This window comes from Methylobacterium sp. NFXW15 (genome assembly GCF_049887755.1).
In the GTDB taxonomy this organism is placed as follows: Bacteria; Pseudomonadota; Alphaproteobacteria; order Rhizobiales; family Beijerinckiaceae; genus Methylobacterium.
Genome location: NZ_JAGEKG010000001.1, coordinates 280,918 through 392,566 on the forward strand (window position 1 = coordinate 280,918; position 111,649 = coordinate 392,566).

Genomic DNA, 111,649 nt, shown 5'->3' on the forward strand with positions numbered 1-111,649 from the left:
CCGGCGCTGGCCGAAGGACCGGCCTGCGTCTTGATGACCGCAGCATCAGTGGTGACGGAGATCTCCTCCAGCGTCGTCTCGGAGGTGGCCGCAGCCCCGGCGGCTCTATCTTGGGCATGGGCGACGCTCGTCAGAGCGAGGCTACAACTCGACAGCGCCAGCAGGGCGCGAAGGGAACGACGGGACACATGGGCCTCGAGGGCGACAGTGGCACGTCACCGCGAATGACGTCGCTTCGTTGGGCATGAGCCCAGCGCTTCGACACCCGTCAGGACACCCCGCCCGACGCGTTTCGCGTGTGACCACGACTGACGGCAGGTCTCCTGGCTCGCGGGTCGCCGCCCTTGCACCGTCTTCCCGGATGAGGATCATCCAGTGACGCGGTGGTGCTGGGCTCGCCGCTTACAGTTGCGGGGGCAGCCGCGGCTTCGGGTTGCCCCTCACCGCGTTCCCTTTTGATCCCCGAGGGGAACCGTCAAGCAGAGCCTAGCATCCCGGCTCCGCAGACCGTCAAGGCGCGAAGTCAGATTTACGTTTGACCACGGGTCTTCATCCCACGGGTGTGTCCCAGCGGCGACTGCGACCCGTCCCTTCGCGGCCAACAACGAGCGCTTGCCTGATCGTCGTAGATGGATGGTTTCTCGCCTGCTCGGTTTCCGGCGGAGATGCGCAAAGGCTGCCAGGACCGACATGCTGGAGGATGTCGCGATCCGCGTCCTCGCTTTGCGTGGTTCATTGGTTCTGGTCTGTCGCCCGCTGTTGCATTAGCAGCACCTGCCAGGGAGGGCGGGATGCTGACGGAGTCCATTATCGGGATGACACGGCGGCGTTGGCAGGGTCAGCGGCCGTTTGAAGGTCACACCAAGGAAAGCCTCCTGCGGAAGCTCCAAAGCCCGGCGGTACGCGACGCAGTCAAGGAACAGTTGCGTCAAGAGCTTGCGCTTCGCGAGCGGAACCCAATCTCCAGCTAGTCCGCCCTGCTCTGCGGTGCTCTCCGGCCTCCGTATCCGACACCGAGGCTGAAACATAATGGTCGAGCATCCCAATAGGGTCGCAAGCAGACCGTCGCGCAGCCGAGCTGATGGGTCTGACCCTAAAGGTACTTGAGCCAAGCGATGTCGCGTCGCGACGCCTTGAGGCGCGAGAACCAGGCCGTCGGGGCGTAGAGGGGCGGGATCAGCGCCGCGTACCAGACCACGACCCACACGTAGTTATCGACGCCGAACACGGTGCCCTGCGTCGGGCCCCAGAGCGCGAACGCGCCGTGGTAGAGCAGCCGCAGAACCGTCAGGTGAAACACGTAGAAGAAGAGCGGCGCGCCGCCGAAGACCGCCAGCAATGCAACGATCAGGCAGTCGCCCATCCACTCCAGCGCGACGAGCAACAGCGCTCCGATTCCGAGCGTCAGGAGCAGGAACAGCAGCGAGGGCGGATATTTCGTCAGCGCGAAAAAGCTCATCGCGGTCCGCAAACCACTCTCGTCGACGACGAACCAGGGCTTGTCCCCATAGCCGTTTGCCAGACGCAGCACCGCGAAGGCGACCAGCATCGCCCCGCCGATGGCAAAAAAACGGCGCTCGCGCGTACCTGTGGCGACGCCGGGCAGGAACCATGGACCGATGGCGTAGCCGAGCGCGATGACCCCGATCCAGGGAAGCACCGGGTAGGTCGTCTTGGCCACCAGACCGAATGGGAGCGCGATGACGTCGCGCTGGTGCAGCATGGCCCAGATAGCGAAGAAGGGATCATCGGGCCGGAGGTGGATCGGGTCGAGGAGGTTGTGCCCGCAAACGAGCAGCATCCCGATGGCGAGGAGAAGCGACCGCGGCAGGCCGATCAGCGCGGCCAGGACGATCATGCACACGCCGATGCACCAGATCACCTGAAGCCACAGCGTCGGGCTGGCGACGCCCCAGTACAGCTCCGAGAGGTAGAAGACCTCCAGCGCCATCAGGACGAGACCCCGTTTGACGAGGTAGGTGCGCGTCTCCGCCAGGGTGTGCCGGGTGCCGAACAGGTACGCGGCCACCCCCGTCAACACGATGAAGATGGGCGCGCACAGGCTGACCGCGAGGCGGGCGAAATACAGAGCCGGTAGCGCCGTCCTGGCATCGATCGGGTCGGCGACCGGCACGTGCAGGAACCACGTTTCGCGCAGGTGGTCGAGGAGCATCAGCACCATCACCAGCCCGCGCAGGGCATCGATGGAGGCGATGCGTCCGGTCGTGACCGACGCACCTGTCGATGCCCTGACCGTCCCCGGATGCACGCCCATCAGAAGCGTGCCGTCATGCTGACGGTCACCCGACGGGGCTCACCGACGCCGACCCAGAAGGCGTTGTAGGAGCGCTCGTAGTAGGTCTCGTCGAAGATGTTATCGACGTTCAGCCCGAAGCGCAGGTTTTCGTAGCGATAGTAGGCCAGGGCGTCGGTCAGCACGTAGCCGGGGAGCCGAAATCGCTCGTTGCCGCTGTCCCCGAGACGCGAGCCGACAGCCCGGACGCCGCCGCCGAAGCCGAAGCCCTTCCAGTCGCCGGCCTGGATCTCGTAGACGCCGAGAAGGCTGCCCGAGTGGCGCGGGATGTTGAGGAGCGGCGAGCCGACCCGCAAGACCTCGTCGCGGGTCACGGCGGCGTCGATAAAGGCGTAGCCGCCGATCACCCGGAATTCGGGCGTTACCTGTCCGACGAGGCTCACGTCGAAGCCCTGGCTGCGGACAGCCCCGGCGGCGATCTGGAAGAAGAAGTCGCGCGGGTCGGTGGTGAGGACGTTCTCCTTCTCGATGTGGAAGGCCGCGCCGGTCACGCTCAGCCCGGTGAAGAGGTCGAGCTTGACGCCTGCCTCGTAGCCGAAGCCGGTCTCGGGGGCGAAGGGTCGGGTCGCGATGTCGAAGCCGGTGTTGGGGCGGAACGAGGCCGCCACGTTGCCGTAGAACGAGAGGAACGAGAGCGGCTGGTAGACGAGGCCCGCGCGGGGCGAGAAGCCGGTCCGGTCCTGCTCGGTGCGCTCGTTGCCGACCTTGTCGCGGAAAGTCTGGTTGTAGAAGTCGGTCCGGTTGCCGAGGAGGAGCTTCCACTCGGGGCTCAGCGCGATCTGATCCTGGGCGTAGACGGCGGTGTTGCCGACGTTCTCACTCGCGCTGTAGCGCCGCGTGAAGGGCGGTTTGGGCTGGCCGTAGACCGGATTGAACAGGTCGATGGCGAAGGGATCGATCCGCGGCGTCGAGCGCAGCAGGTTCTCGGTGCTGTTGTAGCGCTCGTGCTCCAGGCCGAGCAGCAGGGTGTGGGCGAATGGCCCGGTGTCGAAGTGCCCGACGAGCTCGGCCTGCCCGATGGCCACGCCCCAGGTGAAGTCGTGGAGGCGGAACTCGCGCAGGAGGGTACGACCGTCATCGAGGAGGCCGGTCGCGCCGGTCTGCAGGCCGGTCAGGCTGCCGGTGTTGAAATGCCCGGCGACGCGGAGCTGCCAGTCTGCGTTGAAGGCATGGTCCAGGCGGATCTGCACGATCCCGGCCTCCGACACGGAGTTATCGCGTGGCTCCCCGAAGAAGCGCGAGCGCGGGACGAGACCGAGGCGATTGTTTACCGCGACCGTCCCGCGGTCGAATGTCTGGCGGTTGCGGAGGTACTGCGCCTCGACGGTGAGCTTGGTGTCCGGGCTGATCAACCAGCTCACCACGGGCGCGGCCAGGACGCGGTCGCCGTCGACGAAATCACGAAAGCTGTCCTGCCGGGCGAGCGCACCGTTGAACCGGTAGAGGACGGTGCCCTCCTCGTTCAGTGGTCCGCCGGCGTCGACCGTGGTGCGCGCCGTGCCGAAGCTGCCGAACAGTGTGCCCATCTCGACGAAGGGCAAGGCCACGGGCTGCTTGGTCAGGATGTTGACAGTGCCGCCCGGGTCACTACGCCCGTACAGCGCCCCGCTCGGCCCTTTCAGCACCTCGATCGATTGGACATTCTGGGTGTCCGGCGAGCCGTTGTAGCCGCGGGCGATGTTGAAGCCGTTGAAGAAAATGTCTTGGGTGGCGAAGCCGCGCACCGAGTAGAGCGCCAAGTTCTGCGCGCCGAAGTCGTTCTGCTTGTTGACGCCCGGCACGTAATCGAGCGCCCGCTCGACGCGGGTCGCGGCGGTGTCGCGCAGCACCTCCTGGGGCACGACGTCGACCTGCTGGGGCAGCGAGAGCCGCGGCGTGATCGTCTTTGAGCCGCTGTAGAGATCCTTGACCTGGTAGGTAGGGGCGGCCGTGAAGCTGCCTTCGACTGACAGCGGATCGAGAACGACCGACGCCGCCCCGGCCTCGCTGGGCGAGATCTGAGCAATGGCGGGGGTCATCTCTTGGATGGCGAACGCGAGCGACGCGACGGATGCGCAGCGTCGCCATGGCAGAGTGGGACGAAACACGGGCCTGAGACCTCGGGACGGCAGTGGCACGTCACCGCGAACGAGGCCTGGGCGACCACCTCACGGGTGGCGCTTCGACACCCGTCAGGACACCCCGCCCGACGTGTTTCGCGTGTGACCACGGCTGACGGCAGGTCTCCTGGCTCACGGGTCGTCGCCCTGGCACCGTCTTCCCGGATGAGGCTCATCCAGTGACGTGGTGGTGAAGGGCTCGCCGCTTACAGTTGCGGGGGCAGCCGCGGCTTCAGGTTTGCACCCCACCGCGTTCCCTTTTGATCCCCGAGGGGAACCGTCACGGTCCAGCTAACGCTTCACGAACCCGTGAGTCAACGCGAGCGGATCATCGGTACAGATCCAAGGCAGTCGCTGCCTGCGCTGGCCTCCATCCTCGTTCTAGGATGTGACCACGATCATCCAATCGCAGCTTGGAACGTGCCCGCGCCGATCGCCAAGACAGTGACGTCAACCGCTAGCACGTCAGTTCGCGGTCGCCCTCAGCGCGTGTAGTAATACGTGGCGCAGAGACCAGCATCGCTCTCGCCCTGCGGTTGCGTCTGGCTGGAAAACACCGCCAAGGCGAGCCCTTTACCGGCATCGCTTCGATACAGCGCGATCCATCGTGCCGCTGGTGAGCATAGGGTGTTCCCACGCAGAAGGATCGGGTTGACCTCCCGGGTTACGCGCATGATGCGCGCGGACTTTGGGCCCCCGCTCGTCTCGAAGGCTGCGACGTCGGCTGCGACTGCCAGTGGGAAGGTCTTCCCCGCAGCGACGAGCTTTGACGGCGACAGTTCGATGTCGCCTGTTATGGAGGTCGCCGTCCTGCTGGTAGCTGTCCAGCGTTCTGTCGCGGTGGCAGCAACCGATGTTGCCGTCAACGAGACGAGCAGGACGCCGGAGAATGCGGGACGCATGTGGAACTGCTCCTTGGACTGGTCGGCGCGGTCAATGTGATGCCGATGCCCGTGCTCGCGGCATCACAGCTAGGTTGCAATGGCGATACGTGGGGCGAATTCACCCCGGTGTGAGTGCACAGTTCGGGTTCGTGCTGCATCTGACCTATTGTCAGGATTGTCCGATTTGTCCTCGCGTCGGTGGCGTTGGGTACGACCGACGGTCAGCAGATTGCGTTGTCCGTCCTCCGGCGCACCGACAATAGGGTCAAAAGCGACTGAAGCGTTGGCTTTCAAGCCGCTTGGCCGACCGGTGGCCCCGCCAACTTTGCCTCGGAGACTGCATTTGCCTGGATCCCGAAGTCGATCGAATTGACGCAATACTCGTCGCGCCCGCGCCCCTTGGCGGGACCTTTGCGCTCGGATTTTAGTTCGCGGAGACCAGCCTCGATGACGATTTCGCAGGCATCTTTGCGGAAGGGCGTGTGGGCGAGTCGGCCACTTGCAAAATGCGGAAGCTGCCGCCCGGTGAAGACGCGCCGCTTACGCTCGCGAAGGGCGGCGAGGATCAGCGCAGAAGCGACCTTAATTCTGCCCGTGCTTCGGCTAAGCGTCCTTCGCGTCCAGCGAGCGTGAAGGCGTCGATCAGATCGTGGAGCCCCGTCGAAATCGCCGTGCGATAGGCAATCTGCGCGTAAGCGACATATCGCTCTGGCACTGGCACTGACACGGGAATGCCAGGCCCGTACAACACGATCGCCTGCACCGCCCGCGTGACCAGGAAGCCTGAGATCGCGGACGTCGCCTCGTCGGCGCAATCCGGGCTGGTGACGATGACCTCGCTTCCCTCCGCCGAGCGGTAGGTTTTCGCAACGCCGGTGACAATGGCGAAGCTCGGGTCGATCGTATGCAGAATGTCGAGAATGCTCGACCGCTGGCTTCGATCAGGGATCGCGATCTCCACGGCGGGTCGATCGCTTTGAAACGTCTTGCGGGGTTTTGGCAGACGCACCCCGAGGACGCCGCCGTAGGTCTGGACGGCGGCATCGCCGATGAGAACGGCATGGTCGGAAAACAGTCCGGCACGGGCCAAAGCCTCGACGATCCTTCCCGCCATTCGATCTGGCTTCGGCATCCCGGCTCCGATCAGGGCGCGCACGGTCGTGGCGCGCTCCGCCCGCACCGCCTTGATCCGCTGAAACCGTGCGATCCGCGCCGCCACTGCCGGATCGTCGGCGCGCCCGAGGTAGCGGGCGAAGCGTTGGCCTTGACCGGCAGCGCCGGCACGAGCGCGATAGCCCTGGTAGTACGCATGAAGGGCCGGTGCGCCAGGTCGGTTTCCCCGGACGATGATGCTGCCATTCTCTGGGAATTCCGGATCGAACACGGCATCGCTCCCCTGTTCGGTGAGGTCGGCGTACAGCGTGTGCTGGGCGAGCGAGAGTGGTCTGACCATTGCGAACTTTGGTGTATGCAAATTTTCAGTTTGCATACATAGCCCTGTGCTCGGTGTGCGTCTCAGCAATCGCCGCTCAAGGGCTGTGCCGGTGGGGGCACTACATCGCGACAGTCGCTGCGGCTCGAAAGCCGAACGGCTCAGGGCCGAACCACGTCATCACGGGATCCGGCCCCCAATCGCGTCAGTCTCCCTCATCGGCCGAATGCCACAGGCCTTTGACGCCCCCGCCAAGCGTGGTTCACAGACGAGCAAGCGGAGGGATTCTGGATGGTCACATGGCGTCCGGGCGGCGAGATGTGTCCGGTCTGCGAGGGCGAGGGACGGAGATCGATCTCGTACCCCGCCGCGATCTGCCGCGATTGCGAGACGCATCTCGTCGATTGGGCCGGCCGACCGGTCGATATCGCCAACACGTCCCTCCTCGGGACCGGCATTCAAGTCTCGAACGACGAGGAGGTCGTCGTCGATGACGACACCCCGATCTTCGTCGACGGGATCACCTGCTGGGCGCGGGAAGCCCGCTTCGGGGGTGTGGTAGTCCAACCCGTAGCCAGCTGGCTCAAGCCGCCATTTCCGAGCGAGCAAACTGCTTCGAAAACGCTGGCCTCCTTCGGTTACGACGGGAGGGCGGTGCTCGATGCCTTGATCGCCGCCTCCCCCTGGGGATCGATCGATCAGGCGATCGCATCCCTGTCGGTCTTCGCTCATCCCGACATCGTCGCGGCGACAGGACACCGGGCGGTCTTTCGCACCGTGCGGGGTCGCATGGCGGATCGGGGCGCGATCATCGACGGCGTCATGATCGACGACAATGCGAGCCCGGCGGCGGCCTTCGAATGGAGCACGGGATTGAAGCGCGCCACGACACGCGACCTCACCTGCTGCCACCTCTACGCGAGTTCGAACGATCCAGACGCCTACACAGACCTGCGCAACATCTTCTATGCGCCGAATTTCATCGCGAAGCTCACCGACAGCCAAGCGGGATCGCTCCCGGAGATGCACGCGCTTCACGCCCTGCGGTACCGCGCCTTCGTTCTTCACGGCTATTGTGGGCCAGGCAGCAGGACCCGACCGACCAAACCGGAGCACTACGACAGCCTCGAATGGGCCGACCCAGTGGGGGCCGGCGCGACCGCGGACGGAGTGGAGGCCAAGCTCCGTGCGCGGCTGGCCGACAAACCGAAAGACCGGATCACCAAATCGGTAGCGCACTGCGGTTGGGTGTTCTCCCACAGCGGGCCGGATCCGCTGGTGGTCTACAGCGGCCGCTTATGACGGGCCGGGATCGGCTTCACCCCGCGGCGATGGCTTTCTCAGTTGGTAGGCGATCGCCCCCTCGGACGCAGGCCGAAGCCCGTCTCGACTAGGAAAGACCCACGGGTGCCCCGGCGAGCGCCACGACCCTGCCAATGAGACCCATTCGCGAAACGCGTGGGCGAGTGGCTTATCGAGTGTCAGCGCTTCACCGTTCTGCCAGAGCGTGACGGCCTCCGATGAGACGGCCACCTCAGAGCGTTTGAGGGAGAGGACGCGCGAGAGTGGGAGGCTGAAGATCCGGGCGATGAGGACCGCGATCAGGGCGCGCGCCTCAATGACATCGCGGGTGTTGTGCAAGCGCTTCCGGCATTTGCGGATATCGGCCTGAAGCCGTCTCTTTAAAGCCGCTGGATCCTGGCGCGGTTTAGCGATCGTCAGTTTGGGACCGCCCTCGGATGCGAGGAAGCTCAAAAAACTTTGCAGAGAGGTCCGGTCCCTGGGACGCGCACGCAGCGCGTTGGCGACGTGGTGCTGGCTGAGGTTTGCGATCGGCGCGTCACCGAGTGCCGCCAGCAGAGTAGCGGCGGCCGTCAGGGCAATCCGCTGGCTGACCGGCTTTTGGTCTCGGATCGCGAGGTGATCGCGATAGCGGTAGAGCACGGACCCATGAGGGCCATTGCCATACGTTTTCAAGATGGCCGTGACCCGCTCGTGTTCGGTCAGGGTTCGAAGCCGGGCCTGGTCCCACTCCAGCGCACCGATCGTCGCCCAATAGGCGATCATGGGCGCGACACGTCGGAGATCTTGCGCTCCGAGTGCCGAGAAGACCGCCTCCAGCGCGAGGTCCGTGGGATCTGTAACGTGAAGCGCGATGCGACGGCAGGCGGCGGCTGCGCGGGCGATCCGATCGTCCGCGATCTTAGCCTCGAGCGGGATGCTTCCACTCTTGCAGAACGCCCTGAATAATTCGGCGAGCCACGGGTGGGAGATCGTTCGGGCTTCCGCCCCGATCGCCAACCAGGCAAGACGACGGCGAGTGCAAGGGAAACAGGGAGCATTCCCGGACCCGGGCACGACCGTCTGGCATCTCGGGCACCGATGAGTGAGGCCGACCGCGCAGGCGAGGCACAACCTCGGATTGGCCATGATAATATGTCGGCGGCCACAGACTTCGCAGATCGCACCCATCGCCGCTGTGCCGCCTCCGTGAACGCGAATGACCTCTCTCCGCCGATGCGAAGGGACCGAGGGCTTCGCGCATTCTGTTCACTCTTTGTTCTACATCAAGGTCTGGCGCTGCTCGAAGCTGGCCTTGATCAAGGGGGTGTGGAGAATGGGGATGAACGCATCAGCATGAGGCGCGAATATCTACTAAATTCAGCGATTTAGCCACCGGGTTTGGTACTCGATCAGCGCGCGACAAGACGGCCAAATCGGTCGACCCCCCTCACAGTCTGACGCCAGAAAATGCGCTGTCTGCAAAATCCGCTTTTGCAATCAGCAGAGGAGACCTCTGCGCATCTACGTAGCAGGCGCGCAGCTGCCCAGCGACGTTTGTTCTTGTTTTGTTCGAGGTGTAAATAGGAGGTCACGTGGAACGCGGGCCTAGCGCCTGCGCGTTCGAACTCGAGTTGGGAAAAGCGAGAGACAGGGGCTCGATCGTATCGTCTGGGTTGTCAGCGTCCTTGCGCCCAGCCAATCTCGGCCGCAGCGAACGACACCTGAGGTGGTCGCATTCGCCGCTGGGAGGACAGGTGACAAACACCATTATCCGCGTCGCGATCCACGACCTGACCAAGACCCAGGGAGCTTTTGTCGTCACGCACGGGAAAAGCGATCTGAAGATCACTCAGACCATGCAACGCGTGATCGACGATCTCACCGCCCTCTACGCCAAGCGGACCTCGAAATCTTACGGCAAATTCGCGGTCGATGAAGATCGGCTTCCCACCAAAAAGCATCTTCGCGCCTACCTCGACGCCCAGCCCAGTGATTTTACGACGCTGACCCACAAGATGATGGAAACGCTGAAAGCCCAGGCGGGCTACAAAGGCGCGGCCACCGGCGGCCATGTCTTCTTCGCCCACTTCGAGCGCGAAGAACGGCAGTACCTCCTCATCGCGATCGTCAACGAGAAGCTCGGTGCGTCGATGACAAGCGATCTTGATGTTCGAGATGTCCGCCACCTCGACATGGATGGGTTTCGGTTCGCGGGCCGCATCAACATGACCGGCTGGGATAATGGAGAGGAGCGCTACATCGGCTTCCTGAAGGGTAAGCGGGAAGTCTCCGAGTACTTCAAGGAGTTCCTTGGCTGTGATCTCACGGTCGAGAACCGACGTGACACGACCGATCTCGTCCAGGCTTTGATGGCGTTCGCCACCGATGAAGCCATGGACACGTCGGTCAAGGATGACTTCCTCGCCCGTGCGAAAACCATCTGCGAGCGTTCGGCCAAGGCCCAGGAGGAACTCAGCTTCGAGGCTCTCGCCAACGAATTGAGCCCTCAGGATCCCGAGAGGCTCATGACCGCTCTGGCCAATCCGGATCTGCGCCTCAACGATGGGTTCGTGCCCGATCGCCGAGCCCTTGGATCGCTCGTCAAATTCAAGGGGAAGACCCCGACGTGGAGCATCGAGTTCAACCGAGACGCGATCACCCGCGGCAACGTGCGGTTCAACGCTGAGGACAACACCCTCACGTTGTCGGGCCTGCCCGAGGATCTCACAGCGCAGTTGCGTGCCGAGTACAGCCAAGATGGCTAGGATCACGTTCGACCAACTGACCCTGCTGTATCGTCATATCGCCTTCGATCAGAACGGCGATCAGGGAAGGCTGTCGATTGCGACCCCCGAAGTCCGGAACGTCATTCAACTCATCGAAGATGACCACGACGCGGCCGCTGACGCGGACATCGCTGTGGTTGAGGACGTCGACGCGCTTCGCGTTGGCCAAATCGTATCAGTCCGCGTTGGCCCCCCGCGGACTGCGCTCGGGTCCTTGGTTCGTGACTTCGACGGATTGTTGGATACGCCGGATGCGCGGGTCAAAGAGCCACGCGCTTATTTCGTCATCGACGGCGGTATCACTCCGGACATCGCGCCCTGCCCCGAGCGCTTGGCGACCTATCGCAAGGTCCTTGAGTTCACGAAGCTTGTCGGCGAAGCGGCGGCTTATGTCGATCAATCCAAAAGGGAATTGATCTTCATCAAGGACGGCAAGTTCAGCGTTCCGCTGGCATACACGGCTTCCGACTTGGACCGTGTGAGCGTTTCCGACGCCGACGCCATTCTCAAGGCGTGTGCCGACGAAATTCACCGGGATCAGAAGCTCGCGATCCTCGCCGAAGCCGTCATCGGGATCTGCGCGTCTCAGCCGGTTGCCGGTCGATTTCGACACCTCATCGCGAACCTCGGCGCGGTGAATGAGGAGGTCCGCAACGGCTACAAGCTATTCGCGTCCAGCTTCTCCTACTCGAAGATCCGCAACGAGATCGAAGCCGCGCGCATCGATTATCTCAACAAGATCCACAAAACGATCATCGATATTCAAACTCAGTTGCTCGGCATCCCCGTCGCGACGGTCATCGTCGCCTCGCAGCTGAAAGTCGCATCGGCCTGCGGCGTCGAGTTCTGGATCAACTTCGCCGTCGTCGTGGGAGCGTGGATTTTCGTCGCTCTCTTGGCGATCGCGATCTGGAACCAGTGGGCAACTCTGGCGTCGATCTCCGACGATGTCGCGCGCCAAAAAACCAAGTTTCAGCGGGACTTTAGGGCACTCAGCGATCAATTCGACACGATCTTTGTCACCCTCGCCGGTCGGATCAAATGGCAGCGGCGGTTTCTGGGGTTTGTTGGCGTACTCGCAGTCGTCGGGGCCGGGGTGGCTACGTTCGTTGCGAACCGAGTGACCAACGTTCCGTACATGAGCTGTTTGTCGGTCGAGGGTCCTACGATAGCCACAACGCCTAACCCGCCTGGACAGACGCCTGCCCAACCAAATCCGACGCCGGTCGTGCCGGATAAGCTTCAAGAGAAGTCGGCGACACCTCAAACAAGTCCGGCTCCTATCGCAGCACCACCGATACCGTCGTCAGCCCAACCGAAGGTTCCTCCGGCAGCGTCACCGCAGTCAGGACCGCCTAGAACCGACATCCGGTGATCGAGCCCGGCGGCTTTGCGTTGGGCGTTCGTGCCCAGGGAACAAAATTGGGGCGCGGCTTTAAGGGAGGCGATAAAATAGCCCTATGCCGCCGCCCCCTGTGGGAGGTTCAGTTTTACCCGACTTTATTTTCCCGCTTGTTTCACTCGACTAATTATTTCACCCGACTTTATTTTTTCACCCGACTTTATTCGCCGGACACAACCCGCACGAGTTGAAGTGAGCGCTCACTCCACCGTGACGGATTTGGCGAGGTTGCGGGGCTGATCGACGTCTTTCCCCATCACCACGGCGACGTGGTAGGCGAGCAATTGCACCGGCACCGCGTAGACGATGGGTGCGACGACGGGATCGAGAGCGGGCATGGTGAAGGTCGCCAGCGTTTCGAGCCCGTGCTCGGCCGCTCCCTTGGCATCGCCGATCAGCACGATGCGCCCGCCGCGCGCCGCGACCTCCTGCATGTTCGAGACCGTCTTTTCGAACACCGCGTCATGCGGCGCGATGACGATGACAGGAACGCTCTCGTCGATCAGCGCGATCGGCCCGTGCTTCAGCTCGCCCGCCGCGTAGCCCTCGGCGTGGATGTAGCTGATCTCCTTCAGCTTGAGGGCGCCTTCCAGCGCCATCGGGTAGCTCGTGCCGCGCCCGAGATAGAGCACGTCCCGCGCCTTCGCGACCTCGCGGGCGAGGCCCTCGATGGCCGGCTCGTGCGCCAGCGCGTCGGCCATCAGGCCCGGCGCCTTGATGAGGCCGTCGATCAGCCGCCGCTCGCCCTCGGCATCGAGGGTACCCCGCGCCCGGCCCGCCGCGATGGCGAGGCAGAGCAGCACGGTCAGCTGGCAGGAGAACGCCTTGGTGGAGGCGACGCCGATCTCCGGCCCGGCGAGCGTCGGCATCACGACGGAGGATTCCCGTGCAATGGTCGAGGTCGGCACGTTCACCACGCAGAGCGTGTGCTGGCCCTTCGACTTGGCGTAGCGCAGGGAGGCCAGGGTGTCGGCGGTCTCGCCCGATTGCGAGATGACGAGGGTCAGCCCGTCCTTCTCCAACGGCGCCTCGCGGTAGCGCGCCTCCGAGGCGACATCGATCTCCACCGGCAGGCGGGCGATCTGCTCGAACCAGTAGCGGGCGACGAGCCCGGCATAGAAGGCCGTGCCACAGGCGGTGATGTAGACGCGGCTGAGCTTGGCGAAATCGAAGGGCAAGGCCTCCGGCAGGATCACCCGGCCCTCGGCCATGTCGACGTAATGGGCGAGGGTCCGGCCGACGACCTCCGGCTGCTCGTGGATCTCCTTCGCCATGAAGTGGCGGTACTCGCCCTTGTCGACCCGGAACGCCTGGGTGGCGATGGTCTGGCGTGCGCGCTCGACCACGGCGCCGGAGGCGTCGCGGAACTCGACGCTGTCGCGGGTCAGGATCGCCCAGTCGCCCTCATCGAGATAGGCGATGGCATCGGTGAAGGGCGCGAGCGCCAGGGCGTCGGAGCCGAGATAATTCGCGCCCTGCCCGTAGCCGACCGCCAGCGGCGCGCCGTGCCGGGCGCCGATCAGCAGGTTTTCTTCGCCGGAGAAGATGAAGCCCAGCGCGAAGGCGCCGCGCAGGCGCGGCAGGGCGGCGGCCACGGCCTCGACCGGTCCCTTACCATGATCCATCAGGCGGCTGACGAGTTGGACGACGACCTCGGTGTCGGTGTCGCTCTCGAAGCGGATGCCGTCCGCCTCAAGCTCCTGCTTCAACTCGCGAAAATTCTCGATGATACCGTTATGCACGACGGCGAGACGCGCCGTGGCATGGGGGTGGGCGTTCACCTCCGTGGGGCGTCCGTGGGTCGCCCAGCGGGTGTGCCCGATGCCGATCGTGCCGGTGAGCGGCTGCTCGGCGAGCTTGGCTTCGAGGTTTGCGAGCTTGCCCGAGGCGCGCCGACGCTGGAGGCTGCCATGCTCCAGGGTGGCGATGCCGGCGGAGTCGTAGCCGCGGTATTCGAGCCGCCGCAGCGCCTCGATCACCTGCCCCGCTACCGCGTCGCGCCCGACGATGCCGACGATGCCGCACATATTCCGTCTTCCATTCGCAGGCCCGCCCGGCCGGGGCCGAACCCTTATATGCGGTCGAGGTTACCGCATCGCACTACCCGGTATCCAATACGGTTCCGGGACCCGTCCCAAGACCTGCCCTCATCCTGAGGTGCCCGCTTTAGCGGGCCTCGAAGGAGACCTCCAGGACACTTGGCGATCCCTGGAAGCCTCCTTCGAGGCCGCCGCTCCGCAACGGCACGTCAAGACGAGGTCCTGGGTTGGGATCGCGCCGATCTCGTCACCCTACTCCGCGAAGTCTTCCCCATCGCTGCTGAGCACGCGCTTGATGCTGGCGAGGTGGAGACGGGCGCTTTCGGGATCGCCCTCGCGCATCTGCGCGGCGGCGGCCTTGGCGATGGCCGGATCGACCGGCAGGAGCTTCCGGCCTGTGGAAAGCGCCTTCACCTGCACCTCGGCAGCGCGCTCGAGATAATAGAGGTCGTCCCACGCTTCCGCGATCGTCGGGCCGGTGACCATCACCCCGTGGTTACGCAGGAATACGATGTCGGCGTCACCCAGGGTCGCGGCGATGCGATCGCCCTCGGCCTCATCCAGGGCGAGACCGTTATAGGTGTCGTCCACTGCCGTGCGGCCGTAGAATTTCAGCGCCGTCTGCCCGGCATAGGCCAGGGGTTCGCCCTCGGTCATGCTGAGCGCCGTGGCATAGGGCATGTGCGTGTGGAACGCCGCACGCGCACGCGGAAGGTTCCGGTGCAAGCGGGCATGGATGAAGAAGGCGGTCGCCTCCGGCTGGCCCTCGCCCTCCACCACGCGTCCGTGGAAATCGCAGACGAGCAGGCTCGACGCCGTGACCTCGCAGAAGGCCAGCCCGTAGGGGTTCACGAGGAACAGGTCGTTCCGCCCCGGCACCATGGCCGAGAAGTGGTTGCAGATGCCCTCTTCCAGGCCGTAGCGCGCCGCCATGCGGAAGCAGGCAGCGAGATCCACCCGCGCCTGCCACAGGGCTTCCCGGTCGATGGCGTCGAGGTCGACCTTGCCGCCCTCGACCACGCGGAATTCATGAGCCATGTCGGATCTTCCCTTCGCTGACCGCGATCATCGGCCCTTACGACGTTCCTTGAGCGCCTGAAGCTGCTCGCGCATCGCCACGGCCCGCCCTGGCTTCGTATCCTGCCGACCGCGCGCCACCGCCAGCGCGCCGTCCGGCACGTCTTTGGTGATCACCGACCCGGCGCCGACCAACGCACCCGCTCCCACCGTGACGGGGGCGACGAGGGCCGAGTTCGAGCCGATGAAGGCGCCCGCCCCGATCGCGGTGCGATGCTTGAACACGCCGTCGTAATTGCAGGTGATGGTACCCGCGCCGACATTGGCCTTCGCCCCCACTTCGGCGTCGCCGAGATAGGTCAGGTGCGCGGCCTTCGCGCCCGGCCCCATGCGGGTATTCTTGAGCTCCACAAAGTTGCCGATCTCGGCGCCCTGTTCCAGCACCGCGCCGCCGCGCATCCGCACGAACGGGCCGATCTTCACCCCTGCCTCCAGGCGGACATCGGCCAGATGGGCGAAGGCGCGCACGGTGCAGCCGTCGGCCACGCTCACGCCGGGGCCGAACACCACGTTCGGCTCCACCGTCACGTCGCGGCCGAGCACGGTGTCGTGGCTGAAGAACACCGTCTCCGGGGCGACCAGGGTTGCGCCGCCGAGGAGCGCCGCCCGGCGCAGGCGGGCCTGCACCACCGCCTCGGCGGCGGCGAGTTGCACCCGGTCGTTGACGCCCTGTGCCTCGGCCTCGTCCACCGGCACCACCGCGACCGAGAGCCCGTCCGCCACGGCCAGAGCCACGGCATCGGGGAGATAATATTCGCCCGCCGCGTTGTCGTTGCCGATCCGGTCCAGCAGGGCGAGGGCATGGGCGCCCGACAGAGCCATGAGCCCGGCATTGCACAGGCTCACCTGCCGCTCGGCCGGGGTCGCATCCTTCTCCTCGCGGATCGCCAGGACCCGATCACCCTCGGTGAGCACGCGCCCGTAGCCGGTCGGGTTTTCGGTCTCGAATGCCAGCACCGCGACGGAAGCGCCCGCCGCCAGGGGCGCGCGCAGGCGGGTGAAGGTGGCGGCGGTGATGAGCGGCGTATCCCCGAAGGCGACGATCACGTCGTCGGCGGCTTCCGCGAGCAGGGCGCGGGCGGCGAGCACTGCATGGGCGGTGCCGAGCCGCTCGGCCTGGGCGAAGACGCCCGCACCCGGCGCCTGACGCTCGATCTCGGTGGCGACGTCGGCGCGTCCGGGCTCGGCCACGACGCCGACCCGCGTCGCCCCGGCGGCCTGCACGGCGGCCAGGACATGGCCGAGCATGGTCCGCCCGGCGACCCTGTGGAGCACCTTCGGCAGATCGGAGCGCATCCGCGTGCCCTTGCCGGCGGCAAGGACGATGGCGGTGAGGCTGCGCGGCGAGGGAGATGTCGTCATCACGAAGTCCGATCGAAGGCTCGGCCACGCATGGGCCGAACCGGCCGATCAGGCAAGCACCCGGACGGCTTGGGCGGACCGCTCGCGCCGCCGCTCGATCGAGCTGGGAATGCGCAGGGACTCGCGATACTTGGCCACCGTCCGGCGGGCGATGTCGACGCCCTCGTCCCGAAGCTTCTGCACCAGGGCATCGTCCGAGAGCACGTTGTCGGCGGTCTCGCCGTCCACCAGTTGCTTGATCCGGTGGCGCACGGCCTCCGAGGAATGGGCCGCCGCCCCCGCCGCGCCGGGGATGGCGGCTGTGAAGAAGTACTTCATCTCCAGCGTGCCCCGGCTGGTGCCGATGGCCTTGTTCGAGGTCACGCGCGAGACGGTCGATTCGTGCATGCCGATCGCCTCGGCCACCGTCTTCAGGTTGAGCGGGCGCAAATGCGCGACGCCATGGGCGAAGAAGCCGTCCTGCTGCCGCACGATTTCGGTGGCGACCTTCAGGATGGTGCGCGCCCGCTGCTCCAGGCTGCGGGTGAGCCAGTTGGCGTTCTGCAACGCCTCCGACAGGAAGGCCTTGTCGCCCTCGGCACGGGCGGTGCGCGAGACGCGGGCGTAGTAGCTCTGGTTCACGAGAACGCGGGGGAGCGCCTCGCCGTTGAGTTCGACGAGCCACGAACCGTCCGGCGCGGCGCGAACGAAGACATCCGGCACCAATACCTCTACCGCGCTGGACCCGAAGGCCCGGCCGGGCTTGGGATCGAGGCGCCGGATCTCGGCCAGCATATCCACGAGGTCTTCGTCGTTGACGCCGCAGAGGCGGCGGAGCGCCGCGAAGTCGCGCTTGGCCACGAGGTCGAGGCGGGAGACCAGGGCCTCCATCGCCGGATCGAAGCGGTTGTTCTCGCGAAGCTGGATGGCGAGGCATTCCGCGAGGTCGCGGGCGGCGACGCCCGCCGGATCGAAGCTCTGCACGACGCCCAGCACCTTCGTGACGAGCGCCGGATCCGCCGCGAGCCGTTCGGCCACGGCCTCCACCGTCTCGCGAAGGTAGCCCGCCTCATCGACGGCATCGATGAGGAAGCCGCCGATCAGCCGCTCGATGGGATCGCGTGTGGCGAGGTCGAGCTGCGCGGCCAGATGCTCGCGCAGGCTCACTTCGGCCGTGAGCGTCGCCTCGAAATCGGGGGCCTCGGAATCGAAGCTGCCGCCCGTGTTGCCGTAAGGGGCGGGCGTGAGGCTCAGCATGTCGCCCGCCTCCGACTCGCGGGTGCGGGTCGGGACCTCGTCCTGAAAGACGTTGTCGAGGCGGACGTCATTGTCGCGTTCGATCTCGCCGCGACTCGGGTTCAACTCCTCCGGAGACCACGAATCGGTTTCCGCGCCGTCGAACCCATCCTCTCCCGACGCACCGTCACGGGTATCGGGAGCCTCGGTGGCGTCCCGCTCTGCGGGAGCCTCGGCCTCGGCACGCTCCAGGAGGGGATTGCGCTCAAGCTCCGCCTCGACATAGGCGGCGAGGTCGAGGTGGGAAAGCTGCAGGAGCTTGATCGCCTGCAGGAGCTGAGGGGTCATGACCAGGGCCTGGCCCTGCCGCACCTCCAGCCTTTGCAGCAGACTCATAACCCCGCCCCGATCCGCACTTGCATCTTCATAAGCCAGGCGCGACGCCCCGGCACGGTTCTTGCTTGTCTCTGGTGCCTAATCTTTAGACCGAATGCCGCGGCGCGTCAAAGCCGGGCAACTGCGTGCGTGGTGCGCAACTTTGAAAGGCTTGTGGCCGAACTCTGGCCAAGGGCCCTTAAGGAAGCCTTGAGCCGGTATGAGGCCTGGCCTCAGGGCTCACCGTCAAGTCTCTCAGCTTGTTGCCAAACCGCATCCGGTGTAAGACGCGCCCCATCCCGAAAGAATTCGTTCCGCGAAGGAGCCGTCAGGCATGGCGCGCGTCACCGTCGAAGATTGCATCGAAAAGGTCGAGAACCGCTTCGAGCTCGTCCTGCTGGCGAGCCACCGGGCGCGCCTTCTCGCCGCCGGCGCCCCGCTGACCGTGGACCGTGACCGCGATAAAAACCCGGTTGTCGCCCTGCGCGAGATCGGCGATGGCACGATCACCTCTGAGGACTTGAAGGAGCAGTTGATCCACTCGCTCCAGAAGTACGTCGAGGTGGACGAGCCGGAGGCCGAGGCCGTGCCGCTCCTGTCGAGCTCGCCAGCCGCTGCGGCCCACGCGCCGCAATCGTCCAGCGACGAGGGCGTGCAGTTCGACCGCATGAGCGAGGAAGACCTGCTCCGCGGCCTTGAGAACCTCGCCCCGCCGGTCGAGACCGACGAAGAGGCCGAGTGATCGACCCGGCGATTCGCCGGGCCCCTCAAGGCACATCCTCATTCCGAGCATAAGCGAAGCAATCCAGGGAAGCGTGCCGTCGCAGGATGGAGCGCAGCCCTGGCTTGCTTCGCTGCGCTCGCAATGACGGCAACGGTTCAAAAAAAGCATTCGGCAGGCCGATTGCGGCGCCTTGCCTCTGGTGTCGGCCACCGCATTGCGGGAGAATTTCCCGGCGGCCGAGGGGGCGCGCTGCGTTCAGGAGGCAACGATTTCTCGGCGGATCATGCGCCAGTACGAACTCGTCGAGCGGGTCAAGCGCTACAACCCGGCAGCCGACGAGGATCTGCTGAACCGCGCCTACGTCTATGCGATGCAGGCCCACGGGACGCAGAAGCGGGCCTCCGGCGATCCGTTCTTCGCCCATCCCCTCGAAGTCGCAGCCATCCTCACGGACCTGCATCTCGACGACGCGACGATCATCGCCGCCGTCCTGCACGACACGGTCGAGGACACCGAGGCGACCCTCGATGAGATCCGCCGCCTGTTCGGCGACGAGATCGGCGCGCTGGTCGATGGACTGACGAAGCTCAAGCGGCTCGACCTCGTGTCGAAGCAGGCCGCACAGGGCGAGAACTTCCGCAAGTTGCTGCTGGCCGTCGCGGCGGATGTGCGCGTGCTCCTCGTGAAGCTCGCGGACCGTTTGCACAACATGCGCACCCTTGAGCACATGCGCGACGACAAGCGCCGCCGCATCGCCAAGGAAACCCTGGATATCTACGCGCCCCTGGCCGCCCGCATGGGTATGCAGGAATTGCGCGAGGAACTGGAAGATCTCGGCTTCCGCTATCTCGAACCCGAGATCTACGCGACCATCACCGAGCGCCTGTCGCGGCTGACCGCCAAATCCGGCCGGATGGTCGAGGATATCGAGCAGGTGCTGTCTGAAAAGCTCTCGGCACGGGGCATGGAGGCCGACGTCACCGGCCGACAGAAGCGCCCCTACTCGATCTGGTCGAAGATGGAGCGGAAGTCGCTCGCCTTCGAACAACTGTCCGACATCTTCGGCTTCCGGGTGATCGTGAGGACCCTGGAGGATTGCTACGCGGCGCTCGGCATCGTCCACACGAGCTGGCCCATGGTTCCGGGCCGGTACAAGGACTACATCTCGACCCCGAAGCAGAACGATTACCGCTCGATCCACACGACCGTGATCGGGCCGAAGAGCCAGCGCGTCGAACTGCAGATCCGCACGCAGGCGATGGACGACATCGCCGAATACGGCATCGCCGCCCACGCCCATTACAAGGACGTGAGCGGGCGCGATGTCGAGGGCAGCGTCCACCCGAAGCTGGCCACCGAGAGCGGCGCCTACCAATGGCTGCGCCGCACGATCGAACTGCTCGCGGAAGGCGACAGCCCGGAAGAATTCCTCGAGCACACCAAGCTCGAACTCTTCCAGGACCAAGTGTTCTGCTTCACGCCGAAGGGGCGGCTCATCGCCCTGCCCCGGGGCGCGACGCCGATCGATTTCGCCTATGCCGTGCACACCGATGTCGGCAATTCCGCCGTCGGCGCCAAGATCAACGGCCGGATGGTGCCGTTGCTGCACGAACTCGCGAATGGCGACGAGGTCGAGATCAGCCGTTCGGACGGCGCCTCGCCACCGGCGGCCTGGGAATCCCTGGTGGTCACGGGCAAGGCGCGCTCGGCCATCCGCCGGGCCACCCGCGCGGCGGTGCGGCGGCAATATGCCGGTCTCGGCAAGCAGATCCTGGAGCGCGCGTTCGAGCGCGCGGCCAAGAGCTTCTCCGAGGACAAGCTTCGCGGCGCCCTGCCTCGCCTCGCCCGGTCGTCCGTCGAGGACGTCTTCGCCGCTGTGGGGCGCGGGGAAATGTTCTCCGGCGACGTGGTACGCGCGGTCTATCCCGACCACCGGGATGAGCGCCGCCCCACCCCCGGGCAGGCGCCGGTCAACGGCGCGGGGCGGCTCGTCCGCTCTCCCGACCAGACCATGCGCCTGACCTTCAACGGGTCGGACGAGGCGTCGATGGACGCGATCCCGATCCGCGGTCTCGCGGGCGACCTGCCGGTGACCTTCGCCCCCAATGGCGGCGCCGTTCCCGGCGACCGGATCGTCGGCATCCTCACCCCCGGCGTCGGCGTGACGGTGTATCCGATCCAGTCGGCGGCCCTCGCCGCCTTCGACAACGAGCCGGAGCGGTGGCTGGACGTGCGCTGGGATACGGAAGCCTCGAGCAGCGAGCGCTTCCCCGCGCGGCTTTCGCTGCAATCCATCAACGAGCCCGGCGTGTTCGCGCAGATCGCTCAGGTGATCGCCGACCATGACGGCAACATCGACAACATCTCGATGAAGCGACGGACGCAGGACTTCACCGACATCACCCTCGACCTGTCGGTCTGGGATCTCCAGCATCTCAACGCCATCGTCGCGGAGCTTCGCAGCAAGCGCCCCGTCAGCAGCGTCCAACGCGTAAATGGATGAGAGAGACCAGTTATTTTTGAAACTCTAGGTTGGCTCTAGAGCCAACTTGACTCATTGAAGACTGTCCGCGATTTTGAGAAGCGCCTGAACAGCGTGTCGTGCCTCTTATCGTATGTTTGCTCCTTCAATTGCGTGAGAGTCATTTAGCAATCATTTAGCGGTCGGTGAGAAGACAAAGCCGAACGCCAGATATTCATCATCTCGTTCTTTGGAAAGTTATTCATGTCATCAGCACAAAGGTGCGCCGTCTTCATTGATGGCGCCAATCTCTATGCGACCACCAAAGCTCTCGGCTTCGACATCGATTACAAGAAGCTCCTGAAAGATTTTCAGACCCGCGAAAACCTTATCCGCGCCTTCTATTACACGGCGATGATCGAGGATCAGGAGTACTCGTCGATTCGTCCGTTGGTCGATTGGCTCGATTACAACGGATACCGGGTCGTGACCAAGCCGGTGCGGGAATTCACGGATTCCGCCGGCCGCCGCCGCTTCAAGGGCAACATGGATATCGAGTTGGCGATCGACGCCCTCGAACTCGCCCCGCGCCTCGACCACATGGTGTTGTTCTCCGGCGACGGCGATTTCCGCTCGCTGGTGGAGGCGATGCAGCGGCGCGGCGTCCGCGTCACGGTGATCTCCACCATCCAGACGCAGCCCGCGATGATCTCCGACGAGTTGCGCCGTCAGGCCGACGAGTTCGTAGATCTCTCTTCCCTCGCCTCCCGGATCGGGCGAGAGCCGAGCGAGCGTCAGGCTCGTCCCACCGGCGAGTCCCCGACCCGCCACCGGGCGGAGCCGCGTGGCGCGACCCTGGAAAACCGCTACGGCATCCGCCAGCCGGATCAGGACGACGAGTGACGAGACGGGCGGGACCGGGAGAACCGGTTCCGCTTATTTCGCACCCCGGCGAAGGTCGCCGTCGATGAGAAGCGCGCTGCGGCTGTCGAGGCGGGTGCGGTAGACCTGAAGGTTCTCCATCACCCGTTGGACGTAGTTGCGCGTCTCCGTGAAGGGGATGCGCTCCACCCAGTCGATCACGTCGACATCGCCCTTGCGCGGATCGCCGTAGGCGTCGATCCACTTCTTCACGTTGCCGCCGCCCGCATTGTACGAGGCGAAGGCGAGGATGTAGGAGCCGCGCCAATCCTCCATCAGCTCGCCGAGATGGGCTTGGCCCAGCTTGGCGCAGAAGGCCGGGTCGCTCGTGAGGCGGTCCGGGTCGAAGGCAGTGGAGACGCGCTTGGCCGTCCGCATGGCGGTGGCGGGCATCATCTGCATCAGCCCCCGCGCCCCCACGCCCGAGCGCGCCCGCGGATCGAACTGACTCTCCTGCCGCGCGATGGCATAGACCATCGCCCGCTCGACCTGCGGCACGGCGGTGAAGGTCTCGTAGGCCGGAATCCCGATGGTCGGGAACGCATGCGCGTCGAGGGGCAGGCCCCGGTGCAGGGCGAGCTTGCCCACTGCCACCAGGGCTCGTGCATCCTTGGTCTCGGTGGCGACGTCCCCGAGCGCCTGCAACTCGCGAGGGTCGTTCAGAGCCCGCGCGGAATCGATGAAGAGCGGCAGCGCGAGGTCCGTGAGACCGGCCTGCTCCAGCAGGCGCAGGGCACGGACCGACAGCCTGTCTTCGAAACCCTGCCGCTCGGCACCCTCCAGAGCCGGGGCGGCCCGCAGCGGCAGGCTCGTCTGCCCGAGCTTTGCCCGCGCCACCTGCCCGTAATAGGCGACGGGCTGCGCCGCCGCTTTCTCGAAGAACCGCCGCGCCTCGTCCGCCCGGCCAGCAGCCTCGGCGGCGCGGCCCTGCCAGTAGGCACCGCGCGCCAGGGAGTTCGGACTCTCGGCCAGCGCCGCGACCTGCGCGAAATGCCCCGACGCCCGATCGGGATCGTTGAGGAAGCGCAGGGCGATCCAGCCCGCGTGGAACTCGGCCTCGATCTTCTTTTCGGGGCTGCGGGAGCCGTGGCCACTCACCACCGCGTAGGCGGTCTTGGCATCGCCCGCATCGAGAAGCTTGCGGGCGACGATGCGGCGCTCGACCCACCATTCATCGCCATCGACCAGCACGTCCGGGTTGGTCGGGGCGTTGGCGAGCACGGCAGCGGCCTCCACCGGCTTGTCGGCCCGGCGGAAGAACTGCGCCTTCGAGAAGAGGTAGGATGTGTCGGTGCGCAGCGACGGCGGCACGGCGGCGAGCGCCGAGGCGGCGCCGGAACTCTTGTCCTCCACCGCCCGGCGAGCCCGCACGAGGCTGGCATAGCCACCCCCGGCATAGCCCGCCGCACGGCCCGCCATCTCCCAGTCCTCCTTCAGGAGCGCCCGCTCCATCCGGTAGCGATGGTCCTGCCTGGTGAGCACGGCGGGAAAGGCGTCCTGCACCTTCGCTTCGAGGTTGCGACCGAAGCCCTCGCTCCGCCACAGGTCGCGCACGAGGTCGGCCGCGTCGGCTTCGAGCCCATCGGCGCGCAGCGCCAGCGCGAGGGCGAACTTGCCCGGCGCGCTCGACGGCTTGGCCGTGGCGAAGAAGGCGCGCACGGTGGCGGGCGCCTTGCGCTCGCTGAGAAGAGTCTCTTCCGCCCGGCGGCGTAGCAGCGGGCCGCCCGGCCAATCGGGATTGGCGCGGGTGAAGGCCACCGTGCGCTCGAAGCCGATTCCGGCGCCAGCGCGAATGGCCACCCATTGCAGCAGGGCGCGCACGGCGGGATCAGAGAAGCCCTCGCTCATCCGGTCGCCATCGGCGACCTTGCCCTTCCGGTAGAGGTCGATCGCGCCGCGCAGGAGCGTCAGGTCGGTCTCGCCGGATATCTTGGGCCGGGCGATGTCCGGCACGTCCGGCACCGGCGCGGCGGGCGCCACGGCCGCATCCGGCAGGGGGAAGGTGATCGGCGCATCGGGATCGGCGGAGGCGTAGGCCGAGGCGGCGGCGGGCCTGTGCTCGGCCTCCTCCGCGACAGCCTTGGGCGTCTCCAGCGCCGACTCGGCGCTCTCCTGCGCGTGCAGGGCGGAGGCTTCCGGCCCCGCCGCCCCGGCGAGGTTCGGCCCCGTCAGGGCCGCCCCGGCACCCGCCGCGAGGGCGAGAAGCGTGAGGTGCGGGCGCTTCCAGGCGATGGCTCGGATCACGACCTCACCCCTCCGCAACGGCAGCAAGAAGGACACAGCTTGGACAATCAGTGATTAAGAGCCCGTTAACCGTGTCCGGGATCCGTTTGCGAAGGCGCGCGCGAACCCCTATGTCTGCGCGCTCGCGCCGGATGGGCGCGGGTAAATCGCGGCGCCACGACCGCAAGATTCCCCTGGGACGCCTGAGATGACCGAGACGACCGCCCGCTTGCGGGGCTCGATGACCGCGTTGGTGACGCCGTTCCGCGATGGCGCCTTCGACGAGCAGGCTTTCCGAAAGTTCGTGCGCTGGCAGATCGAGCAGGGGACGCACGGCCTCGTCCCCACCGGCACGACCGGCGAGAGCCCCACGCTCACCCATGCCGAGCATGACCGTGTGGTCGAAGCCTGCATCGACGAGGCGGGCGGGCGCGTGCCCGTGGTGGCGGGCGCGGGCTCCAACTCCACGGCCGAGGCCATCGAGCGGGCGCAGCACGCCGAGCGTGCGGGCGCAGATGCCGTCCTCGTGGTGACGCCGTACTACAACAAGCCAACGCAAGGCGGTCTCTACGCCCATTTCAAGGCGATCAACGATGCCATCGGCATTCCGATCATCATCTACAATATCCCGCCCAGATCCGTCATCGACATGAGCGTCGAGACGATGGCCCGGCTCTTCGAACTGAAGAACATCGTCGGCGTGAAGGACGCGACCGCGAAGATCGACCGCGTCAGTGCTCAGCGACAGGCCATGGGCGGCAGCTTCGTCCAGCTTTCGGGCGAAGATGCGACGGCGCTCGGCTTCAACGCCCAGGGCGGCCATGGCTGCATCTCGGTGGTGTCGAACGTCGCCCCGCGCCTCTGCGCGGACCTGCAGGACGCCTCTCTCTCGGGCGACTACGCCAAGGCCCTGACCATCCAGGACCGGCTGTTCCCGCTTCAAACCAACCTGTTCGCCGAGGCCAATCCCGGCCCGGTCAAGTACGCGCTGTCGCGGCTCGGCTTCATGAGCGAGGAGCTTCGGCTTCCCCTCGTGGCGATCTCGGCGGAAACCCGTCGCCTCGTCGATGCCGCCCTACGTCATGCCGGCCTGATCGAAGGCTGATCGAGACAGAGAAAGACCGCATCGCATGGCGCCGAAGACGGAGCCCGGACGGCGCGTGGTGGCCGACAACCGCTCCGCCCGTTACCATTATTCCATCGAGGACACGTTCGAGGCCGGCATCGCCCTGACCGGCACCGAGGTGAAATCCCTGCGCAGCGGCAAGGCGACGCTGGGGGAGGCCTATGCCGGCCCCTCCGGCACCGATCTGATGCTCTTCAACGTGTTCATTCCGGAATATCTGGAGGCGAACCGCTTCAACCACGACACGAAGCGGCCCCGACGCCTGCTGCTGCACCGCCGCCAGATCAACAAGCTGATCGGCGCCACGCAGCGCCAGGGCTACACGGTCGTCCCGCTGAAGATCTACTTCAACGAGCAGGGCCGGGCGAAGGTCGAACTCGGCCTCGGCAAGGGCAAGCAGGCCCATGACAAGCGCGAGGCGACGAAGGAGCGCGACTGGAAGCGGGATCAGGCCCGCTTGCTGCGCGACCGGGGTTAAAGCGCATTCCGACGGAGTGAATACCGCTTCGTCGCAAGAATGCGCGCCATAACAAAAGGCTCGAGCAACGGGGAGAGCGAGATGAGCGCCAATCCGAACACGCTGCCGGACAACCTGCCGGTGCCGGAGGACGATGGCGCCGCCGCCCACCTGCGCGGCTCACGCCTGCCCGATGTGGCGCTCCGTGCCACCGATGGCAGCACCATCTCCCTGGCCAAGCTGAAGGGTCGCACGGTGGCCTACGCCTATCCGCGCACCGGCGAGCCGGGGAAGCCGACCTTCACGCCCGATTGGGACGCGATCCCGGGTGCGCGGGGCTGCACTCCGCAATCCTGCGATTTCCGCGATCATTTCAACGACCTGAAGGGTCTCGGGGTCGATCACGTCTACGGACTGTCGACGCAGACCAGCGCCTACCAGCAGGAAGCGGTCTCGCGGCTGCACCTGCCCTTCGCGATCCTCTCCGATGCGCACCGAGCCCTGACGATGGCGGCCCGGTTGCCGACCTTCGCGGCTGGCGGTGAGACCCTGCTCAAGCGCCTCACCCTGGTGATCGACGATGGCGTCGTCACGCATCTGTTCGATCCGGTCTTCCCGCCGGATCAGAGTGCCCGGCAGGTCATCGCCTGGCTGGAAGAGAGCCGCCAGGCCTGAACGGGCTCTCGTCGGCGCCGTCACGCCCCTCCCTGCTCAGCAGGAACACGCCCTGCGCGCCGAACAGGTTCCACACCCACCACGGTAGGGCGAAGCGCATCGCGCGCCCGCGCGAGTCGAGCGCCGCCGCCGTCTCGATCCGCGCGCCCAGCACCCGGCACAGGCCGACGAAATCGCGGATGGTGCAGTGATGGATGTTGGCGGTCTCGTACCACGCGTCGGGCATGAGATCGGTGACCGGCATCCGCCCGCGCAGGGCGAGCTCGGTCCGCACGCGCCAGTGCCCGAAATTCGGGAAGGAAATGATGACATGCCGCCCGATGCGCAGCAGGTGCTCCAGCACCTCGCGCGGCTGGCGCGTCGCCTGGATGGTCTGCGACATCACCACCACGTCGAAGGCACCGTCGGGGTAATTCGCGAGATCGGTATCCGCGTCCCCCTGGATCACCGGCAGGCCGCGGGCGAGACAGGCATTCACGCCCTCCCGCGACAGCTCGATGCCGCGCCCGTCGATGCCCCGCCGGTCGCGCAGCAGCGCGAGCAGGGCGCCGTCGCCGCAGCCGATATCGAGCACCCGCGCCCCGGCGGGCACGAGATCGAGCACCACGAGGTGATCGACGCGGGCGCCCGCGCCCTCGCGTGGCAGCTCCTCCGCCGCCTCCCAGGGGCGGGCCTTCGGCGTCCCGCCGCTCACAGGCCACGCGCCCTGGCGGCCGCGTCGATGAAGCCCCGCGCGGCCGCGAACATCGCCGGCTCATCGAGGAGGAAGGCGTCGTGGCCCTTGTCGGTCTCGACCTCCACGAAGGCGACGGGCGCCGCCGCCGCGTTGAGCGCGTGAACGATGACCCGCGAATCGGCCGTGGGGAACAGCCAGTCCGACGTGAAGGAGATCACGCAGAAGCGGGTCGTCGTGCCCCTGAAGGCGTTGGCGAGCACACCGCCATGGTCAGCCGCGAGGTCGAAATAGTCCATCGCGCGGGTGAGGTAGAGATAGGCGTTGGCGTCGAACCGCTCCACGAAGCTCAGGCCCTGGTGGCGAAGGTAGCTCTCGATCTGGAAATCGGCGTTGAACGAGAAGGTCGGCGCCGAACCGCCCTGAAAGCGGCGGCCGAACTTACGGTGGAGCGCGGGCTCCGACAGGTAGGTGATGTGCGCGCCCATGCGCGCGACGCCGAGCCCCTTGGAGGGCCGCGTGCCCTCTTCGAGGTAGCGGCCATCCATCCAGGCGGGATCGGCCATGATCGCCTGCCGGCCGACCTCGTGGAAGGCGATGTTCTGCGCCGAATGGCGTGCGCCCGTGGCGATCGGCATGGCGGCGAACACGCGCTCGGGATAGAGCGCCGCCCATTGCAGGACCTGCATCCCGCCCATCGAGCCGCCGATGCAGAGGAACAGCCGGTCGATGCCGAGATGATCGAGCAGCATCGCCTGCGCCCGGACCATGTCGCGGATCGTCACCAAGGGAAAATCGAGCCCGTAGGGCTTGCCGGTCGCCGGATCGATCGAGGCCGGGCCCGTCGTGCCCATGCAGGAGCCGATCACGTTCGAGCAGACGACGAAGTAGCGATCGGTATCGACCGGCTTACCGGGACCGACCAGGGTTTCCCACCAGCCGGGCTTTCCCGTCACCGGGTGGGTATGCGCGAAATGCTGATCGCCGGTCAGCGCGTGGCAGATCAGAACGGCGTTGGACCGGTCCGCATTCAGGGTGCCTGCGGTCTGGTACGCGATCTGGAACGGCGCAAGGCGCACGCCCGCATCCGTCAGGAGCGGCCTGTCAGGACCGAAGCGCGCCACGAGGCTCTTCGGATCGAGGGATTGCGAGGCCTCCGCGACAGGCGGGGCCATCCGTTCGGGGGCGTCCGGCCCGGGGGCCGTGTCCAGTCGGGTATCCATGTCCGGGTCTTCGACGGCGCCGCCGTCAGCGGAACGCCCTGCGGCACAGGCCGGAGGTAATCGCCCACCCCCGCAGCGTCAACGCGGTGGCGCCGCTGCTTCAGCGGATCGCGGTGGCACAGGCCACGAAGACGAGCCCGACACCGGCCGCCGTGATGAACCCGTTCGACAGGGAGCCCTTGTCGCCCCGTCGCAGACGCAACTCAGCCGCCACGGAGACGAGAATTCCGAGAACGAAGAGCATGCTTGGAAGGCAATCGTCCAGCATCGTTGGCGCACCCCGTGCGGACCCGGCGCCCAACAGGCGAGCGGGAAAAGGGCATTACGGAAAGACAACAGGCCGAAACATGGCCGGTGCCCCGCGACATTTCTTCCGGGCCCCGTGAAATCTCGCCCTCACACGGATCTGGCAGACGCATCGTCGCGGAACGGCCGAGCTTCACCGCCGGGCGAAATGCTGTACAGGGACCGCATCGTCGCATCCGAAACGCCGATTGGCCTCCTGGCATGTCCTCCGACCCGAAGCCCGTCTCCCAGAACCGCCCCGAACCGCGCCCCGGCGTGATGGCGGTGGACCTTTACGTACCCGGCAAGAGTGGACGGCCCGGTCCGGGCAAGGTCTACAAGCTTTCCTCGAACGAGACGCCGCTCGGCCCGAGCCCGGCGGCCGTCGCCGCGCTGCACGAGGCCACGACCAAGCTCGAAACCTACCCGGACGGGCAGGCCACCGTGCTGCGCACGGCCATCGCCAAGCGGTTCGGGCTCGATCCGGCGCGGATCGTCTGCGGCGCGGGCTCGGATGAGCTGCTGTCGCTGCTGGCCTATGCCTATTGCGGGCCGGGGGCCGAGGGCATCTACTCGGAGCACGGCTTCCTCGTGTACCGGATCGCGATCCTCGCCTCCGGCGGCACGCCCGTGGTCGCCCCCGAGCGCGACCTGACGGCCGATGTCGATGCGATCCTCGCCCGCGTCACGGAGCGCACGCGGATCGTCTACGTCACCAACCCGAACAATCCGACGGGCACCTATCTGCCCTTCGAAGAGATTCGCCGCCTTCACGCGGCTCTACCGCCGCACGTGCTGCTGGTGATCGACGGCGCCTATGCCGAATACGTGAAGGCGAACGACTACACGGCCGGGCTCGAACTCGCGCTCGAAGCCGAGAACGTCGTGATGACGCGGACATTCTCGAAGATCTACGGCCTCGCCGCCGTGCGGATCGGCTGGATGCTCGCCCCCGCCCACGTGGCCGACGCGGTGAACCGCATCCGGGGCCCGTTCAACATGTCGAGCCTCGCCATCGCGGCGGGCGCGGCGGCCATCGCGGACGAGGGCCACATGGCCGCTGCGGCCGCCCACAATGCCGAATGGCTCCCCAAGCTCACGGAAGGCGCGCGGGCGCTCGGCCTGACCGTGACGCCGAGTGTGGCGAACTTCGTGCTGATCCACTTCCCCGACGAGCCCGGCCGTACCGCCGCCGATGCCGACGCGTTCCTGACCGAGCGCGGCCTGATCACCCGGCGCGTCACCGCCTACGGGCTGCCCCACGCCCTGCGCGTGACGGTGGCGGGCGCGGAGGCCAACGAGGCCTTCCTCGCCGCGCTCGGAGATTTCGTGCGAGGCACCGGTGCCTGAGGCCGCGACCGCCACGCCGGTCTTCGGCCGGATCGCCATCGTCGGCCTCGGACTGATCGGCTCCTCCATCGCCCGTGCGGCGCGGCGTTACGGCCTCGCCGGGGAGATCGTCGCCGTCGATGCCGACGAGGCCGTACGGACCCGGGTCCGCGAACTCGCCATCGCCGATGTCGTCACGGGGGATCCGGCCGAGGGCGCGGCGGGCACCGACCTCGTCGTGCTCTGCGTGCCGGTGGGCGCGATGGGCCCGGTCGCGGAGGCCATGGCGCCGCATCTGAAGCCCGGCGCCATCGTGTCCGATGTCGGCTCGGTGAAGGGCTCGGTGGTCGCCGCGATCCAGCCGCATCTGCCGGAGGGCGTCCATCTGGTGCCCGGCCATCCCATCGCGGGCACGGAATATTCCGGGCCGGATGCGGGCTTCTCGACCCTGTTCGCCGGACGTTGGTGCATCCTCACCCCGCCGGAGGGCACGCCCGAGGACGCGGCCGAGCGCGTGCGTGCCCTATGGGAGGGCATGGGCGCGCTGGTCGAGACCATGAGCCCCGAGCACCACGACCTCGTGCTCGCCATCACGAGCCACGTGCCGCACCTGATCGCCTACAACATCGTCGGCACCGCCGCCGATCTGGAAGCGGTGACGCAATCCGAGGTGATCAAGTTCTCGGCCAGCGGCTTTCGCGACTTCACCCGTATCGCCGCCTCCGACCCGACGATGTGGCGCGACATCTTCCTGAACAACCGCGACGCGGTGCTCGAAATGCTCGGGCGGTTCAATGAGGATCTCGCGGCACTGGCCAAGGCCGTGCGCTGGGGCGATGGCGAGGCCCTGCACGCCATGTTCACTCGCACCCGCGCCATCCGCCGCAGCATCGTCGCGCTGGGACAGGACACGGCAGCTCCGGATTTCGGCCGCCCACGCCCGGCGGAGGACGGCGCAAAGGCGTGACGATCCCTGAGCCCGATCTGAACCGACGTCGAACCAGGGTTATAGAAGATACCCTGGGGTTGCCGATGCTTCACCACATCGCGCTCAGTACAGCGGCGGCACCCGCACGTTCGGCAGCGGGAAACCGCTGAACAGCACCTGTCCGCCCACGAGCTTGAGGGGCGGCAGCGGCTTGAGCGGCGGGCCGGAGCCCTGGGGGGCCTGATCCGGCCGCGCCGCGCCCCGGCCAAGCCCGAGCAGGCCGCCGACCAGTTGGCCGACCAGCGCCCCCTCCTTCGAGCCGAAACGCTGGCCGACGATGCTGCCGATCAGCGCATCGACCCCTGCGGCACGCAGATCGATCTGGCCGGTGGGCCGGTGCGCGTCGTCGAGGGCGATCTCACCCTTGGCCTGGACGCGCTGGTCGCCCTTGGCGAGCGCGAGGGAGGTCAGTTCCAGGACACCGCCCGCTTGGCGCCATGTCTCCAGTTCGCGCGGCAGGGCGCGGGTGCCGATCACCGTCGCGCGGGTGATCGTGGCATCGAGGGAGGCGTCGACCGGCGCGCCGCTGCCGGTCAGCGCGTCGAGCGCCGGGACCGCCGCTTGCGACAGCTGGAGGTTCGTATCCACGGCGCCATCCGACGCGTAGCGGGCGGGTGACGGCCGGGCGTGAAGCTCGAGGTGCCGCCCCTGCACGGTGATCGGCTGCGGCTCGGCACCTGCAACGCTCACCTTCGGCGCGTCGACCACCAGTGAGGCGCGGGTGAAGCCGTCGGCCGTGCCATGGAAGCTGCCCTGAAGCGCCCCCCACGACGCGTCACCGGTCAGAGCGCCCTGCTCGGCGTGGAACGGTCCCTTGCTCTCGAACACGACCAAGCGGGGTTGATAGATCTGCGACACCACGGTCGTCGGGCCGAGGCGGAAGCTGCCGTCCGAACGGCTGAGGGCCAACTCGGCGCATCGCAGTTCGAGGCGGAAGGGGAAGCCGGTCAGGCTGCGATCCTGGCATGTCCAGGTTCGGCCTGCCGACGCCTCACGGGCCATCCAGGCGTCCATCTCGCCCTCGGCCTTTCCGCGGATCCAGAACCACGCCCCCGACCATGCCGCCACGATGAGGGCGAGGAGGATGTAGGGTAGGAACAGCCCGAGCCGCCCCCGCCGCCGGGTGCGAGCCTGTAGCTGCGCCGTCCCGTTGCGGCCGTCCATCCCCTGCGTCATGCGCGCCGTCCCTCCCCAGGGCCGTCAATCCAGGCCGGGGGCCTATCCCGCCAAGCCGCCGCGGCGCAAGGGGTCGTGACAAGCGGCCGTGCCGTCGCCGAGGCAGATCGCCGAGGCAGACCGCCAAGTCAGATTTGGCGCGGCTCGGCCGTCTCCGAGCGGAGGTCGTCCACGATGGCGCCGCGCTCGCGCTCGTCTTCGGCGAGGCGGTGGATATGGAGCTCGGTCGCTCCGCCCTTGCGCACGCGGTCCAGCCAGACCCTCCGCAGGTGCTCGCGTGGGCTTTCCCCCGAACTCGCCACCGAGACCATCTGCGCGATGCCCGACCCGTCGCGCCGCACGGCGATCGCCACCGAATCAGACATGTCCTCGGGGTCGAACTCGACCGCAGGATGCACGCCCACGACGTAGCGGCGGCCCGAGCGGCCACGCCAGGCTGACAGGGCCAGGGCCGGAGAGCCCCGAAGGCCTTGAGCCGTCCTCAAACGTTCCTCACGCACGTCCTGCCTCCGTAAGCGATCGTCCTTCAGGTCGCGGAGCGCGGCCGACCAGGACAGGGCCCGTCTGTTCGTCATTTGTTCTCAATTAGAACGTGTTTTCCACAGGCGTCAAGGACGCTGAGGCGCTAACGGAGATGTGGTGTCGGGAGGAGTTATCCACAAGGCTGGAGGAGGTCCTCCGCCGGGGTTTCAATGGCGCTGTGAGGCCGCCGGGGCCTCCTTCACGGAGACCTCGTAAGCCGCCCCCGACAGACCCGAGAGACCATTCCCGATGAGGGCATTCGAGGCAGTTTCGATCCGCTCCTGAACCAGGGCCTGAAACTCCATCCGGGGCAGGCCGGGGGCGATGGGAGGCAGGATGTCGATGATCGCCTTGCCCGGCCGCCGCATGAAGCCGTTGCGCGGCCAGAACAGGCCGGTGTTCAGGGCAATCGGCAGGCAGGGCACGTTCAGCGCCGTGTAGAGATGCGACAGACCCTGCTTGTAGGCGGGCGGGGCACCCGGCGGACGGCGCGTGCCCTCGGGGAAGACGATAAGCTGCGCGCCGTCGCGGATGGCGTCGGCCGCGGCGGCGTTCATCAGGCTCATGGCCCGCGTGCCCTTCGAGCGGTCGATCGCCACCATGCCGCCGCGCCGGAAGAACCAGCCGACCAGCGGGATCGCCAGAAGCTCTTTCTTCAGCACATAGGCGAAGTGCGGGAACACGATGCACAGCGCCAGGGTCTCCAGCGCCGACTGGTGCTTGGCCGCCACGAGAATCGGGCCGGGCGGGATGTTCTCGAGCCCCCGGAACTCCACCTCGGTGCCCGCGACGACCCGCATGAACCACAGGGTGGTCCGCGCCCAGACCCGCGCCACGCGCAACACACCCGGCCTCGACACAAGGAACGGCAGGCCCAGAATGGCGACCACCGTCGTCGTCAGGTAGAAGCAGAGATTGAAGGCGAGGGAGCGCAGGGCGAGCATCGGCTCCCTTTAGCGCGGGGTCTGCCCTGCTTCCAAGGGCGCGTTTCCGGCGCTGCGGCCCGCGATCAGCCAATAGACCAGCCCGGCACATCCGCCGACCACGAACAGGATGAGCGTCAGCCGCGCCTCGGCTGCTGCAAGGCCGGATGCGCCGGGCCTGGGCGCCCCGCGCATCAGCCAGGGCAGGGCCGCCGTGAGCAGGCCGCAACCGCCGCCGTACCAGACGAGGCTCCGGGCTCCCGAGACCTCACCCGCGAGCCCTACCAGGGCGGGGGGAACGAACAGCAGCACGAACAGAGCCTTCGCAAGCCCTGCGACGAGGAGAAGGAAGCCTTCGGGCGGCAATCCGGCGGCGAGGTCGCCGAGCGCGACATCGAGACCCGCCAGCGCGCCGTTCGTCAGCCACGCATTCGCCCCCGGATCGAACAGGAGCGCAACGCTCAGCGCGATGCCCCCCGCGGGGACCGCGAGGAGCAGAGCGAAGGCACCGAGGAGGATGCGCCCGAGAAGGCGCATCAGGTGTGGGCGGGCGTCGCCCCTCCCCCACCATGGTCGGACTTCTTGCGGCGGAAGCTGCCGAGCCAGATCGAGAAGTGGCGGATCACCACGTAGAAGACCGGGGTGAGGAACAGGCCGAAGAAGGTCGCGCCGATCATCCCGAAGAACACCGCCGTGCCCAGCGCCTGACGCATCTCGGCGCCCGGCCCCGTCGCGATCACCAGCGGCAGGGTGCCGAGGATGAAGGCGAAGGCGGTCATGAGGATCGGCCGGAGGCGCAGGCGGCAGGCTTCCACCGCCGCCTCCACCGGCCCACGCCGCTCACGCTGCTCGATGTCGTGGGCGAATTCCACGATCAGGATCGCGTTCTTGGCCGCGAGACCGATGAGCACGATCAGACCGATCTGGGTGAGGATGTTGTTGTCCTGACCCCGGAATTGCACGCCGCCCAAGGCCGCGAGCACCCCTGTCGGCACCACCAGCAGAATCGCCAGGGGCAAGGCCCAGGATTCGTACTGCGCGGCGAGCACGAGGAAGACGAGAAGCACGCCTAGCGCGAAGACGTAGGCAGCCGTGCCGCTCGCCGCCTTCTGCTGATAGGCGATCTCGGTCCAGTCATAGGCGAAGCCGTCCGGCAGGGCCTTCTTGGCGAGGTCCTCCATCGCCTGGAGCGCCTGACCGGTCGAGACGCCGGGCTTGGCCACGCCCTGCACCGGCACCGAGTAGTACAGGTTGAAGCGCTGCACGATCTGCGGACCGGCGACAGTGCGCACGCTCGCGAGCGTCCCCATCGGCACCAGCGCCCCGGTCGAGGACCGGACCTTGATCTGCGAGATATCCTGCTCGGAGGTTCGGAACTGCGCGTCGCCCTGCAGGCGCACCTGATAGATGCGGCCCAGCGTGTTGAAGTCGTTCACATAGGTACCGCCGAGATCCGCCTGCACCGACGAGAAGACGTTGGCCAGTGGCACGTTCAGCATTCGCGCGATGGTGCGGTCGATGTCGAGGTAGAGCTGCGGCGTGTCGTTGCCGAAGGTCGTGAACACGCGCGTCACGTCCGGGCTCTGGTTGGCCTGGGCGATCAGCTCGCCCGCTGCCGCCAGAAGACCATTGATGTCGGAGGATTGGCGGCTCTCCACCTGGAGCTTGAAGCCACCGCCCTGACCGAGACCACGCACCGGAGGCGGTGGGATGACGATGACCCGCGCCTCCTGGATATTGGCAGTCGCCTTCATCACGTCACCGGTGATGACCGCCGCGCTGCGCCCATGCTCCGCGCGCTCCTTCGCCCCCTTGAGGGTGAGGAACATCACCGCCGAGTTGGTGGTGTTGGTGAAGGTCGCGCCGTCGAAGCCCGCGATGATGACGGCGTTGGTGATGCCGTCGACCTTGCGCGCCTCGGCCGCCGCCCGCAGCACCACGTTCGTCGTGCGGTCGAGGGAGGCGCCCGCCGGCAATTGCACGACGCCGATGAGGTAGCCCTGGTCCTGATCCGGGATGAAGCCCGTGGGCGTCGTCTGCGCGAGATGGAGCGTGCCCCAGATGACGCCGGCATAGACCAGCAGCATCACGCCGAGGCCCACGATGCCTCCGGTGAGTCCCCGGATCACCCGGCCATAGGCGTTGGAGGTCGCGTCGAAGGCGCGGTTGAAGCCGTTCGCCAGCCAGTTCACGAACCGCGCCAGGAAGAAGCGCGGCGGCTTTTGCTCGTGGTGCGGCTTCAGAAGCAGCTTGCAGAGCGCGGGCGAGAGAGTGAGCGAATTGAACGCGGAGATCAGCGTCGATGCGGCGATGGTCAACGCGAACTGCTTGTAGAACTGGCCCGAGATGCCGGGGATGAAGGCGGTGGGGATGAACACCGCCGCCAGCACCAGGGCGATGGCGATGACCGCGCCGCCCACCTCGTCCATGGTCTTGTGCGCGGCATCGCCGGGAGAGAGCCCCTCGGCCATATTGCGCTCGACGTTCTCCACCACCACGATCGCGTCGTCGACCACGATGCCGATGGCGAGCACCAGCCCGAACAGGGTGAGGTTGTTCAGCGAGAACCCGAAGGCCGCCATCGCCGCGAAGGTGCCGATAAGCGAAACCGGGATGGCGATGACCGGGATCAGCGCGGTCCGCCAGCTCTGCAGGAAGATCAAAACCACGAGGACCACGAGGCCCACCGCCTCGTAGAGGGTCTTGTAGACCTCCTGAATCGATTCCTCGATGAACTCGGTCGGGTTGTAGGCGATGCGGTACTCGACGTCGGGCGGGAAGTTCTTCTTGACCTGCTCCATCACCTTCTTGACCGACGCGGCGGCATCGAGGGCGTTGGTGCCGGGCCGCTGGAACGCGCCGATGCCCACGGCGGGCGTGTCGTTCAGGAACGAGTTGGTCGTGTAGTCCTTCTGGCCCATCTCGACGCGGGCGATGTCCTTCACCCGCACGAGGCGCCCATTCTGCGCCTTGATGATGACCTCGGCGAATTCCTCGGGCGTTTTGAATCGCGCCTGGGATTGCACCACGAGCTGGAACGCCGCCGAAGACGCGGCAGGCGGCGAATTGAGCGCACCCGCCGCGACCTGCACGTTCTGCTCCTGCAGGGCGGTGGTCACGTCGGTGACGGACAGGCCGTAGGCGGCAAGCTTGTTCGGATCGACCCAGATGCGCTCGGCGTATTCGTTGCCGCCGAAGATCGAGATGTCGCCCACGCCGTCGAGGCGCAGCAGCTCGTCGCGGATGTTGAGGTAGATGTAGTTGGCGAGGTAGTTCTGGTCGTAGGTCTTGTTCGGCGAGAGCAGGTGCACGACCAACATCAGGTCGGGCGAGGCCTTGCGCACGGTGACGCCGAGGTTGCGCACGTCCGGCGGCAGGCGCGGCTGGGCCACCGAGAGCCGGTTCTGCACCAGCACGTTCGCGATATCGAGGTTGGTGCCGACCTTGAAGGTCACGGTCAGCAGCATGTTGCCGTCGTTGGTCGACAACGACGTCATGTAGAGCATGTTGTCGACGCCGTTCACCTCCTGCTCGATCGGGGTCGCGATGGTCGCGGCCACGGTCTCGGCATTGGCACCCGGATAGGAGGCGCGCACGGTCACGGTCGGCGGCACGATCTCAGGATACTGAGAGACCGGCAGCGTCTCGTAAGCGACGAAGCCCAAAATCAGGAAGACGATCGACGTGACGGACGCGAAGATCGGCCGGTCGACGAAGAAATGGGCGAAACGCATCGGTCGAACCTCATGGAGTCGCGTCGACCCTTAGGGGCCGGAGGCGCCTCGTCCCGTTTCAGGTCTTGCTCGGCGGGAGTTCGGTGGTCTCAGGGGTGACCTTGGCGCCGGGGCGGACGCGGGTCAGCCCATTCACCACCACCATATCCTCGGGCTTCACGCCCTCCTGGATCACCCGGTAGCCGTCGACCTTCGGCCCCAGCTTCACGTCCCGCTGCTGGATCACGTTGTCCTGCCCCAGGACGTACACGATCCGCTTGTCCTGGTTGGCCGCCACCGCCTCGTCGGGCAGCAGGATACCCTTGATCGGCTTGGTCGCCGGCATCGAGACGATACCGAACAGGCCGGGCTTGATGAACTTGTCGGGGTTCTCAACAGTGGCGCGCAGCAGCACCGTGCCGGTGGCGTTGTCGACCCGGTTGTCCACGAAGTCGAGGGTGCCCTTGCGGGTCGGCTTCGCCTCGCCGGACAGGGCGATGAGGATCGGTGCGCCCTTGCCGCGCTGGGTCTGCCCCATGCCGATGCCGAGCGAGTTCTGATACTTCAGGAACGATTTCTCATCGACGAAGTAGCTGAAATAGATCGGATCGAGCGAGACGATCGTCGTCAGCATGGTCTGGTCGGCGATGACGATGTTGCCCTCGGTGACGAGACGCTGGCTGATCCGCCCGTCGATGGGGGACTTCACCTCGGTGAAGTTGAAGTTGAGCTGCGCGTTGTCGAGGGCGGCCTGGGCGCTGTCGACATCGGCCTGCGCGGTCTGCGACGCCTGCCGACGCTGATCGGTGACCTGCTCGGAGATGTTGCCGCTCTTCGAGAGCGTCTGGGCACGCTCCAAGTCGGTGACGGAGAAGCTCTGGCGCGCCTTGGCCGAGGCCAGTGCCGCCTGGGCCTGCTCCAACGCGGCCTTGTAGGGACGCCGATCGATGACGAAGAGCACATCGCCCTTCTTCACCGTTTGGCCATCGACGAAGTTGATCTTCTCCAGATATCCAGTGACGCGCGCCCGGACCTCGACGTATTCGATCGGGTCGAACCGACCGGTATACTGGTCCTTCTCAACGAACTCACGGAACACGGGCTTGGCGACCGTCACCTTCGGCGGCGGGCCGCCCGGAGCCTGGGCGTGAGCGGAGGTCGCTGCCGCGGCGAAGCCGACGAGGAGCGTGAGAGTGCGTGCGAGCCGGCTGCGCATCGTTCTTCTGGGGTCCCTTGGCAATAGCGCGCTACTCCCGCGCCGGCCAAAACGCTTGTGCGCGAACACACATGGCGGCATTCGCAACACAAACGCGCAGGAAACTCTAGGCGATATCCTCGCCCGCTAAGTACCAATCCTTGAAACCACCCCGGTAGTGCTCGGAGAGATTGAGTCCTGCCCTCTGTGCGAGGGCGAGAGCCTGAACCGAGCGGACGCCGGCAGCGCAAGAGAGGATAGGCCTGCGCCCATCCTTTTCGACCAGATCACCGAGGGCGGCGGGGTCGAATTCCGAGAGAGGATGGGAGACGGCGCCGGGAATATGGCCCGCCTCGAATTCGTGCGCCTCGCGTACGTCGATCACGAGAACCGACCCATCCGCGAGACCTTGCTTGACCGTCTCGCGATCGAGGTCGACCACCTTCATGCGACGTCGCTCCTCCGCACGGCCGATCCGTGGTGCTGACGCTTTTTCATATTCGTCAGCGACGGGGGACGCAACTCACGGGATCACAGGGCCGCGAGGGTCGGCCCCACCGCCGCGAAATGACCGGCCCAGTCCGGCGGGCGGTAGCCCTCAAGGCGCGAAGCGAGGTCCGCCCTCCGGGGAGAGCCCGATTTGGACAGCGATTCAATCGCCGCGAGCCAGCCGGGCCCGTCGAGGGGATCGCGGAACAGGGCCAGCCCCTCCGCAATCTCCCGGTGGGCCGGAATGTCCGAGGCGACGACCGGCAGACCGGACGCAGCGGCCTCGACGACGGGGATCCCGTAGCCCTCGGTGAAGGAGGGCATCAGCAGGGCGGTGCAGGAGCGCATCAAGGCCGCGAGCCCATGGGTCGAGAGACCGGAGGCCTCGACGACATGCGCCTTCACGCCGGGGCATCGCTCCAGCATGTCGATGGCGCTTTCGGCCTCCCAGCCCCGCCGCCCGACGACGACGAGGGTCGGCGTCGACGCCCCATGCCGCTCCGCCAGTTCCCGCCAGAGCTGGAACAGCAGCAGGTGGTTCTTGCGCGACTCGATGGTGCCGCAGGCGAGGAAGACCGGCCCGGGCGGAGCGAGACGCAGGCCTTCGCGCCCGAAGGCGGGCTCCACGCCCAGATGCCCCACGGCGACGGGCGGGCGTGGGAAGCCCCAGGCGTCGAGCAGGCCGAGGGTGCGCCGCCCCGTATCCTGCGAATTGACCAGGAGCGCCGCCGCATGCCGCCCCACCGTGCGCATCCGCGTCTCGTGCCGGGCGGCCTCGCCGTCGCGCCCATATTCCGGATGGCTGATCGGGATGACGTCGTGGACGAAGAAGGCCGCGCGGACGTCGCGGCGGTCGTAGAGCCAGTCGAACCGGCCGGGAATGTCGAGCCGTAGATGCGACGTGTGCAGGTAAAGGCTGTCGCGCGGCAGCGCCGCGATGGGGCGCGAGCGGGCGAGGAGGCGCGCCGCCGTCCGGGCCTGGATCAGGCGCCGGTCTCGCGCAGAGAAAGCCGGGGGCGCGTGAATCTCGCGCTCTCCGGTCAGCGGCGAGCCAAGGCGCGTAGCGAGCCGCCGGAATGCCGGATCCTGCTCGGCCGGGCGATCCTCGACCCACCCCGCCTCCACCGTCGCGACCACGGCCCGCGCTTCCTCGCGCGCAAGCACGCGTGGTCCGAACACCGTCGAGACCACGCCGACGCTCTCGCCCGGCTCATCCAGGACCGCATGGGCATAGGCGAGATCCACCCGGTCGATTCCCGATGGGCTCGAATGCCGCAAGCGGGTGAGGAGGCGGGTGAGGTCGAAGGCTTTGGGACGCTGGATCGTGAGGGTCAGGGCGCGGGCCTCGCATGCTGGGCGAAGGAGCCCCTTGCCTAGCGGTCCCGGCGGGCCGGGGCCAGATGCACGCCGAGTTGCGTTTCAGGGCTTGCCTTCTGCGCGCCGGAGACGCTAAGAGCCGCGGACCCTTCGGGGCGTCGGAGTGTAGCGCAGCCCGGTTAGCGCACTAGTCTGGGGGACTAGGGGTCGTGGGTTCGAATCCCGCCACTCCGACCATTCTCTTCGAAGGGACAGGACCCGATCAACCGGCGGGTCCGCCAATCCATCGAACATCGGCCTTGAAGCTTTATCGGTCATCGGAGCTTGGCTCGGGCGGATGACGGGGCTCGGCGTTTCGCGCTGCAATAAATCCAGACAAGCTTGAGCCGTATCCGACCGAGTTGAGCCGCTCCCGTCGATGGCGTCCCAGCCGTCTTTGTCGAAGACAGCTTTAGATTTTGAACCTTTTGCTTTTCGAACATTTGAACACAATTCTATGTATTAACCCATGTGTCTTTTCGAGATGAACATCGGAATTTGATTCACGTTAGCAGGCATCGCCATCTTCAAGAGGTGATCCCTATGTCGCATTCCATTTTCATTCGAGAGCGGAAGGCCGGGTTGAGCCGCCCTCCGGAGCTGATTGCCTACGACATCGACAGTGTCACCCTGGCCAACCGTCTGGTTCGACAGATCGCGAAATCCTACGGCACGAACGGGCACGACCCGAAAACCGGCACCCGCTGGTTCAGGCTCAAGCAAACCTTCTTCGACATTTACCGCCGGCGGCAATGACGGGCGCGAGGCTGCGCGCCTTAGCGCAGCCAGTAGCGATCCGCCGCGACGGGCGGCGGCAGCGGGTCGCCGAGGGCGTCGAGGACGGTTCGCTCGACGGTGCGCAGCATCGCATCGAGGGGGAGATCGTTCGGCGCGGTGCCGAACGGCTCCTCCAATTCGTCGCCCAGGGCATCGAGCCCGAAGAACGTATAGGTGACGAGCGCTACGGCGAAGGGCGTCGCCCAGCCGAGCGAGCCCGAGAGCCCGACCGGCAGGAACAGGCAATAGAGCCACGCCGTGCGGTAGACGAGCAGCGTGTAGGCGAAGGGGACCGGGGTATGGCGGATCCGCTCGCAGGCGGTCTGGATCGCGCAGAGATCCGAGACCTTCCGTTCGAGGAGCCCGAACAGCACGTCGGTCAGTGCTGCCGCCCGCATCGCCGCCGCGAGATCCGCCAGCATCGGGCGGAGCGTGGCATCCACGGGGCTCGGACGCTCGCGCAGGGCCACGGCCTCATTCTCCGGTAGCCATGGCGCGGCCGCCTTGGCCTCGTCGCCGCCGCGCAGGCAGGCATGCAGGGCGCTGGTGAAGGCGAGCACCCGTAAGAGGCAGGTACGGCGCAGGGCGGCGTGCTCCTCGCCAGGCAGCAGCGCGGGGATCGTCCGGGCGAGGCCCCGTGTCTCGACGATGAGCGAGCCCCAGACCTTCCGCGCCTCCCACCACCGGTCGTAGCAGGCGTTGTTGCGGAAGCTGAGGAAGATCGACAGGGCAAGGCCGATCAAGGTGAAGGGCCCGACCCCGGCGGTGACCGGGAAGGCCCAGGGCCAGCGCTGCTCGGCGGCGACCACCACCACGGAGAAGGCGGTGAGCGTGATCACCGTCGGCGCCACCTGCGGCAGGATGGAGCCGCGCAGGGCGAACATCACGGTGACGAGCGTGGGGCGCGGGCGAACGATCATCCCCGTTCTCTGCCACGGTCGCGGGCGCTTGGCAGCCTTCGTGATCGTCGCCTCGATTGTGCGCCGCGTTGTTGACAACGCGCCGCAACGGGTGCGACTGCGCCGCCTTCGTTAACGAGGGGGTCTCCGCCGCGCCGGGAGGGGCACCCAGGAGGGGGCGGCGCCGGGCGCCGCGGCAGCGATGCGCGCACTCATCTTTCCGGGTCAGGGTAGCCAGGCCGTCGGCATGGCCAAGGATCTTGCGGCGGAATTCCCGCAGGCACGGGCCGTGCTCGACGAGGTCGACGAGGCCCTGAACCAGAAGCTCTCCCATCTCATGGCCGAAGGGCCGGTGGAGGAACTGACCCTCACCGCCAACGCCCAGCCCGCCCTGATGGCGGCGAGCCTCGCGGCTTTGCGCGTGCTGGAAGCCGAGAAGGGCCTCGACCTCGCCCGCGACGTCGCCTGCGTCGCCGGGCATTCGCTTGGCGAATACGCGGCGCTCGCCGCCGCAGGCAGCCTGTCCATCACCGACGCCGCGCGCCTGCTGCGCATCCGGGGCGAGGCCATGCAGGCGGCGATGCCCCCGGGCGCGGGTGCCATGGCCGCGCTGATCGGCACCGATCTGACCGGTGCCCACGCCCTGGCCGAAGAGGCCGCACAGGGCGAGATCTGTGATGTCGCCAACGACAATGGCGGCGGGCAGGTGGTGCTCTCCGGCAGTCGCGCCGCGGTGGAGCGGGCCGTCGCCCTCGCCCCGTCGAAGGGCATCAAGCGCGCGGTGATGCTGAACGTCTCCGCGCCGTTCCATTGCCGCCTGATGGCGCCGGCCGCCATGCGGATGGCGCAGGCGCTCGCGGCCGTGACCCTGAACGCCCCGCGCGTGCCGCTCTACGCCAACGTCACCGCCGCTCCGGTCTCCGGGCCGGACGAGATCCGCACCACCTTGGTGGAGCAGGTCACCGGAACCGTCCGGTGGCGCGAGAGCATCGCCGCCATGGCCGCGACCGGAGTGGACAGCTTCGTCGAACTCGGCGCGGGCAAGGTTCTCGCGGGCCTCGTCAAGCGCATCGCCCCCGGCGCGACGGCCGTCTCGGTCGGCACCCCGGCCGACGTGGCCGCCTTCGCGCTCTGAACACGAACGGAAACCGACCCATGTTCGATCTGACCGGCCGCAAGGCCCTCGTCACCGGCGCGACCGGCGGCCTCGGCGGGGCCATCGCCCGCAGCCTGCACGCGGCGGGCGCCACCGTCGCCCTCTCGGGCACCCGCGCCGAGGCGCTGGAGGCCCTGGCCGCCGAACTCGGCGAGCGCACGGCGATCGTGCCCGCGAACCTCGCCGACACCGCCTCCGTGGAGGCCTTGGTACCCTCCGCCGAGGAGGCGATCGGCCCGATCGACATCCTCGTCAACAATGCGGGCATCACCCGCGACAACCTCTTCATGCGGATGAAGGACGAGGAGTGGGATTCGGTCATCGCCGTGAACCTCACCGCCGCCTTCCGCCTGTCGCGGGCCGCCGTGAAGGGCATGATGCGCCGTCGTTACGGCCGGATCATCGGCATCGGCTCGGTGGTCGGCACCACCGGCAACCCGGGCCAGGGCAACTACGCCGCCGCGAAGGCGGGCCTCGTCGGCCTCACCAAGGCGCTGGCGGGCGAAGTGGCCTCGCGCGGAATCACCGTGAATTGCATCGCGCCGGGCTTCATCGCCTCGCCGATGACCGACGCCCTCAACGAGAAGCAGCGTGAAGGCATCCTGACTCGCGTGCCCGCCGGGCGCCTTGGCGAGGGCGCGGAAGTGGCCGCCGCCACGCTCTACCTAGCCTCGTCGGAGGCGGGCTATGTCACCGGCCAGACCCTGCACGTGAATGGCGGCATGGCGATGATCTGAATGCAAACGGGGTCAAGGCACTGAAAAACCACACCTCTGAACGCTTTGTGAACGGGCTCTCGCCAGGGCCGGAACCCTGTGCTACCACCCGGTTCAGCCGTACAGGGGGTTGACGGTTCAGCGGGTTTTCAGTCCAAGGCCCCTGACTCGGGGATAACCCGGTTCAGCTCGAAACACGCGCGATCGAACACCGGCTCAGAAGCGCCCTCAGGCATGATGAGCCACGGCACACAAAAAGACGCGAACAGATCAGCAAGGACGAGGACGCAAGACCGATGAGCGATATCGCTGAGCGCGTGAAGAAGATCGTTGTCGAGCACCTGGGCGTGGAGCCCGAGAAGGTGGTCGAGAGCGCCAACTTCATCGACGACCTCGGTGCCGACAGCCTCGACACCGTCGAGCTGGTCATGGCCTTCGAGGAGGAGTTCAACGTCGAGATTCCGGACGACGCCGCCGAGACCATCCAGACGGTTGGGGACGCGGTGAAGTTCCTGGAGAAGAACTCGGCCGCCTGAGGGGTCGACGCGAGTTTTCACGCGGCGCGGTTGAGGCGGTTTCGCCCCCGCGCCGTTCTTCGTTTTTAAGGGACAAAACGGGACGGACGCGATGCGGAGGGTTGTGGTCACGGGTCTAGGCATGGTCACGCCGCTCGGGAGCGGGGTGGAACACAGCTGGAGCCGTCTGATCGCGGGTGATAGCGGCGCCGGGACCATCCAGGGCTTCGAATCTGCCGATCTGCCCTGCCGTATCGCCTGCCAGATCCCCTTCGGCGACGGGACGAACGGGACGTTCAACCCCGATTCCGCGATGGACCCGAAGGAGCAGCGCAAGGTCGATCCGTTCATCGTCTACGCGGTAGCAGCGGCCGACGAGGCCCTGGCCGATGCGAATTGGCACCCGCAGACCGAGGACGAGCGATGCGCCACGGGCGTGCTGATCGGCTCCGGCATCGGCGGCATCGGCGGCATCTACGACGCCTCGGTGACCCTGCACGACAAGGGGCCGCGTCGCATCTCCCCGTTCTTCATCCCCGGCCGCATCATCAACCTCGCCTCAGGACAGGTCTCGATCAAGCACGGGCTGAAGGGCCCGAACCATGCTGTGGTCACCGCCTGCTCGACCGGCGCGCACGCCATCGGCGATGCCAGCCGCCTAATCGCGCTGGGCGACGCCGACGTGATGGTGGCGGGGGGCGCCGAATCGCCCGTGAACCGCCTCTCCATCGCGGGCTTCTCGGCCTGCCGCGCCCTGTCCACCGGCTTCAATGACAGCCCGGAGAAGGCCTCCCGCCCCTACGACAAGGACCGTGACGGCTTCGTCATGGGCGAGGGCGCGGGCATCGTGGTGCTGGAAGAGTACGAGCACGCCAAGGCGCGCGGCGCGAAGATCTATGCCGAGGTGATCGGCTACGGCCTTTCGGGCGATGCTTACCACATCACCTCTCCCTCGCCGGACGGCGATGGCGCCTTCCGCTGCATGACGGCGGCCGTGAAGCGCGCCGGGATCAACCCGGCGGATATCGACTACATCAACGCCCACGGCACCTCGACGCCCATGGGCGACGAGCTGGAGCTCAAGGCGGTGGAGCGCCTGCTGGGCGACGGGGCGGCCAAGGCCACCATGTCCTCCACCAAGAGTTCGGTCGGCCACCTGCTCGGCGCGGCGGGCGCGGTGGAGGCGATCTTCTCCGTCCTGACGATCCGCGACGGCGTGATCCCGCCGACGCTGAACCTCGACAACCCGAGCGTCGAGACGAAGATCGACCTCGTTCCGCACGAGGCCAAGCGCAAGCGCGTGGATATCGCCCTGTCGAACTCCTTCGGCTTCGGCGGCACCAACGCCTCGCTGGTGATGCGGCGGGTCTAAAACGACCCCGACAGCGCGCGGACAGGTCCGGCTTCGCTCCGCGCGCAAGGACGCCAGAGGGTCAGGGGCGCGCGATCATCCGTCAGCGCCGCCGTTACATCCGCCGCATCGGCCCTTCGGCGGGCCGGGCGAGCAGCGTCATGATGTGAGCCAGCATCAACCGCATGCGGCAGCGGGTCGGATCCTTCGGCCAGGAGGCAGGCAAGGCTTCGACGGCAGCGCGGAGCATCGCGAGGCGCTGCGCGGAGTCGATGAGATTCGTCATCCCCAGTATCCAAAAGGCCCGTGTCCGCGGTGCGCCCCCGCAAACGAGCCTCGAACCACCCATAGTCGGGGAGTGGGAAAACCGCACAAGACCGGCTCCTACGACCTTTAGCACCGGAGCGCCTGGACATGCGTCGCAGGCTCCCCGACCGTAAGGGTCAAGGACAACGGAACCCAAACCAGCGGGCTCCAAGCCGTCTCATGAGAGGCTTCCCAACCCCAGGGCGGCGCGTACCGCTCCACCCGTCAATAGGCCCCCCGACGGTGTGGTGGTCAAGGGGAAACGGGTATCCGTTCCCAAGGGAAGGCTCATGTCTCACGTTTGTACGGGGGCAGGACACGCTGATCCCCTCACCTCGGAGTCGTGCGGTGTCCCTCTTTCCCCGCTTGCGGGGAGAGGGGAATGCAGACCTTCTCGGCTAGAGCCGTCTTCGACCACGTTGGCTCACGTGCCTCCGTCTTTGCGAGCGTCAGCGAAGCAAGGACGACTGGGAATCCCCAGACGGGGTCGGCTCAACTCGGTCGGATACGGCTCTAGCGCGGCATCCGCCCGTCTGGCGTCAGGCGGTGCACCACCTCCGGCAGCACCTGCGCCAACTCGCTGAGCAGCGCGGAGCGGTCCATGCCGGTCTCGCGCTCCAAGGTGGAGACCGTATCGCCGCCGAGGGCCTGTTCGAGCTGGTTGGGGTCGATGGCGTGGTTGGCACCGTGGCCGATCCACGAGCCGATCACATCGCCCAGACCGGCATTGCGGAAGCGATCCACCAGGGGGCCGAGGCCGCCGACCTCCTCCGCCTGCGGCCGGGTGGGGCCCTCGCCGCCGAGCATGCCCGACAGATCGTCAAAGCCGCTGCCGGGCAGCGAATCGTCCTGAGGTGCCTGAGAGGCGGGGCCGGTGTCGCGGCGCCCGCCATATTGATCGAACCCGCCGATATCGCCCGAATCGTCTCGCGGCAGCGGCGCGCGCTGCGGTCCACCGGAACGGTCCGCCTCCGGGCCGGGCTCGCCGCCCTGGTGCCCACGGCCGAAAATGTCGCCGAAGCCGCCGCTGGCACCCTTGGCGAGGAGCAGCATCAGCAGCGCTTTCACCAGCGGCGACATCCCCCCGCCCTGGCGGCTTCCGCCGAAGACTTGGCCGAGTACGCCGCCGATCACCGATTCCAGCATGCCCATGGCACTCTCCCGTTCCCCTGCGACCGGAGCCCCTTCAACGGCCCGTGCCGGTGGTTCGGTTCCCCAGGGCGCCCAAGGCGCAACCCGCGAGATAGAGCGGCAGCATCAACGCTGCGCCTTCGAGCCAGAGCCCGGCGGCCCCCGGCACGATCCGGAAGACGGCGAGCAGCATCAGCACCAGAGCGAGGCCGAGGAGGCCCAGAGGCACCGTCTTGCCGGTGGGCCAGCCGGAGAGAAAGCCGACGAGGCCGCCAAGCGCCGCCGCCCCGGCAAGGCCGGGCCAGAACGCGGAGAGGAGGAGCGTCACGGCGCCAGCGCCACCGTGGCGGGCCCCGCGCCCTTGTCGGGCCCGGCCGCGATCTGCCCCGGCCGCATCCCCGCCTGAAGCAGGTATTCCACCAGGGCGAGTGCGCGCTGCCGGGCGAGGCCCGACGTTTCGTCCTCCGGCGGCTTGGCCTCGGCGATGGGCTCGGGAGCCTTTTCCTTGTCCGGCTTACCCTTCTCCGCTTTCGACTTCTCCGTTTTCGTCGCTTCCGCTTTGGCTTTGGCGGCCGTCTTCTTCTCCGGCGGCTTCGGATCGTCGGAGGGCGGCGGCTTGGCACCCGGCGGATCGGCGGGGCCGGACACCGCCACCTTCAGGTCCGGGCAGGTCTTGGCCAGGGCAGCCAGGGCATCGAGGGCCGGGTAGAAGGCGGGCGTGAGGGCCGTGCTGCCGACGGGGAAGCGCAGATCCGCCGTGGCGGTGGCGGCGGCTACGCCCTGCCGACACGAATCCCCGTCGCGCCTCGCCTCCGGCTCCTTCGCATCGACGGCGACCTCACCCGTCCAGCCGGGCGGGAGGACGGCGGCGACCTTCTCGGGCGCGCGCGCGGCAGCCTCGGGATAGAGGCTCTCACCCGACAGATTGAGGGTCCGGTCGATCACCGTCGCCTCGCCGGTGGCCAGCGTCGACAGCAGACCGGCGCCCGCTTCCAGCGCGGGGGCGAGCCCGGCGGGGGCGCCCTCCGCGAGGCGGGTCCGGTCGATCACGGGCTCGCGGAAGACCCTCTGGCGCAGGGCCGCGAGGACCCTGCGGCGGGTGTCCTCGTCCGGCAGATGGCCGCTCACCGTCACCGCTTCGGCCGTACGGCGCAGGCTGACCCGGTACGGCGAGAGCGGCTTCGCCACCAGCGACACGGTGCCCGCGCCGATCCCGGCGGGGCGGGCGTCTCGCATCAGCGCCTGCGCGTCGGGGATCGCCTGCGGGTCGATGGCATCGCCGCGCACGGAGACGGCGCCGCCCTCGTAGGCGACCTCGCCCGCCTGGATCAGCGCGGCGAACTTGCCCATGAAATCGATCAGCACCAGCGGATCGACCCCCGAGGGCAAGCCGCGTGCTGCCTGGAGCCGGTCCTCCACCGGGCCGCCCTCGGTCGTCAGACGCGCCAGGGCCAAGGCCGCTTGCCGGACGGCTTCGGACGGGACGAAACCGGAGAGCGTCACGCCCAACCCCGTGCGGGCGAGGGCAAAGCGGTACTCGGTGATGCGCGGCGGCAGGACGTCGATCCGGCCGAGGCTGAAACCCTCCGGCGGGCGCGCCAGTGCATTGCGCAGGGCATCGTAGGCCGCGAGGTCCAGAGCCTCCCCGGAGAGGCTAAGCACCGTATCGGTGAGCACGGCCTTGCCGCCGGGAGCGAGGCTTGGCAGGCGTGCGGCGAGGAAGGTGGCGGCGGCGGCGAAATCCGGCGGGGCGCCCTTGGCGGCGCGGGCGGCATCACGCAACGGCGTGCCCGCGCCGATGGCGCCGGTCACTTCGACCTCGAGGGCGCGGCGGCCGATCTCGACGGGGCGGCTGCCCTCCAGGGTCACGCCGGAATGCCCGGTCCAGGTGGCGGCCCATTGGAACGGCGCGGCGGTCTCCACGAGGCCGATTTCGGACACGATGCGGCGGGGGCTTTCGAGGGCGTTGAGCCGGGCGATCGCGATGGCGCGCGACGCCTCATCGGGCGCCTCGCCCAGGGCGACAAGGTCCCGTCCCCGCGCGGCGATGCGTAGCCAGGGCTCCCCGCTCCCCACCGCCGTGGCGGCGGCGATCCCTTCGCCCTCACCCGCGACCCGCGCGGCGATGCCGGGCGCGGTCCAGAAGGCGACACCGGCCCAGAGGCCGACGAGCGGCACCAGGCCGACCAGCCAGCCGACGCGGCGCAGGGCTCGGGCGGACGTCTCGGTCTGCGGCACGGATGGGGTCCGACTGAAAGGCTCGCCCCTATAGCACAGACCGTTTCCGGCAGCATGAGGGCGAGCGCGGGTTTCACCCCTCGCGCAGCATTTCCAGTTCCAGCCAGCGGTCCTCGGCGGCGGCGAGTTCCGTCTCTGCCTGGGCGAGCATCGTGCTCGCCTTCTCGAATCGCGCCGGGTCGCGGGCATAGAGGCCGGAATCGTCGAGGATGCCCTTCAGCTGCGTGATCGCGGCCTCGAGCTTGGCGATGCGGTCCGGCAGGGTCTTCAGCTCGTGCTGGTCCTTGAAGCCGAGCTTCGCCTTGCCTGCGGGCGGGGCGGCGCGCTCACGCGGCTCGGCATTTTCGGCCTTGTCGGGCTTCTTGCCCGCCACGGCCCGCGCCTCGACGCCCTTGCCGCGCTGGGTGAGCATGTCCGAATAGCCGCCGGCATATTCGACCCACCGCCCCTCCCCTTCCGAGACGAGGACGCTGCCGACGACCCGGTCGAGGAAGTCGCGGTCGTGGCTCACGAGGAGCAGGGTGCCCTCGTAATCGTCCAGCATCTCCTGAAGCAGATCGAGGGTTTCGAGATCGAGATCGTTGGTCGGCTCGTCGAGCACCAGCAGGTTCGAAGGCTGCGCCAGGGCCTTGGCGATCAGCAGCCGGTTGCGCTCGCCGCCCGAGAGAACCGAGACCGGCGTACGGGCCTGCTCCGGCGCAAACAGGAAGTCCTTCAGGTAGCCGATCACATGTCGGCTCCGTCCGTTCACGACGACGCTGTCGCCCCGCCCCCCGGTGAGCACATCGGTGACGGTCATGCCCGGTTCGAGGGCGGCGCGGCCCTGGTCGAGAATTACCGGCTTCAGGTTGGTGCCGAGCACGACGTCCCCCGAATCGGGGCCAAGCTCGCCGGTCAGCATCTTGATGAGGGTAGACTTACCCGCGCCGTTGGCGCCGACGATGCCGAGGCGGTCGCCGCGCATCACCCGGAGCGACAGGGTGTCGACGATTCTGCGCTCGCCGTAGGATTTCGAGACGCCACGCCCCTCCATCACCAGCGCACCGGAGGATTCCGCCTCGCCCGCCTGCATGCTCACCGAGCCGACCGGGCGACGATGGTCGCGCCGGTCCTTGCGCAGGGCATGGAGGTTGCCGAGGCGCCGCACGTTGCGCTTGCGCCGGGCGGTCACACCGTAGCGCAGCCAATGCTCCTCGTCGGCAATCTTGCGCTCGAGCTTGTGCTGGTTGCGCTCCTCCTCCTCGAGGAAGGCGTCGCGCCAAGCCTCGAAGCCGGAAAAGCCCTGCTCGATCCGCCGCGTCTCGCCCCGGTCGAGCCAGATCGTCGACCGTGAGAGGGACGAAAGGAAGCGCCGGTCGTGGCTGATCAGGACGAGGGCGGCGCGGATGCCCTTCAGCTCGGATTCGAGCCACTCGATCGCCGGCAGGTCGAGATGGTTCGTCGGCTCATCGAGCAGCAGCACGTCGGGCTCCGGCGCGAGGGCACGGGCGAGCGCGACGCGGCGGCCCTCGCCGCCCGAGAGTTTGGTCGGGTCCTCCTCGCCGGTCATGCCGAGGCTTTCGAGGAGATAGCGGGCACGATGCACCGGATCGCCCGGCGCGAGGCCCGCCTCAACGAAGTCGAGGGTGGTGGAGAAGCCCGAGAAATCCGGCTCCTGCGCGAGGTAGCGGATCGTCGTGCCCGGCTGGACGAAGAGGCGACCCTTGTCCGGCTCCACGAGCCCGGCGGCGATCTTCATGAGCGTCGACTTGCCCGAACCGTTGCGGCCGACGAGGCAGGTCCGGTCGCCGGGAGCGATGGTGAGGTCGGCGCGGGTGATCAGCGGCGTACCGCCGAAGGTCAGCGCGGCATCCTGAAGGGTGAGAAGCGGGGGGGCGGCCATGGCGCGCTTATGGCAGCGCTGGGGCGCGTCTTCAAATACGTCTCATCATTGCGAACGCAACGAAGCCATCCAGGGAAGCGTCACGTTCGGAAAGCGAACCTTCGTCCCTGGATTGCTTCGCGTTGCTCGCAATGACGGGTGGCCTCACGCCGTTGGGTTGGCCGGGCCGGGCGGACTGATCGGCTGGCTGCCGGGATCGTTCACCGGGATCTCCGGCGGATGGATACCCGGCGCCTCGGCCGGGGTGTTGCCGGGAATCTCCGGCGCGGGGCTGGGGGTCGGCACCTGCGGCGGATCGTAGGGCGTGTCCGGCGCCGGGGTCGGCGCGGGCTGCGGCACCTCGGGGATGGTGCCGGGATTCGACGGATTCGCCATGGCGGGCCTCCTCGCTGCGGGCCCCTTCACGCGGGGCCGACTTGGTCCAGCGAACGGCCCGCGAATGCCGGATGTTCCGCCTATTTCTTGGTGAGGAGCAGGTTTCCTTCCTTGCTCGCGACCTTTTGGATTTTCTCCGCGAACAGCGCGAGCAGGAACGGCAGCTTCACTTCAAGACGGACGCTCTCGGGCCCGACATCGATGGTGCCCGCGACCTTCTGGGCGACGGCCGAGACGCCGAAATCGAGCCGGTCGCCGGTCCAACCGAGCTGGTCGATGGTGATGCCGCTCTTCTGGAGCATGGCACGGGCCTGTTCGGTGCCTTCCATGAGGCGGCGCTTGGCCTCGGCCTGTCCGAGATCGTGCGGAATGTCGACGATGAGGGGCTTCGGCATCGGGGCAACCGGAGTTGGGCGCTGGGAGCGCGTGACGGGAAACGCGTCCCACACATGGGGTCGCCGCGCTTCCCCGGCAACGAAGGCGTCGCCAACGAAAAACGGGATGGCTCGCGCCACCCCGTTGAGTCGTGTTCCGTCGGGGCCTTCGGCCCAACCCTGAAACGCCCCGGGCGGAGCACCGCCCGGACCACGCCGTCACCTTCGCAGGCGTCAGCGTGTCCTTTTTTTCCTCAGTGTCGTTCCGCGAAAAACCGGATACCGGTCTCTCGCGTCACGCCCTAACGGCCGAGGAAGATCGAAGCCAGCCGCTGGAGCAGACCCCGCGGTGCGGGCGGAGGTGCGCTCTGCCCAGGGCCGTCCCCGATCTAAGCGTTGGCGGCGAAGGGGTGCTTGGCCGAGTTGCGCTGCTCGGTGACCACGGAAGCCTTCGGCTCGCCGTTCACAGCGCGCTGGATCGACAGCTTGGTGGCCTCGTAGTTGTACTGCTGGATCTTGGCGTCGTCGGCCGCTTCCCAGTGGATGAACACGCCGACCAGCACGTACAGGTCGTCGGCCTCGTCCGCCGGGATGATGCCCTCGGCCACGCAATCCTGCACAGCCTTGGCAACGCCGTGCTGAGCCGGGCCGAACATCTGGACGGCCTGACGGGCGTCGTTGATGGTGACCTTGTTGAACATCAGCGTGTTCGGCTTGCACGGCAGGTTCGGCGCAATCACGGCGAGCAGGCTGGTGAAGCCGTGCTTGTTGTTGATCAGGCCGTTGCAGAAGGCCGTCTCGGCCGGCGAGTTGCGCGGTCCGATGATGAGGTCGATGTGGGCGACTTCGTTGCCATCGCCGACGAGAGCCTCGCCGACCAGGACCTTGTTGATCTTCGCCATTCGGTGTCTCTCCCTGAATCCGTTAAAGAGGCTGCGGCGCCGGGCTGAGCCGCTGCCGAAAAGCCATCCTTGTTATCGGCGCCCCGCGAGCCCCCCGGGGGAGCTGGCTGGGCCGGTTGGGCCGGATAGCGCGGCGGACCCTACAGCGGGGCCCCTGCTGTCACAAGGCGCGCAACGCCCTGATTTCGAGGAATATCTTTATGCCGGCGTAAGAACGGCTCTAACCGGGAGGGGTTCATGCCAGCCGGGCGCCCGCCTCGATCAGCGACTGCCAGAACAGCGTGGCGACGGTGAAGTCGGCGCTTGTCCCCGGATTGATGCCCCGCTCCTTCAAGACCGTATCGACGGCGAGAAGCTGCGCGACAGGCTTGGCGGCCATGTCGATCGCCGCCTTGAGACGCTGGGCCTCGGCGCGCACGTCCTCGGCGATGGCCGCCCCGTGCTTGCGAAGGATATGGCTGTCGGGGACAGCGCTCACATAATCGAGGTGGACGGCGCTTGCGCACCAGGATTCGTCGAGTCCTGCGGCTCTGGCTGCGGCCAGAGCCGGCAAACCGACGATTTTCACGTCTTCGTAGTCGGTGACGTAGGCGCGGGCGATCCGGTCGCGCGGGGCGGCCTCCGCCATGGCGGCGAGAAGCGGGGGCGTTTCGGTCGTCTCAGTGGTCACGTCGTAGCGCGCGGCCTGCCCGAGCCCTCCCGGCGAGGCGAGGCGGATGGCGGCGAAGACATCGCGTGCATCCTCCGGCCCGAGGCCGTCGAGGGCTTGGGCCAGGGTCAGGCCGTGCTCCGCGGCGAAGGCCAGGGGCGCGCAGAGGAGCAGGATACCGAGATTGGTGTTCTGCCCCACCGCCTCGCGGGTGGCGGCGACGCCCGCAACCACCCGCGCTCCGATCCCGACATCCGCCCGGGCGAGCGCCGGAGCCGAGACCTCGGCGCTACGGGCGAAATCGGCCACCTCCATCCGGTGCCCGGCGGCATAGGAATGGACGTTGCCGATCTTCAGCGCATCGAGTTCCGCGAGGCAGGCCGCCCGGTAAAGGTCGGCAATCCGGGCGGGCTCCAACTCAGGTGACATGTCACGCCACGACGAGGCGCGGACGGGTCTCGGCCCTCACAGCCGCGAGGAAGCCGCGCACCACGCTCGCCGCGATATCGGTCTCGCAGACGGTCTGGAGACCGGACCATGCGGGCATGGAGTTCACTTCGAGCACGGCATAGCCGCCCTCCCCGTCCTCCACGAGGTCGACGCCGGAATAGGCGACGCCCACGGCGGCGGCGGCGGCCTCCGCCAGTTCGGCGGCGACGGCGGGCATGGCCCAGGGCAACGGTCGACCGCCCCGGTGGACGTTGGTGATCCAGCCATCACCTTCGCGAATCATTCCCGCGACGGCCCGCCCATCGCAGACGAAGACGCGGTAGTCGCGCCACAGCCCGTCCCGCCGGGGGACGTAGCGTTGCAGGTAATAGACCCGCGAGACCGCGTCCTCTTCCGGGAGATCCTCGGGCCGCTCGATCAGGGCGAGCCCTTCCCCCTGTGAGCCGAAGAGCGGCTTGAGCACGAGGGGATTGCCGGGTCTCGCCTCCCGCGCGGCGACGGTCGAGGCCGCCTCGCGGGTGGAGACCACCCAGGTCTGCGGCGTCGGCAGGCCCGCGCGGGCGATGAGCAGCGAGGTCGCCGCCTTGTCCACCGAGCGTTCGATGGCGGAGGGCGAGTTCCACACCACGCAGCCCGCCGCGACCAGGGCGTGGAGCACCCCGAGCCGCATGGTCGTGGCCTCGAAGGTGCCCCCCGCGATGGTCCGCAGGAGCACCCCGTCCGGCAGGGCGCCGTCGAAGCCCGGCACCCGCAGGGGTTCTCCGGCACCGGTCTCGATGGTGACGTCGGCCAGCGAGAACAGCACCGGTTCGACGCCCTGCGCCCGCAGGGCCGCCAGGAGCCGGGACTTGTGCCAGTTGCCGTTATCGGCCGCGAGGGCGATCCTCATCGCGGCTCAGGCGAAGGACGCATCGACCAGGGACGGCTCCAGGCGACCGCCGCGGAAGGTCGCGCCTGTGCGCACCGAGGTGACGATGGCCTCGGCCGGGGAGAACAGAGCGCCGTCGATCTTGTAGAAATCGCCGTTCACCCGCGAGAAGATCTCCGCGAAGGGCGCGCCGTGATCGGCCGAGCCGGTGGAGGGAAGCTGCTCGGCGAGTTGCTTCGCATCGGCATCATCCGCATCCACGAAGAGCTGCACCCGGCCGCCATAGATGATGGCGTCGTTGGTGCGGCCCATGGCCTTGATGAAATCCGGATGCGGAGGCGAGAGCGGCGCCGAGCCGATGCCGTCGAGGATGGCGTGCAGGTCGAACCCGACAGTGTGCGCCTTGTGCAGGGCCACTTCGAGCACGCGGGCGACGACCTGGGTGGAGCCCGCAAGGCTCTGGGTCGGGGCAAAGATGAAGGTCAGGTCCTCGGGCCGCACGTTCGACGCCTCGGCGACCTTGGCGACCACGCTCTCGGGCGGCCCGCCGGCCGATTCAAGCACGAGGGCGGTCTTGGTGGCGGTGTCGCGGTAGCCGAGTTCGCCGTAAAGCTCCTCGACGGCGGCGACGGCGCGGCCGGGGCCGGAGCCCAGGGCGAAGAAGCCCGTCCCGCCGGTCTCGTCCGCGAGGCTCCAGCCCGCATACTGGCTCCCGAGGCAGGCGAGCACCGGATCGGCCGAGTGGACCGTGAGCGTGTAGGGCCAGGAGGCGACCGGGCCGGTGGGCACAACCGTGACGGTGCCGAGACCGCCCATGCAGATCTCCGCGATCCGTCGTCCGGCCTCGATCGAGCCCCGTGCGGTCGAACCGGCATCCACCATCCGCGCACCGCCCGGCGCCTGTGAGACGGCGAGCCGCAGGGCCTGCGCATCGGCGACGAGGCGCTCGACCAGGGGGCCGCTCAGGGCGTTGAGGCTCGGTTGGCTCTGGCTGTCGCTCATACTCGGGCTTCCTCGGTTCTCATGTTCTCGTTCAGGGCCGACCGCAGCCGCTCCGTCTTCATCGCGAGGGCGGTGCGAGCCGATTCGCCGTCGGCACCGGTGGCGAAGACGGTGCAGAGCGGCGTGTCTCGCCGCACGGTGCTTCCGGCGGCGGGCCGGTCGCGGATATGGGCGGGCCACGCGACGGAAGGGACCGGCGCATGGTCCGCGAGGGCGTAACAGATCGCCGAGGCTGCCGCATCCTCCGGCGGCGAGCCAATTGACAGCGGCACGCCCTCGGAAACGCATGCCTCGATATGAGCCGCGAGCAGGGGCACGGCGCGGCGGTCGAGCAGGTCGAGGGTCGCCCCCGGGCGAGGGTTGATCTCGGTGAGCCACCACGTGGCCCCGTCGCTGAGGAAATCCAAGCTGGCGAGGCCGGTCAAACCGGTCGCCCCGGCGATCCGCTGGGCTGCGTCGATCACCGAATCGCGGACGAAGCCCGGCAACGGGTGCGGCTCGCCCACCGCGAAGGCCAGCGCGCCGCCGTAGCGGAATGGGCGATCCGGCGCGGGCGCGGCCCATTGCGCCGTCACCGCCAGCACTTCGACCGAACCCGCCCCGGCCAGGACGTTCACGGCATAGGGCCGACCCGCGACGCGAGCCTGATGGTAATGGCCGGGCTGCGGTGGCCCCTCGCCTGCGGCACGGATATGGCCGCCGCCCGAGCCGCCCATGGCCTTTACGAGCCAGTTCGCCGGATCAGCGACCGCCTCCGTGGTGACGGCGGGATGGGGGATGCCGAGCCGGGCGCAGAGGGCGGCCAAGGCGAAGGGGTCCTTCAGCCGTGCCACCGATTCGGCCGAGGCGCCGAGGAGCCGGTGCCGCCGCGACAGCGCCGCGATGAGGCCGGGATCGTCCTCGAAGCCGCTCCCCAGAACGAGCCCGAGATTGGCCCCGGCCTCGTCCGCCAGGGCGTCAATGGCCAGCAGCGCGGCTTCCGGCACCATGCCCCGGCCGAAACGGCCGGGCATCACCCGGACCGCTTCGGCGAGTTCGCAGGTGTCGTCGTCTCCGAACAGGTCGGCCACGTAGGGGCGCAGGCCCGCCCGCCGCGCCGCCTGTGCGAGGGCACGGCCGGACTGCGCCGCGATCAGAATCGCATCCCCCATTCGGGCCCGGATCAGCCGGCGATCTCGACGGCGAGGGGATAGGCGTCGCGGAAATCGAGGCAGAGCGGCGTGTCCGATTCGAGCATCCGCTGGAACAGGCGACGCTGCGTCTGGTACTTCACGTTGCCCACCGCAAGGGCGCCGATGCCGAATCCACGGCCGCCGGGCAGTTCGACATCCACCGCGTTCACGTCGATCCCAGCGATGCCCGCGGGCGGCACTGCGTTCACGTCCGAGGCGACGAGGAGCTTCGGCGCGTGGGCGAGATCGTCCGCCGTGAGGATCGGGATGCCGGCGGGACCGGCGGAGAGAATCACGTCGGCGTCCTGGATCGCCTTGCGCCGGTCGGCCGGGGCGGTGCCGTCCACGGCGCCGACCTCGACCCCGAACCGCCACTTCATGGTGAAGGCGATCTTGGACACGCGCTCCTCGCCGTCATGTCCGACGAGGACGGTCTGGGCGCCTTCCAGCGCGCCGATCACCGCCGCCACGTAGGCGACCACGCCCGCGCCGCCGAAGATCACGATGCGCTTGCCCTTGAGATCGGTGCCGAACTTCACACGCAGCGCGCGGGCGACCTGGGCCACCATGGCCGCTCCGGTGGTGAAGGACCCGGCCGGATCGGCGAAGACGTGGTTCACGAAGGGCGGCACGAAGGCCTTCTTCGCCCGGTCGACCATGTCGAGGGCGTCCTCGGCGTTCTTGCCGCCGATGAAGATGCCGGTGCGGGTGCCGTCCTGCGGCGAGCGGGAGAAGATCGAATCCTGGGTCAGCGAGACCACGTCCGACAGGCTCACCTCGGTATAGGTGACCAGGGTCTCGAAGCCGGCATCGACGGCCATGTTCACGTCGAACGGGCTCATGTGCCGGAGCGGCGTGAGCATATGCAGGATCGAGCGGGCCATTCGACCTCTCCCTCTTTTAGTGCTTGAGCCTTTTAAAGGCGTTTCCCTCAAGGAAGTCTTCCACTGACGCCCCGGTCAAGCGAAGCGGACCCGCGTCAGGCGCGGATCCCCCCGGCGACCGTTGCACCCGTGTTGCGACCGCGCGCGATGAGGAACCGCAAGGGGCCGCCCCTGTCGAGGGAGGTGACCAGATGATGCGCCTCCTCCTCGGAGCGCGCCAGCAGGAAGCCCGTCGGCCCCCATGAACTCTGCCCGTAGCCCGCGACGCCCCGGCGCGCGGCCTCTTCCAGCACCCCGGCCACCGCCGCGCTGGCATAGCGCCCGCCCTGGTGCGGGGCGAAATGATCTCCCACGAGATCCTGCATCCGGGTGATGCCCGCGCCGAAGGCGTCGGCATCGCCGGTCACGCAGGCCGGGAGCACCTGCATCAGCACGATGCGGCAGATCTCGGCGGCCTGCGCCTCCGGGAAGCGCGGCAGATCGCGGAACGCCTCGACCTCTCGCGTGCCGTGGACGCCCGCCATCGTGGTGTCGAGGATCAGGACCAGCCGCCACGCCTCCGGGAAGGCCAAGCGCGCGATGACCGGCGGCGGAGCGGAATCGGCCCCGCGCCCGCCATCGACGATGAGCCCGCCCTCGGTGAAGGCCCGCAATCCCACGCCCGAGCGGTTGCCGCGATCGAGGGCGTTGGAGAAATCCTCCGGCGAGAACGGCTTTCCGGCGAGCCGCGCCAGGGCCGCCGCGACGGCCAGCGCGAGCTGCGTGCCCGAGCCGAACCCGGCATGGGCGGGAATGGCCCGTTCGAGGCGGAGGGAGACCTCCGTGCCGATCCCGAGATGGTCGGCCGCAGCGATGGCGTAGCGGCGGACGCGCTCGGCTTCCTCCCCCTCGACATGGAGGGAGGCGGCACGCCTTGCCGTCAGCGACAGGGAGGGCGAATCGATGGCGAGCCCGACGCTGCCGAAGCGGCGGCCGAGGCCGCCATGCAGGTCGAGGAAGCCGAAATGCAGCCGGGCAGGCGCCTCGATGCGCACGGTGCCGGTGTCGGAATCGGGGGCGTCGGTCACGGCGATCCCCTTCCTCCCGGTCCTCGCGGCGAATCCGGCGCGCTTCTCACACGGTAGCTCCGGCGGGGCAACCGCTCCCGGCGAGTGGGGGTTTCCCGGCGAAGAGCCCTTGCCGGATGCGTTCGATGAAGGCAAACCTACGGCCGCGACGGCGCGCCGAGTTTGCCGTTCGCCCCGCACCACGGGGCGGGCAGGCCATTCCGAGCCGGCGGGATTTCTCGAGGGGGAGCCCGCTCATCCGGTCTTACGGCCGTCGCCCGCCCGACAGACATTCACGATTCCTCGGGCCCTCCGGTCCCTGGGTCGAAAGAAAGATCGAGCGAGGGGAGCTATGCCAGCCTGGGTCAAAGGCGCGGCGACAGATATCGAGGCCGCCATCGCAGCGGCTGCCGATCTGTTGGGCGCGGCCAGGACGCCGGTCATCGCCGGCCTCAACGCCGAAGTCTCCGCGATCCGCGCGGCCTTCGATCTCGCCGGGCGCGTGGGCGCCTCCCTCGACACCGATGGCGCAGCGGGCACCTATGCCGAACTCGGCGCCCTGAGCCGCGTCGGCGCCATGACCTCGACCCCCGCCGAGGTGGTCGGCCGAGCCGATGCCGTGCTGGTGCTCGGGACATCCCCCGCGAAGAGCGAGCTTCTCAGCCGCATCGAGGCCTCCGCCCCGACACGGGGCCGGGCTGCGGGCGCCGCTCGCCAGTTGCTACGGCTGAACGGCGGCAACGAAGGCGGCGTACTCACCGAGCTGGCGCGCTTGCGGGCCTATCTGCGGGGGCACCTCGCCGAGGAATCGCCCGTCGGCGCGCTGGCGGCCAAGCTCCCTGCTGCGCAATACGTGGCGGTGCTCTACGACCCCGCCGAGATCGGCGAGATGGGCGTCGAAACCGTTCAGGGTCTCGTGGTCGATCTGAACGACAGGACGCGCGCCTTCTCCCTCGCCGTGTCCGGCGGGCGGAACCAGGATCGGGCCGTGGTGCCCGTGTCGGCCTGGACGACCGGTCAGGCGCCCCGCGTCGGACTCGGCCGCCGGGTGCCCGAGCACGATCCCTGGCGTTTCGACGCCGCGCGGCAGGTGGCCTCCGGCGAGGCCGACGCCGCCCTGTGGATCGCCTCCCTTCCCACCGACCGGCCGGAATGGCTGGGCCAGGTGCCGTCGATCGCCCTGGTGGGCGAAGCCGACCCCGATGCCGCCGAGGTGGTGATCGCGGTGGGCGTGCCCGGCCGCGACATCGGCGGGGTGCTGTGGAACGAGACCCGGGGCGCCCTGACCTATTGGCCGGCCCAGACGGGAGGATCCGCCCCGGCGGACCTGCCCTCGGCCGCCTCCGTTCTGGGGCGGCTGAACGAGCGTCTTGCGGCGAGGAGTGGCACCGCATGCTGAGTGTGATCCGGGGCGGGCGCGTCGTCGATCCGACCGCGTCCCGCGACGCCGTCGGCGATGTCTGGATCGAGGACGGCACGGTGATCGATGCGCCGGGGCGCGAGCCCGACAGGGTGATCGACGCGGCCGGCTGTGTCGTGATGGCGGGCGGCGTCGAGGTGCATTCGCACATCGCGGGCGGCAACGTGATCACCTCACGGCTGCTGCTGCCCGAGCTCTACGTGAGCGAGGCCGCGCCCGAGGGGCACCCCTTCGCCCATGCCGGCGGGGCCGCCGCCTGGATCGGCTCGACCTATGCGCGGATGGGCTACACCACCGCCGTCGAGCCGGCCATGCCGCCGACCCATGCGCTCGCCACGCAGCTCGAACTCGCCGACATCCCGCTCCTCGACCGGGGGGCGCTCTCGGTGCTCGGCAACGACGATCAGTTGCTGCAGATCCTGCGCGAGGGCGAGGGCAGGAACGCCGTTCGCGACCTCGTGGCCCTCAACGTCGCGACCTCGCGCGGGCTCGGGGTCAAGTGCATCAACGCAGGCGGCGCCTCGGCCTTCAAGGACGGCGCGCTGAAGCTCTCCCTCGATGACGAGATCCCCTGCTACGGGCTGACGACCCGGAAGATCATGGGCGCGCTCCTCGACGCCGTGGAGGAGATCGGCGTGCCGCATCCGCTGCACGTCCACTGCAACAATCTCGGCCTGCCGGGCGCGGACGATTCGTTCATGGCGACGCTGGATGCCGCCGAGGGACGGCGCATCCACTTCGCCCACGCGCAATTCTACGCCTACGGCGCCACCGATGACGGCAAGGGTTTCCGCTCGGCCGCCGAGCGGATCGCCCGGGCCATCGGCGACAACAAGCAGGCCACGCTCGATATCGGGCAGGTGGTGTTCGGCCAGACGGTGACGGTGTCCCTCGACATCCTGCGCCAGTTCGCGGGGCGGAAGGGCGCCAACCCGAAGAAGTGGGTGGTGAACGCGGGCGATGCCGAAGGCGGCGGCGTGGTGCCGTTCCTGTACCGGCCGAAGGGCCCGACCTCGTCGCTGCAATGGGCGATCGGCCTGGAGATCATGCTCCTGTCGCCGGATCCGGAGCGGACGATCCTCACAACGGACCATCCGAATGGTGGCCCGTTCACGCAGTATCCGCGCATCATCCATCTCCTGATGGACAAGGGCGAGCGCGAGCGTGAGATCGCGGCGCTTCCGGGCATCGTCGGCGAGCGGAGCGGGCTGCCAGGCATCGATCGGGAATACTCGCTCTCCGAGATCGCGCAGCTGACCCGCTCGGGTCCGGCCAAGCTCCTCGGCCTGACCGATCGCGGGCATCTGCGGGCAGGCGCGCGGGCGGATGTGGCGGTCTACCGGGACGATCCGAACCGCACGGCGATGTTCACTGCCGCCAAGCTGGTGCTGAAGGACGGTGTGCCGATCATCGAGGATGGCGAGGTCGTGGAATGGCGGGCGGGTCGTACCCTCTCCCTCACGGTCGAGTCGGACAAGGCGATGGAAAAGCGCACCGACACCTACCTCACCGAAAGGTTCGGCACGGGGCTCGACAGCTTCACGGTGCCGGATGCCGCCTTCGACCGCCCGACCTTCGAGGCCGTGCCATGCCGGGCGTGACCAGCGAGCCTCATCACGATGTCTGACCTCACCCTCAACGGCATCCGCGTCATCGACACCTTCGCCGAGGCGTTCGACGTCGCCGGCACGGCCATCGTCGTCACCAACGACACGCCGAAATGGGCGATGATCGCCGCCACGACCATGACCGGCTTCGCCACCTCGGTGATCGGCTGCGGCGCCGAGGCGGGCATCGACGCCATCCTCTCGCCGGAGGACACGCCGGACGGTCGGCCGGGCGTGCGCATCCTGCTGTTCGGCTTCGAGCCGAACGGTCTGAAGGACCAGCTCATCAAGCGGGTCGGGCAGTGCATCCTCACCTGCCCCGGCACGGCCTGCTACGCGGGCGTCGACGGGCCGAATAAGATCAAGCTCGGCGGCGCGATCCGCTATTTCGGCGACGGCTTCGCCATCGCCAAGCGCGTGCCCGACGCCACGGGCAAGGAGCGCCGCTATTGGCGCATCCCGGTGATGGACGGCGAATTCCTCTGTGAGGACTCGGTCCGCGCCGTCGAGGGCGCCGTGGGCGGCGGCAATCTGCTGTTCCTCGGCCGCAATCATGCGGAGACGCTGAAGGTCGCCGAGATCGCGGTGGAGGCGGCCTCGTCGATTCCCGGTGCGATCCTGCCCTTCCCCGGCGGCATCGTCCGCTCCGGATCGAAGGTCGGCGGCCGGACCAAGGGCATGATGGCCTCCACCAACGACGCCTATTGCCCGACCCTGAAGGGCCGTGCCGGATCGGCGCTGCCGCCCGAATGCGGCGTGGTGCTGGAGATCGTCATCGACGCCCTGACCTCGCAGGCCGTCTCCGATTCAATGCGCGCGGGGCTTCACGCCGCCACCGAAGTGGGCGAGCGGCATGGGCTGATCGCCGTCACGGCGGGCAATTACGGCGGCAATCTCGGCCGCCACCATTACCATCTGCGCGACCTTCTCGCGCCGACCGGCGGCCAGGAGGGCTGAGCCTTGAGCACCCTCTCCTTACGTGAGGCGCCCCCGGAGCGCCTCGACTTCCTCTCCATCTCTCCCCTGTCGCTCAGCGGCCTGTCCCAGGCCGAAGCCGAGCGCCTCGAAATCGGCACCAGCCGCAAGGGCGTGAAGCTGGGCGACTGCTTCTCCGTCTCCCTTGACGGATCGGACAGCCTGACCATCGAGGGCGGCCACGAGCGGCTCGACCGGGTCGGCGCCTCCCTCTCGGGCGGGACGATCCGCGTCGTCGGCGATGTCGGCCAGCGCCTCGGCGCGGGCATGGCGAGCGGTACCCTCACCGTCACCGGCAATGCGGGTCCCTATGCGGGCTCGGGCGCCACGGGCGGCACCATCACCATCGAGGGTGACGCGGGCGATTACGCGGGCGGCGCGATCTACGCCGCCAAGGCCGGGCTCGACGGGGCGACCCTCGTGATCCGGGGCCGGGCAGGCGCGCATCTGGGCGACCGGATGCGCCGGGGGCTGATCCTCACGGGCCGGGCGGGCGCCCATGCCGGATCGCGCATGATCGCGGGCACGATCGCGGCCCTCGAAGTGGGCGACCTGCCGGGCTACGGCATGCGCCGGGGCACCCTGGTCGTCGGCAAGCACGGCGCCCTGTCGCCGACCTTCGTCGAGACCGGCAGCCACGACCTCGTGTTCCTGCGTCTGCTCGCCAAGCAGCTCGGCAGCCTCAGCGAGGCCCATGCGGCCCTGCTGGCCAAGCCCCTGCGGCGCTATTCCGGCGACCTCGCGACGATCGCCAAGGGCGAGATCTGGGTCTCGGCCTGAAGGCCCCCACGGTGCCTGCGCCGCCGGGGCGCGGGCACCGGGCCTGTCCAGGACGGGATGGGCCGGATTATGCTGCGCCCCAAGCCGGCCCGAGACGATGGCCGGCATCCGGGAGGTCTCGCGTTGCTGCTCTTGTTGTCCGCCTGCCTTATCGCCCAGCCCGCCAACTGCCGCGAGGAGCAGATCCCGGTGGGCGGGGGCGCGGCGAACGCCTTCATCTGCCTCCGCAATTCGCAGAGCGTCCTCGCCCAATGGCAGGACGAGCATCCCGAATGGCATGTCCAGAAATGGCGCTGCTCAGCGAAGAGATGAGTCAAACGATGTCCCCGCACCGTCCTTGCGTGCGAAGCGAAGCATTCCAGGGCAGCGGTCCGTTTCCGAACGTCGCGGATCCCTGGATTGCTTCGCTGTCGCTCGCAAGGACGGCGGTAAGGCGGGGTTCGTCGCCATGGGCTCCCTGAAGGCCCGGTTCGCGATCCTGTTCGCTGGCAGCGCCGTCCTCGTGCTGCTGGCGGCGGTGGCCGTGCTGGCCTCGATCGGCGTGGCCGAGCGCACGGTCGACCGGACGCTCGCCGCCCAGGGACGCCTGGAACTCCTGGCCGAACTCTCGGGCCGCCTGACCCAGTTCGGCCTCGCCGCCGTGGAGACGGTGGGCAACCCGGACGGCCAGCCCGAGGCGATGGCCATTGCCCGCGTGAACGTAGACAAGGCGCTTGTCGCCGTCGACGAGGCCATGGCCCGCAGCTTCCCGCCGAGCGCCGATCCGAGCGACCGGATGCAATACGCCATGCGCTCGCGGCCCATGTCGCAATTGCGCGGGGCACGGGCGGTGCTCGACCGGCAGGTGTCCCTGATCAGCCGCCAGACCGACCCCGAGAAGCGGCAGGACTCGATCAAGGGCGCCCTCAACGGCTTCGGGGCGATGACCGGGCAGCCGCTCTCCTTCCTGATCGAGGCCGAGCGCCGGAGCATGACGCAGAGCTCCGACGCGGCACGGGACCTGTCGAGCCGCCTGCGGCTCGCATCGGTGGTGGCCGTCGCGGTCGCCCTGGCGCTGCTGGTGATCCTCTACCGCACCCTCACGCGGCCGATCCTGGCGCGGATCAACGAGGTGCGGCTCGCCGCCAGCGCCATCGGACGCGGCGCCCTCGATACGCGCCTGCCCGTGCAATCCCGCGACGAGCTCGGCCTCCTCATGGCCAACGTCAACCGCATGGCCGCCCGCCTATCCCGGCGCGAAGACCATGTCGCCGCCGACCGGGCCGCCCTCGAATCGACCATCGCCGCCCGCACCGCCGACCTGCGGGCCGCCAATGCCCGGCTGGAAGCCGTGGATCAGTCCCGCCGCCGGTTCTTCGCCGATGTCAGCCACGAGTTGCGGACACCGCTCACCGTGATTTTGGGCGAATGCGACATCGCCATGCGCGGCGCCGCCCGCGCCGCCGATCCGGTTCCCGCCTTCACCACCATCCGCAAGCGCGCTCAGCGGCTCAAGCGCCGTGTCGAGGATCTGCTGCGGGTCGCCCGTTCCGAATCGGGCGAGATCGAGCTCGACCGCCGCCCGCTGAGCGTCGGCGCCGTGCTGGCCGAGGCGGTCGACACGATGAGTTCGGAAGCGGCGCGGCGGCGCGTCGCCCTCACGTGGCTTCCCGGCGCGGAAGACGTGGAATGCGTGGCCGACGGGGAATGGCTGCGTCAGACGGTCGAGAGCTTGATCGACAACGCCCTGCGCCACGCGACAGGCCTCACCCGCGTCGAGGTCGCGCTGGCGCGGGTGGAGGCACGGACGGCGCGCATCGCGATCAGCGACGACGGCCCCGGCTTTGGCGCGGACGAGGCGGAACTGACCGAGCGGTTCAAGCGGGGCAAGCGTGCCGACGGGGCGCCCACTCCTGACGAAACCGGCTTCGGCATCGGCCTCGCTCTAGCGCGCTGGGTGGTGGAGCAACATGGTGGCGCGATGCGGCTCGGTCAGGCCGAGGCGGGACGAGGTGCCCGTGTCGAACTCGACCTGCCCGCCGCGGAGACTTCGTGGATGGAACACGCGTCCGGGCATCCGGATATCCGTGGGCAGCTGAGGGAGCCGGCCGCATGACGCGGATCCTCATCGTCGAGGACGATATCGACATCCGTGGGCTTCTGGCCCGCGGGCTCGAGGCGGAGGGGTTCGAGGTCGGCACCGCCGACAGCGTCGGGGATGCGCTGAAAGCCGCGCGCGATCCCGCGCCGAGCGCCGTGCTGCTCGATGTCGGCCTGCCCGACGGGTCGGGCCACGATGTCTGCCGGTCCTTGCGCGAGGGCGGCTTCGCGGGGCCGATCCTGTTCCTTTCCGCCCGCGATGAGATCCGCGACCGGGCCGAGGGTCTGGCCATCGGCGCCGACGACTACATCGTGAAGCCGTTCGAGTTCGACGAGTTGGTGGCGCGGCTGCGCACGCACCTGATGCGTCGTCAGCAGGCGGAGGCGCCGCGCTCGCGCCTCGTCGCCGGGAAGCTGCATTTCGACCTCGATACCCGGCTCATGACCTGTGGCGAGGCCAATGCCCGGCTCACCCCGCGCGAGGCTGACTTGCTGGCCATGCTCATGGAGAGTCTCGGCAAGCCGGTGTCCCGCGCCGAGATATTCGACCGGCTCTGGGCCAGCCAGGGCGGACTCTCGCTGAACGTGGTCGACGTCTATATCGGCTATCTTCGCTCGAAGATGTCCGATTTCGTCCGCTATGGCGGGCCCATCCTCACCACCGTGCGCGGCAAGGGCTTCATGCTGGAGCCGAGGGGGCCGGATTTCCGGGCATGATGTCCCCCCTTCTTCGACTTTCGTCCAACACGCGGCGTGCCAGGCAGAATTATTCCGACAGATCAAGCCTTTCCTGCCTTCTGTCACGAAAAATTTGGGATGATCCGGCAATTTGGTGCTTGAATACGACCGGCAAATGGACAATATCGGTTCTGCGCCAGAAACGAGAGCGCCATCAGTGTCTTAGGGTCTTCTTAGGAACGATCTTTTGATGGTGGTGAACTAATTACTAAGGAGAAACACCATGGCCTGGGCTGCCCCCGTCGTGTCCGAGATCTGCGTCGGCATGGAAGTGACGAGCTACGAGTCGGCTGAGATCGACACGTTCAACTGAGTTCAAGCGGGCCGGGAACACGGGAGACGCATCATGCGCGTCGTAGTTCTCGGCTCCGCCGCGGGCGGCGGCCTTCCTCAATGGAACTGCCGCTGCCCCATCTGCTCCCTCGCCCGCAGCGAGCCTGAGCGCGTCCGGCCCCGGACGCAGTCGAGCATCGCGGTCTCGGCCGATGGCGGCGATTGGCTGCTGATCAATGCCTCGCCCGACATTCGCCAGCAATTGTTCGACAATCCGGCGATGCACCCGCGCGAGGGGCTACGCCATTCCCCGATCCGTGCGGTTCTGCTGACGAATGGGGACGTGGACCACGTGGCCGGGCTCCTGACCCTGCGCGAGGGCCAGCCCTACACGCTCTACGCCACATCCGGCATCCTCGAGTCCGTGAACGCCAACCGCGTCTTCGACGTGATGGCGGAGGGCGTCGTCGCCCGCGCGAACGTGGCTCTGGAAACGCCCTTCGAACCCCTGCCCGGCCTCAGGGTGACACTGTTCGCCGTACCGGGGAAGGTTCCGCTCTGGCTCGAAGGGGCCGAGGTGGAGATCGGGGCGGCGACCGAAACGACGGTCGGAGCGATGATCGAGGCGGGCGGCAAGCGCCTCGCCTACGTGCCGGGCTGCGCCCTGGTGAACGACGAGGTGCGAGGCCGTCTGGACGGCGTCGATGCCCTGCTGTTCGACGGGACGGTTCTGCACGACGACGACATGATCCGCGCCGGAGTCGGCACCAAGACCGGCTGGCGCATGGGCCATGTCCCGATGCGCGGCGGGAACGGCTCGATCGAGGCCCTGTCGGGCGTGGCGATCGGGCGGAGGGTGTTCGTCCACATCAACAACACCAACCCGGTCCTCGTGGAAGGCTCTGCCGAGCGGGCCGACGTGGAATCCGCGGGCTGGACGGTCGCCCATGACGGGCTGAGCCTGGATCTGTAGCGTCCCTCGCGCGAGCGACGGGGTGAGTACGAAAGCCGCGCCGGTTTGAGTCTGCGCGTGGCATCCCTACATTGTGCAACAAGGCATCGGTGGTCCCGCAAGGGGCCGGACAAAGAACCTCATCGGGCACGAGCCGAGAACGGACGCCGGAAACGCCATGAACGCCATTTTCCCGACCCCGGATGCCGCCGAGAGCGAACGCCTCCTGACCCCGGAGGAACTGGAAGCGGCTTTGCGCGACATCGGCGCCCGGCGGTATCACATCCTCCATCCGTTCCACCGGCTGCTTCACGACGGCAAGCTGTCGAAGGATCAGGTCCGAGCTTGGGCGCTCAACCGCTACTATTACCAGGCGATGATCCCGGTGAAGGACGCCGCCGTCCTCGCCCGGATGCACGATGCCGAACTGCGCCGGATCTGGCGGCAGCGGATCGTGGACCATGACGGCGACGCCCCCGGCGATGGCGGTATCGAACGCTGGCTGAAGCTCGCGGAAGGCGTCGGCTTCCAGCGCGATTACGTCCTCTCGACCGACGGCATCCTCTCGGCGACGAAGTTCGCCGTGGAGGCTTACGTCCATTTCGTGTCCGAGCGGACGCTGCTCGAGGCGATCGCATCCTCACTCACCGAGATGTTCTCGCCGACCATCATCTCCGAGCGCGTCGCCGGGATGCTGAAGAACTACGACTTCATCACGAAGGAGACGCTCGCCTATTTCGACAAGCGTCTCACCCAGGCGCCGCGAGATGCCGACTTCGCCCTCGACTACGTGAAGCGGCACGCGACGACACCGGAATTGCAGCGCAAGGCGATGGCGGCGCTGACCTTCAAGTGCAACGTGCTCTGGGTGCAGCTCGACGCGCTCTACTTCGCCTACGTGTCCCCCGGTATGATCCCGCCGGATGCGTGGCAGCCGGGCGTCGGCCTCGTTGCCGGTGCCGATGGCGCGCCGCTTCCCACCGGGCCGAAGAAGACGCAATCAACGGACGTCCCGCGCCTGCCGCGTGGCGTGCGCCTGCGCAACGACGAGACGCGCGGCAAGTACGTGCTGCTCGCCCCCGAGCGCACCTTCGACCTCGACGACAACGCCGTCGCCGTCCTGAAGCTGGTGGACGGGTCGCGGAACGTGGCCCAGATCGCCGACGAGTTGGGCAAGGTCTACGCTGCCGATCCGCGCGCGATCGAGGCGGATATCTGCACCATGCTCGACGGCCTCGCCGAGAAGCGAGTGTTGGAGCGATGAACGCAGACACGCCGATCCGCCCGGATGTACCGGCACCGGTGGGGCTCCTTGCGGAGCTGACCCACCGTTGCCCCCTGCGCTGCCCCTATTGCTCGAATCCTCTCGAACTCGACCGGCGTTCCGGCGAGCTCGACACGGCGACGTGGCAGCGGGTGCTGACGGAGGCGGCCGGGCTCGGCGTGCTGCATGTTCACCTGTCGGGCGGTGAGCCGACCGCCCGCAACGACATCGTCGAGATCACCAAGACCTGCGCCGATCTCGGCCTATATTCGAACCTGATCACTTCCGGCGTCGGAGGAGCACTGGAAAAGCTCCAGGCGCTCTACGATGTCGGACTCGACCATGTGCAGCTCTCGGTGCAGGGCGTCGACGCGGCCAATGCCGAGAAGATCGGCGGGTTGAAGAACGCCCAGCCGCAGAAGATGATCTTCGCCGAGAAGGTGGTGCAACTTGGTCTACCGCTGACGCTGAACTCGGTGATCCACCGGGGCAACATCCACGAGGTCCAGGGCTTCATCGACCTCGCGGTGAAGTTGGGCGCCAAGCGCCTCGAAGTCGCGCACACGCAATATTACGGCTGGGCCTATGTGAACCGCGCCGCCCTGATGCCGAACAAGGCACAGGTGGACGAGTCGATCCGGATCGTCGAAGCGGCGCGCGAACGGCTGAAGGGCCAGCTCGTCATCGACCTCGTGGTGCCGGATTACTACGCGAAATACCCGAAAGCCTGCGCGGGCGGCTGGGGCCGCAAGCTCATGAACGTCACCCCCCAGGGCAAGGTGCTGCCCTGCCACGCGGCGGAGACGATCCCCGGCCTCGAATTCTGGCACGTGACGGATCACTCCCTCGGGGAGATCTGGCGCGAGTCACCGGCCTTCACCGCCTATCGCGGGACGGACTGGATGAAGGAGCCCTGCCGCTCCTGTGATCGCCGGGAGAAGGATTGGGGCGGCTGCCGGTGCCAAGCGCTCGCGCTCGCGGGCGATGCGGCGGCGACCGATCCAGCCTGCTCCCTCTCCCCGCTGCACGCCAAGGTGCGTGCCCTCGCCGTCGAGGAGGCCGCCGAAACGCCTCCCGACTATGTCTACCGCACGATCGGCAGCAACATCCGCTCGCCGCTGAAAGAAGGTGCCTCTTCGTGAGACTGACGCACGTCGCGACCGCCCTCGCCGTGATCCTCTGCGCGCCGACCCTGGTTTCGGCCACGGAGGTTCCCGCGCCGGCCCCCGTCAACGCCACGGCCACCGCGCCCAACGCCGGCGACCTGCTGTTCGAGCAACCGCAGATGAAGAACGCGCCTCCCGGCAGCACCATCACCTACGATTACCTGCGCCGCTCCGGCATCGCGAAGGGTCCCTTCGGCGCCCCGCTTCAGGACACGATCACAATCAAGGTCGAGAAGGGCAAGCAGCCCGACGCTCGGGACATGGACGTGACGATGTTCTCCGGTCTGAACCGCCGCCCGGCGGGTCCGTTCGAGGACATGACTGGCAACCCGATCGTGCCGCTCTTCCTTGAGAACCACGTCATGGCGCTCTCGAAGGTGCTGGAAGCGAATCCGCGCTATCTGAAGCTGGCGATCCGCAAGGGCCTGCGCGAGAAGGCCACCGTGACGCCGATCAAGGTGAGCTTCGGCGGCAAGGACGTCGATGCGTGGCGCATCGAGATGAAGCCCTTCGCGGGTGATCCGCAGAGCCAGCGCATGCGCGGCCTCGAGACCCTCACCTACACCTTCGTGACCTCGCCCTCCGTGCCGGGCGAGATCGTGTCCATGGAAGCCGCCTCGAAGAACGGCGAAGGCGGCGAGTTGCTGGAGGAGAAGCTCGGCTATGAGCAGAAGGCTGGCTAGTCTCGCGATCCTCACCGCCCTCGGTCTCGCCGCCGCTGCTGCGCCGGGCCGGGCCGCCGAGGAGAACGATTACCCGACGAATGCGCGGGTGGATTACGTGTTCGGCTGCATGGCCGCCAACGGGCAGACCCGCGACAGCCTGGAGAAGTGCTCCTGCTCGGTCGATCAGCTCGCGGCGATCCTGCCTTACGACAAGTACGTCCAGGCGAGCACGATCCTGTCCATGCGCCAGGGCATCGGCCAGCGGGCGAACGAGTTCAAGTCGACCAAGGTCTTCGACGACAAGGTCGCCGACCTGCGCCGCGCTCAGGCCGAGGCGGAGATCCGCTGCTACCGGGGCTGACGGCCGCGAAAAGAGAGGGGATCGGCACACGCTTATCCTGCCGATCCCCTCATCCTGAGATGCTGCGAAGCAGCCTCGAAGGATGAGGGTGGCAGAGGGGCGGACGGACGACTTTCGCCCGTTGCGTGGCGCCCCCGTTTCCCTCACACCGGTCCCGTGACCGACCCTACGCCCCGCACCCCCGCCCTGCCCCGCTTGGTGCCCGATCTCGGGCGGCGAAGTCTTGTCATGGGCATCTTGAACGTCACGCCGGATTCCTTCTCGGATGGCGGCCTGTTCCGGGGTGAGGCAGAGGCTCAGGCCCAGGCCGAACGGCTGGTGGCGGAGGGCGCGGCGATCCTCGATATCGGGGGTGAATCGACCCGGCCGGGCCATACGCCCGTCCCCGCCGAGGAGGAGCAGGCACGTGTCCTGCCGGTGATCCGCGCCCTCGACGGACGCCTGCCGATCCCGATCTCCATCGACACCTACAAGGCCTCCACCGCCGACCTCGCCCTCGCGGCCGGGGCCAAGATCGTCAACGATGTCTGGGGCCTCCAGCGCGAGCCGGACATCGCCTCCGTGGCCGCCGCGCACGGGGCGCCGGTCATGATCATGCACAACCGCGAGACGATCGATCCCGCGATCGACATCGTCGCCGACATGCTCGCTTTCTTCGAGCGATCACTGACCATTGCCCGCAAGGCGGGCATCCCGGATGGGGACATCGTGCTCGATCCGGGCGTGGGCTTCGGCAAGACCTGGGAGCAGCATCTCGAAGCCCTGCGCCGCCTGCCGGAGATCCGCGCCCTGGGCTTCCCGCTCCTCGTGGGCGTCTCGCGTAAATCCCTGCTCGGGCGGCTGCACGACAAGGAGACCAAGCCCGCCGACCGTCTCTACGGCTCGCTCGCCGCCCATGCCGTGGCGGGGACGCTCGGGGCCGATATCGTGCGCGTCCATGATGTCGGCGCCCATGTGGATGCGATGCGCGTCGTCGATGCGGTGATGCGGCCGGAGAGCCGCCGATGAGCGATCATGTCCGCGTCGAGGGGATCGCCATCTTCGGGCGGCACGGCGTGCTGCCGGAGGAGGAGGTGCTGGGCCAGCGCTTCTATCTCGGCCTGGATGCCGAGCTCGACCTCGCCCCCGCCGGCCGGGCGGACGATGTGGCTCTGACGGTGAGCTACGCCGACCTCACGGCCATCGCGGTTGCGGTGGCCACCGAGCGCCGTTTCAATCTGATCGAGGCTTTGGCCGAGACCATCGCGCAGGAGATCCTGGCGGGTTTTCCTGCGATCACCGCGATCACGGTACGGGTCGACAAGCCGAGCGCGCCGATCCCGGCGATCCTGGACCGTGCGGGCGTCACCATCACCCGCCGCCGGGAGGGCGCACGGTGAAGGCCTGGCTCGGGATCGGCAGCAATATCGGCGACATGGCCGTCACCCTCGACAAGGCGGTCGAACGGCTCGCCTCCGTTCCCGGTATCCGGGTCTTGGCCCGTTCGCCGGATTACCGCACCCCGCCCTGGGGCAAGACCGACCAGCCCTGGTTCCTCAACGGAGCGGTCGCCATCGAGACCGATCTCCTTCCGCACGCCCTGCTCGACGCCTGCCAGACCATCGAGCGGGATCTCGGCCGGGTGCGCGAGGAGCGCTGGGGACCCCGGATCATCGACATCGACATCCTGGCCTATGAGGGTGCGGCGGTGGAGGACGAGCGCCTCGTCCTGCCGCATCGCTTCGTGCGCGAGCGGGCCTTCGTGCTGGTGCCGCTCGCCGACCTCGCCCCCGATCTCACGATCGGCGGCGAGCGGGTGCGCGATGCGCTCGCCAAACTCGACCGAACGGGGATCGAGCGGGCCTGAGGCGTCGATTCTCGGCCGTCCCGTCCTCCCCCTCATCCTGAGATGCCCGCCTCGGCGGGCCTCGAAGGAGAGCTCCAGGGATCGCCGAGCCTTCTGGAGCCCTCCTTCGAGGCGGCTTTGCCGCATCTCAGGATGAGGATGGTGGGTGGGAGAGGAAGTCTCCCCTCTACCGCGTCGAACTCAGCAGCAGGTCCGGCAGCCACATGGCGATGCCCGGCACGAGGCAGAGGATCAGGATCGCCACCGCCATCAGCAGCACGAAGGGCAGCGTGCCCCAGATGATGTCCGAGAGCGGGATGTCCGGCGCGATGTTCTTGATGACGAAGATGTTGAGGCCGACCGGCGGGTGGATGAGCCCCATCTCCATGGTGATGGTCATCACCACACCGAACCACACCAGATCGAACCCGGCCGCCTTGAGCGGCGGCAGGATGATCGGGGCGGTCATCAGGATGATCGAGACCGGCGGCAGGAAGAAGCCGAGCACGATCACGAGACCGAGGATCGTCACCAGCAGCAGCCAGGGCGAAAGCTGCATCGCCACGATCGCCGCCGCCGCCGATTGTGAGATGTGCAGGTAGCTCATCACATAGGCGTAGAGCAGCGACATGCCGATGATCAGCATCAGCATGGTGGATTCCCGCAGCGTCGCGGTCAGGATCGGGTTCACGTCCTTCGCCCGCCACACGCCGTAGATCGCCGCGATCAGGGCGAGCGCCAGCAGGCCGCCGAGACCCGCCGTCTCCGAGGGAGTGGCGTAGCCGCCGTAGAGGGCGACCATGACGCCGGTTAGCAGGATGACGAAGGGCAGCACGCGCGGCAGCGTCGAGAAGCGCTGGGCCATGCTGTAGTTTTCGTCGGCCAGGATCGGCGAGGCCGGACCGCCGCGCTCCAGCACCTCCTTGGCGGTCGCGTATTCCTTACGGAAGCGGAACATCGCCCAGGCGGCGAACAGGGCGACGAGCAGGAGACCCGGCCCGATGCCTGCCAGGAACAGCCGCCCGAGGGATTGCTCGGCGGCGACAGCGTAGAGGATCATGGTGATGGAGGGTGGCAGCAGGATGCCCAGCGTCCCGCCCGCCGCGATGATGCCTGCCGCGAAGCCTGGCGAATAGCCGCGCTTCCTCATCTCCGGGATGCCCGCCGAGCCGATGGCGGAGCAGGTGGCCGGGCTGGAGCCCGCCATGGCGGCGAAAAGGGCGCAGGCGAAGACGTTGGCGATGCCGAGCCCGCCGGGGATGCGGTGCATCCAGGCATGCATGGCCGAATAGAGATCCTGCCCCGCCCGCGAGCGGCCGATCGCGGCGCCCTTCAGGATGAAGAGCGGGATCGAGAGCAGGGTGATGGAGGCCATCTCCTCGTAAACGTTCTGCGCCACCGTATCGAGGGAGGCGGCTGGCATGAAGGCCAGCATGAAGGCCAGGGCCACCGCGCCCAGCGCGAAGGCGATGGGGATGCCCGAGAGCATCGCCCCGAGGGTGGCCCCCGCGTAGAGGAAGCCGATCGTTGCGACGCTCACCGCTTCACTCCTGATTGGGTCCGGGCATTGGCGGCCTGCGTGCCGGGGCGGACGGTCTTGCCCATCGGATCGGGACCGGCAGGCGTCACGTCGGGCCGCCCCTTCATGTCGCGGTTGATATCGGCGCCGAGGCCGACCTTCGGTCGGGCCCATCCCGCGCCGCTCGGGCCCAAGCGGATCGCCTCGGCGATCTGGAGCGCGAGCTGGAGGCAGAGCAGGCTCATGCCGAGTGCCATGAGGGTGTAGGGGATCCACAGCGGCGGACCCCAGGTCGATTGCGAGACCTGCCCATCGACCCAGGCCTCATGGTCGAGGGACCAGCTCTTCCACGTGAAGAACAGGCAGAAGGCGAGGCTGACGCAATCCACGAGGATGAGGCGCACCCGGTTGACCGAGGCAGGCAGCAGCCCGGTCAGCGCCTCGATGGCGACGTGCCCGCGCTTGGCCTGCACCGCCGCCGCGGAGCCGAAGGTGGCGCCGACGATGAGGAACACCGCCATCTCGTCCTGCCACTCGGTGGGCTCGTGGAAGACGTAGCGGATGACGACGCTGTAGCTGAGGACGAGGCAGGCCCCGAACAGCGCCAGTCCGCCGAGCCCCATGATGAGTCGGTTGATCGCCTTCGACGCGCGGTCGAGAACGCCGAGCGCTCCCGGAATGCGCGGCTCGGGCGCAGCATGGACCTCGGATGCGGCGGTGGCCGCGTCGAAACCGTGGCTCACGAAACCTGCTCCGCCAGTTTGAGGAGTTCGGCGCAACGCGCGCTCTTGCCCGCGAAGTCCTTCCAGGCCGTCCCCCGGGCGAGGTCGCGCCACTTGTCGATGTTGGCATCGGTGAGATCGTGGATCTGCACGCCCCGCGCGCCGTAAATCTTCACGAGTTCCTCGTCGTCGGCCTTGGCGGCGGCGAAGGAGAAGGACTCCATCTCCCGGCCCACGTCGCGAATCGCCTTCTGCTGCTCCGGGCTGAGACCGTCGAAGACGATCTTCGACATGATCAGCGGCTCCAGCACGAACCAGAACGAGCGACCACGGCCGGCAGTGAGGTTCTTCGTCATCTCGTCCAGGCGGAACGAGATCAGGCTGGTGGAGGAGCTGATCGCCGCTTCCAGGGCGCCGGTCTGCATGCCGATATACATCTCGCTCGACGGCATGGTGGAGACGATGCCGCCCATCGCCTGGAACATCATGTCGATCTCGCGCCCGCCGCCGCGGATCTTCACGCCTTTCACGTCCTCGGGGGCGAGGATCGGCTTCACCTTCGAGGCGACGGAGCCCGACTGCCAAACCCAGGTGATGATGATGACGCCCTTCTCGGCAAGCGTCTTCGAGAACTCCTCACCGATCTTGGCATCGCGCCACTTCGCGGCCTGGCCATAGCTCGCCACGACGGCGGGCATGAGGGCGAGGTTGGTCTCGGGCACCTCGCCGCCCGCGTAGGAGAGCGGCACGAGGCTCATGTCCAGCGCGCCCTTCCGGACGGCACTGAACTGCGCGAGGGTCTTCATCAGCGAGGAGGTCGGGTAGACCTGCACCTTGAGCCCGCCGCTGGTGCGCTTCTCGAGCTCGGCGGCGAACCGGCGGGCAATGCGGTCGCGGGCATCGCCTTCTTCCAGCGTGCCGCCCGGAAACTGGTGCGACAGCTTCAGGACCTTCGCGTCCTGCGCACGCAGGACGGCCGGACAGGCGACGAGGCCGCCCACGGCCGAGGCTGCGCCAAGGATATGGCGTCGTGTGATCACCGGCTTCCCCCCTGTATCGGACGCGGCGCTGTTCCGCCGTCGGCCAACCTTGCGGCAGACCTTCAAACGGCCGCACGACGGCGTTTCATCCCCGTTCGCGCGGCCGATCGCTGATAGTGACGGTCAGGCCACCTGTTCGGCGAGTTTCAGGAGTTCGGCGCAATTGGCGTTCTTGCCCGCATAGTCCTTCCAGGCGGTGCTGCGGGCGAGGTCGCGCCACTTGCCGAGCGTCGCCTCATCGAGTTGATCGACCTTGGCGCCCGCCTTGCCGAACAGCTCCTCGACGCGGATGTCGTCGGCCTTCGCGCCGGACTGGCCGAACGCCTCCAACTCGGCACCGGTCGCCATGATGGCGTCCTGCTGGTCCTTCGGGAGCCCGTCGAAGACGATCTTCGACATCATGATCGGCTCCAGCATGAACCAGTAGGAATGCGTCCGGCCGGAGGTGAGGGCCTTGGACAGTTCCTCCAGGCGGAAGGAGATCAGGCTCGTCGAGGAGGTGATCACCGCATCGCACGCGCCGGTCTGCATGGCGGCGTAGGATTCGTTCGACGGGATGGAGAGGGTGGCGGCGCCCGCTTCCTTCATCATCATGTCCATCTCGCGGGAGCCGCCGCGCACCTTCATGCCCTTGGCGTCGGCGGGGCCGACCAGCGGACGCTCGCGGCTGGCGACGCCGCCCGCCTGCCACACCCAGGAGACGAGCACGATGCCCTTCGCCGCCAAAATCTCGGTGAGCTTGCGGCCCACGGGGGCGTTCTTCCAGGCGATGGCCTGCTCGTAGGAAGTCACCAATGCGGGCATCAGCCCGATGTTCATCTCCGGCACCTCGCCGCCCGCGTAGGGCGCCGGGTAGAGCGACATGTCGAGGGCGCCCTTCCGCATCGCGCCGAACTGGGCGTTCGTCTTCATCAGCGACGAGCCTGGGTAGACCTGAACATCGAGCGCGCCCTTGGTCTTCTCGCCGACCTGCTTGGCGAACATCCGGCACATACGGTCGCGGAAATCGCCCTCGTCGATCGTCCCGCCCGGGAACTGGTGTGACAGCTTGAGGGTGGTAGCCGCCTGGGCTGAGCCGAGGCCGAACCGCAGAAGCGCGGGTGCGGCGAGGGTCGCGGCGACGAAGTTGCGTCGAGTCGGCGTCATCTGCATCTCCCGCGCCGCACAAGAATGCGGCGTTTATTTTTGCGATGCGGTATTCATCTGTACCGCTCAAGTATGCAGAAAACGGGCTCTTGTATATTTTGTCAACCGCCTCGCATAATGCTGGAACGAATCCGGGCGTCGACGAACCCGGGCGAACGAACGGGAGGGGAGATGAGCCGCGCTCGCGATCTCCGGCAGACGATCGAGGACGAGATCGTCGAAGGGCGGTTGGCCCTGGGGGCACGGCTGGACGAGGTCCAGCTCGCCACGCGTTTTGGCGTTTCGCGTACGCCGATCCGGGAAGCGTTGCTGCAACTCGCGGTCAGCGGCCTCGTGGAGACGAAGCCCCGGCGCGGCACGATCGTGAGCGCGCCGGAGCCGCATCATCTCATCGCGATGTTCGAGACCATGGCGGAGATCGAGGCCGCCTGCGGGCGGCTGGCGGCAAGGCGCCTCGGCGCGGGAGATCGGACGGCCCTGGAAGCGGCGCTCGCCGCCTGCGCGGCGGCCTCGGACGATTGCGAGACCTATTACGCCGAGAACTACGTGTTCCACAGCCTGATCTACCGGGCGAGCCACAACGCCTTCCTGGCCGAGCAGGCGCTGAGCCTGCACCGCCGCCTCGCGCCCTATCGGCGGCTGCAATTGCGGGTGCGCCAGCGGTTGCCGCAATCGCTGGCCGAGCACAGGGCCATCGTCGAGGCGATCCTGGCGGGCGACGACGCGACGGCGGCCGAGCGCCTGCGGAGCCATGTCCTCGTGCAAGGCGACCGGTTCGCCGACCTGATCTCAGGGTTGCGAGCGTCCAACGCGGCGTGAGGGGCCTCAGAGAGCCCTACCCCGTCATTGCGAGCGTCAGCGAAGCACTGACGGAAAAGGATACGGCCAGCCCCCTAAGCGGCGCCGTGATCCACGTAATTGGCGGCGATCACGCGCTTCTTGCCGCGGATATGCTCGCGCAGCAGGCTGCTCAGGGCAACACCGTCGCGGGCGCGCAGGAACACGATCATCTGCTCGTGCTCCGACATCGCCCTCTGCCATTGGTCCTCGGTCTGGTGGGCGCGGTAGCGTGAGCGCTGCACCCGGCCCGACAGGCTCTGATAGACGTTCGAGAGGGTGCCGTTGCGCGCCGCCGCCATGATCGCCTCGTGGATCAGGCGGTTACGGGCGAAGTAGCCCGCCTCGTCGTTCTCCTTGAAGGCCGCGACCATGGCGTCGTGGTCCACTTGGATCGCGTCGATCTCGGAATCGGTGATCGTGCGGCACGCGAGGTCGCCCGCCGTCGCCTCGAGACCGGCGATGACTTCGATCACATCCTCCAACTCATCCTGCGAAATGCTCGCGACGCGCGCGCCCCGGTTCGGGAGGAGTTCGAGCAACCCCTCGGTGGCGAGGATCTTGATCGCCTCGCGGAGTGGCGTGCGCGAGATGCCGAAGCGTTCGGTGAGCTCGCTCTCGTTGATCCGTTCCTTCGGCTCCATGTCGCCGGACTGGATCAATTCGCGCAGACGGTCCGCCACCTCGTCGTGCAGGTAGCGGCGGCTGATGCCGAAGCCGGATTCAATCTTGTTCATGCACACACACAGAACCGGCGGCCAGAAATGGCCGGGCAGGTAGAACAATATGTGTAGGTGCAGCGTGATTCAGTGTCGAGGCGCAAGTGCCTCGTCGAGCACACTGATCACATGTCGCGCGCCGAGCCCCAGCCCGTCATGGATCTGGTGGCGGCAGGAGGTGCCATCAGCCACGACGAGATCGTCCGGCCCCGCTTTCCGCAAGGCGGGGAACAGGGACAATTCCGCCATGGCGAAGGACGTGTCCACCGTCTCCTTGCCGTAACCGAACGCCCCGGCCATCCCGCAGCAGCTCGACTCGATGACGCGCACGTCAAGACCCGGCACCGCCCGCAATAGCGTCTCCACCGAGCCCATCAGGCCGAAGGATTTCTGGTGGCAATGGCCGTGGACATGCGCGACCCGCCCACCCTGATGGGCGAAGGGCAGGCTGATCCGCCCCGCCCCGAGATCGCGCATCAGCAATTCCTCGATCAGGAGGGACTGCTCTGCCAGCACCTTCGCCTCCTCGCCCGGCAGCAGAGACAGGAACTCGTCGCGGAAGGTGAGCAGGCAGGAAGGCTCCAGCCCGACGATCCGCGCCCCGGCGCGGACGTAGGGCAGCAGCGTGTCGAGCGTCCGCTTCGCCTCCGCCCGCGCCCGATCGGTCTGGCCCGAGGCGAGCCATGTCCGGCCGCAGCACAGGGGGCGGCGGCCCTTGGCCGGGAAGACCCGGTGCAGGCGGTAACCCGCCGCTACCAGCACCCGCTCGGCGGCCTCCAGATTCTCACGCTCGAAGGCGCGGTTGAACGTGTCCCCGAACAGCACGATGTCGCGGAACTCGCCCGTGACGTCCGACGGGTGGGCGGGCTCGCCGCTCTCCTTCCACGGCCGCCGCCAGCGCGGCAGGCTGCGGCGGGTCGAGAACCCGGCGATGCGCTCGGACAAAGCCGCCAGGGCGGGGTGACGGTCGCGGAGGTTGAGGAGCGGCGCGAGCCGCGCGGCCACGCCGGCATAATGCGGCATCAGCCCGATCAGCCGGTCCTTCAGGGGCAGGCCGTGCCGGGCATGGTAATGATGCAGGAACTCGACCTTCATCTTGGCCATGTCCACGCCGGTCGGGCATTCCCGGCGGCAGGCCTTGCACGAGACGCAGAGGTCCATCGTCCGCTTCATCTCGGGGCTGGTGAAGGCCTCGGTCCCGAGTTGCCCGGACATGGCGAGCCGGAGGGAATTCGCCCGGCCACGGGTGAGATGCAGCTCCTCCTTCGTCACCCGGTAGGAGGGGCACATGGCCCCGCCCGCGAGCTTCCGGCAGGTGCCGTTGTTGTTGCACATCTCGACGGCCGCGCCGAAGCCGCCCCAATCCGACCAATCGAGGGCCGTCCGGGCCGGGGTCGTTACCGCGTAATCCGGCTTGAAGCGGAACAAGCTGCGGTCGTCCATGCGCAGGGGGCGCACGATCTTGCCGGGGTTGAGCCGGTTCTCCGGATCGAATCCGTCCTTCACCGTCTCGAAGGCGCGGGCCAGCGTCGCGCCGAACAGCGGCTCCACGAATTCCGAGCGCGAGATGCCGTCGCCATGCTCGCCGGAATACGAGCCCTTGTAGCGGCGCACGAGATCCGAGGTCTCTTCCGCAATGGCGCGCATCTTGGCGACATCGCCGCCCTGCTTCATGTCGAGGATCGGGCGAACGTGCAGGCAGCCCACCGAGGCGTGGGCGTACCACGTGCCCCGCGTGCCGTGTTTGGTGAACACCTCCGTCACCGCATCGGTGTAGTCGGCGAGGTGTTCGAGGGGGACGGCGCAATCCTCGATGAAGGAGACCGGCTTCGCGTCGCCCTTCATCGACATCATGATGTTGAGGCAGGCCTCGCGCACCTCCCAGACCGGCTTCTGCCGGGCGGGCTCGATGACCTCGACCACCGCGTTCGGGAAGCCGTAATCGGCCATGCAGGCATCGAGCCGCTTCAGGTCGCGCTTGAGGGCGTCGAGGTCGTCGCCTGCGAATTCCGCCAGCAGCAGGCAATTCGGCTGGCCGCGGGTGATTTCCGCGAGCGTCGTGCGGAATAGGGGGATGTCGGCCCCGAGCACGAGGACGTTGTTGTCCACGAGTTCGACCGCCACCGGATCGAGGGCGACAAGGTGCCGCGTCGTCTCCATCGCCGCGCGGAACGAGGGGAAGTGGCACACGCCCATCACCCGGTGGGTCGGCAGGCGCGAGAGTTTCAGCGTCACCGCCGTGGTCGCGGCGAGCGTCCCCTCGGAGCCCACCAGCAGATGGGCGAGGTTCGGCCGGTCCAGGACCAGCGCGTCGAGATTGTAGCCGCCGACCCGGCGCTGCACCTTGGGGTAGCGCGCCTCGATCTCGTCCCGGTGTTCGTGGGCGAGGCGCAGCATCCGCGCCGCGAGGTCTTCGGCTCGCGCCGAACCGGACACGCCCGTGGCGTCGTTGCCGGTGAGCGAGAAGGCGAAGGGCTCGCCGTCATGCAGCAGGGCGCGCATCGCCAGCACGTTGTCGCGCATCGTGCCATAGCGCAGCGAGCGGGCGCCGCAGGAATTGTTGCCGGCCATGCCGCCGATGGTGCAGCGGGTCGCGGTGGAGGGCTCGACGGGGAAGAACCAGCCATCGGCCTTCAGCCGCGCGTTCAGCCGCTCCAGCACCACGCCCGGCTCGAGCGTGACGGTGCCCGCCTCGGCATCGTAATCGAGCACGTGGTTGAAGTGACGCGAGCAATCGACCACCAGCCCGGTGCCGATGGGCTGGCCGTTCTGCGATGTGCCGCCGCCGCGCATGATGACCGGCACGCCGTGCTCGGCGGCGATCTGCAGGGTCGCGACGATATCCGCTTCCGAGCGTGGCAGGACCACGCCAGCCGGGGTGATCTGGTAGATCGAGGCGTCCGTGGCGTAGCGCCCCCGGGTGAAGCCATCGAAGCGCGCCTCGCCCTGAAGCCGTTCGGCCAGCCGACGCGCCAGCCCGGCATCCTTGCGCGCGGCCGCGCGGGGTGTCTCGACCGTCCCTGCCGCCACGAATCCCCCTCCCGAGCCCCGTCCGGGCTCTGTTCTGGGGTGCGATTGTATTCAAGATTCAGTCGGACGGAAATGGACTGGACGCCACGTCCTCCGTCGGGTCGGGCAAGCCGCCCAGACGCTCGGCGCAGATCTCGGCGCAAATCTGGTAATGCGGCGAGTAGCGCGCCTTCACGTAGGTATCGCGGGCCTGGCTGAAGCAGCGCCGGGCCTGCGTGCGGTTGACCCCACATCTGGCGAACAGGCGAGGCAGGTAGGCCCGCCAGGCCTCGAAACCCACTCTTCTCGCCCTTTTCCCACCACCGACCTCATCCTGAGGCGGGGTGATGGGATGAAGGGCTGTTCGGCCAGACTCGCCAGAGTGGACGCTCTGGCAGAGCCTTCAACGCCCGGAAGCCATCGAAGAAAAAGTGGTGTCCCCGGCAGGGCTCGAACCTGCGACCCCAGGTTTCTTACCACTTCGGCTTTCGCCGCCGACCGGCCGGTGCCGGTGCGTTCGTGGTCTGGACTATCCCTTCACCATGGGCTTTTCAGCCTGTAGGTGCCGCCCGTCTAGTCTCTACACCTTCCCGCCGGGGCGGGCTTGGCTCGGGATCGGCAGGGCCATGGTGCCGTGGCACCGGGCCGGGAGCTTTCCCCGACTTTGAGCGGATCCGCCGCGCGGTTTCCCGGCGCGACGCCCAATTTGAACCTCTAGGAAACCTGTGCTCTGTCCAGCTGAGCTACGGAGACAACCGCGCGTCCTTAGCATCTCCACGGGGCGCGGCCAACACCGCCGGAGACCGGGACCATGGGGCTGAGACGGCGATTCGCGCCTGTCGCACTCGTGGTCCTCGCCGTTCCCGCTGGAGCAGAGCCCGCTCCTCACCCGGATTGCGCCCTCGCCCCGGCGCGGATCGAGACCCTGGAGGGAATCGGCCCACGCGGCGAACTCCGTTTCGCCTCGGGCGGGCGGGCCGTGCTCGATTCGCTGCATTGGCCGGAGGACGAGACGGCGGCGCGGGAGCGGATCGGCGCGCGGGCGGGCCAGCGCCTCGCAATCAGCCCGCGCGGAGGGCCAGACCGCTGGGGCCGGGAGCGCGTCGGAGCCGAATCCCTGACGGACGGCGCCGACCTCGCCGGGGACCTCGTCGCGGCGGGCTTGGTCCCCGTCGATCCGGGCGAGGCAGACGAACTCTGCCGCCCGGCGCTCCGCCTGCTCGAACAAGCGGCCCGGCGGCAGCGGCTCGGTCTGTGGTGGGAAGATCCCATCGACGCGCAGGACGGTCCGGCCCTGCGGCGTCTCGCCGGGCACTACGCCGTGGTCGAAGGCCGGGTGCGGCATGTCGGCGAGCGCAGCACGCGCACCTACCTCGATTTCGTCCCTCGCGGCGGCGACGGGCTTACTGTCACGGTAACGAAACGCACTTGGCGAAGGATGGCCGCCCATGGTTTGACTGCCGACTCGCTGCACGACACACGCGTGCGGGTCCGCGGCGTCATCGACGTGCGGCGTGGCCCCATCCTTGTGGCGGCGACGCCCGATGCCATCGAGATGCTGGACGGGCAGGACGATTCTGGGGTGCGGCGCTGAGCGCGATGGACGTGATGCGGGGGGGAGTCGGTTTCCGGCGGGTGGCCTGTCTGGGTCTTGCCGCCCTGGTTCTGGGCGCCTGCGTGGCCGACCAGACCGGCTCGGTGAGCGCGCCCGCCGCCGTGCGCGTGCCCGCCGAGGCCCCGAAGGTGACGGGCCGCGAGCGTGCCACCGATTCTGACCATCTGAAGCTCGTGGCCTCCTTCGGCGGCGAGGCCAAGGCCCCGGCCGTCACTCGCCTGCTGACCGAAGTGACCGACCGCCTCGTGAGGGCGAGCGACCGGCCGGACCAGACCTACGTCGTCACCCTGCTCGACTCGCCGGTGGTGAACGCCTTCGCCCTGCCGAACGGGCGCCTCTACGCCACACGCGGCCTCGTAGCGCTCGCCAACGACACCTCCGAGGTGGCGGCGGTGCTGGCCCACGAGATCGCCCACGTCACCCTGAACCACGCCACCGCCCGCAGCGAGCTGGAACTGCGCTCCGCCCTGGTGAGCAGAGTGGTGGCGGACGTGCTGAACGACCCCGATACGGGCGCGCAACTGAAGAACCAGTCCCGCTTCGCCCTGGCCCGCTTCTCCCGCGAGCAGGAACTGGAAGCCGATGCCGCCGGGGTGAAGACCCTCGCGGCAGCGGGCTACGACCCCTTCGCGGCGGCCCGCTTCCTCACCGCGCTGAACCGCACCGTGCAGCTCAAGCAGGGGGGCGGAAGCGCGAGCACGCCCGACATGCTCGCCACCCATCCGGGCACGGCCGAGCGTGTGGCGCTGGCCACCCGCGCCGCCCGCAAGGTCGGCGCGCCGGGCATCGGCACCGATGACCGCAGCCGGTTCCTCACCGCCATCGACGGCTTGGCCTATGGCGACAGCCCCCGCGACGGCGTGGTGCGCGGTGGGCGCTTCCTGCATTCGGGCCTCGGCATCGCCTTCGCGGTGCCGGAGGGGTTCAACCTGGAGAACACGCGCTCGGCCGTGCTGGGCACCACGGCGGATGGCGGGCGGCGCCTGCTGTTCGACCAGATCGAGGCGAAGGACGGCCAAGGCCTCGACGCGATGCTCAAGGCCACGTGGAACGACAGCCTCGATCCGGCCGGCTTCGAGACCCGCGAGGTCGCGGGCCACCCGGCGGCCTTCGCCCTGTCGCGGGGCAAGGATTGGACGTTCCGCCTCGCCGCGATCCGCCTCGGCGGCGCAACCTACCGCATGATCATGGCGGGCAAGGGCAGCGCCGACCCGGAGGCCGCCTTCCAACGTTGGGTGTCGAGCTTGGAGGAGGTCTCCGCCGAGGAGATTTCCGCTCTGCGGCCGACCCATATCCAGATCGTCCAGGCGGCTGGCGCCAGTGCCGAGGAACTCGCCCGGCGGATGATCGTGGCCGACCGTCCGCTCGACCGGTTCCTGGTGCTCAACGGGCTGGAACGCGGCGCCGTACTGGTGCCCGGCCGCAGCTACAAGATCGTCACCGAATAGGCGTCGCCGGAGACCCTGCCGTGATCCGCTTCTATTACAACCTTTCCCCGAACCCGATGAAGGTCGCCCTCTGCCTGGAGGAGCTCGGCCTGCCCTACGAGCCGGTTCCGGTGGACACCCGCAAGGGCGAGCAGTTCGACACGGCCTACGCGGCGGTGAACCCGAACGCGAAGGTGCCCGCGATCGTGGACGGCGAGACGACGGTGTTCGATTCGAACGCCATCCTCCTCTACCTCGCCGAGAAGGAGGGCCGCTTCGTGCCGCAGGGCGCGACCGCGCGGGGCGAGATGCTGTCCTGGCTGATGTTCGTGGCGACCGGGATCGGCCCGTTCTCCGGGCAATGTGTCCATTTCCGCCATTTCGCCCCGAAGGATGCGGGCGCCTACGCGATGGATCGCTACGCCTTCGAGGCGAATCGCCACTGGAACGTGCTGGAGACGCGCCTCCAGGGCCGGTCATTCATGCTCGGCGACACGTATTCCATCGTCGACATGGCCGTGTGGGGCTGGGCCCGAATGGTGCCCTTCGTGCTGGGCGAAGAGGCCTTCGGGCGCCTGCCGAACGTCAAGCGCCTGCTCGATTCGATCAATGCTCGCCCTGCTGCCTCGCGCGCAGAGGAATTGAAGGCGCGTCACGCCTTCAAGGCCGAGATGGACGACGAGGCCCGGCGGAACATGTTCCGCTTCATCAAGCCGGCCACCTGAGGCGAGACCGGTATCGGGGCGGTCTCAGGCCCCGGTTCCGCCCCCGGATCTCTCCTTCCGGCGGTCGCGCTCGGCGCGCAATTCCCGCTCGGCAATCAACCAAAACTCGATTTCGAGACCCTCGGGCCGGTGGTTGCGCTCCCACAATTCGTAGGCGCGCTCCCGGATCTGCTCGAAGGTGATGACGTCGCGATTGCGGGATTCCCCGTCGGTCTTCCGTTCGTCGATCATGGTGCCCAACCGAACCGGCTCGCCCTTCGGCTCAGGATCCCGGCCGGTGCAGGTAGGCCGTGAGGCTGGACACGCGGGTGCCGACCATGGAGACGGCCTTGCGCAGCCGCGCCTCGGTCACACCGAAATGTTGCGCCCAGGCCAGGCGGCTGCTGCGGTCGAAAATGGTGACGTGGCTCTTGCCTTCGGTACCCGTCGTCATGCGTCCGATCCCGATCTGAAGTGGGCCCGGCAGAACCGGGCTCTTTCCGGGTCAACCGGAGGCGTCAGATTCGGTTTCACCACCCGGTGTGGATCCCGTGCGCCTGTCACTCCCAGCGAAACGGGGGCGAGCGGAAGGGCAGGTCGGTGCGGGGACGGGGCGAAGGCTCCAGTTCCAACTCCGGCTCCGGTTCGGGCTCCTCGACCGCATCACAGAAGAGCAGCGAGCCTTCCGGCAGGGGCGGCGCCTCGACCCCACGCCAGCGTCCGTAGGACCAGGGCCGGTACCAGGCCGCCCCCTCCGGCAAGCAGCCGGGCACGAGGTCGATGCCATGGGTGCCGAAGGGACCGCAGCGGCAGAATCGGGCGAAGCCCATCCACGCTCCCGGCCAGACGCCGTAATTCGCGATGGCTTGGTCCATATAGGCCGAACAGCTCGGCCAGTGGCGGCACTGTCGCCCGATCAGGGACGACAGGCTGAGCTGGTAGGTGCGCAGCGCCAAACGCGCGGCGCGACGCGGCACGCTCACGCGGCGGCCCGCCGCTTGGCCTCGATCTGGTCGAGGGCGTCCACCACGGCGTCGAAGGTGAGGAGCGTCGAGGCGTGGCGCGCCTTGAAGTCCCGCACCGGTTCCAGCACCGCGAAATCCGCGAATGCACCGGAGGGCGGGGCCGCACCATCCTTCAGCATGGCACGCATCCCCTCACGCAGGGCGCGTAGATCCTCCGCCGACGTGCCGACCACGTGGCGGCCCATCAAGGACGAGGACGCCTGACCGAGGGCGCAGGCTTTGACATCCTGCGCGAAATCAGTCACCCGCCCGTCCTCGCCAAGGGTGAGATCGACGGTCACTGTCGATCCGCACAGGCGGGAATGGGCGGTGGCACTCGCGTCCGGCGCGTCGAGGCGACCGAGCCGTGGGATGTCGGCGGCGAGTTCGAGGATGCGTCGGTTGTATATATCGTCCAGCATCAAAGCCTCAGTTGAGCAAGCATAACGGCATTGGGACCGCCTGCGCAGCCGCTCTCGGATTGCGCGTTTGCTCAGGACACACGATATAGGCGATGTGCCGCTGCTTCGCGAGGAGTCGGCCGATCGACCGAGGTCGCGCCCAAGGCCGAGGTCGGGCTCATTGGCCCAAACGTAACCGGGGCACCGGCCCGTGCGCGAGAAGCGGGCGCGGGTCCCACCCACGAGCCCGAGCCTGACCGCATGTATGCCAAGCCCGACAGCACCACGATGAAGACCCGTGTGGCGCGGGCCGGAGATGCCATGGACGCCGCCCTCAAATCCCTTTCCTACCGCGTCGACGGCCAGCCCCTGAACGGTATGCGCAACGATAATCTGCCTCTTCGTGACGGCACCGCCCCCGTGGCCGAGATCGCGCCGGAGCCCGCCTCCACAACGCGCGTGCCCGAGGGCATCGAGACCGGCCGACCCAGCCGCGAGGAGGCTGAGGCCGCCGTGCGCACCCTGCTGCGCTGGGCCGGCGACGACCCGACCCGCGAAGGGCTCCTCGACACCCCCGCCCGCGTGGCCAAGGCCTACGAGCAGATCTTCTCCGGGTACCGGGTCGATGCCGATTCGCTGCTGGAGCGGGTGTTCGAGGAGGTCGAGGGCTATTCGGACGTCGTCCTGGTGCGGGACATCCCGTTCCACTCCCATTGCGAGCACCACATGGTGCCGTTCATGGGTCTGGCGCATATCGCCTATTACCCGTCCAAGGGCGTCGTGGGCCTGTCGAAGCTCGCCCGCGTGGTCGATGTCTTCGCCAAGCGCCTGCAGACCCAGGAGACGATGACGGCGCAGATCGCCGACGTCATCGAGAGCATCCTCAAGCCGCGCGGCGTCGCGGTGATGGTGGAAGCCGAACATCTTTGCATGGCCATGCGCGGCGTGCAGAAGGCGGGCGTCTCGACCCTCACGACCCAGTTCCGCGGCGTGTTCAAGGATTCGGCGGACGAGCAGGTCCGCTTTCTCACACTCGTTCGCGGCGGAGCCAAATAGGCCCTCGCGGCTTTTTCGAGCGCCATGTCCGCGACCGACTCTCGCCCCTCAACCGGCCTCTCCTTCCCCCCGCCCGGCAGCAAAGCCGAGATCGAGGAAGGGGAGGTCTTCATGCCCCGCTTCGACCGGGACGGGCTCGTGACCTGCATCACCGTCGATGCCGGGGATGGGCGCGTGCTGATGCTGGCGCATATGAACGCGCAATCGCTGGCGCGGACGCTCGAGACCGGCGAGGCGTGGTACTGGTCTCGCTCGCGGCAGGAATTGTGGCGCAAGGGCGCCACGAGCGGCCAGATCCAGCGCGTCGTTGAGATGCGCACCGATTGCGATCAGGACGCCGTGCTGATCACCGTCGAGGTCGGCGGCGATGGCGGCTGCTGCCACACGGGGCGCCGCGCCTGCTTCTACCGCACCGTCGCCTACGACCGTGAGACCGGTCAGGTGCGGTTGCGACTCGCCGGGGAATGAGCCGCCTCCCGGAGCGGCGCGAGCTTCCTCATCGCCCCCTTCCCTCCCCGTCTCGGGCCGAGGCGCCGCGCGCCCGTGCCGCCGAGGCGGTGCGACGAGCGGCGCGGGGCGAACCGGACTTTCCCCCTGGCACCGTCGAACCCCTCCGTCCGGCATCAGCCGCGCCACGCCTCGGCCTCGCGCTCGGCGGCGGATCGGCCCGGGGCTGGGCGCATATCGGCGTCATCCGCGCCCTCGAAGAGGCCGGCATCGTCCCGACCGTGGTGGCGGGCTGCTCCATCGGCGCCGTGGTCGGGGCCTGCTACGCGGCGGGACGGCTCGACCGACTCGAGACCTTCGCCCGCTCCCTCACCCGCGGGCGAGTGGTGCGCCTTTTGGATCCGCGCCTGCCGGGCTCCGGGCTGATCGCGGGCAACCGCCTGCGGCGGCGGCTCATGACCGATCTCGGCGACGGCCGGATCGAGACCCTGCGGATCGCCTTCGGTTGCGTCGCCACGGAATTCGGCACCGGCAGCGAAGTCGCCCTGACCGAGGGTCCTCTCGTGGAGGCCGTGCGGGCCTCCTACGCCATTCCCGGCTTGTTTCCCCCGGTCGATCTCGACGGGCGGTTCCTGATGGACGGCACCCTGGTCAACCCGGTGCCCGTCGCGCTCGCTCGTGCGCTCGGCGCGGATGTCGTCGTCTGCGTCAACCTCAACGGCGATACGGGCGGCCCCGTGACCCACGAGGTGACGGCTCCCGCGCCGCGCCGGAGCTTCATCGACGCCCTGCGCGGGCGTCTGCCCGGCCTCTCCCGCACACCGCCGGAGCCGCAAGTGCCCGGCATCGCCCGCGTCGTGCTCGACGCCTTCAACATCACCCAGGATCGCATCTCGCGCGCGCGCCTGGAGCGCGACCCGCCGGACGTCGCGATAGGCCCCGACGTGGCAGCCTTCGGCCTCTTCGATTTCCACCGCGCGGAAGACGGCATCGCCCTCGGCTACCGCGCCGCCCGAACCGCCCTGCCGAAGATCCGCGCGGCCTTGGACGGGGCTTCCGCACGGGTTTGAGCCGGAGACACCCGGTCCGCTCCTGCGCTCAGCCGAGTGTCTTCTTTCTGATGAAGCTGAAGGCTTCCGACACGGTACTCCCTGCCGCGCTCGCGGCATCGCCGACCGATGCGGTCGCGCGCTAGAGCCGTATTCGACCGAGTTGGGCCGCCTCCGTCGATGGATTTCCGGCCGTCTTTGCGAGCGCAGCGAAGCAATCCAGGGAGGCGCACCGTTCTGAAGCGTCCCGCTGCCTTGGATTGCTTCGCTAACGCTCGCAAAGACGGAGGCACGTGAGCCAACTTGGTCGAAGACGGCTCTCGATGACCCGGCGGTCGTTCTCCATGAGGGAGGCGATGCCGATATCGGTCATCGCAACGAAGGTCGCATCGTCCTGAAATCGCACCTCGATCAGGGCGCGTTGCTTGGGCCCTTCGTCGAGCGCGCCGAGCCCCGCGCCGAGCGCCACAAGGGTCAGCTCGGCCATACGCTGGCTCCCGAATCCATCCACGCTGCGTGATCGCCGGACAGCCGGACGACCGGCAGCAGGCTCGGCGCGGATGATGAAGCTTATTGTCACGCTGAGTCCCTATGGCTTGCCAGCCCGTGGACCCCACCGTGAGCGAAAAACATCCAGAAACGACGAAGCCGCCCGAAGGCGGCTTATCGTTAGTCTGACTTTTGGTTGGGAAAACTGGAGCGGGCGAAGGGATTCGAACCCTCGACCCCAACCTTGGCAAGGTTGTGCTCTACCCCTGAGCTACACCCGCTCTCTAGTGCCTGAGACGCCTCGGAAGTCCGTGTCCGGAAGTCCGTGCCGGCGTCCCCCGGCGCGGCTCTCTAAACACCATTCCTTTCGCCGGCGCAACCCCCTTTTCCGCCTCACCACTGCAAAGCTGGAAAAAGACCCTCTCGCAGCTCCTGCAGCCGCGCGGCGGTGGCCCGCGTGGTGCCGTCCGGCAGGGCATCGAGGGGGAAAAACCCGCTCTCCGCAATCTCCCGGTCCGGTGCCTTCGGCCCTCGAAGGCGGAAAGCGGGGGCCTGGAACAGGGCGATGTGATCGCGGGCGGCCCCCGCCTCGCTGTGGAACAGGCCGAGGAGGCGCAGGGGCGCCATCGCCTCGATCTCCGCCTCCTCGCGGAACTCCCGCACCATCGCGTCGTGGGCAGTCTCGCCACGCTCCACGCCGCCGCCCGGCAGGTGCCAGCCGGCGACGTAGGTGTGGCGCACGAGGCCGACGCGACCCTCCCCGTCGATTGCGATGCCGCGCACGCCGAGGGTGACGCCCCGCGTGGCGAGGGCACCGAGAAGGAAGAGCCGCCGGAAGACGGGCCGGTCGAGGAGCATCCGCCTGGTCAGACGACGTCGAGGGTGATCTCGCCGAGACCCGCCACGGCGGCGACCATCCGCTGCCCGCGCTCCACGGCGCCGACGCCGGAGGGCGTGCCGGTGAAGATCAGGTCGCCGGGCTGGAGGACGAAGTAGCGCGACAGGTAGGCGATCTGCTCGGCCACCGACCAGATCATCTCACCGAGGTCGCCCTTCTGCCGCACGGCGCCATCGACCGTGAGGGTGATCGCCCCGTTGTCAGGATGCCCGATCACCGAGGCCGGATGGAGCGAGCCGATCGGGCCGGAAAAGTCGGCCGCCTTGCCGAGGTCCCAGGGCCGGGACATCTTCTTGGCCTCGTCCTGCAGGTCGCGGCGGGTCATATCGAGGCCGATCGCGTAGCCGTAGACCTGATGCAGCGCGGTCTCGACCGGGATGTCGTTGCCCCCGCCGGACAGCGCCGCCACCATCTCGACCTCGAAATGGTAGTTGGCGGTCTTGGGCGGATAGGGATGCTCCGCCGGTTCCGCGCCGACCACCTGAAGGGCGTCGGCAGGTTTCATGAAGAAGAAAGGCGGCTCGCGATCCGGATCGGCGCCCATCTCGCGGGCATGGGCGGCGTAGTTGCGGCCCACGCAATAGACCCGCCGCACCGGGAAGAAATCCTGGCTGCCGACGATGGGCAGCGTGGTCCGGGGCGGATTCTGGATGACGGACAGCATCGGGATCCTCGGGTGGTTCGCGTCGTCTTCGGCAGCAACTCTGCCGCGATGGACCCTTTGTAGGCCATCGGCCGGGCTTGCTGTATGTGCGCCACAGCGCAAAATTCGGGCGATGTCAGAGCCAGCCCCCGCCGATCTCCTGAACGCCCTGCGCGGTGCCATCGGTGATCGCCATGTCCTCACCGATCCGGGCGTGGTCGCGCCCTACCTCACCGAGCGGCGCGGGCTCTATGCGGGCACCACGCAGGCCGTGCTGCGGCCGGGTTCGACGGCGGAGGTGGCGGCCTGCGTCACGCTCTGCGCCGGGGCGGGCGTGCCCTTCGTGGCCCAGGGAGGCAATACCGGCCTCACCGGCGGCGGCGTGCCCCAGGGCGGGGTGGTCCTCTCCCTGGAGCGTCTGACGGCTGTGCGGGCCGTCGATCCCATCGGCGCGACGATCACCGTCGAAGCCGGAGCGATCCTCGAGACCGTGCAGCAGGCTGCCGAGGCGGCGGGGATGCTGTTTCCCCTCACTTATGCCTCACGCGGCTCGGCACGGATCGGCGGGGGCATCTCCACCAATGCGGGCGGTCTCAACGTGCTCGCCTACGGCAATGCCCGCGAACTCACCCTCGGCCTCGAGGTCGTCCTTGCCGACGGGCGGATCTGGGACGGGCTGAAGACCCTTCGCAAGGACAATGCAGGCTACGACCTGAAGCAGCTCTTCATCGGCTCGGAGGGCACGCTCGGCATCGTGACCGCCGTCGCCCTGCGGCTGTTCCCGAAGCCGCGTTCCCTTGGCGTCGCCTTCGCCGGGCTCGCCTCGGCGCAGGCGGCCCTCGACCTGTTCGTCTTCCTACGCGACCGGGCCGACCGCGACCTCACCGCCTTCGAGTATATGCCGCCCTTCGCCCTGGACATCGCCCTGCGGCACAGGTCCGGCGCCGTTCAACCGCTGGCAGGCGAGCACGGGGCCTATGCCCTCATCGAGTTCTCCTCCTGCCGACCCGGTTCGGAGGCGCGGCATGATCTCGAAGCCGCTCTCAATGAAGCCCTCGAAGCCGGGCTGATCGGCGACGCCACGGTCGCGTCCGGCGGGGCGCAGGCGAACGCCCTGTGGGATCTCCGCGAAGCCGTGCCGGAGGCGCAGACCCGCGAGGGCGGCTCGATCAAGCACGACGTGTCGGTGCCCCTGGCCCGCCTGCCGGAGTTCCTGGAACGGGCGAATGCGGCCTGCCTCGCCGCCATGCCGGGCTTGCGCCCCTGCGGCTTCGGGCATTTCGGGGACGGCAACATCCACTTTAACCTCAGCCAGCCGGTCGGCATGGACAAGGCGAAGTTCCTCTCGCACTGGACCCGCTTCAACCGCATCGTTCACGACATCGTGAACGATCTCGGAGGTTCCATCGCCGCCGAGCACGGCGTCGGTTTGGTGAAGCGCGAGGAGTTGGCCCGCTACGCCCCGCCCGTCGCCCTCGACCTGATGCGCAGGCTGAAGGACACCCTCGATCCAAACGGCCTGCTCAACCCCGGCAAGGTCGTCGCGCCCGCCGGGACGACTGCGTAACAGGGATCGACTTTTGTGCGGCGCGCCATAATTCGGCTCCCCTGACGGAGGAAGACGGGGACGCGGGAGACACACCTGCCGCAATCGAACCTTGGCATTAACCCGTTGCTAAGGCGTCGATCCGACCTTCTGGTGAGGGCGCGACCTGGATCCCCAGGAAAAGGCCCGCCCCTTGCTTCTCGCCGTCGGGCGTCTCGCAGTTGCGAGACAGACCGCCGAGCGCCATCGATCCGGAGTCATCCGCATGCCCACTTCATTGGCCCGCGTGCAGACCACCGAAGCTAGCCGCTATCTGCAGCAGCTCTGCCGCCATTGGAGCCACAAGTTCGACGTCGAGGCCACGACCGATCACGGCACCGTGCCGTTCGGTGCGGACCGCGTCTGCACCCTCGACGCCGAGCCCGACGCCCTCGTCATGCGCATCGAGAGCGCGGACCCGGTGAACCTCACCCGCCTGGAGAACGTGGTCTCCGACCATCTCCTGCGCTTCGCCTTCCGCGAAGGGCTCGGCGACATCCGCTGGTCGCGCGCCGCCGCCTGAGCCGGGCCGGGGCTTAGCGCCCCGCCGCGTCCTCCAGCGCCTCGATGACGAGGTTGCCGTTGGTGTAGACGCAGATCTCCGCCGCGATGCCCATCGCCCGGCGGACGATCTCTTCCGCATTCAGCGGACCGTCCTCCAGCGCGCGGGCTGCGGCGAGCGCATAGTTGCCGCCCGAGCCGATGGCCATGACGCCGCTTTCGGGTTCCAGAACGTCGCCTGAGCCCGACAGGAGCAGGCTGACATCCTTGTCGGCCACCAGCATCATCGCCTCCAGGCGGCGAAGGTAGCGGTCGGTCCGCCAATCCTTCGTCAGCTCGACGCAGGCGCGGGTGAGCTGGCCCGGATACTGCTCCAGCTTGGCCTCCAACCGCTCGAACAGGGTGAAGGCGTCGGCCGTCGCCCCGGCGAAGCCGCCGATCACCGCGCCCTTGGCTAAGCGGCGCACCTTGCGGGCATTGCCCTTTACGATCGTCTGGCCGAGGCTCACCTGCCCGTCGCCGCCGATGACGACGCGACCGCCCTTCCTCACCATCAGGATCGTAGTGGCGTGCATGCTGGGCAGCCCGCCCCGCTCGTCGTGGCTCACGTGTCGGCTCCTGTGTCGTGATGGGGCGCAGATGGGGACCATTCCCCCGCGCGTCCAGAATCGATCCCTCTACCGAGCGCCATCTGCCATTCCTCGCGGACATGCCGGTCGGTCTCGGCCTCGCCGAAGCGCCGGTGGAGGTCGCGCAGATCCTCGGCTCGTAGCAACCGTCCGCAGGCCCAGACCGCCATGCCGCGCACCAGTGGCGAGACATCCGCAAGATGCACCCGCGCGCTGGCGGCGAGATCCGGCTCACCGGAATTGCCGATGGCGATCAGCACGTTGCGCAGGAAGCGGTCGCGCCCGGTGCGCTTCACCGGTGTGCCCGCGAAGAAAGCCCGGAACCCCGCATCGTCCAGGGACGCTAGCAACCGCAGGTCGGGCGCCGCGAGATCGTCGCGGGCGGCGAGGCGCGTTTCGGCCGCCTGCCGGGCGAACTTGTTCCAGGGACACACCGCGAGGCAATCGTCGCAGCCGAACACCCGGTTTCCCATGGCGGACCGCAGCGGGGCCGGGATCGGGCCCTGATGCTCGATGGTGAGATAGGAGATGCAGCGGCGGGCATCGAGCCGGTAGGGCTCGGGCAATGCGTCGGTGGGGCAGATGTCGAGACAAGCCCGGCAGGAGCCGCAGCGATCCGTGCCCGGCGCGTCGGGCGTGAACTCGGCGCTGGTATAGATCGCCCCGAGCAGCAGCCAGTTGCCCGCCTCGCGGGAGATGAGCACCGTGTGCTTACCCTGCCAGCCGAGCCCGGCTGCCTCGGCCAGCGCCTTCTCCATGACCGGTGCGGTGTCGCAAAAGACCTTCACCCGCGCGTCGGCCTTGGCCGACAGGTAGCCGCCGAGCTCCTTGAGTTTGCCCTTCAAGACTTCGTGATAATCGCGCCGCTGGGCATAGGCGGCGATGGCCCCCTGCCCACGCAGCGCCAGCAAGCCCAGCGGATCCTGCTCCGGCCGGTAGCTCATGGCCAGGACGAGGATGCTGCGCACCCCCGGCCAAAGGGTGGTGGGTTGGGCACGCTGGTCAGCGCGCTCCTCCATCCACTCCATGGTGCCGTGAGCTCCGGAGGCGAGCCAGCTCGAGAGCCGCTCGGGCAAGTGGGGGACGCGGTCGGGGCGGGTGATGCGCAGGGCGCAAAACCCCAGGTGCCGGGCGCGGTCTTCGACCAGCCGACGCAGCGTGTCCCCGTGATAAATCCGCCTGACGCTCAGAAATCGAGATCCGCGTAATGGGCGGCCGGCGGCATGCCAGCAACCCGGTCGGCGAGGATGGCGCGGAAGGAAGGCCGCGACTTCACCCGCGCATACCAGTTGCGGGCCATCTCGTCCTCCTCCCAGGGCACGTCCCCAAGATAGTCGACGCAGGAGAGATGGGCGGCCGCCGCGAGATCGGCATAGGACAGGTCGTCGCCCGCGAGCCAGCGGCGCCGGGCGATGAGATAGCCAATGTATTTCAGGTGGTAACGCACGTTGGCGCGGGCCGCGCGGATGGCGTTCATGTCCGGCGGGCCGCCGCCCTGGCTCGACGACATGAACCGCTTGGCGATCTTCTCCGCGACGAGATAGCCGGTCACCTCGCCCTCGAACTTCACGAGGAACCAGTCGAGCAGGCGGCGCACCTCGACCCGGCCCGTGGGGTCCTCCGGCAGGAGGCGGCGCCCGCTCAGGCCCAGCCCGCGCGTCTCATCGAGATATTCCGCGATGACACCCGCGCCGGGGATGACGGTGCCCGTTTGCTCCAGCAGGACCGGCGTGGTCCCGGCCGGATTGATCATCAGGAACTCGTCGCGACGGTCCCAGCTGCGCTCCTCGATGAGCGTCGGCTCAAGACCCATCTCCGCCAGGACCAGCCGGACGAAGCGGGAATTCGCGCAGAAGGGGAAATGATAGAGGTTCGCCATCGAAGCCGCGTTGAGGACGGAACGGTCACATGCCGGAATGTGGCGCGGGGCTCCTTCTCGCGCCGTCCGCCCTGTCGGGCAGGGCTTCGGTTCGAGCGTTATTGCCGGTTTCTTGCCGCCCCATTAACACGCGTCGCCAAGCTCGGTAACCGCCCGTCAACCGCGATGGGCGATGCCAACGAGCGGTTGTGGGTGTGGGGCGGCGCCTGTGGCGTGCGCCGAGTGGCGCGAGGACAGGCATGGATCCGGTCAGCATCGGGAAAGCGGTTCTGCTTGGCCTTGTGGAAGGCGCGACGGAATTCCTTCCCGTCTCCTCCACCGGGCATCAATTGCTGGTCGGACATTTCATCGGCTTCCACTCGCCCAACAACACGTTCGAGGTGCTGATCCAGCTCGGCGCCATCCTGGCGATCCTGTTAGTGTATTTCCGCCGCCTGCTGAACATCGCCACCGCCGTGCCGCACAATGCGCAGGCGCGTCGCTTCGTTCTCGGCATCCTGATCGCCTTCCTGCCCGCCGCGATCATCGGCGGTCTGTTTTCGAAACTGATCAAGGCCTACCTGTTCAATCCCTGGATCGTCTGCGCGACTCTGGTGGCGGGCGGCCTCGTCCTCCTCGTCATCGACGATACCGATCTCGAGGTGAAGAAGACCGACGTCTACGACTTCACCCTGCCGATGGACTTCAAGATCGGCCTGTTCCAGTGCCTCGCGATGATTCCCGGCGTGTCGCGCTCGGGCGCGACGATCGTCGGCGCGATGCTGATGGGCGCCAACAAGCGGGCCGCCACCGAGTTCTCGTTCTACCTCGCCATGCCGACCATGGCGGGCGCCTTCGCCAAGGACCTGCTCGACAACTACAAGAACCTGTCGGGCAACGATGTCGGGCTGATCGTGATCGGCTTCGTCGTGTCCTTCATCTCCGCCCTGTTCGTGGTGCGGAAGCTCCTCGACTACGTGTCGGCCCACGGGTTCCGGCTGTTCGCGTGGTGGCGCATCATCGTCGGCGCCCTGGGCCTGGCGGGCCTGATCATCCTCGGCTGAGGCGAATCACCCAAGACGGGAATTGCATCGGGGCGGGTTCTCGTGCGACGCAGCGCAATGACCGCGGCGGATGAACCGCGGCATCAACGTTGCGACCCGCTTCCCGACCGGCCTCGGCGCCGGTGCGGAAGCGCCTTGAGGGGGGCTCGGCAGATCCGATGGAAGACAGACCGCTCGCCGATCTTTTCGAACCGGCCGACCGCAAGCGGTGGTTGTCCCTCGTCGAGACCGCGCTGAAGGGCGCCGATTTCGAGAAGAAGCTCGTTTCGCGCACCGCCGACGGCCTGCGCATCGAGCCACTCTACGGGCCGGCCGAGGCCGAGGCACAGCCCGTGCGCGCCGCAGGTCCGTGGAAGATCGCTCAGCGCGTCGACCATCCCGACAGTGCCGCCGCCGCGCGGCAGGTGATGACCGATCTCGAAGGCGGGGCGGATGCCCTCGTCCTCACCTTTGCCGGAGCACCCGGTGCGCGCGGCTTCGGCCTGACCGTGACCGATGCGGACGGGCTCGACGCCGCCCTGTCGAGCGTGATGCTGCCGCTGATCGGCCTGCGGCTCGATGCGGGCGGACGCGCGCTCGACGCCGCCCGCTGGGTCCGCGATCTCGCGGTCAAGCGCGGCGAAGACCTGTCGAGTTACGATCTCGACCTCGGCATCGATCCGGTCGGCGTGCTGGCGGCCACGGGCAGCCTGGGCGCGGTGTGGCGGGAGATCGCCCCTCGCCTCGCCGAGGCGGTCACCGAACTGAACGCGGCGGGCTTCACCGGCCGCGCCCTGCTGGCCGACGGTCGCCCCTATCACGAGGCGGGCGCGGGCGAGGCCGCCGAACTCGGCGCCGTGCTCGCCACGGCGGTCGCCTACCTGCGGGCCCTCGAAGCCGGGGGCATCGACCTCGACACGGCCCGCGACCGGATATCCGTCCTGCTGGTGGCGGATGCCGACGAATTCGTGACCCTGTCGAAGTTCCGCGCCATGCGGCGCCTCTGGGCGCGCGTGGAGCAGGCCTGCGGCCTCGCACCGAAGCCGCTGCGCATCCATGCCGAGACGGCGTGGCGGATGATGACCAAGCGCGAACCCTTCACCAACATCCTGCGCACCGGCATGGCCGCCGCCGCCGCAGGCATGGGCGGGGCCGACGTGGTGTGCGTGCTGCCCTGCACTCAGGCGCTGGGATTGCCGGATGCCTTCGCCCGCCGGGTCGGACGCAACAGCCAGATCGTGCTGATCGAGGAATCGCATCTCGGCCGTGTCACCGATCCGGCCGCGGGCGCGGGCGGGTTCGAGGCCCTGACCGGCCAGATCGCCGAGACGGCATGGGATGCCTTCCGCGCCATCGAGGGCGAGGGCGGCATCGTCGCCTCCCTCAGCGTCGGCAAGATCCAGCGGCGGATCGAGATGCTGCGCGAGGCCCGCGCCAAGGCGGTAGCCACCCGCAAGATGCCGCTGACCGGCGCCACCGAGTTCCCGAATATCGCCGAGAAGCCCGTCGCCGTGCTCGACGTGCCCCCAATCGCCTCCGGCAAGCCGGCCAATTTCGGCACCGGCGCTGCGGTGGCCTGCGATCCTCTGCCCTCACAGCGTCTCTCCGAGCCCTTCGAAGCCCTGCGCGACGCCTCCGACGCGGCCCTCGCCAAGTCGGGCAAGCGGCCCGGCGTATTCCTGGCGAATCTCGGCTCGCTGGCGGCCTTCAACATGCGGGCGACCTTCGCCGCCAACGCCTTCGCGGCGGGCGGGCTGGAAGCCCTGTCGAACGAGGGCTTCGCGGACACGGCCGCGCTGGTGGCGGCCTACAAGGAATCCGGCGCCTCCCTGGCCTGCATCTGCTCGTCCGACGCGGTCTATGCCGAGAGGGCGGTGGAGGCGGCCGAAGCGCTGGCTGCGGCGGGCGCGGGGACGATCTACCTCGCGGGCCGCCCAGCCGATCTGGAGGCTCCGCTGAAGGCGGCGGGTGTTCACGGCTTCCTCTATGCAGGCTGCGACCTTCTGGCGCTGCTTGACGATGCGTTGCGCCGGGGCTTGCGCGCCAGCCCCCGCTGATAGCGATCAGGCTGACACGATGATGGCGACATCCTCCCTCGTCCCCCGCCTCGCGGCGTGCCTTGTCCTGTGCGCGACCCCCGTCCTAGCGGCGTCGGGACGCGTGGCGGTCCCGGCGCGGTTCGACGGGACGTGGAGCGTCGAGATTCTCACGGAATCCGGCGCCTGCGACCGCAGTTACAGCTACCCCGTGCGGATCGAGAACGGGCAGGCCCGGTTCGTCGGCACCGCCTTCACGGTGAGCGGGCAGGTCGCCCGCAACGGGGCGATCCGCGGCTCGGTCTCCTCCGGCCTCGCGACGGCGAACGTCGTCGGCCGTCTCGGCGTGGACGGCCGGGGCCGGGGCACATGGACCTCCTCCGGCACGCTGGAGTGCCGGGGCCACTGGAACGCGGTGCGGCGAAGCTGACCCAACCCCCCGGCGCGGTTCTTGCGATGTCTTAAAACGACACGTCGCTACCGCGCCCCGGCCCTGTTCCCGACGCAATCCGGGGGGATTCTGGAACCCGGTTCGGACACCCCGACGAGGCCGCCCGCATGAAGTCCCCGATCCTCGCCACGCTCGCCGTCATCACGCTCGTGTCGGCCGCCGAGGCCCGCCCGCACCGTGTCGGCAAATCGTCCGATCCGGTTGCGGCCGAGAAGGTGATGGCTCCCCTGCGGCAGGCCGCGACGGATTGCTTCGCCGAGACGGTGATGTCGAACCCGAAGGCGATCCGCGAGGCTCGCGCGGGCCACTGGTACGAGGCCGCGAGCGTCACCGGCTTCCTGTGCCGCCCGGAAGTCGCGTCGATGATCCAGGCGCATGACCGCCTGTTCGGCGCCCGTACCGGCGAGCGGTACTTCAAGGGTGCCTACGCCCGCCATCTCGACAAGCAGCTCGCCGAGCGGCTTCAGCCGATGCTGGAGCGCAAGGCCGTGGCGAGCGCCGAGCCGCCTGCCGAGAAGGCCTCGGCCGAAGAAGCCGCCCCGGCCGAGTGACGGGAACCGGGCTTTCCGGCCGCGCTTCCGGGTGAGAGGAGCGCGCCATGGCCTACGAACTGCACTATTGGCCAATGATCCAAGGGCGCGGCGAGTTCGTCCGCCTCGCCCTGGAAGCGGCGGGTGCCGCCTATGTCGATGTCGTCCGCCAGGATGACGACGAGGGTGGAATCGAGCCGATGCTCGCCCGCCTGTCCGACCCCAAGTCTCCGCGTCCTCCCTTTGCCCCGCCCTTCCTGCGCGATGGCGATCATGTGATCGGCCAAACGGCGGCGATCCTCCTGTATCTCGCACCGAAGCTGGGCCTCGTCGGCTGGGACGAGACCGACAGGATCTGGACGCATCAGATCCAGCTCACCATCGAAGATGTGGTGGACGAGGCGCACGATACGCATCATCCGGTCGGGGTCGGCCTCTATTACGAAGATCAGAAGCCCGAGGCCCTCCGCAGGGCCGAGGATTTCCGCAAGCACCGCATCCCGAAGTTCTTCGCCTGGTTCGAGCGGGTGCTCGACGGAAACGGGAGCGGATGGCTCGTCGGCCGGTCTGCGACCTATGCCGACCTGTCCCTGTTCCAGCTGGTGGAGGGGCTGTCTTACGCCTTCCCCACGGCCACGCACCGCGCCTTGGGCCGCACGCCTCGTGTGGAGTCCCTGCGTGATGCAGTCAGGGGGCTTCCGCGCGTGGCCGCCTATCTCGCGAGCGATCGTCGCATCCCGTTCAACGAGGACGGCATCTTCCGGCGCTATCCCGAACTGGACGGATGAAGGGGCGGCCCGGTTTCAGCGTCCCACTCCCTCTCCCCGTCCGCGATAGGACAGGGCTTCCGCGAGATGAGCCCGCCTCACTGGCTCCTCCCCATCGAGATCGGCCAAAGTGCGGGCGACCCGGAGCACCCGGTGGAAGCTACGTGCAGAGAGCCGCATCGTCTCGGCCGCCTGCCGGATCAGCGCTGTCCCCTGCGAGTCGGGGCTCGCCACCGCCTCGATCACCTTGGCCGGGCAGGTGGCGTTCGTGGTCTCGGGCGGTAGGTCGAGGGCAGAGTAGCGTGCCGTCTGCCGGGCACGGGCAGCGGCGACGCGGGCAGCGGCCTCGGCCGACCCCTCTGACGGGGCCGGGAGGATCAGGTCGGCGGCCGAGACTGCGGGCACCTCGATGCGCAGGTCGATCCGGTCCAGAAGGGGACCGGAGATGCGAGCCTGATACTGCGCCATGCAGCGCTCGTTCGGTCCCCGGCGGCAGGCGAAGCCGGGCTCCAGCCCCTGCCCGCAGCGGCAGGGGTTCATCGCTGCGATCAACTGGAATCGCGCCGGATAGGTCACGCGATGGTTCGCCCGCGCGATCATCACGTTGCCCGTCTCCAGGGGCTGGCGCAGGGAATCGAGCACCTGGGGGCTGAATTCCGGCAACTCGTCGAGGAAGAGCACGCCGCCATGGGCCAGCGAAACCTCTCCCGGCCTCGCACCGTGGCCGCCGCCGACGAGCGCCGCCATGGAGGCGGAATGGTGCGGCTGCCGGAACGGCCGCCGGTTCGACAGGGCGCCGCCCTTCAGCCCGCCCGCCACGGAGCGCACCATGGCGATATCGAGCAATTCCCGAGGGGAGAGCGGCGGCAGGATCGAGGGCAGCCGCGCGGCGAGCATCGACTTGCCCGCCCCCGGCGGCCCGTTGAACAGCAGGTTGTGGCCTCCGGCCGCCGCGATCTCCAGGGCGCGCTTGGCCCCCTCCTGACCCTTGATGTCGGCGAGGTCGGGCAGATCCTCGTCCGCCGCCGCCAAAGCGGCGCTCGGCCGAGCCATGACCTGGCTGCCCTTGAAATGGTTGGCGAGCTGGATGAGCGAGCGCGGCGCAAGCACGTCGAGATCGCCCCCGGCCCAGGCCGCCTCCGGCCCCGTCGCCGCCGGGCAGATGAGCCCGAGTCCCCGTTCCGCCGCCGCCAGCGCGGCGGGGAGAACGCCGCTGACCGGCGTGAGCGTGCCGTCGAGCGCCAGTTCCCCGAGGACGCTATAGCCCGCCAGCGCATCCGCCGGGATCGCCCCGATGGCGACCATGACGCCCAGCGCGATCGGAAGGTCGTAATGCGAGCCCTCCTTCGGCAGATCGGCCGGGGCGAGGTTCACAGTGATCCGCTTGGCCGGGAGGGCGAGGCCGGATGCGATCAGCGCCCCCCTCACCCGCTCGCGCGATTCGGCCACCGCCTTGTCGGCGAGGCCGACGACGGTGAAATTTACCGAGCCCGGGAGGATCTGCACCTGCACATCGACCGCGCGTGCCTCGATCCCTTCGAAGGCGACGGTCGCGACGCGGGTAACCATCCTGGCAGGCGCTCCGGTGAGAATGCCCGCGACCGGGCGTCGCACCTCTGCGGGAAAATCGATGGCGGCTCAAGCCGGTCGGCCGTTTGGAACCCACGGCGTGCTTGGCGGTTCGGCCAGTGTTACAAACCAGAAACGGAGACCGCCATGCGTCTGATCCCCGGCCTCGCCGCCCTCGCCTTCGCACTGACCCTCGCCCCCGCTGCCCATGCGGACACTCCGCTTCCGGCCGAGCAGCAGGCCAAGGTCGAGGCGATGCTGCGTCAGGAAGGGTTCACCAAGTGGAGCGAAATCGAACTCGATGACGGCATGATCGAAGTGGATGACGCGATCGGCGCCGACGGCAAGAAGGTGGATCTGAAGCTCGACCCGAAGACGCTCGCCATCGTGAAGCGCAAGGCCGACTGAAGTCGCATCCGCCCTCGTCCGCCAAGCGGGCGAGGGCCTGCGGGACTCGCATGCCACGAGGTGGCCACGGTCGCGCGGTAGGGTCGTTTTGAGCTGCAGGCCGAATTCGTTTACAATGAGTTACGAATTCGGTTGGCTTTCACCGTGAATCCGGAAGTGTTCCTTCCGCGGTGCGAGGCCACACTGTAGTCGTTCAAGCTGCTCGCCGAACCCGACGGTCCCCGTGTCGACGCTCCATCTCGCTAGCCCTGCCCGTGCCATCGCCAGCCGCTGGATGCGGCGCGCCGCTTTGGCGCTGGGGCTGCTGGTCGTCCCCACCGCCGTCCTGGCCTACGCCGACCTGCTTCCCGAATCCCTCGACATGCTCGGCATCGACCTGCAGGAGACGCCGGACCTGCCGCACGTCGCCCGGCAGATCGCGATCGGCGCGCCGCTGCGGATCGTCGCCTTCGGCTCATCCTCGACGGAGGGGATCGGCGCGTCGAGCCCGGCCAACGCCTATCCCGCCCGCCTCCAGGCGGACCTGCGCACCAAGCTGCACGGCGTCGAGGTCACGGTGATCAACCGCGGCATCGGCGGCGAACACGTGGACGACATGCTTGCCCGCCTCGAGCGCGACGTGATCGGGCCCGAGCCGCAGCTCGTCATCTGGCAGACCGGCAGCAACGATCCCCTGCGCGGCGTCTCGCTGGAGCATTTCCGCGCCGCCACCCTCGACGGCCTCCGCCGCATCCGCGACGCCGGCATCGACGTGGTGCTGATGGAGCCGCAATGGTGCCCGAAGCTCGAAGCGACGCCGGGCGCCAACCGCTTCCGTGATGCGGTGCGCGAGATCGGCGACGAACTCGACATCCCCGTGATCCGCCGCGCCGACCTGATGCATGGCTGGGTTCGCGACGGGAAGCTGACGCCCAAGCAGCTCTTCGCCTCGGACGGCCTGCACATGGCCGACAGGGGCTACGCCCTGCTCGCCTCGGCAGCCGCCGAATCGATCCTGCGCGATGCGGGCCCGGTGCAGGTGGGAACGCCGGTCGCGGAATAGTCGCCCCTCCGGCTTGACGGAGGCCCCGGCCTCCCGGACACCCGGATCCATGAATCTCTTCGTCTTCGGTCTCGGCTTCACCGGCCGCCGTTTTGCGGAAGCCGCACGCGATCGCTTCGGCACCATCCGGGGCACGGTGACGGAGGCGTCCGGCGCCGCCCGGATCGAGGCGGAGACGGGCTTTTCCATGCGGGCCTACGGGCCCGAGACGAACGACCCGCGTATCGCGGCCGACCTTGCCGACAGCGACGTCCTCCTCGTCTCGGTTCCGCCGGATGCCGAGGGAGACCCCGTGCTGCCGCGCTACGCGGAGGCCATCGCGAAAAGCCGCATCGGCTGGATCGGCTATCTCTCCACCATCGGCGTCTATGGTGACCAGGGTGGCGCCTGGATCGACGAGACCACTCCACCCGCCGCCCGCAGCGAGCGGACCCGTTCCCGCCTCGCCGCCGAGGCGGCGTGGCTGGCGCTCGGCGAGCGCACGGGCAAGGCGGTGCAGGTGTTCCGCCTGTCGGGGATCTACGGGCCGGGCCGCAACCCGATCGTGAAGGTGCGCGAGGGACGGTCCCAGCGCATCGTGAAGAAGGGTCAGGTCTTCAACCGCATCCACGTGGACGACATCGCGACCACGCTGCTCGCCTCCCTCGACAGGCCCCGGCCCGGCGCGATCTACAATGTCACCGATGACGAGCCGACGCCGCCGCAGGTGGTGATCGAGCATGCCGCCGCCCTGGCGGGCCTGCCGCCCCCGCCCGAGGTTGATTTCGAGACGGCCGACCTCTCGCCCATGGCGCGCAGCTTCTACGGCGAGAACAAACGGGTGAAGAACCAGCTGATCCGCGAGGAACTCGGCGTCAGCCTCGCCTACCCGACCTATCGCGAAGGGCTCGCCGCCCTGGCGGGGGAATAGCGCCGCTCAGGCTTCGAGATGCCGGGGCCGCACGAGACGGCGCAGCAACCCGCCCTGAGGCCCGACCAGTACGGAGGCGACGTAGAAGCCTCCCGCCGCGAGCACGATGGCTGGGCCACTCGGCAGATCGAAATGGTAGGACAGGCTCAGGCCGCCGACGCTCGCGAGGCAGGCGATGCCCACGGCCACCGCCATGATGAAGCCGAGCTCTCGCGCCCAGAACCGCGCGGCCACGGCGGGCAGCAGCATCAGACCCACGGCGAGCATCGTGCCGAGCGCCTGGAAGCCGCCCACGAGATTGACCACGACGAGGCCGAGAAAGGCGAAGTGGACCGGCCCCCCGGCCCGGCTGACGCTGCGCAGATACAGCGGATCGACGCATTCCAGCACGAGCGGCCGGTAGATCAGTGCCAGGGTGACGAGGGTAAGCGTGCAGATGCCCCCGAGAAGCATCAGCGCCGGATCGTCCAGAGCCAGGACCGAGCCGAACAGGAAGTGCATCAGGTCGACTTGCGACCCGCGCAGCGACACGAGCAGGACGCCGCTCGCCAGCGAGATGAGGTAGAAGGCGGCGAGGCTCGCATCCTCGCGCAACACCGTCGTGCGGGTCACCGCACCTGCGAGCAGCACCACCGCCAGCCCGGCCACGAGGCCGCCGATGGTCATGGCGGGCAGGGACAGGCCCGCCACGACGAAACCCGCTGCTGCGCCCGGCAGGATGGCGTGGCTCATGGCATCGCTCATCAGGCTCATGCGCCGAAGCATCAGGAACACGCCGACGGGCGGCGCCGAGACCGACAGGGCGAGGCAGCCCGCCAGCGCCCGGCGCATGAAGCCGAACTCGATGAACGGTGCGAGGGGATCGATCACGCGGCGTCCTCGCGACCGTGAACATGCGGATGGACGTGAGCCTGTCCGTGGGAATGCTCGTGGGCATGCCCATGATGATGCCCATGATCATCGGCATGACCCGGCGGGCTCGCATCGGCTCGCGGAGGGGCGTGCCGCGCCCCGTCGCAAACGGGTGCGTCCTCGTCCCAGGCTTCCGAGAGGCTGCGGGCGCGGGCGAGGTTGTCCTGCGTCAGCACCCGCGCGGTCGGCCCCCAGGCCACGGGCTCGCGAGCGAGCAGCAGGGTCGTCGGGAAATGCGTGCGGATCTGCGCGAAATCGTGAAGGGCGGCCACGACCGTGCGTCCCTCCTCGTGCCAGCGCCGCACGAGGCCGAGCAGATCGTCGGTGGTCCGCGCGTCGATGCCGGTGAAGGGCTCGTCCAGCAAAATCGTCCGGCAATCCTGCAAGATCAGGCGGGCGAACAGGGCACGGCGAAACTGCCCCCCCGAGAGCGTCCCGATGGGACGCGCCTCGAAGCCCGACAAGCCGACCGTCGCCAGGGCCTCGCGCACCACCGGTGCGGTGCGCCGCAGGGCGCGCCACGGTCCGAGGCGCCGCCACAGACCCATCGCGGCGAGGTCCATGACGCTCACCGGGAAGCTGCGATCGATGGCATCGATTTGAGGCAGGTAGGCGATGTCGTCCGGACGGTCGATCCGGCCGTCGAGAACCGGGATCTCTCCGGTCAAGCCTTTGAGCAGGGTCGACTTTCCGGCTCCGTTCGGACCCGCCAGGGCGAGGAGGTCGCCGGCCCGGATCGTCCCGTCGAGATGGTGGACGGCCGGGTGCCTGTCATAGCCGAGGGTCAGCCCATGCAGGTGGATCGGGGTGGAGGCGGCGGCGCTCACGCGGCCAGAGCCCAGGCGATCGCCATCCAGACCGACCCCGCCAAGATCCCCGCCAGGACGAGGCGAGCAAGCAGCCCACTGCGGTACAGCGTCGGACGGGGCATGACGGATGGGCGGGACAAGGGACGCTAACTTCACGAGACGAGGGACGGGCGGGACGCGCGTTCGGCCAGCGCGGCGGGGTGGCCGCGTCCCGGCGTCGCGCCGACCCCTGGTGCGGTCCCGGCCGGGAGTGATACACTGTAACAAAGCCGCCGTACAACTGGCGGGCCGCCGAGCCGCCATCGGGAAACGCCACCTTGCCAGCCGCCGGACATCACAAAGAGCACGACCACACGCATGATCACGCGCATGGCTCGTCCTGCCGGGCCGAGCCTGCGGAGATCGTGCGCCGCGCCGAAGATCTATGCCGCGAGAAGAGCGTGCAATTCACCGCCCTGCGCCGCGAGGTGCTCGACGCGGTGGTCCACAGCGAGAAACCGCCGGGTGCCTACGACATCGCGGAGCGCCTGAGCCGCCCTGGGCGGCGGGTGGCGCCGGTCTCGGTGTACCGCGCCCTCGATTTCCTGACGGAACTCGGCCTCGTCCACCGCATCGCCAGCCGCAACGCCTTCGTGCCCTGCGCCCACGCGCACGGATCGGCGGAGAACGTGGTGTTCCTGATCTGCAAGACCTGCGGCGGCATCGACGAGACGACATCGCCCGAGATGGAGAGCGGGCTGGGCAAGACCCTCAAGCGCGCGGGCTTCACTCCGAGCCACAGCATCCTCGAAGTGGAAGGCGATTGCGGCGCCTGCCGGGACAAGGAGCGACGGCAGGGCTGAGCGGGGTGCGTCGGAAAGGCCAGGAACTCCCCATAAAGCCGCGGGCTTGAGCCTCTACGGAGCCTCATGCCATGCCCTCCCGCCCGATCCTGATCGTCCCCCTTCTGCTCGCGGCGACACCCGCCCTCGCGCAGGGGCGCCCCTCGACCGTCGCGATGAGCTGCGCGCAGACGGCGCGTCTCGTGAACGCACAGGGTGCGATCGTGCTGGGCACGGGCGGCCAGACCTATGACCGCTTCGTCCGCGACCGCTCGTTCTGCGAGCCGACCGAGATCGCCCGGCGGGCATTCCGGCCGACGCGGGACAACCCCAGCTGCCTGATTGGTTATACTTGCTACGAGCCGAGCCGGGACGATTGGCTGGGCAGCGACTTCTGACGCACATCCCCCGTTTCTGGCTCAGCGGCTTGTCCCACCCCTGAACCTGCACCTTGCCCGATGATGATCCGCCGGTCCCCGGCGCGGCGGGTAAAACCGGTGGCGTCGAGGTGTTCCAGCAGGGGAATCGAGAACTTGCGCGAGATGCCGAGCGCTGCTCCCGCCTCGCGGGCCAGGAAGCCGCTCTCCGCATCCGTCGCCTCGGGGAAGGCATCGCGCAGGCGTGACCGGGCGCTCGCCACGGCCTCCCGGTGGAACAGCACCGCCCGGCGCTGCACCCGATCGACGGCCCGGATGATCGTGCCGGAGCCGATGAGGTAGTTCAGCGCGTCGCGGCGGCGGATGTCGCGCCCGATCGCCTCGGCCTCGTCGGGTGGGTTGAGCCCGGCCTTGCGGAAGGACTGTTCCAGACGGCGGACCGTCTCGGTCTCGTTCCGGGCCGGGTCGAAATCCGTCCGGCGCCACAGGGTCCCGACCTGGGTCATCTCTCCCGTGCCGACGAGATCGCGCAGAACCGCCCCCGTTACCGGCTCCGGCAGGGCGAGCAGGCGCGCCACCTGATCGAGCGACGCCCCATGATCCATCGGGCGTTCCCGGTGAAACTGCGCCATCGCGCCCAACGTCCCGGTGCGCACCGCGGCGAAGGCGGGCGATCCGACGAAGCGATCCGCGATCTCCCGCGCCCCGGCGGCGGTGAGCAGGCGGCGGACGCGCTCCGGCGCGGTGCCGGCGAGGCGGGCGAGTTCCGCGAGCGGTGCGCCGAGCGCCCCGGCCTGCCCGAGGCGAACCGTCAGCGCCTCCGCCGGCCGACCGGCCGCGATGGCCGCGAGGTCGGCGGTGACCCGAGGATCGTGGCGGCGGCGGCGGCGGCTCGCAGGGTCGAGGATGCGTCCGCCCGCCACCGTGGCGGCGGGGGAATCGAGGCGAAGCACGAAGGGCTCGCGGGCGGGCACCGCCACATCCTCGGCGAGATGGAGCTGCGCCTGCGCCGTCTGGCCCGGCTCCAGGCTCGGGCGGTCGAGGAGGCGCAGGCGTGCCTCGACCTCGGTGGTGCCGAAGAGAAGGCGGCAGGCGAGGCCGCTGGGCAGCGGGGCCTCAGCGCTCGCGGCGGCGGTCAAGGCGACGTCGAGCCAGCGGCTCGGCACGAGCAGATCCGGCAGGCTGAGCGCTTGGCCTCGGGCGATCTCATCGAGCCCGACGCCACGCAGGGCCACGGCCGTGCGGCGGCCGGGCTCGGCCGCCTCGACGCTGCGCCCATGGATCTGGAGACCTCGCACGACGGCACTGCGTCCGCCCGGCACGATCACCACGGTGTCGCCCACGGCGAGACGACCCCGGCGCAGGGTGCCGGTGACGACGGTGCCGAAGCCCGCGCGGGTGAAGACCCGGTCGACCGGAAGGTACGGGAAGCCATCATCCGTGCCCGGATTCGCCTCCGTGAGCAGGCCGAGGAGGGCAGAGGACAGCGCCGGGATACCGAGCCCCGAAAGCGTCGAGGTGGCGATGACCGGCCCTGCTTCGATCCCCGCCCGGGCAGCGGCGGCGGCGATCTCGGCCGAGCGGGCCTGGATCGTTTCCGGCGAGGCGAGATCGGCCTTGGTCAAGGCCAGGACGCCCCGGCGCACGCCGATCAGCCGGGCAATCTCGAGGTGCTCGACGGTCTGGGGCTTGATGCCCTCGTTGGCGTCCACCGCCAGCAACACGGCCCGCATGCCCGTCGCGCCCGAGATCATCGCGCGCACGAAGCGCTCGTGCCCCGGCAGATCGACGAGGTCGATGTCCCCGGCCTCGCCGGATAGCAGCGCGAAGCCCGGCACGATCGACACGCCCCGGGCCTGCTCCTCCTTCAACCGGTCGGTTTCCACGCCGGTGAGCGCCCGCACCAGAGCTGTTTTTCCGTGATCGACATGGCCGATGACGCCGACGAGGAGTGTCTTCAACACAGTCACGAAGGATGCTCGACTGACAGGCTGTGCGCTCACACGAGGTGAGCGGACCCCGCTCCGTCAAGGGGCGGGCAAGCAGGCTGGGTTTGGGAGCCAAATACTATTTCGGACAATTAAATTGCAAGCGAGTTAATGCGCTGCGGCAACTTTCCGGTGTTGGGACGATCGGGTGATGGGGCCGATAAGATCGGATCGCTCGGCCGCGTCAAGCGTAGAAGAGGCCGGGGCGGACGGTCGCGGACCGACGTGGTAGAGCGACGTATCGTCCTGTCTGACGATCATTCGGGAAGAGGGACCTATGAACGAGGCGGTGCAAGGGGCGGACGAGCCGCGCGAGGTCGAGCTGAAGCTCGAATGCGACGGCGCCGGCCTCATGGCCCTGATGGCGCACCCCCTGCTCGGCGACGTCGCCGCCGCCGAGCCCCAGCGTCTGCGCACGTGTTATTACGACACGCCGAGCCGGGCGCTGCGCGAGGCGGGACTGACGCTGCGGATCCGCACGAAGGACGGCCGCCACATCCAGACGGTCAAGGCTGGCGCCGACCAGATCGGCCTGTTCGATCGGGCGGAATGGGAAAGCGAGGTCCCCGGCGACGCTCCTGATCCCTCAGCTTGGGCGGACACCGCCGCCGAGCCCGTGCTGGCCGAGGAGAAGGGGGCGCTGGAACCCCTTTTCACCACGGTGATTGCCCGCCGCGTCCATCCGATCAGCTTCGGCGAATCGCGCATCGCGGTGACCCTCGATGACGGCCGGATAGAGAGCGCGTCCGGTGACGCTCTGCTCTGCGAGGTCGAACTCGAACTGGAGAGCGGCCGGGTCGCGGACTTGTTCTCCCTCGCTCAGGCGCTCTCCGAATCGACACCGCTGCGGCTCGCCGTTCTGTCGAAGAGCGCACGCGGCTTCGCGGTGCTCGATCGCGAGGTCCCCTCCCCGGCCAAGGCCGACGCGGTGGAACTCTCCCCTGAGGACGATGCCGGGACGGTGTTCCGCACCGTCGCCCGCGCGTGCCTCAGGCATCTGCGCATCAACGAGACCGCCTTCCTCTACGGCCCGCGCGATCCGAGCGCCCTGCACCAGATGCGCGTCGCCCTGCGGCGGCTTCGCTCGGCGCTCTCGCTCTGCGCGCCGTTGTTCGAGGACGATCCCCGTGCCTTGGTGCTGGGCGACGAGATCAAACGGGTG

109 protein-coding genes, 2 tRNA genes, 1 pseudogene and 2 riboswitches (2 of these 114 running past the window's edge) are annotated in these 111,649 nt (G+C 68.2%); of the genes and pseudogenes, 53 read left to right on the forward strand and 59 right to left on the reverse strand.

The features are described from left to right. The 5 genes from J4O73_RS01315 to J4O73_RS01335 form a co-directional block, all read right to left on the reverse strand. On the reverse strand, window positions 1-188 hold the 5' portion of the coding sequence (locus tag J4O73_RS01315) for a TonB-dependent receptor (RefSeq protein WP_426214114.1). Its footprint begins 1,966 nt before the window's first position; 188 of the gene's 2,154 nt are visible here — the first part of the coding sequence; the start codon lies at window positions 186-188; the stop codon falls past the left edge of the window. 108 nt (window positions 189-296) lie between these two features. Next, window positions 297-492: riboswitch (cobalamin riboswitch) on the reverse strand. A gap of 601 nt (window positions 493-1,093) precedes the next feature. After that, window positions 1,094-2,275 carry a DUF1624 domain-containing protein gene (locus J4O73_RS01320; protein ID WP_426214115.1) on the reverse strand — a complete coding sequence of 394 codons (1,182 nt, stop codon included), beginning with the start codon at window positions 2,273-2,275 and terminating at the stop codon, window positions 1,094-1,096. Then, window positions 2,275-4,332, reverse strand: a complete 2,058-nt coding sequence (locus tag J4O73_RS01325) for a TonB-dependent siderophore receptor (protein ID WP_426214116.1) — start codon at window positions 4,330-4,332, stop codon at window positions 2,275-2,277. The genes J4O73_RS01320 and J4O73_RS01325 overlap by 1 nt, the downstream gene beginning before the upstream one ends. 181 nt (window positions 4,333-4,513) lie before the next feature. Continuing rightward, a riboswitch (cobalamin riboswitch) is annotated at window positions 4,514-4,710 on the reverse strand. A 185-nt stretch (window positions 4,711-4,895) separates the two neighbouring features. Then, window positions 4,896-5,315 carry a hypothetical protein gene (locus J4O73_RS01330; RefSeq protein ID WP_426214117.1) on the reverse strand — a complete coding sequence of 140 codons (420 nt, stop codon included), beginning with the start codon at window positions 5,313-5,315 and terminating at the stop codon, window positions 4,896-4,898. A gap of 547 nt (window positions 5,316-5,862) precedes the next feature. Further along, entirely contained in the window at window positions 5,863-6,786 is a 924-nt protein-coding gene (locus tag J4O73_RS01335) for a GSU2403 family nucleotidyltransferase fold protein (RefSeq protein WP_426214118.1), read from the reverse strand. A 234-nt stretch (window positions 6,787-7,020) separates the two neighbouring features. Here J4O73_RS01335 and J4O73_RS01340 point away from each other — a divergent pair, with 234 nt between their 5' ends. Further along, on the forward strand, window positions 7,021-8,031 hold the full coding sequence (locus tag J4O73_RS01340; RefSeq protein WP_426214119.1) for a hypothetical protein: 1,011 nt from the start codon (window positions 7,021-7,023) through the stop codon (window positions 8,029-8,031). Here the strand turns inward: J4O73_RS01340 and J4O73_RS01345 are convergent. Beyond that, window positions 8,026-8,796, reverse strand: a complete 771-nt coding sequence (locus tag J4O73_RS01345) for a hypothetical protein (RefSeq protein ID WP_426214120.1) — start codon at window positions 8,794-8,796, stop codon at window positions 8,026-8,028. The two genes, J4O73_RS01340 and J4O73_RS01345, sit on opposite strands and share 6 nt — an antisense overlap. An 809-nt stretch (window positions 8,797-9,605) precedes the next feature. On the opposite strand from J4O73_RS01345, the gene J4O73_RS01350 reads away from it, so the two are divergent. Both J4O73_RS01350 and J4O73_RS01355 read left to right on the forward strand, forming a co-directional pair. Further along, on the forward strand, window positions 9,606-10,778 hold the full coding sequence (locus J4O73_RS01350; protein WP_426214121.1) for a nucleoid-associated protein: 1,173 nt from the start codon (window positions 9,606-9,608) through the stop codon (window positions 10,776-10,778). Then, on the forward strand, window positions 10,771-12,174 hold the full coding sequence (locus J4O73_RS01355; protein WP_426214122.1) for a hypothetical protein: 1,404 nt from the start codon (window positions 10,771-10,773) through the stop codon (window positions 12,172-12,174). The genes J4O73_RS01350 and J4O73_RS01355 overlap by 8 nt, the downstream gene beginning before the upstream one ends. Window positions 12,175-12,401: 227 nt before the next feature. Here J4O73_RS01355 and glmS read toward each other — a convergent pair whose 3' ends face one another. From glmS to rpoN, 4 genes are all read right to left on the reverse strand, one after another. Next, a complete protein-coding gene (gene glmS, locus J4O73_RS01360; RefSeq protein ID WP_426214123.1) occupies window positions 12,402-14,228 on the reverse strand; it encodes a glutamine--fructose-6-phosphate transaminase (isomerizing) in 1,827 nt (608 codons plus the stop codon). A gap of 264 nt (window positions 14,229-14,492) precedes the next feature. Further along, window positions 14,493-15,278 carry an aldolase gene (locus J4O73_RS01365; protein WP_426214124.1) on the reverse strand — a complete coding sequence of 262 codons (786 nt, stop codon included), beginning with the start codon at window positions 15,276-15,278 and terminating at the stop codon, window positions 14,493-14,495. 27 nt (window positions 15,279-15,305) lie between these two features. Further along, window positions 15,306-16,679: a bifunctional UDP-N-acetylglucosamine diphosphorylase/glucosamine-1-phosphate N-acetyltransferase GlmU gene (glmU, locus tag J4O73_RS01370; RefSeq protein WP_426214125.1), complete on the reverse strand. Its 1,374-nt coding sequence runs from the start codon at window positions 16,677-16,679 to the stop codon at window positions 15,306-15,308. A 48-nt stretch (window positions 16,680-16,727) separates the two neighbouring features. Beyond that, window positions 16,728-18,290, reverse strand: a complete 1,563-nt coding sequence (gene rpoN, locus J4O73_RS01375) for an RNA polymerase factor sigma-54 (protein ID WP_426214126.1) — start codon at window positions 18,288-18,290, stop codon at window positions 16,728-16,730. A gap of 313 nt (window positions 18,291-18,603) precedes the next feature. On the opposite strand from rpoN, the gene rpoZ reads away from it, so the two are divergent. From rpoZ to J4O73_RS01390, 3 genes are all read left to right on the forward strand, one after another. Then, window positions 18,604-19,011, forward strand: coding sequence for a DNA-directed RNA polymerase subunit omega (gene rpoZ / locus J4O73_RS01380; RefSeq protein WP_378969006.1), 408 nt, complete (start codon window positions 18,604-18,606; stop codon window positions 19,009-19,011). 262 nt (window positions 19,012-19,273) lie between these two features. Next, complete coding sequence (locus J4O73_RS01385; protein WP_426214852.1) at window positions 19,274-21,496, forward strand: RelA/SpoT family protein; 2,223 nt, start codon at window positions 19,274-19,276, stop codon at window positions 21,494-21,496. Window positions 21,497-21,718: 222 nt separating this feature from the next. Next, on the forward strand, window positions 21,719-22,357 hold the full coding sequence (locus tag J4O73_RS01390; protein ID WP_426214127.1) for an NYN domain-containing protein: 639 nt from the start codon (window positions 21,719-21,721) through the stop codon (window positions 22,355-22,357). Between the two features lie 33 nt (window positions 22,358-22,390). On the opposite strand, the gene J4O73_RS01395 is transcribed toward J4O73_RS01390, so the two are convergent. Further along, the gene (locus J4O73_RS01395; RefSeq protein ID WP_426214128.1) at window positions 22,391-24,619 is read right to left on the reverse strand and encodes a lytic transglycosylase domain-containing protein; all 2,229 of its coding nucleotides are present in this window, start codon (window positions 24,617-24,619) and stop codon (window positions 22,391-22,393) included. Window positions 24,620-24,806: 187 nt separating this feature from the next. Between J4O73_RS01395 and dapA the strand changes: the two genes are divergently transcribed. The 3 genes from dapA to J4O73_RS01410 all read left to right on the forward strand — a co-directional run bounded on the left by dapA (window position 24,807) and on the right by J4O73_RS01410 (window position 26,856). After that, window positions 24,807-25,703, forward strand: coding sequence for a 4-hydroxy-tetrahydrodipicolinate synthase (dapA, locus tag J4O73_RS01400; protein WP_426214129.1), 897 nt, complete (start codon window positions 24,807-24,809; stop codon window positions 25,701-25,703). Window positions 25,704-25,728: 25 nt separating this feature from the next. Continuing rightward, window positions 25,729-26,202, forward strand: coding sequence for an SsrA-binding protein SmpB (smpB, locus tag J4O73_RS01405; RefSeq protein WP_426214130.1), 474 nt, complete (start codon window positions 25,729-25,731; stop codon window positions 26,200-26,202). An 81-nt stretch (window positions 26,203-26,283) separates the two neighbouring features. After that, entirely contained in the window at window positions 26,284-26,856 is a 573-nt protein-coding gene (locus tag J4O73_RS01410; protein ID WP_426214131.1) for a peroxiredoxin, read from the forward strand. Here the strand turns inward: J4O73_RS01410 and metW are convergent. The 3 genes from metW to J4O73_RS01425 all read right to left on the reverse strand — a co-directional run bounded on the left by metW (window position 26,822) and on the right by J4O73_RS01425 (window position 28,996). Further along, on the reverse strand, window positions 26,822-27,550 hold the full coding sequence (gene metW, locus J4O73_RS01415) for a methionine biosynthesis protein MetW (RefSeq protein ID WP_426214132.1): 729 nt from the start codon (window positions 27,548-27,550) through the stop codon (window positions 26,822-26,824). The genes J4O73_RS01410 and metW overlap by 35 nt on opposite strands. Beyond that, window positions 27,547-28,704, reverse strand: coding sequence for a homoserine O-acetyltransferase MetX (metX, locus tag J4O73_RS01420; protein ID WP_426214854.1), 1,158 nt, complete (start codon window positions 28,702-28,704; stop codon window positions 27,547-27,549). Before metX ends, metW begins: the two co-directional genes overlap by 4 nt. 148 nt (window positions 28,705-28,852) lie before the next feature. Further along, window positions 28,853-28,996 carry a hypothetical protein gene (locus J4O73_RS01425; RefSeq protein ID WP_378968986.1) on the reverse strand — a complete coding sequence of 48 codons (144 nt, stop codon included), beginning with the start codon at window positions 28,994-28,996 and terminating at the stop codon, window positions 28,853-28,855. Window positions 28,997-29,259: 263 nt separating this feature from the next. Between J4O73_RS01425 and J4O73_RS01430 the strand changes: the two genes are divergently transcribed. Together J4O73_RS01430 and J4O73_RS01435 are read left to right on the forward strand one after the other, a co-directional pair. Beyond that, on the forward strand, window positions 29,260-30,387 hold the full coding sequence (locus tag J4O73_RS01430) for a pyridoxal phosphate-dependent aminotransferase (protein ID WP_426214133.1): 1,128 nt from the start codon (window positions 29,260-29,262) through the stop codon (window positions 30,385-30,387). After that, window positions 30,380-31,333: a prephenate/arogenate dehydrogenase family protein gene (locus J4O73_RS01435; RefSeq protein ID WP_426214134.1), complete on the forward strand. Its 954-nt coding sequence runs from the start codon at window positions 30,380-30,382 to the stop codon at window positions 31,331-31,333. Before J4O73_RS01430 ends, J4O73_RS01435 begins: the two co-directional genes overlap by 8 nt. 84 nt (window positions 31,334-31,417) lie before the next feature. Here the strand turns inward: J4O73_RS01435 and J4O73_RS01440 are convergent, their stop codons facing one another. The 8 genes from J4O73_RS01440 to J4O73_RS01475 all read right to left on the reverse strand — a co-directional run bounded on the left by J4O73_RS01440 (window position 31,418) and on the right by J4O73_RS01475 (window position 40,707). Continuing rightward, complete coding sequence (locus tag J4O73_RS01440) at window positions 31,418-32,530, reverse strand: DUF2125 domain-containing protein (protein ID WP_426214135.1); 1,113 nt, start codon at window positions 32,528-32,530, stop codon at window positions 31,418-31,420. A 128-nt stretch (window positions 32,531-32,658) separates the two neighbouring features. Further along, on the reverse strand, window positions 32,659-33,105 hold the full coding sequence (locus J4O73_RS01445; RefSeq protein WP_426214136.1) for a hypothetical protein: 447 nt from the start codon (window positions 33,103-33,105) through the stop codon (window positions 32,659-32,661). 114 nt (window positions 33,106-33,219) lie between these two features. Further along, window positions 33,220-33,996, reverse strand: a complete 777-nt coding sequence (locus J4O73_RS01450; protein WP_426214137.1) for a lysophospholipid acyltransferase family protein — start codon at window positions 33,994-33,996, stop codon at window positions 33,220-33,222. A gap of 9 nt (window positions 33,997-34,005) precedes the next feature. Beyond that, window positions 34,006-34,512, reverse strand: coding sequence for a hypothetical protein (locus tag J4O73_RS01455; RefSeq protein WP_426214138.1), 507 nt, complete (start codon window positions 34,510-34,512; stop codon window positions 34,006-34,008). After that, a complete protein-coding gene (locus J4O73_RS01460; protein WP_426214139.1) occupies window positions 34,512-37,709 on the reverse strand; it encodes an efflux RND transporter permease subunit in 3,198 nt (1,065 codons plus the stop codon). Before J4O73_RS01460 ends, J4O73_RS01455 begins: the two co-directional genes overlap by 1 nt. A 58-nt stretch (window positions 37,710-37,767) precedes the next feature. Beyond that, a complete protein-coding gene (locus J4O73_RS01465) occupies window positions 37,768-38,904 on the reverse strand; it encodes an efflux RND transporter periplasmic adaptor subunit (protein WP_426214140.1) in 1,137 nt (378 codons plus the stop codon). 106 nt (window positions 38,905-39,010) lie between these two features. Beyond that, window positions 39,011-39,331: a rhodanese-like domain-containing protein gene (locus J4O73_RS01470; protein ID WP_378968967.1), complete on the reverse strand. Its 321-nt coding sequence runs from the start codon at window positions 39,329-39,331 to the stop codon at window positions 39,011-39,013. An 83-nt stretch (window positions 39,332-39,414) separates the two neighbouring features. Beyond that, on the reverse strand, window positions 39,415-40,707 hold the full coding sequence (locus J4O73_RS01475) for a glycosyltransferase family 4 protein (RefSeq protein ID WP_426214856.1): 1,293 nt from the start codon (window positions 40,705-40,707) through the stop codon (window positions 39,415-39,417). Window positions 40,708-40,848: 141 nt separating this feature from the next. Here J4O73_RS01475 and J4O73_RS01480 point away from each other — a divergent pair. Beyond that, window positions 40,849-40,926, forward strand: a tRNA-Pro gene (locus tag J4O73_RS01480). 345 nt (window positions 40,927-41,271) lie between these two features. Beyond that, a complete protein-coding gene (locus J4O73_RS01485; protein WP_426214141.1) occupies window positions 41,272-41,484 on the forward strand; it encodes a hypothetical protein in 213 nt (70 codons plus the stop codon). A 20-nt stretch (window positions 41,485-41,504) separates the two neighbouring features. On the opposite strand, the gene J4O73_RS01490 is transcribed toward J4O73_RS01485, so the two are convergent. Continuing rightward, window positions 41,505-42,425 (reverse strand): bestrophin family protein, encoded by a 921-nt coding sequence (locus J4O73_RS01490; RefSeq protein ID WP_426214142.1) that lies wholly within the window; start codon window positions 42,423-42,425, stop codon window positions 41,505-41,507. Window positions 42,426-42,606: 181 nt separating this feature from the next. Between J4O73_RS01490 and fabD the strand changes: the two genes are divergently transcribed. From fabD to fabF, 4 genes are all read left to right on the forward strand, one after another. Further along, window positions 42,607-43,539 (forward strand): ACP S-malonyltransferase, encoded by a 933-nt coding sequence (fabD, locus tag J4O73_RS01495; RefSeq protein WP_426214143.1) that lies wholly within the window; start codon window positions 42,607-42,609, stop codon window positions 43,537-43,539. A 20-nt stretch (window positions 43,540-43,559) separates the two neighbouring features. After that, entirely contained in the window at window positions 43,560-44,297 is a 738-nt protein-coding gene (gene fabG, locus J4O73_RS01500; protein ID WP_426214144.1) for a 3-oxoacyl-[acyl-carrier-protein] reductase, read from the forward strand. Window positions 44,298-44,572: 275 nt separating this feature from the next. Beyond that, a complete protein-coding gene (locus J4O73_RS01505) occupies window positions 44,573-44,812 on the forward strand; it encodes an acyl carrier protein (RefSeq protein ID WP_007559070.1) in 240 nt (79 codons plus the stop codon). Between the two features lie 91 nt (window positions 44,813-44,903). Next, a complete protein-coding gene (gene fabF, locus J4O73_RS01510) occupies window positions 44,904-46,163 on the forward strand; it encodes a beta-ketoacyl-ACP synthase II (protein WP_426214145.1) in 1,260 nt (419 codons plus the stop codon). Window positions 46,164-46,257: 94 nt separating this feature from the next. On the opposite strand, the gene J4O73_RS01515 is transcribed toward fabF, so the two are convergent. The 14 genes from J4O73_RS01515 to J4O73_RS01580 form a co-directional block, all read right to left on the reverse strand. After that, window positions 46,258-46,428 (reverse strand): hypothetical protein, encoded by a 171-nt coding sequence (locus J4O73_RS01515; RefSeq protein WP_426214146.1) that lies wholly within the window; start codon window positions 46,426-46,428, stop codon window positions 46,258-46,260. A gap of 533 nt (window positions 46,429-46,961) precedes the next feature. Continuing rightward, the gene (locus J4O73_RS01520; RefSeq protein WP_426214147.1) at window positions 46,962-47,600 is read right to left on the reverse strand and encodes a YidB family protein; all 639 of its coding nucleotides are present in this window, start codon (window positions 47,598-47,600) and stop codon (window positions 46,962-46,964) included. Between the two features lie 34 nt (window positions 47,601-47,634). Then, a complete protein-coding gene (locus J4O73_RS01525) occupies window positions 47,635-47,907 on the reverse strand; it encodes a hypothetical protein (RefSeq protein ID WP_426214148.1) in 273 nt (90 codons plus the stop codon). After that, window positions 47,904-49,817, reverse strand: a complete 1,914-nt coding sequence (locus tag J4O73_RS01530) for a hypothetical protein (protein WP_426214149.1) — start codon at window positions 49,815-49,817, stop codon at window positions 47,904-47,906. Before J4O73_RS01530 ends, J4O73_RS01525 begins: the two co-directional genes overlap by 4 nt. Window positions 49,818-49,890: 73 nt before the next feature. Continuing rightward, window positions 49,891-51,699 (reverse strand): ATP-binding cassette domain-containing protein, encoded by a 1,809-nt coding sequence (locus J4O73_RS01535; RefSeq protein WP_426214150.1) that lies wholly within the window; start codon window positions 51,697-51,699, stop codon window positions 49,891-49,893. Between the two features lie 144 nt (window positions 51,700-51,843). Next, window positions 51,844-52,074: a hypothetical protein gene (locus tag J4O73_RS01540; RefSeq protein WP_378968941.1), complete on the reverse strand. Its 231-nt coding sequence runs from the start codon at window positions 52,072-52,074 to the stop codon at window positions 51,844-51,846. An 80-nt stretch (window positions 52,075-52,154) separates the two neighbouring features. Continuing rightward, the gene (locus J4O73_RS01545) at window positions 52,155-52,469 is read right to left on the reverse strand and encodes a polyhydroxyalkanoic acid system family protein (protein ID WP_426214151.1); all 315 of its coding nucleotides are present in this window, start codon (window positions 52,467-52,469) and stop codon (window positions 52,155-52,157) included. Window positions 52,470-52,837: 368 nt separating this feature from the next. Then, a complete protein-coding gene (fae, locus tag J4O73_RS01550; protein ID WP_378968937.1) occupies window positions 52,838-53,350 on the reverse strand; it encodes a 5,6,7,8-tetrahydromethanopterin hydro-lyase in 513 nt (170 codons plus the stop codon). A gap of 235 nt (window positions 53,351-53,585) precedes the next feature. Then, a complete protein-coding gene (locus J4O73_RS01555; RefSeq protein WP_426214152.1) occupies window positions 53,586-54,428 on the reverse strand; it encodes a triphosphoribosyl-dephospho-CoA synthase in 843 nt (280 codons plus the stop codon). Between the two features lies 1 nt (window position 54,429). After that, window positions 54,430-55,338 carry an ATP-grasp domain-containing protein gene (locus J4O73_RS01560; RefSeq protein ID WP_426214153.1) on the reverse strand — a complete coding sequence of 303 codons (909 nt, stop codon included), beginning with the start codon at window positions 55,336-55,338 and terminating at the stop codon, window positions 54,430-54,432. A gap of 6 nt (window positions 55,339-55,344) precedes the next feature. Beyond that, window positions 55,345-56,319, reverse strand: a complete 975-nt coding sequence (gene mch, locus J4O73_RS01565; RefSeq protein WP_426214154.1) for a methenyltetrahydromethanopterin cyclohydrolase — start codon at window positions 56,317-56,319, stop codon at window positions 55,345-55,347. Next, on the reverse strand, window positions 56,316-57,470 hold the full coding sequence (locus J4O73_RS01570) for an ATP-grasp domain-containing protein (protein ID WP_426214155.1): 1,155 nt from the start codon (window positions 57,468-57,470) through the stop codon (window positions 56,316-56,318). The genes mch and J4O73_RS01570 overlap by 4 nt, the downstream gene beginning before the upstream one ends. Before the next feature lie 11 nt (window positions 57,471-57,481). Beyond that, a complete protein-coding gene (locus J4O73_RS01575; protein WP_426214156.1) occupies window positions 57,482-58,375 on the reverse strand; it encodes an NADP-dependent methylenetetrahydromethanopterin/methylenetetrahydrofolate dehydrogenase in 894 nt (297 codons plus the stop codon). Window positions 58,376-58,470: 95 nt separating this feature from the next. Beyond that, window positions 58,471-59,442, reverse strand: a complete 972-nt coding sequence (locus J4O73_RS01580; RefSeq protein WP_426214157.1) for a beta-ribofuranosylaminobenzene 5'-phosphate synthase family protein — start codon at window positions 59,440-59,442, stop codon at window positions 58,471-58,473. Between the two features lie 331 nt (window positions 59,443-59,773). On the opposite strand from J4O73_RS01580, the gene J4O73_RS01585 reads away from it, so the two are divergent. The 16 genes from J4O73_RS01585 (at window position 59,774) to folK (ending at window position 73,547) form a co-directional block, all read left to right on the forward strand. Next, window positions 59,774-60,820: a formyltransferase gene (locus J4O73_RS01585; protein WP_426214158.1), complete on the forward strand. Its 1,047-nt coding sequence runs from the start codon at window positions 59,774-59,776 to the stop codon at window positions 60,818-60,820. Further along, window positions 60,814-62,442, forward strand: a complete 1,629-nt coding sequence (locus J4O73_RS01590) for a formylmethanofuran dehydrogenase subunit A (protein WP_426214159.1) — start codon at window positions 60,814-60,816, stop codon at window positions 62,440-62,442. Before J4O73_RS01585 ends, J4O73_RS01590 begins: the two co-directional genes overlap by 7 nt. A gap of 18 nt (window positions 62,443-62,460) precedes the next feature. Then, window positions 62,461-63,405, forward strand: coding sequence for a formylmethanofuran--tetrahydromethanopterin N-formyltransferase (gene fhcD / locus J4O73_RS01595; protein ID WP_426214160.1), 945 nt, complete (start codon window positions 62,461-62,463; stop codon window positions 63,403-63,405). A 3-nt stretch (window positions 63,406-63,408) separates the two neighbouring features. Beyond that, the gene (locus tag J4O73_RS01600) at window positions 63,409-64,203 is read left to right on the forward strand and encodes a formylmethanofuran dehydrogenase subunit C (RefSeq protein WP_426214161.1); all 795 of its coding nucleotides are present in this window, start codon (window positions 63,409-63,411) and stop codon (window positions 64,201-64,203) included. Between the two features lie 69 nt (window positions 64,204-64,272). Next, on the forward strand, window positions 64,273-64,515 hold the full coding sequence (locus J4O73_RS01605; protein WP_426214162.1) for a hypothetical protein: 243 nt from the start codon (window positions 64,273-64,275) through the stop codon (window positions 64,513-64,515). Window positions 64,516-64,651: 136 nt separating this feature from the next. Next, window positions 64,652-66,298: an ATP-binding protein gene (locus J4O73_RS01610; protein WP_426214163.1), complete on the forward strand. Its 1,647-nt coding sequence runs from the start codon at window positions 64,652-64,654 to the stop codon at window positions 66,296-66,298. Beyond that, window positions 66,295-66,999: a response regulator transcription factor gene (locus J4O73_RS01615; protein ID WP_426214164.1), complete on the forward strand. Its 705-nt coding sequence runs from the start codon at window positions 66,295-66,297 to the stop codon at window positions 66,997-66,999. The genes J4O73_RS01610 and J4O73_RS01615 overlap by 4 nt, the downstream gene beginning before the upstream one ends. 244 nt (window positions 67,000-67,243) lie before the next feature. After that, window positions 67,244-67,333 (forward strand): pyrroloquinoline quinone precursor peptide PqqA, encoded by a 90-nt coding sequence (pqqA, locus tag J4O73_RS01620; protein WP_238204934.1) that lies wholly within the window; start codon window positions 67,244-67,246, stop codon window positions 67,331-67,333. Between the two features lie 33 nt (window positions 67,334-67,366). Continuing rightward, window positions 67,367-68,266: a pyrroloquinoline quinone biosynthesis protein PqqB gene (gene pqqB / locus J4O73_RS01625; RefSeq protein WP_426214165.1), complete on the forward strand. Its 900-nt coding sequence runs from the start codon at window positions 67,367-67,369 to the stop codon at window positions 68,264-68,266. 157 nt (window positions 68,267-68,423) lie between these two features. Further along, window positions 68,424-69,509, forward strand: a complete 1,086-nt coding sequence (pqqC, locus tag J4O73_RS01630) for a pyrroloquinoline-quinone synthase PqqC (RefSeq protein WP_426214166.1) — start codon at window positions 68,424-68,426, stop codon at window positions 69,507-69,509. Continuing rightward, complete coding sequence (gene pqqE, locus J4O73_RS01635; RefSeq protein ID WP_426214167.1) at window positions 69,506-70,651, forward strand: pyrroloquinoline quinone biosynthesis protein PqqE; 1,146 nt, start codon at window positions 69,506-69,508, stop codon at window positions 70,649-70,651. The genes pqqC and pqqE overlap by 4 nt, the downstream gene beginning before the upstream one ends. Next, window positions 70,648-71,358, forward strand: coding sequence for a hypothetical protein (locus tag J4O73_RS01640; protein ID WP_426214168.1), 711 nt, complete (start codon window positions 70,648-70,650; stop codon window positions 71,356-71,358). Before pqqE ends, J4O73_RS01640 begins: the two co-directional genes overlap by 4 nt. Beyond that, on the forward strand, window positions 71,339-71,701 hold the full coding sequence (locus J4O73_RS01645; RefSeq protein ID WP_426214169.1) for a hypothetical protein: 363 nt from the start codon (window positions 71,339-71,341) through the stop codon (window positions 71,699-71,701). The genes J4O73_RS01640 and J4O73_RS01645 overlap by 20 nt, the downstream gene beginning before the upstream one ends. A 228-nt stretch (window positions 71,702-71,929) precedes the next feature. Continuing rightward, window positions 71,930-72,709, forward strand: a complete 780-nt coding sequence (folP, locus tag J4O73_RS01650) for a dihydropteroate synthase (protein WP_426214170.1) — start codon at window positions 71,930-71,932, stop codon at window positions 72,707-72,709. After that, the gene (gene folB / locus J4O73_RS01655; protein ID WP_426214171.1) at window positions 72,706-73,080 is read left to right on the forward strand and encodes a dihydroneopterin aldolase; all 375 of its coding nucleotides are present in this window, start codon (window positions 72,706-72,708) and stop codon (window positions 73,078-73,080) included. The genes folP and folB overlap by 4 nt, the downstream gene beginning before the upstream one ends. Then, window positions 73,077-73,547: a 2-amino-4-hydroxy-6-hydroxymethyldihydropteridine diphosphokinase gene (folK, locus tag J4O73_RS01660; RefSeq protein ID WP_426214172.1), complete on the forward strand. Its 471-nt coding sequence runs from the start codon at window positions 73,077-73,079 to the stop codon at window positions 73,545-73,547. Before folB ends, folK begins: the two co-directional genes overlap by 4 nt. Before the next feature lie 166 nt (window positions 73,548-73,713). Here folK and J4O73_RS01665 read toward each other — a convergent pair whose 3' ends face one another. From J4O73_RS01665 to dctP (J4O73_RS01680), 4 genes are all read right to left on the reverse strand, one after another. After that, the gene (locus tag J4O73_RS01665; RefSeq protein ID WP_426214173.1) at window positions 73,714-75,066 is read right to left on the reverse strand and encodes a TRAP transporter large permease; all 1,353 of its coding nucleotides are present in this window, start codon (window positions 75,064-75,066) and stop codon (window positions 73,714-73,716) included. Beyond that, on the reverse strand, window positions 75,063-75,788 hold the full coding sequence (locus J4O73_RS01670) for a TRAP transporter small permease (protein ID WP_426214174.1): 726 nt from the start codon (window positions 75,786-75,788) through the stop codon (window positions 75,063-75,065). Before J4O73_RS01670 ends, J4O73_RS01665 begins: the two co-directional genes overlap by 4 nt. Further along, window positions 75,785-76,807: a TRAP transporter substrate-binding protein DctP gene (dctP, locus tag J4O73_RS01675; RefSeq protein ID WP_426214175.1), complete on the reverse strand. Its 1,023-nt coding sequence runs from the start codon at window positions 76,805-76,807 to the stop codon at window positions 75,785-75,787. Before dctP (J4O73_RS01675) ends, J4O73_RS01670 begins: the two co-directional genes overlap by 4 nt. Window positions 76,808-76,930: 123 nt before the next feature. Next, window positions 76,931-77,953 carry a TRAP transporter substrate-binding protein DctP gene (gene dctP, locus J4O73_RS01680; protein WP_426214176.1) on the reverse strand — a complete coding sequence of 341 codons (1,023 nt, stop codon included), beginning with the start codon at window positions 77,951-77,953 and terminating at the stop codon, window positions 76,931-76,933. 171 nt (window positions 77,954-78,124) lie between these two features. Here dctP (J4O73_RS01680) and J4O73_RS01685 point away from each other — a divergent pair, with 171 nt between their 5' ends. Continuing rightward, a complete protein-coding gene (locus J4O73_RS01685) occupies window positions 78,125-78,772 on the forward strand; it encodes a GntR family transcriptional regulator (protein WP_426214177.1) in 648 nt (215 codons plus the stop codon). Window positions 78,773-78,846: 74 nt separating this feature from the next. Here J4O73_RS01685 and J4O73_RS01690 read toward each other — a convergent pair whose 3' ends face one another. From J4O73_RS01690 to J4O73_RS01700, 3 genes are all read right to left on the reverse strand, one after another. Next, window positions 78,847-79,527 carry a GntR family transcriptional regulator gene (locus J4O73_RS01690; RefSeq protein WP_426214178.1) on the reverse strand — a complete coding sequence of 227 codons (681 nt, stop codon included), beginning with the start codon at window positions 79,525-79,527 and terminating at the stop codon, window positions 78,847-78,849. Window positions 79,528-79,596: 69 nt separating this feature from the next. Next, the gene (locus tag J4O73_RS01695) at window positions 79,597-82,539 is read right to left on the reverse strand and encodes an FAD-binding and (Fe-S)-binding domain-containing protein (protein ID WP_426214179.1); all 2,943 of its coding nucleotides are present in this window, start codon (window positions 82,537-82,539) and stop codon (window positions 79,597-79,599) included. Between the two features lie 58 nt (window positions 82,540-82,597). Further along, on the reverse strand, window positions 82,598-82,819 hold the full coding sequence (locus J4O73_RS01700) for a hypothetical protein (protein ID WP_426214180.1): 222 nt from the start codon (window positions 82,817-82,819) through the stop codon (window positions 82,598-82,600). A gap of 510 nt (window positions 82,820-83,329) precedes the next feature. Here J4O73_RS01700 and J4O73_RS01705 point away from each other — a divergent pair. From J4O73_RS01705 to J4O73_RS01715, 3 genes are read left to right on the forward strand one after another with little or no spacing between them, the layout of a single operon-like run. Next, on the forward strand, window positions 83,330-84,112 hold the full coding sequence (locus J4O73_RS01705; protein ID WP_426214181.1) for a thermonuclease family protein: 783 nt from the start codon (window positions 83,330-83,332) through the stop codon (window positions 84,110-84,112). A 14-nt stretch (window positions 84,113-84,126) separates the two neighbouring features. Further along, window positions 84,127-85,581, forward strand: a complete 1,455-nt coding sequence (locus tag J4O73_RS01710) for a M48 family metalloprotease (RefSeq protein WP_426214182.1) — start codon at window positions 84,127-84,129, stop codon at window positions 85,579-85,581. Between the two features lie 20 nt (window positions 85,582-85,601). Continuing rightward, window positions 85,602-86,285, forward strand: coding sequence for a glutathione S-transferase family protein (locus tag J4O73_RS01715; protein WP_426214183.1), 684 nt, complete (start codon window positions 85,602-85,604; stop codon window positions 86,283-86,285). Window positions 86,286-86,309: 24 nt separating this feature from the next. Here the strand turns inward: J4O73_RS01715 and J4O73_RS01720 are convergent, their stop codons facing one another. The 4 genes and pseudogenes from J4O73_RS01720 to J4O73_RS01735 all read right to left on the reverse strand — a co-directional run bounded on the left by J4O73_RS01720 (window position 86,310) and on the right by J4O73_RS01735 (window position 87,690). Continuing rightward, entirely contained in the window at window positions 86,310-86,516 is a 207-nt protein-coding gene (locus tag J4O73_RS01720; protein ID WP_426214184.1) for a DUF2934 domain-containing protein, read from the reverse strand. Window positions 86,517-86,547: 31 nt separating this feature from the next. Beyond that, window positions 86,548-86,718, reverse strand: coding sequence for a DUF3606 domain-containing protein (locus J4O73_RS01725; protein WP_426214185.1), 171 nt, complete (start codon window positions 86,716-86,718; stop codon window positions 86,548-86,550). A gap of 229 nt (window positions 86,719-86,947) precedes the next feature. Next, window positions 86,948-87,247: pseudogene (gene yidD, locus J4O73_RS01730) on the reverse strand (membrane protein insertion efficiency factor YidD); the annotation flags it as partial. Continuing rightward, window positions 87,244-87,690, reverse strand: coding sequence for an iron-sulfur cluster assembly scaffold protein (locus tag J4O73_RS01735; RefSeq protein ID WP_426214186.1), 447 nt, complete (start codon window positions 87,688-87,690; stop codon window positions 87,244-87,246). The gene J4O73_RS01735 and the pseudogene yidD, both read right to left, overlap by 4 nt. Window positions 87,691-87,930: 240 nt before the next feature. Between J4O73_RS01735 and folE the strand changes: the two genes are divergently transcribed. The 3 genes from folE to J4O73_RS01750 are packed head-to-tail and all read left to right on the forward strand — an operon-like array spanning window position 87,931 to window position 90,242. Then, entirely contained in the window at window positions 87,931-88,725 is a 795-nt protein-coding gene (gene folE, locus J4O73_RS01740; RefSeq protein WP_426214187.1) for a GTP cyclohydrolase I FolE, read from the forward strand. A 24-nt stretch (window positions 88,726-88,749) separates the two neighbouring features. Continuing rightward, window positions 88,750-89,193 (forward strand): phosphoribosyl-AMP cyclohydrolase, encoded by a 444-nt coding sequence (gene hisI, locus J4O73_RS01745; protein ID WP_426214188.1) that lies wholly within the window; start codon window positions 88,750-88,752, stop codon window positions 89,191-89,193. After that, the gene (locus J4O73_RS01750) at window positions 89,190-90,242 is read left to right on the forward strand and encodes a patatin-like phospholipase family protein (RefSeq protein WP_426214189.1); all 1,053 of its coding nucleotides are present in this window, start codon (window positions 89,190-89,192) and stop codon (window positions 90,240-90,242) included. Before hisI ends, J4O73_RS01750 begins: the two co-directional genes overlap by 4 nt. A gap of 247 nt (window positions 90,243-90,489) precedes the next feature. Here J4O73_RS01750 and J4O73_RS01755 read toward each other — a convergent pair whose 3' ends face one another. From J4O73_RS01755 to J4O73_RS01770, 4 genes are all read right to left on the reverse strand, one after another. Then, window positions 90,490-90,708 carry a hypothetical protein gene (locus J4O73_RS01755; RefSeq protein WP_426214190.1) on the reverse strand — a complete coding sequence of 73 codons (219 nt, stop codon included), beginning with the start codon at window positions 90,706-90,708 and terminating at the stop codon, window positions 90,490-90,492. A 208-nt stretch (window positions 90,709-90,916) separates the two neighbouring features. Next, window positions 90,917-90,991, reverse strand: a tRNA-Gly gene (locus J4O73_RS01760). A 112-nt stretch (window positions 90,992-91,103) separates the two neighbouring features. Beyond that, window positions 91,104-91,568, reverse strand: a complete 465-nt coding sequence (locus J4O73_RS01765; RefSeq protein ID WP_426214191.1) for an NUDIX domain-containing protein — start codon at window positions 91,566-91,568, stop codon at window positions 91,104-91,106. A gap of 8 nt (window positions 91,569-91,576) precedes the next feature. Then, window positions 91,577-92,272, reverse strand: coding sequence for a fumarylacetoacetate hydrolase family protein (locus J4O73_RS01770; protein ID WP_426214192.1), 696 nt, complete (start codon window positions 92,270-92,272; stop codon window positions 91,577-91,579). A 112-nt stretch (window positions 92,273-92,384) separates the two neighbouring features. Here J4O73_RS01770 and J4O73_RS01775 point away from each other — a divergent pair, with 112 nt between their 5' ends. Next, on the forward strand, window positions 92,385-93,818 hold the full coding sequence (locus J4O73_RS01775) for an FAD-binding oxidoreductase (protein ID WP_426214193.1): 1,434 nt from the start codon (window positions 92,385-92,387) through the stop codon (window positions 93,816-93,818). Window positions 93,819-94,062: 244 nt separating this feature from the next. Continuing rightward, a complete protein-coding gene (locus J4O73_RS01780) occupies window positions 94,063-94,359 on the forward strand; it encodes a DUF2218 domain-containing protein (protein ID WP_378968703.1) in 297 nt (98 codons plus the stop codon). A 13-nt stretch (window positions 94,360-94,372) separates the two neighbouring features. Here J4O73_RS01780 and hslV read toward each other — a convergent pair whose 3' ends face one another. From hslV to J4O73_RS01795, 3 genes are read right to left on the reverse strand one after another with little or no spacing between them, the layout of a single operon-like run. Continuing rightward, window positions 94,373-94,912, reverse strand: coding sequence for an ATP-dependent protease subunit HslV (gene hslV, locus J4O73_RS01785; RefSeq protein ID WP_426214858.1), 540 nt, complete (start codon window positions 94,910-94,912; stop codon window positions 94,373-94,375). 29 nt (window positions 94,913-94,941) lie between these two features. Further along, a complete protein-coding gene (gene queG, locus J4O73_RS01790; protein WP_426214860.1) occupies window positions 94,942-96,123 on the reverse strand; it encodes a tRNA epoxyqueuosine(34) reductase QueG in 1,182 nt (393 codons plus the stop codon). 29 nt (window positions 96,124-96,152) lie between these two features. Then, window positions 96,153-96,845: a glutathione S-transferase family protein gene (locus J4O73_RS01795; RefSeq protein WP_378968701.1), complete on the reverse strand. Its 693-nt coding sequence runs from the start codon at window positions 96,843-96,845 to the stop codon at window positions 96,153-96,155. Between the two features lie 239 nt (window positions 96,846-97,084). Here J4O73_RS01795 and J4O73_RS01800 point away from each other — a divergent pair, with 239 nt between their 5' ends. From J4O73_RS01800 to J4O73_RS01820, 5 genes are all read left to right on the forward strand, one after another. After that, complete coding sequence (locus tag J4O73_RS01800; protein ID WP_426214194.1) at window positions 97,085-97,888, forward strand: undecaprenyl-diphosphate phosphatase; 804 nt, start codon at window positions 97,085-97,087, stop codon at window positions 97,886-97,888. A gap of 158 nt (window positions 97,889-98,046) precedes the next feature. Further along, the gene (locus J4O73_RS01805) at window positions 98,047-99,924 is read left to right on the forward strand and encodes a methylmalonyl-CoA mutase family protein (RefSeq protein WP_426214195.1); all 1,878 of its coding nucleotides are present in this window, start codon (window positions 98,047-98,049) and stop codon (window positions 99,922-99,924) included. 22 nt (window positions 99,925-99,946) lie between these two features. Continuing rightward, window positions 99,947-100,333 carry a hypothetical protein gene (locus J4O73_RS01810; RefSeq protein ID WP_426214196.1) on the forward strand — a complete coding sequence of 129 codons (387 nt, stop codon included), beginning with the start codon at window positions 99,947-99,949 and terminating at the stop codon, window positions 100,331-100,333. A 128-nt stretch (window positions 100,334-100,461) separates the two neighbouring features. Then, window positions 100,462-100,905 carry a hypothetical protein gene (locus J4O73_RS01815; RefSeq protein ID WP_426214197.1) on the forward strand — a complete coding sequence of 148 codons (444 nt, stop codon included), beginning with the start codon at window positions 100,462-100,464 and terminating at the stop codon, window positions 100,903-100,905. Window positions 100,906-100,952: 47 nt separating this feature from the next. Then, window positions 100,953-101,672, forward strand: coding sequence for a glutathione S-transferase (locus J4O73_RS01820; RefSeq protein WP_426214198.1), 720 nt, complete (start codon window positions 100,953-100,955; stop codon window positions 101,670-101,672). A gap of 15 nt (window positions 101,673-101,687) precedes the next feature. On the opposite strand, the gene J4O73_RS01825 is transcribed toward J4O73_RS01820, so the two are convergent. Then, the gene (locus J4O73_RS01825; RefSeq protein WP_426214199.1) at window positions 101,688-103,220 is read right to left on the reverse strand and encodes a YifB family Mg chelatase-like AAA ATPase; all 1,533 of its coding nucleotides are present in this window, start codon (window positions 103,218-103,220) and stop codon (window positions 101,688-101,690) included. 147 nt (window positions 103,221-103,367) lie between these two features. Here J4O73_RS01825 and J4O73_RS01830 point away from each other — a divergent pair, with 147 nt between their 5' ends. From J4O73_RS01830 to J4O73_RS01840, 3 genes are all read left to right on the forward strand, one after another. Further along, window positions 103,368-103,628 carry a PepSY domain-containing protein gene (locus J4O73_RS01830; RefSeq protein WP_426214200.1) on the forward strand — a complete coding sequence of 87 codons (261 nt, stop codon included), beginning with the start codon at window positions 103,368-103,370 and terminating at the stop codon, window positions 103,626-103,628. A 274-nt stretch (window positions 103,629-103,902) separates the two neighbouring features. Further along, on the forward strand, window positions 103,903-104,670 hold the full coding sequence (locus J4O73_RS01835; protein ID WP_426214862.1) for an SGNH/GDSL hydrolase family protein: 768 nt from the start codon (window positions 103,903-103,905) through the stop codon (window positions 104,668-104,670). Window positions 104,671-104,719: 49 nt separating this feature from the next. Then, window positions 104,720-105,580 (forward strand): SDR family oxidoreductase, encoded by an 861-nt coding sequence (locus J4O73_RS01840; RefSeq protein ID WP_426214201.1) that lies wholly within the window; start codon window positions 104,720-104,722, stop codon window positions 105,578-105,580. Between the two features lie 6 nt (window positions 105,581-105,586). Here the strand turns inward: J4O73_RS01840 and J4O73_RS01845 are convergent, their stop codons facing one another. After that, on the reverse strand, window positions 105,587-106,450 hold the full coding sequence (locus J4O73_RS01845; protein ID WP_426214202.1) for a metal ABC transporter permease: 864 nt from the start codon (window positions 106,448-106,450) through the stop codon (window positions 105,587-105,589). Further along, entirely contained in the window at window positions 106,447-107,319 is an 873-nt protein-coding gene (locus J4O73_RS01850) for a metal ABC transporter ATP-binding protein (RefSeq protein WP_426214203.1), read from the reverse strand. The genes J4O73_RS01845 and J4O73_RS01850 overlap by 4 nt, the downstream gene beginning before the upstream one ends. Window positions 107,320-107,618: 299 nt before the next feature. Between J4O73_RS01850 and J4O73_RS01855 the strand changes: the two genes are divergently transcribed. Then, the gene (locus tag J4O73_RS01855) at window positions 107,619-108,143 is read left to right on the forward strand and encodes a Fur family transcriptional regulator (RefSeq protein ID WP_426214204.1); all 525 of its coding nucleotides are present in this window, start codon (window positions 107,619-107,621) and stop codon (window positions 108,141-108,143) included. Between the two features lie 71 nt (window positions 108,144-108,214). Further along, entirely contained in the window at window positions 108,215-108,520 is a 306-nt protein-coding gene (locus J4O73_RS01860) for a hypothetical protein (protein ID WP_426214205.1), read from the forward strand. On the opposite strand, the gene selB is transcribed toward J4O73_RS01860, so the two are convergent. Continuing rightward, on the reverse strand, window positions 108,478-110,469 hold the full coding sequence (selB, locus tag J4O73_RS01865; protein ID WP_426214206.1) for a selenocysteine-specific translation elongation factor: 1,992 nt from the start codon (window positions 110,467-110,469) through the stop codon (window positions 108,478-108,480). The two genes, J4O73_RS01860 and selB, sit on opposite strands and share 43 nt — an antisense overlap. Before the next feature lie 295 nt (window positions 110,470-110,764). Between selB and J4O73_RS01870 the strand changes: the two genes are divergently transcribed. Beyond that, window positions 110,765-111,649, forward strand: the 5' portion of a protein-coding gene (locus J4O73_RS01870; RefSeq protein WP_426214207.1) for a CHAD domain-containing protein. It continues 639 nt past the right edge of the window; 885 of the gene's 1,524 nt are visible here — the first part of the coding sequence; its start codon is at window positions 110,765-110,767; the stop codon falls past the right edge of the window.

Coding starts and splice junctions, on each gene's coding strand:
- J4O73_RS01320 (WP_426214115.1), bottom strand. CDS start 2,275: ATGGGCGTGCATCCGGGGACGGTCAGGGCATCGACAGGTGCGTCGGTC.
- J4O73_RS01325 (WP_426214116.1), bottom strand. CDS start 4,332: ATGACCCCCGCCATTGCTCAGATCTCGCCCAGCGAGGCCGGGGCGGCG.
- J4O73_RS01330 (WP_426214117.1), bottom strand. CDS start 5,315: ATGCGTCCCGCATTCTCCGGCGTCCTGCTCGTCTCGTTGACGGCAACA.
- J4O73_RS01335 (WP_426214118.1), bottom strand. CDS start 6,786: ATGCAAACTGAAAATTTGCATACACCAAAGTTCGCAATGGTCAGACCA.
- J4O73_RS01340 (WP_426214119.1), top strand. CDS start 7,021: ATGGTCACATGGCGTCCGGGCGGCGAGATGTGTCCGGTCTGCGAGGGC.
- J4O73_RS01345 (WP_426214120.1), bottom strand. CDS start 8,796: ATGATCGCCTATTGGGCGACGATCGGTGCGCTGGAGTGGGACCAGGCC.
- J4O73_RS01355 (WP_426214122.1), top strand. CDS start 10,771: ATGGCTAGGATCACGTTCGACCAACTGACCCTGCTGTATCGTCATATC.
- glmS (WP_426214123.1), bottom strand. CDS start 14,228: ATGTGCGGCATCGTCGGCATCGTCGGGCGCGACGCGGTAGCGGGGCAG.
- J4O73_RS01365 (WP_426214124.1), bottom strand. CDS start 15,278: ATGGCTCATGAATTCCGCGTGGTCGAGGGCGGCAAGGTCGACCTCGAC.
- glmU (WP_426214125.1), bottom strand. CDS start 16,679: ATGACGACATCTCCCTCGCCGCGCAGCCTCACCGCCATCGTCCTTGCC.
- rpoN (WP_426214126.1), bottom strand. CDS start 18,290: ATGAGTCTGCTGCAAAGGCTGGAGGTGCGGCAGGGCCAGGCCCTGGTC.
- rpoZ (WP_378969006.1), top strand. CDS start 18,604: ATGGCGCGCGTCACCGTCGAAGATTGCATCGAAAAGGTCGAGAACCGC.
- J4O73_RS01390 (WP_426214127.1), top strand. CDS start 21,719: ATGTCATCAGCACAAAGGTGCGCCGTCTTCATTGATGGCGCCAATCTC.
- dapA (WP_426214129.1), top strand. CDS start 24,807: ATGACCGAGACGACCGCCCGCTTGCGGGGCTCGATGACCGCGTTGGTG.
- smpB (WP_426214130.1), top strand. CDS start 25,729: ATGGCGCCGAAGACGGAGCCCGGACGGCGCGTGGTGGCCGACAACCGC.
- J4O73_RS01410 (WP_426214131.1), top strand. CDS start 26,284: ATGAGCGCCAATCCGAACACGCTGCCGGACAACCTGCCGGTGCCGGAG.
- metX (WP_426214854.1), bottom strand. CDS start 28,704: ATGGCCCCGCCTGTCGCGGAGGCCTCGCAATCCCTCGATCCGAAGAGC.
- J4O73_RS01425 (WP_378968986.1), bottom strand. CDS start 28,996: ATGCTCTTCGTTCTCGGAATTCTCGTCTCCGTGGCGGCTGAGTTGCGT.
- J4O73_RS01430 (WP_426214133.1), top strand. CDS start 29,260: ATGTCCTCCGACCCGAAGCCCGTCTCCCAGAACCGCCCCGAACCGCGC.
- J4O73_RS01440 (WP_426214135.1), bottom strand. CDS start 32,530: ATGACGCAGGGGATGGACGGCCGCAACGGGACGGCGCAGCTACAGGCT.
- J4O73_RS01445 (WP_426214136.1), bottom strand. CDS start 33,105: ATGACGAACAGACGGGCCCTGTCCTGGTCGGCCGCGCTCCGCGACCTG.
- J4O73_RS01450 (WP_426214137.1), bottom strand. CDS start 33,996: ATGCTCGCCCTGCGCTCCCTCGCCTTCAATCTCTGCTTCTACCTGACG.
- J4O73_RS01455 (WP_426214138.1), bottom strand. CDS start 34,512: ATGCGCCTTCTCGGGCGCATCCTCCTCGGTGCCTTCGCTCTGCTCCTC.
- J4O73_RS01460 (WP_426214139.1), bottom strand. CDS start 37,709: ATGCGTTTCGCCCATTTCTTCGTCGACCGGCCGATCTTCGCGTCCGTC.
- J4O73_RS01465 (WP_426214140.1), bottom strand. CDS start 38,904: ATGCGCAGCCGGCTCGCACGCACTCTCACGCTCCTCGTCGGCTTCGCC.
- J4O73_RS01470 (WP_378968967.1), bottom strand. CDS start 39,331: ATGAAGGTGGTCGACCTCGATCGCGAGACGGTCAAGCAAGGTCTCGCG.
- J4O73_RS01485 (WP_426214141.1), top strand. CDS start 41,272: ATGTCGCATTCCATTTTCATTCGAGAGCGGAAGGCCGGGTTGAGCCGC.
- J4O73_RS01490 (WP_426214142.1), bottom strand. CDS start 42,425: ATGATCGTTCGCCCGCGCCCCACGCTCGTCACCGTGATGTTCGCCCTG.
- fabD (WP_426214143.1), top strand. CDS start 42,607: ATGCGCGCACTCATCTTTCCGGGTCAGGGTAGCCAGGCCGTCGGCATG.
- fabG (WP_426214144.1), top strand. CDS start 43,560: ATGTTCGATCTGACCGGCCGCAAGGCCCTCGTCACCGGCGCGACCGGC.
- J4O73_RS01505 (WP_007559070.1), top strand. CDS start 44,573: ATGAGCGATATCGCTGAGCGCGTGAAGAAGATCGTTGTCGAGCACCTG.
- fabF (WP_426214145.1), top strand. CDS start 44,904: ATGCGGAGGGTTGTGGTCACGGGTCTAGGCATGGTCACGCCGCTCGGG.
- J4O73_RS01515 (WP_426214146.1), bottom strand. CDS start 46,428: ATGACGAATCTCATCGACTCCGCGCAGCGCCTCGCGATGCTCCGCGCT.
- J4O73_RS01520 (WP_426214147.1), bottom strand. CDS start 47,600: ATGGGCATGCTGGAATCGGTGATCGGCGGCGTACTCGGCCAAGTCTTC.
- J4O73_RS01535 (WP_426214150.1), bottom strand. CDS start 51,699: ATGGCCGCCCCCCCGCTTCTCACCCTTCAGGATGCCGCGCTGACCTTC.
- J4O73_RS01540 (WP_378968941.1), bottom strand. CDS start 52,074: ATGGCGAATCCGTCGAATCCCGGCACCATCCCCGAGGTGCCGCAGCCC.
- J4O73_RS01545 (WP_426214151.1), bottom strand. CDS start 52,469: ATGCCGAAGCCCCTCATCGTCGACATTCCGCACGATCTCGGACAGGCC.
- fae (WP_378968937.1), bottom strand. CDS start 53,350: ATGGCGAAGATCAACAAGGTCCTGGTCGGCGAGGCTCTCGTCGGCGAT.
- J4O73_RS01555 (WP_426214152.1), bottom strand. CDS start 54,428: ATGTCACCTGAGTTGGAGCCCGCCCGGATTGCCGACCTTTACCGGGCG.
- J4O73_RS01560 (WP_426214153.1), bottom strand. CDS start 55,338: ATGAGGATCGCCCTCGCGGCCGATAACGGCAACTGGCACAAGTCCCGG.
- mch (WP_426214154.1), bottom strand. CDS start 56,319: ATGAGCGACAGCCAGAGCCAACCGAGCCTCAACGCCCTGAGCGGCCCC.
- J4O73_RS01570 (WP_426214155.1), bottom strand. CDS start 57,470: ATGGGGGATGCGATTCTGATCGCGGCGCAGTCCGGCCGTGCCCTCGCA.
- J4O73_RS01575 (WP_426214156.1), bottom strand. CDS start 58,375: ATGGCCCGCTCGATCCTGCATATGCTCACGCCGCTCCGGCACATGAGC.
- J4O73_RS01585 (WP_426214158.1), top strand. CDS start 59,774: ATGCCAGCCTGGGTCAAAGGCGCGGCGACAGATATCGAGGCCGCCATC.
- J4O73_RS01590 (WP_426214159.1), top strand. CDS start 60,814: ATGCTGAGTGTGATCCGGGGCGGGCGCGTCGTCGATCCGACCGCGTCC.
- fhcD (WP_426214160.1), top strand. CDS start 62,461: ATGTCTGACCTCACCCTCAACGGCATCCGCGTCATCGACACCTTCGCC.
- J4O73_RS01605 (WP_426214162.1), top strand. CDS start 64,273: ATGCTGCGCCCCAAGCCGGCCCGAGACGATGGCCGGCATCCGGGAGGT.
- J4O73_RS01610 (WP_426214163.1), top strand. CDS start 64,652: ATGGGCTCCCTGAAGGCCCGGTTCGCGATCCTGTTCGCTGGCAGCGCC.
- J4O73_RS01615 (WP_426214164.1), top strand. CDS start 66,295: ATGACGCGGATCCTCATCGTCGAGGACGATATCGACATCCGTGGGCTT.
- pqqA (WP_238204934.1), top strand. CDS start 67,244: ATGGCCTGGGCTGCCCCCGTCGTGTCCGAGATCTGCGTCGGCATGGAA.
- pqqB (WP_426214165.1), top strand. CDS start 67,367: ATGCGCGTCGTAGTTCTCGGCTCCGCCGCGGGCGGCGGCCTTCCTCAA.
- pqqC (WP_426214166.1), top strand. CDS start 68,424: ATGAACGCCATTTTCCCGACCCCGGATGCCGCCGAGAGCGAACGCCTC.
- pqqE (WP_426214167.1), top strand. CDS start 69,506: ATGAACGCAGACACGCCGATCCGCCCGGATGTACCGGCACCGGTGGGG.
- J4O73_RS01645 (WP_426214169.1), top strand. CDS start 71,339: ATGAGCAGAAGGCTGGCTAGTCTCGCGATCCTCACCGCCCTCGGTCTC.
- folP (WP_426214170.1), top strand. CDS start 71,930: ATGGGCATCTTGAACGTCACGCCGGATTCCTTCTCGGATGGCGGCCTG.
- folB (WP_426214171.1), top strand. CDS start 72,706: ATGAGCGATCATGTCCGCGTCGAGGGGATCGCCATCTTCGGGCGGCAC.
- dctP (WP_426214176.1), bottom strand. CDS start 77,953: ATGACGCCGACTCGACGCAACTTCGTCGCCGCGACCCTCGCCGCACCC.
- J4O73_RS01685 (WP_426214177.1), top strand. CDS start 78,125: ATGAGCCGCGCTCGCGATCTCCGGCAGACGATCGAGGACGAGATCGTC.
- J4O73_RS01690 (WP_426214178.1), bottom strand. CDS start 79,527: ATGAACAAGATTGAATCCGGCTTCGGCATCAGCCGCCGCTACCTGCAC.
- J4O73_RS01705 (WP_426214181.1), top strand. CDS start 83,330: ATGGGGCTGAGACGGCGATTCGCGCCTGTCGCACTCGTGGTCCTCGCC.
- J4O73_RS01710 (WP_426214182.1), top strand. CDS start 84,127: ATGCGGGGGGGAGTCGGTTTCCGGCGGGTGGCCTGTCTGGGTCTTGCC.
- J4O73_RS01720 (WP_426214184.1), bottom strand. CDS start 86,516: ATGATCGACGAACGGAAGACCGACGGGGAATCCCGCAATCGCGACGTC.
- J4O73_RS01725 (WP_426214185.1), bottom strand. CDS start 86,718: ATGACGACGGGTACCGAAGGCAAGAGCCACGTCACCATTTTCGACCGC.
- J4O73_RS01735 (WP_426214186.1), bottom strand. CDS start 87,690: ATGCTGGACGATATATACAACCGACGCATCCTCGAACTCGCCGCCGAC.
- folE (WP_426214187.1), top strand. CDS start 87,931: ATGTATGCCAAGCCCGACAGCACCACGATGAAGACCCGTGTGGCGCGG.
- hisI (WP_426214188.1), top strand. CDS start 88,750: ATGTCCGCGACCGACTCTCGCCCCTCAACCGGCCTCTCCTTCCCCCCG.
- J4O73_RS01750 (WP_426214189.1), top strand. CDS start 89,190: ATGAGCCGCCTCCCGGAGCGGCGCGAGCTTCCTCATCGCCCCCTTCCC.
- J4O73_RS01755 (WP_426214190.1), bottom strand. CDS start 90,708: ATGGCCGAGCTGACCCTTGTGGCGCTCGGCGCGGGGCTCGGCGCGCTC.
- J4O73_RS01765 (WP_426214191.1), bottom strand. CDS start 91,568: ATGCTCCTCGACCGGCCCGTCTTCCGGCGGCTCTTCCTTCTCGGTGCC.
- J4O73_RS01770 (WP_426214192.1), bottom strand. CDS start 92,272: ATGCTGTCCGTCATCCAGAATCCGCCCCGGACCACGCTGCCCATCGTC.
- J4O73_RS01775 (WP_426214193.1), top strand. CDS start 92,385: ATGTCAGAGCCAGCCCCCGCCGATCTCCTGAACGCCCTGCGCGGTGCC.
- J4O73_RS01780 (WP_378968703.1), top strand. CDS start 94,063: ATGCCCACTTCATTGGCCCGCGTGCAGACCACCGAAGCTAGCCGCTAT.
- hslV (WP_426214858.1), bottom strand. CDS start 94,912: ATGCACGCCACTACGATCCTGATGGTGAGGAAGGGCGGTCGCGTCGTC.
- J4O73_RS01795 (WP_378968701.1), bottom strand. CDS start 96,845: ATGGCGAACCTCTATCATTTCCCCTTCTGCGCGAATTCCCGCTTCGTC.
- J4O73_RS01800 (WP_426214194.1), top strand. CDS start 97,085: ATGGATCCGGTCAGCATCGGGAAAGCGGTTCTGCTTGGCCTTGTGGAA.
- J4O73_RS01805 (WP_426214195.1), top strand. CDS start 98,047: ATGGAAGACAGACCGCTCGCCGATCTTTTCGAACCGGCCGACCGCAAG.
- J4O73_RS01810 (WP_426214196.1), top strand. CDS start 99,947: ATGGCGACATCCTCCCTCGTCCCCCGCCTCGCGGCGTGCCTTGTCCTG.
- J4O73_RS01815 (WP_426214197.1), top strand. CDS start 100,462: ATGAAGTCCCCGATCCTCGCCACGCTCGCCGTCATCACGCTCGTGTCG.
- J4O73_RS01820 (WP_426214198.1), top strand. CDS start 100,953: ATGGCCTACGAACTGCACTATTGGCCAATGATCCAAGGGCGCGGCGAG.
- J4O73_RS01825 (WP_426214199.1), bottom strand. CDS start 103,220: ATGGTTACCCGCGTCGCGACCGTCGCCTTCGAAGGGATCGAGGCACGC.
- J4O73_RS01830 (WP_426214200.1), top strand. CDS start 103,368: ATGCGTCTGATCCCCGGCCTCGCCGCCCTCGCCTTCGCACTGACCCTC.
- J4O73_RS01835 (WP_426214862.1), top strand. CDS start 103,903: ATGCGGCGCGCCGCTTTGGCGCTGGGGCTGCTGGTCGTCCCCACCGCC.
- J4O73_RS01840 (WP_426214201.1), top strand. CDS start 104,720: ATGAATCTCTTCGTCTTCGGTCTCGGCTTCACCGGCCGCCGTTTTGCG.
- J4O73_RS01860 (WP_426214205.1), top strand. CDS start 108,215: ATGCCCTCCCGCCCGATCCTGATCGTCCCCCTTCTGCTCGCGGCGACA.